This is a genomic window from Streptomyces exfoliatus (genome assembly GCF_000725545.1).
GTDB classification, from domain to species: Bacteria; Actinomycetota; Actinomycetes; order Streptomycetales; family Streptomycetaceae; genus Streptomyces; species Streptomyces exfoliatus.
Genome location: NZ_JNZP01000015.1, coordinates 340,025 through 452,261, shown reverse-complemented (window position 1 = coordinate 452,261; position 112,237 = coordinate 340,025). Strand labels below are relative to the sequence as shown.

Annotated in this window: 101 protein-coding genes and 2 pseudogenes (2 of these 103 cut by a window edge); 65 read left to right on the top strand and 38 right to left on the bottom strand. The window is 72.8% G+C overall.

Features of this window, described 5'->3' with window-relative positions; translation table 11 throughout:
- On the top strand, positions 1 to 508 hold the 3' portion of the coding sequence (locus IO20_RS0119880) for an NAD kinase (RefSeq protein WP_030221121.1). Its footprint begins 416 nt before the window's first position; only the last 508 of its 924 coding nucleotides appear in the window; its start codon lies beyond the left edge, outside the window; the stop codon is at positions 506 to 508.
- An 89-nt stretch (positions 509 to 597) separates the two neighbouring features.
- Positions 598 to 2,340: a DNA repair protein RecN gene (recN, locus tag IO20_RS0119875; RefSeq protein WP_030551392.1), complete on the top strand. Its 1,743-nt coding sequence runs from the start codon at positions 598 to 600 to the stop codon at positions 2,338 to 2,340.
- 10 nt (positions 2,341 to 2,350) lie between these two features.
- Here the strand turns inward: recN and IO20_RS41455 are convergent, their stop codons facing one another.
- The gene (locus IO20_RS41455) at positions 2,351 to 3,361 is read right to left on the bottom strand and encodes an HNH endonuclease (RefSeq protein ID WP_245684983.1); all 1,011 of its coding nucleotides are present in this window, start codon (positions 3,359 to 3,361) and stop codon (positions 2,351 to 2,353) included.
- A 325-nt stretch (positions 3,362 to 3,686) separates the two neighbouring features.
- Between IO20_RS41455 and IO20_RS0119860 the strand changes: the two genes are divergently transcribed.
- A complete protein-coding gene (locus IO20_RS0119860) occupies positions 3,687 to 4,775 on the top strand; it encodes a glycosyltransferase family 4 protein (RefSeq protein ID WP_030551394.1) in 1,089 nt (362 codons plus the stop codon).
- A gap of 56 nt (positions 4,776 to 4,831) precedes the next feature.
- Here the strand turns inward: IO20_RS0119860 and IO20_RS0119855 are convergent, their stop codons facing one another.
- Complete coding sequence (locus IO20_RS0119855) at positions 4,832 to 6,460, bottom strand: PucR family transcriptional regulator (protein ID WP_030551396.1); 1,629 nt, start codon at positions 6,458 to 6,460, stop codon at positions 4,832 to 4,834.
- A gap of 161 nt (positions 6,461 to 6,621) precedes the next feature.
- Between IO20_RS0119855 and IO20_RS0119850 the strand changes: the two genes are divergently transcribed.
- Together IO20_RS0119850 and IO20_RS0119845 are read left to right on the top strand one after the other, a co-directional pair.
- Positions 6,622 to 8,136 (top strand): APC family permease, encoded by a 1,515-nt coding sequence (locus tag IO20_RS0119850; RefSeq protein ID WP_030551397.1) that lies wholly within the window; start codon positions 6,622 to 6,624, stop codon positions 8,134 to 8,136.
- 26 nt (positions 8,137 to 8,162) lie between these two features.
- Entirely contained in the window at positions 8,163 to 9,818 is a 1,656-nt protein-coding gene (locus IO20_RS0119845) for a flavin monoamine oxidase family protein (RefSeq protein WP_030551398.1), read from the top strand.
- A gap of 23 nt (positions 9,819 to 9,841) precedes the next feature.
- On the opposite strand, the gene IO20_RS0119840 is transcribed toward IO20_RS0119845, so the two are convergent.
- Together IO20_RS0119840 and IO20_RS0119835 are read right to left on the bottom strand one after the other, a co-directional pair.
- Positions 9,842 to 11,230, bottom strand: coding sequence for an FAD-binding oxidoreductase (locus IO20_RS0119840; RefSeq protein ID WP_030551399.1), 1,389 nt, complete (start codon positions 11,228 to 11,230; stop codon positions 9,842 to 9,844).
- Between the two features lie 97 nt (positions 11,231 to 11,327).
- Positions 11,328 to 13,130, bottom strand: coding sequence for a glycoside hydrolase family 15 protein (locus IO20_RS0119835; protein WP_030551400.1), 1,803 nt, complete (start codon positions 13,128 to 13,130; stop codon positions 11,328 to 11,330).
- Positions 13,131 to 13,536: 406 nt separating this feature from the next.
- Here IO20_RS0119835 and IO20_RS0119830 point away from each other — a divergent pair, with 406 nt between their 5' ends.
- The 14 genes and pseudogenes from IO20_RS0119830 to IO20_RS0119770 all read left to right on the top strand — a co-directional run bounded on the left by IO20_RS0119830 (position 13,537) and on the right by IO20_RS0119770 (position 28,345).
- The gene (locus tag IO20_RS0119830; RefSeq protein WP_030551401.1) at positions 13,537 to 15,186 is read left to right on the top strand and encodes a CTP synthase; all 1,650 of its coding nucleotides are present in this window, start codon (positions 13,537 to 13,539) and stop codon (positions 15,184 to 15,186) included.
- 78 nt (positions 15,187 to 15,264) lie between these two features.
- On the top strand, positions 15,265 to 15,894 hold the full coding sequence (locus IO20_RS0119825) for an NUDIX domain-containing protein (protein WP_030551402.1): 630 nt from the start codon (positions 15,265 to 15,267) through the stop codon (positions 15,892 to 15,894).
- Positions 15,895 to 16,136: 242 nt separating this feature from the next.
- The gene (locus IO20_RS0119820; RefSeq protein WP_245684982.1) at positions 16,137 to 18,083 is read left to right on the top strand and encodes a tetratricopeptide repeat protein; all 1,947 of its coding nucleotides are present in this window, start codon (positions 16,137 to 16,139) and stop codon (positions 18,081 to 18,083) included.
- Between the two features lie 187 nt (positions 18,084 to 18,270).
- Positions 18,271 to 19,386, top strand: a complete 1,116-nt coding sequence (ald, locus tag IO20_RS0119815) for an alanine dehydrogenase (RefSeq protein ID WP_030551404.1) — start codon at positions 18,271 to 18,273, stop codon at positions 19,384 to 19,386.
- 449 nt (positions 19,387 to 19,835) lie between these two features.
- Positions 19,836 to 20,861: a ParA family protein gene (locus IO20_RS0119810; protein WP_037631020.1), complete on the top strand. Its 1,026-nt coding sequence runs from the start codon at positions 19,836 to 19,838 to the stop codon at positions 20,859 to 20,861.
- Complete coding sequence (locus tag IO20_RS0119805; RefSeq protein ID WP_169749522.1) at positions 20,846 to 21,352, top strand: hypothetical protein; 507 nt, start codon at positions 20,846 to 20,848, stop codon at positions 21,350 to 21,352. Before IO20_RS0119810 ends, IO20_RS0119805 begins: the two co-directional genes overlap by 16 nt.
- Before the next feature lie 46 nt (positions 21,353 to 21,398).
- Positions 21,399 to 22,472 carry a segregation and condensation protein A gene (locus IO20_RS0119800; RefSeq protein ID WP_078946042.1) on the top strand — a complete coding sequence of 358 codons (1,074 nt, stop codon included), beginning with the start codon at positions 21,399 to 21,401 and terminating at the stop codon, positions 22,470 to 22,472.
- 32 nt (positions 22,473 to 22,504) lie between these two features.
- On the top strand, positions 22,505 to 23,074 hold the full coding sequence (gene scpB, locus IO20_RS0119795) for an SMC-Scp complex subunit ScpB (protein ID WP_051874548.1): 570 nt from the start codon (positions 22,505 to 22,507) through the stop codon (positions 23,072 to 23,074).
- Positions 23,074 to 24,414, top strand: coding sequence for a pseudouridine synthase (locus tag IO20_RS0119790; protein ID WP_030551408.1), 1,341 nt, complete (start codon positions 23,074 to 23,076; stop codon positions 24,412 to 24,414). Before scpB ends, IO20_RS0119790 begins: the two co-directional genes overlap by 1 nt.
- 208 nt (positions 24,415 to 24,622) lie before the next feature.
- Positions 24,623 to 24,712: pseudogene (locus tag IO20_RS42370) on the top strand (nicotinamide riboside transporter PnuC); the annotation flags it as partial.
- Between the two features lie 32 nt (positions 24,713 to 24,744).
- Positions 24,745 to 25,809, top strand: a complete 1,065-nt coding sequence (locus IO20_RS0119785; RefSeq protein WP_030551409.1) for an AAA family ATPase — start codon at positions 24,745 to 24,747, stop codon at positions 25,807 to 25,809.
- The gene (locus IO20_RS0119780; RefSeq protein WP_030551410.1) at positions 25,806 to 26,543 is read left to right on the top strand and encodes an NUDIX hydrolase; all 738 of its coding nucleotides are present in this window, start codon (positions 25,806 to 25,808) and stop codon (positions 26,541 to 26,543) included. Before IO20_RS0119785 ends, IO20_RS0119780 begins: the two co-directional genes overlap by 4 nt.
- Positions 26,540 to 27,571 (top strand): ADP-ribosylglycohydrolase family protein, encoded by a 1,032-nt coding sequence (locus IO20_RS0119775; protein WP_030551411.1) that lies wholly within the window; start codon positions 26,540 to 26,542, stop codon positions 27,569 to 27,571. Before IO20_RS0119780 ends, IO20_RS0119775 begins: the two co-directional genes overlap by 4 nt.
- Positions 27,572 to 27,574: 3 nt before the next feature.
- The gene (locus IO20_RS0119770; protein WP_030551412.1) at positions 27,575 to 28,345 is read left to right on the top strand and encodes a nucleotidyltransferase domain-containing protein; all 771 of its coding nucleotides are present in this window, start codon (positions 27,575 to 27,577) and stop codon (positions 28,343 to 28,345) included.
- A 19-nt stretch (positions 28,346 to 28,364) separates the two neighbouring features.
- Here the strand turns inward: IO20_RS0119770 and IO20_RS0119765 are convergent, their stop codons facing one another.
- Positions 28,365 to 29,054: a nucleotidyltransferase domain-containing protein gene (locus IO20_RS0119765; protein WP_030551413.1), complete on the bottom strand. Its 690-nt coding sequence runs from the start codon at positions 29,052 to 29,054 to the stop codon at positions 28,365 to 28,367.
- A gap of 10 nt (positions 29,055 to 29,064) precedes the next feature.
- Positions 29,065 to 29,538, bottom strand: coding sequence for a Rieske (2Fe-2S) protein (locus IO20_RS0119760; protein ID WP_030551414.1), 474 nt, complete (start codon positions 29,536 to 29,538; stop codon positions 29,065 to 29,067).
- Positions 29,539 to 29,637: 99 nt separating this feature from the next.
- Here IO20_RS0119760 and IO20_RS0119755 point away from each other — a divergent pair, with 99 nt between their 5' ends.
- From IO20_RS0119755 to der, 6 genes are all read left to right on the top strand, one after another.
- Complete coding sequence (locus IO20_RS0119755) at positions 29,638 to 30,141, top strand: YidB family protein (RefSeq protein WP_397791159.1); 504 nt, start codon at positions 29,638 to 29,640, stop codon at positions 30,139 to 30,141.
- A 108-nt stretch (positions 30,142 to 30,249) separates the two neighbouring features.
- Positions 30,250 to 30,612, top strand: a complete 363-nt coding sequence (gene aroH / locus IO20_RS0119750) for a chorismate mutase (protein WP_030551418.1) — start codon at positions 30,250 to 30,252, stop codon at positions 30,610 to 30,612.
- Positions 30,609 to 31,697 carry a prephenate dehydrogenase gene (locus tag IO20_RS0119745; RefSeq protein WP_030551420.1) on the top strand — a complete coding sequence of 363 codons (1,089 nt, stop codon included), beginning with the start codon at positions 30,609 to 30,611 and terminating at the stop codon, positions 31,695 to 31,697. Before aroH ends, IO20_RS0119745 begins: the two co-directional genes overlap by 4 nt.
- A 185-nt stretch (positions 31,698 to 31,882) precedes the next feature.
- On the top strand, positions 31,883 to 32,578 hold the full coding sequence (gene cmk, locus IO20_RS0119740; protein ID WP_037635808.1) for a (d)CMP kinase: 696 nt from the start codon (positions 31,883 to 31,885) through the stop codon (positions 32,576 to 32,578).
- Between the two features lie 137 nt (positions 32,579 to 32,715).
- Positions 32,716 to 33,303 (top strand): lysophospholipid acyltransferase family protein, encoded by a 588-nt coding sequence (locus IO20_RS0119735; protein WP_051874550.1) that lies wholly within the window; start codon positions 32,716 to 32,718, stop codon positions 33,301 to 33,303.
- Positions 33,304 to 33,373: 70 nt separating this feature from the next.
- A complete protein-coding gene (der, locus tag IO20_RS0119730; RefSeq protein ID WP_030551426.1) occupies positions 33,374 to 34,822 on the top strand; it encodes a ribosome biogenesis GTPase Der in 1,449 nt (482 codons plus the stop codon).
- Positions 34,823 to 34,903: 81 nt separating this feature from the next.
- Here the strand turns inward: der and IO20_RS42365 are convergent, their stop codons facing one another.
- Together IO20_RS42365 and IO20_RS0119720 are read right to left on the bottom strand one after the other, a co-directional pair.
- Positions 34,904 to 35,170 carry a hypothetical protein gene (locus IO20_RS42365; RefSeq protein ID WP_037635805.1) on the bottom strand — a complete coding sequence of 89 codons (267 nt, stop codon included), beginning with the start codon at positions 35,168 to 35,170 and terminating at the stop codon, positions 34,904 to 34,906.
- 218 nt (positions 35,171 to 35,388) lie between these two features.
- A complete protein-coding gene (locus IO20_RS0119720; protein ID WP_030551428.1) occupies positions 35,389 to 36,171 on the bottom strand; it encodes a hypothetical protein in 783 nt (260 codons plus the stop codon).
- A gap of 217 nt (positions 36,172 to 36,388) precedes the next feature.
- On the opposite strand from IO20_RS0119720, the gene IO20_RS0119715 reads away from it, so the two are divergent.
- Complete coding sequence (locus IO20_RS0119715) at positions 36,389 to 37,033, top strand: LysM peptidoglycan-binding domain-containing protein (protein ID WP_030551430.1); 645 nt, start codon at positions 36,389 to 36,391, stop codon at positions 37,031 to 37,033.
- A 6-nt stretch (positions 37,034 to 37,039) separates the two neighbouring features.
- On the opposite strand, the gene IO20_RS0119710 is transcribed toward IO20_RS0119715, so the two are convergent.
- Genes IO20_RS0119710 through IO20_RS0119700 form a run of 3 tightly spaced genes read right to left on the bottom strand, consistent with a single transcriptional unit; the run spans position 37,040 to position 40,616 of the window.
- Entirely contained in the window at positions 37,040 to 37,684 is a 645-nt protein-coding gene (locus IO20_RS0119710; protein ID WP_030551432.1) for an ATP-binding cassette domain-containing protein, read from the bottom strand.
- Positions 37,681 to 40,200, bottom strand: coding sequence for an ABC transporter permease subunit (locus IO20_RS0119705; protein WP_030551434.1), 2,520 nt, complete (start codon positions 40,198 to 40,200; stop codon positions 37,681 to 37,683). Before IO20_RS0119705 ends, IO20_RS0119710 begins: the two co-directional genes overlap by 4 nt.
- Positions 40,200 to 40,616 carry a hypothetical protein gene (locus tag IO20_RS0119700; protein ID WP_030551436.1) on the bottom strand — a complete coding sequence of 139 codons (417 nt, stop codon included), beginning with the start codon at positions 40,614 to 40,616 and terminating at the stop codon, positions 40,200 to 40,202. The genes IO20_RS0119705 and IO20_RS0119700 overlap by 1 nt, the downstream gene beginning before the upstream one ends.
- A 127-nt stretch (positions 40,617 to 40,743) precedes the next feature.
- On the opposite strand from IO20_RS0119700, the gene IO20_RS0119695 reads away from it, so the two are divergent.
- The 4 genes from IO20_RS0119695 (at position 40,744) to IO20_RS0119680 (ending at position 44,934) form a co-directional block, all read left to right on the top strand.
- Positions 40,744 to 41,274, top strand: a complete 531-nt coding sequence (locus IO20_RS0119695; RefSeq protein ID WP_030551438.1) for an MTB12 C-terminal domain-containing protein — start codon at positions 40,744 to 40,746, stop codon at positions 41,272 to 41,274.
- On the top strand, positions 41,252 to 42,544 hold the full coding sequence (locus IO20_RS0119690) for an ABC transporter substrate-binding protein (RefSeq protein ID WP_030551439.1): 1,293 nt from the start codon (positions 41,252 to 41,254) through the stop codon (positions 42,542 to 42,544). The genes IO20_RS0119695 and IO20_RS0119690 overlap by 23 nt, the downstream gene beginning before the upstream one ends.
- 67 nt (positions 42,545 to 42,611) lie before the next feature.
- Entirely contained in the window at positions 42,612 to 43,886 is a 1,275-nt protein-coding gene (locus IO20_RS0119685) for a glycosyltransferase family 4 protein (RefSeq protein WP_030551441.1), read from the top strand.
- Between the two features lie 61 nt (positions 43,887 to 43,947).
- Positions 43,948 to 44,934: a helix-turn-helix transcriptional regulator gene (locus IO20_RS0119680; protein WP_030551443.1), complete on the top strand. Its 987-nt coding sequence runs from the start codon at positions 43,948 to 43,950 to the stop codon at positions 44,932 to 44,934.
- Here IO20_RS0119680 and ctaD read toward each other — a convergent pair.
- On the bottom strand, positions 44,873 to 46,585 hold the full coding sequence (gene ctaD, locus IO20_RS0119675; RefSeq protein WP_030551445.1) for an aa3-type cytochrome oxidase subunit I: 1,713 nt from the start codon (positions 46,583 to 46,585) through the stop codon (positions 44,873 to 44,875). The genes IO20_RS0119680 and ctaD overlap by 62 nt on opposite strands.
- A gap of 308 nt (positions 46,586 to 46,893) precedes the next feature.
- Here ctaD and IO20_RS0119670 point away from each other — a divergent pair, with 308 nt between their 5' ends.
- Positions 46,894 to 47,109, top strand: coding sequence for an I78 family peptidase inhibitor (locus IO20_RS0119670; protein ID WP_030551447.1), 216 nt, complete (start codon positions 46,894 to 46,896; stop codon positions 47,107 to 47,109).
- Positions 47,110 to 47,188: 79 nt separating this feature from the next.
- On the opposite strand, the gene IO20_RS0119665 is transcribed toward IO20_RS0119670, so the two are convergent.
- Positions 47,189 to 48,085 carry a phosphatase PAP2 family protein gene (locus tag IO20_RS0119665; protein WP_030551450.1) on the bottom strand — a complete coding sequence of 299 codons (897 nt, stop codon included), beginning with the start codon at positions 48,083 to 48,085 and terminating at the stop codon, positions 47,189 to 47,191.
- A gap of 405 nt (positions 48,086 to 48,490) precedes the next feature.
- Between IO20_RS0119665 and IO20_RS0119655 the strand changes: the two genes are divergently transcribed.
- The gene (locus tag IO20_RS0119655; protein ID WP_030551452.1) at positions 48,491 to 50,227 is read left to right on the top strand and encodes an MFS transporter; all 1,737 of its coding nucleotides are present in this window, start codon (positions 48,491 to 48,493) and stop codon (positions 50,225 to 50,227) included.
- A gap of 39 nt (positions 50,228 to 50,266) precedes the next feature.
- Here IO20_RS0119655 and IO20_RS0119650 read toward each other — a convergent pair whose 3' ends face one another.
- Entirely contained in the window at positions 50,267 to 50,701 is a 435-nt protein-coding gene (locus IO20_RS0119650) for a cell division protein SepF (RefSeq protein ID WP_030221238.1), read from the bottom strand.
- 311 nt (positions 50,702 to 51,012) lie between these two features.
- On the opposite strand from IO20_RS0119650, the gene IO20_RS0119645 reads away from it, so the two are divergent.
- Complete coding sequence (locus IO20_RS0119645; RefSeq protein ID WP_030551454.1) at positions 51,013 to 52,260, top strand: DUF5685 family protein; 1,248 nt, start codon at positions 51,013 to 51,015, stop codon at positions 52,258 to 52,260.
- Positions 52,261 to 52,296: 36 nt separating this feature from the next.
- On the opposite strand, the gene IO20_RS0119640 is transcribed toward IO20_RS0119645, so the two are convergent.
- On the bottom strand, positions 52,297 to 53,274 hold the full coding sequence (locus tag IO20_RS0119640; RefSeq protein WP_030551456.1) for an ABC transporter substrate-binding protein: 978 nt from the start codon (positions 53,272 to 53,274) through the stop codon (positions 52,297 to 52,299).
- On the bottom strand, positions 53,271 to 53,750 hold the full coding sequence (locus tag IO20_RS0119635; protein WP_030551458.1) for a GNAT family N-acetyltransferase: 480 nt from the start codon (positions 53,748 to 53,750) through the stop codon (positions 53,271 to 53,273). Before IO20_RS0119635 ends, IO20_RS0119640 begins: the two co-directional genes overlap by 4 nt.
- A gap of 488 nt (positions 53,751 to 54,238) precedes the next feature.
- On the opposite strand from IO20_RS0119635, the gene IO20_RS0119630 reads away from it, so the two are divergent.
- The 10 genes from IO20_RS0119630 to IO20_RS0119585 all read left to right on the top strand — a co-directional run bounded on the left by IO20_RS0119630 (position 54,239) and on the right by IO20_RS0119585 (position 64,929).
- Positions 54,239 to 55,087 carry an amino acid ABC transporter permease gene (locus tag IO20_RS0119630; RefSeq protein WP_030551460.1) on the top strand — a complete coding sequence of 283 codons (849 nt, stop codon included), beginning with the start codon at positions 54,239 to 54,241 and terminating at the stop codon, positions 55,085 to 55,087.
- Positions 55,084 to 56,925: an FAD/NAD(P)-binding protein gene (locus IO20_RS0119625; RefSeq protein ID WP_397791136.1), complete on the top strand. Its 1,842-nt coding sequence runs from the start codon at positions 55,084 to 55,086 to the stop codon at positions 56,923 to 56,925. Before IO20_RS0119630 ends, IO20_RS0119625 begins: the two co-directional genes overlap by 4 nt.
- Before the next feature lie 58 nt (positions 56,926 to 56,983).
- Positions 56,984 to 57,925 carry an amino acid ABC transporter permease gene (locus IO20_RS0119620; protein WP_030551465.1) on the top strand — a complete coding sequence of 314 codons (942 nt, stop codon included), beginning with the start codon at positions 56,984 to 56,986 and terminating at the stop codon, positions 57,923 to 57,925.
- Positions 57,922 to 58,704, top strand: a complete 783-nt coding sequence (locus tag IO20_RS0119615) for an amino acid ABC transporter ATP-binding protein (protein WP_030551468.1) — start codon at positions 57,922 to 57,924, stop codon at positions 58,702 to 58,704. The genes IO20_RS0119620 and IO20_RS0119615 overlap by 4 nt, the downstream gene beginning before the upstream one ends.
- A gap of 75 nt (positions 58,705 to 58,779) precedes the next feature.
- Positions 58,780 to 59,757 carry an ABC transporter substrate-binding protein gene (locus IO20_RS0119610; RefSeq protein WP_030551470.1) on the top strand — a complete coding sequence of 326 codons (978 nt, stop codon included), beginning with the start codon at positions 58,780 to 58,782 and terminating at the stop codon, positions 59,755 to 59,757.
- 49 nt (positions 59,758 to 59,806) lie between these two features.
- Positions 59,807 to 60,823 carry an LLM class flavin-dependent oxidoreductase gene (locus tag IO20_RS0119605; protein WP_030551471.1) on the top strand — a complete coding sequence of 339 codons (1,017 nt, stop codon included), beginning with the start codon at positions 59,807 to 59,809 and terminating at the stop codon, positions 60,821 to 60,823.
- 23 nt (positions 60,824 to 60,846) lie between these two features.
- Entirely contained in the window at positions 60,847 to 62,127 is a 1,281-nt protein-coding gene (locus tag IO20_RS0119600) for an NtaA/DmoA family FMN-dependent monooxygenase (RefSeq protein WP_037635847.1), read from the top strand.
- A 5-nt stretch (positions 62,128 to 62,132) separates the two neighbouring features.
- The gene (locus IO20_RS0119595) at positions 62,133 to 62,921 is read left to right on the top strand and encodes a DUF1684 domain-containing protein (protein WP_030551473.1); all 789 of its coding nucleotides are present in this window, start codon (positions 62,133 to 62,135) and stop codon (positions 62,919 to 62,921) included.
- Between the two features lie 199 nt (positions 62,922 to 63,120).
- A complete protein-coding gene (locus tag IO20_RS0119590) occupies positions 63,121 to 63,987 on the top strand; it encodes a S1 family peptidase (protein ID WP_245684981.1) in 867 nt (288 codons plus the stop codon).
- Positions 63,988 to 64,035: 48 nt separating this feature from the next.
- Entirely contained in the window at positions 64,036 to 64,929 is an 894-nt protein-coding gene (locus IO20_RS0119585) for a S1 family peptidase (RefSeq protein ID WP_030551476.1), read from the top strand.
- Positions 64,930 to 64,994: 65 nt separating this feature from the next.
- On the opposite strand, the gene IO20_RS0119580 is transcribed toward IO20_RS0119585, so the two are convergent.
- Positions 64,995 to 66,032: an ABC-2 transporter permease gene (locus IO20_RS0119580; RefSeq protein ID WP_030551478.1), complete on the bottom strand. Its 1,038-nt coding sequence runs from the start codon at positions 66,030 to 66,032 to the stop codon at positions 64,995 to 64,997.
- A gap of 170 nt (positions 66,033 to 66,202) precedes the next feature.
- Between IO20_RS0119580 and IO20_RS0119575 the strand changes: the two genes are divergently transcribed.
- Positions 66,203 to 69,664: a DNA polymerase III subunit alpha gene (locus IO20_RS0119575; protein ID WP_030551480.1), complete on the top strand. Its 3,462-nt coding sequence runs from the start codon at positions 66,203 to 66,205 to the stop codon at positions 69,662 to 69,664.
- Positions 69,665 to 69,702: 38 nt separating this feature from the next.
- Here IO20_RS0119575 and IO20_RS0119570 read toward each other — a convergent pair whose 3' ends face one another.
- Together IO20_RS0119570 and IO20_RS0119565 are read right to left on the bottom strand one after the other, a co-directional pair.
- Positions 69,703 to 70,257, bottom strand: a complete 555-nt coding sequence (locus IO20_RS0119570) for a Clp protease N-terminal domain-containing protein (RefSeq protein WP_030551482.1) — start codon at positions 70,255 to 70,257, stop codon at positions 69,703 to 69,705.
- Entirely contained in the window at positions 70,257 to 70,466 is a 210-nt protein-coding gene (locus IO20_RS0119565; protein WP_026058749.1) for a helix-turn-helix domain-containing protein, read from the bottom strand. The genes IO20_RS0119570 and IO20_RS0119565 overlap by 1 nt, the downstream gene beginning before the upstream one ends.
- A 66-nt stretch (positions 70,467 to 70,532) precedes the next feature.
- Here IO20_RS0119565 and IO20_RS0119560 point away from each other — a divergent pair, with 66 nt between their 5' ends.
- Together IO20_RS0119560 and IO20_RS0119555 are read left to right on the top strand one after the other, a co-directional pair.
- Positions 70,533 to 71,492, top strand: coding sequence for a DNA polymerase Y family protein (locus tag IO20_RS0119560; RefSeq protein ID WP_030551486.1), 960 nt, complete (start codon positions 70,533 to 70,535; stop codon positions 71,490 to 71,492).
- 190 nt (positions 71,493 to 71,682) lie between these two features.
- The gene (locus IO20_RS0119555) at positions 71,683 to 72,564 is read left to right on the top strand and encodes an esterase/lipase family protein (protein WP_030551488.1); all 882 of its coding nucleotides are present in this window, start codon (positions 71,683 to 71,685) and stop codon (positions 72,562 to 72,564) included.
- A gap of 19 nt (positions 72,565 to 72,583) precedes the next feature.
- Here the strand turns inward: IO20_RS0119555 and IO20_RS0119550 are convergent, their stop codons facing one another.
- On the bottom strand, positions 72,584 to 73,600 hold the full coding sequence (locus IO20_RS0119550) for a lytic polysaccharide monooxygenase auxiliary activity family 9 protein (protein WP_030551490.1): 1,017 nt from the start codon (positions 73,598 to 73,600) through the stop codon (positions 72,584 to 72,586).
- 159 nt (positions 73,601 to 73,759) lie between these two features.
- Positions 73,760 to 74,428 carry a response regulator gene (locus IO20_RS0119545; protein WP_030221275.1) on the bottom strand — a complete coding sequence of 223 codons (669 nt, stop codon included), beginning with the start codon at positions 74,426 to 74,428 and terminating at the stop codon, positions 73,760 to 73,762.
- Between the two features lie 134 nt (positions 74,429 to 74,562).
- Here IO20_RS0119545 and IO20_RS0119540 point away from each other — a divergent pair, with 134 nt between their 5' ends.
- The 4 genes from IO20_RS0119540 to IO20_RS0119525 all read left to right on the top strand — a co-directional run bounded on the left by IO20_RS0119540 (position 74,563) and on the right by IO20_RS0119525 (position 78,118).
- Positions 74,563 to 75,546 carry a Bug family tripartite tricarboxylate transporter substrate binding protein gene (locus IO20_RS0119540; protein ID WP_030551492.1) on the top strand — a complete coding sequence of 328 codons (984 nt, stop codon included), beginning with the start codon at positions 74,563 to 74,565 and terminating at the stop codon, positions 75,544 to 75,546.
- Entirely contained in the window at positions 75,543 to 76,049 is a 507-nt protein-coding gene (locus IO20_RS0119535) for a tripartite tricarboxylate transporter TctB family protein (RefSeq protein ID WP_030551494.1), read from the top strand. Before IO20_RS0119540 ends, IO20_RS0119535 begins: the two co-directional genes overlap by 4 nt.
- 3 nt (positions 76,050 to 76,052) lie before the next feature.
- Complete coding sequence (locus IO20_RS0119530; RefSeq protein WP_030551496.1) at positions 76,053 to 77,546, top strand: tripartite tricarboxylate transporter permease; 1,494 nt, start codon at positions 76,053 to 76,055, stop codon at positions 77,544 to 77,546.
- 137 nt (positions 77,547 to 77,683) lie between these two features.
- Positions 77,684 to 78,118, top strand: coding sequence for a DUF6299 family protein (locus IO20_RS0119525; protein ID WP_030551497.1), 435 nt, complete (start codon positions 77,684 to 77,686; stop codon positions 78,116 to 78,118).
- Positions 78,119 to 78,134: 16 nt separating this feature from the next.
- Here IO20_RS0119525 and IO20_RS0119520 read toward each other — a convergent pair whose 3' ends face one another.
- Together IO20_RS0119520 and IO20_RS0119515 are read right to left on the bottom strand one after the other, a co-directional pair.
- On the bottom strand, positions 78,135 to 78,617 hold the full coding sequence (locus IO20_RS0119520) for a ribonuclease FAU-1 family protein (protein WP_030551499.1): 483 nt from the start codon (positions 78,615 to 78,617) through the stop codon (positions 78,135 to 78,137).
- On the bottom strand, positions 78,598 to 79,521 hold the full coding sequence (locus tag IO20_RS0119515; protein ID WP_030551501.1) for a GNAT family N-acetyltransferase: 924 nt from the start codon (positions 79,519 to 79,521) through the stop codon (positions 78,598 to 78,600). Before IO20_RS0119515 ends, IO20_RS0119520 begins: the two co-directional genes overlap by 20 nt.
- Before the next feature lie 74 nt (positions 79,522 to 79,595).
- Here IO20_RS0119515 and IO20_RS0119510 point away from each other — a divergent pair, with 74 nt between their 5' ends.
- A complete protein-coding gene (locus IO20_RS0119510; protein WP_030221292.1) occupies positions 79,596 to 79,970 on the top strand; it encodes a GntR family transcriptional regulator in 375 nt (124 codons plus the stop codon).
- A 65-nt stretch (positions 79,971 to 80,035) separates the two neighbouring features.
- Here IO20_RS0119510 and IO20_RS0119505 read toward each other — a convergent pair whose 3' ends face one another.
- The 4 genes from IO20_RS0119505 to IO20_RS0119490 form a co-directional block, all read right to left on the bottom strand.
- Positions 80,036 to 81,154, bottom strand: a complete 1,119-nt coding sequence (locus tag IO20_RS0119505) for a DUF5925 domain-containing protein (RefSeq protein ID WP_030551503.1) — start codon at positions 81,152 to 81,154, stop codon at positions 80,036 to 80,038.
- A gap of 74 nt (positions 81,155 to 81,228) precedes the next feature.
- Positions 81,229 to 82,023: a polysaccharide deacetylase family protein gene (locus IO20_RS0119500; RefSeq protein WP_030551504.1), complete on the bottom strand. Its 795-nt coding sequence runs from the start codon at positions 82,021 to 82,023 to the stop codon at positions 81,229 to 81,231.
- Positions 82,020 to 83,129, bottom strand: a complete 1,110-nt coding sequence (locus tag IO20_RS0119495; protein WP_030551506.1) for a glycosyltransferase family 2 protein — start codon at positions 83,127 to 83,129, stop codon at positions 82,020 to 82,022. Before IO20_RS0119495 ends, IO20_RS0119500 begins: the two co-directional genes overlap by 4 nt.
- On the bottom strand, positions 83,126 to 83,956 hold the full coding sequence (locus IO20_RS0119490; protein ID WP_030551507.1) for a glycosyltransferase family 2 protein: 831 nt from the start codon (positions 83,954 to 83,956) through the stop codon (positions 83,126 to 83,128). The genes IO20_RS0119495 and IO20_RS0119490 overlap by 4 nt, the downstream gene beginning before the upstream one ends.
- Positions 83,957 to 84,595: 639 nt before the next feature.
- Between IO20_RS0119490 and IO20_RS0119485 the strand changes: the two genes are divergently transcribed.
- Positions 84,596 to 85,402, top strand: coding sequence for an SGNH/GDSL hydrolase family protein (locus tag IO20_RS0119485; RefSeq protein ID WP_030551508.1), 807 nt, complete (start codon positions 84,596 to 84,598; stop codon positions 85,400 to 85,402).
- Here the strand turns inward: IO20_RS0119485 and IO20_RS0119480 are convergent.
- Entirely contained in the window at positions 85,386 to 86,405 is a 1,020-nt protein-coding gene (locus IO20_RS0119480; RefSeq protein ID WP_030551509.1) for a protein kinase domain-containing protein, read from the bottom strand. The genes IO20_RS0119485 and IO20_RS0119480 overlap by 17 nt on opposite strands.
- A gap of 312 nt (positions 86,406 to 86,717) precedes the next feature.
- Here IO20_RS0119480 and IO20_RS0119475 point away from each other — a divergent pair, with 312 nt between their 5' ends.
- Entirely contained in the window at positions 86,718 to 86,990 is a 273-nt protein-coding gene (locus IO20_RS0119475; RefSeq protein ID WP_030551510.1) for a hypothetical protein, read from the top strand.
- Between the two features lie 174 nt (positions 86,991 to 87,164).
- Here the strand turns inward: IO20_RS0119475 and IO20_RS0119470 are convergent, their stop codons facing one another.
- The 3 genes from IO20_RS0119470 to IO20_RS0119460 form a co-directional block, all read right to left on the bottom strand.
- The gene (locus tag IO20_RS0119470) at positions 87,165 to 88,361 is read right to left on the bottom strand and encodes a CaiB/BaiF CoA transferase family protein (protein WP_030551511.1); all 1,197 of its coding nucleotides are present in this window, start codon (positions 88,359 to 88,361) and stop codon (positions 87,165 to 87,167) included.
- A 61-nt stretch (positions 88,362 to 88,422) separates the two neighbouring features.
- Positions 88,423 to 89,199 (bottom strand): ABC transporter permease, encoded by a 777-nt coding sequence (locus IO20_RS0119465; RefSeq protein WP_030551513.1) that lies wholly within the window; start codon positions 89,197 to 89,199, stop codon positions 88,423 to 88,425.
- Positions 89,196 to 90,134: a daunorubicin resistance protein DrrA family ABC transporter ATP-binding protein gene (locus IO20_RS0119460; RefSeq protein ID WP_030551515.1), complete on the bottom strand. Its 939-nt coding sequence runs from the start codon at positions 90,132 to 90,134 to the stop codon at positions 89,196 to 89,198. The genes IO20_RS0119465 and IO20_RS0119460 overlap by 4 nt, the downstream gene beginning before the upstream one ends.
- 62 nt (positions 90,135 to 90,196) lie before the next feature.
- Here IO20_RS0119460 and IO20_RS0119455 point away from each other — a divergent pair, with 62 nt between their 5' ends.
- Positions 90,197 to 90,922, top strand: a complete 726-nt coding sequence (locus tag IO20_RS0119455) for a TetR/AcrR family transcriptional regulator (protein WP_030551517.1) — start codon at positions 90,197 to 90,199, stop codon at positions 90,920 to 90,922.
- On the opposite strand, the gene IO20_RS0119450 is transcribed toward IO20_RS0119455, so the two are convergent.
- Genes IO20_RS0119450 through hmgA form a run of 3 tightly spaced genes read right to left on the bottom strand, consistent with a single transcriptional unit; the run spans position 90,909 to position 94,288 of the window.
- Entirely contained in the window at positions 90,909 to 92,123 is a 1,215-nt protein-coding gene (locus tag IO20_RS0119450) for a type ISP restriction/modification enzyme (protein WP_030551519.1), read from the bottom strand. The genes IO20_RS0119455 and IO20_RS0119450 overlap by 14 nt on opposite strands.
- Positions 92,124 to 92,175: 52 nt before the next feature.
- A complete protein-coding gene (locus IO20_RS0119445) occupies positions 92,176 to 92,925 on the bottom strand; it encodes a GntR family transcriptional regulator (protein ID WP_030551521.1) in 750 nt (249 codons plus the stop codon).
- 40 nt (positions 92,926 to 92,965) lie between these two features.
- Positions 92,966 to 94,288: a homogentisate 1,2-dioxygenase gene (gene hmgA, locus IO20_RS0119440; RefSeq protein WP_030551523.1), complete on the bottom strand. Its 1,323-nt coding sequence runs from the start codon at positions 94,286 to 94,288 to the stop codon at positions 92,966 to 92,968.
- A gap of 153 nt (positions 94,289 to 94,441) precedes the next feature.
- On the opposite strand from hmgA, the gene IO20_RS0119435 reads away from it, so the two are divergent.
- The 8 genes and pseudogenes from IO20_RS0119435 (at position 94,442) to IO20_RS0119400 (ending at position 104,740) form a co-directional block, all read left to right on the top strand.
- Positions 94,442 to 96,520 (top strand): right-handed parallel beta-helix repeat-containing protein, encoded by a 2,079-nt coding sequence (locus IO20_RS0119435; protein WP_030551525.1) that lies wholly within the window; start codon positions 94,442 to 94,444, stop codon positions 96,518 to 96,520.
- The gene (locus IO20_RS41000; RefSeq protein WP_030551527.1) at positions 96,517 to 97,413 is read left to right on the top strand and encodes a cupredoxin domain-containing protein; all 897 of its coding nucleotides are present in this window, start codon (positions 96,517 to 96,519) and stop codon (positions 97,411 to 97,413) included. The genes IO20_RS0119435 and IO20_RS41000 overlap by 4 nt, the downstream gene beginning before the upstream one ends.
- A gap of 77 nt (positions 97,414 to 97,490) precedes the next feature.
- Positions 97,491 to 98,459, top strand: a pseudogene (locus IO20_RS0119425) (hypothetical protein); the annotation flags it as partial.
- Between the two features lie 140 nt (positions 98,460 to 98,599).
- A complete protein-coding gene (locus tag IO20_RS0119420) occupies positions 98,600 to 99,322 on the top strand; it encodes a TetR/AcrR family transcriptional regulator (protein ID WP_030551531.1) in 723 nt (240 codons plus the stop codon).
- 74 nt (positions 99,323 to 99,396) lie between these two features.
- Positions 99,397 to 101,598, top strand: a complete 2,202-nt coding sequence (locus tag IO20_RS0119415; protein ID WP_030551533.1) for a molybdopterin-dependent oxidoreductase — start codon at positions 99,397 to 99,399, stop codon at positions 101,596 to 101,598.
- A 166-nt stretch (positions 101,599 to 101,764) separates the two neighbouring features.
- On the top strand, positions 101,765 to 103,213 hold the full coding sequence (locus IO20_RS0119410) for a CitMHS family transporter (RefSeq protein ID WP_030551535.1): 1,449 nt from the start codon (positions 101,765 to 101,767) through the stop codon (positions 103,211 to 103,213).
- Between the two features lie 149 nt (positions 103,214 to 103,362).
- A complete protein-coding gene (locus IO20_RS0119405) occupies positions 103,363 to 104,007 on the top strand; it encodes a hypothetical protein (RefSeq protein ID WP_030551537.1) in 645 nt (214 codons plus the stop codon).
- A complete protein-coding gene (locus tag IO20_RS0119400) occupies positions 103,994 to 104,740 on the top strand; it encodes a class F sortase (RefSeq protein WP_030551539.1) in 747 nt (248 codons plus the stop codon). The genes IO20_RS0119405 and IO20_RS0119400 overlap by 14 nt, the downstream gene beginning before the upstream one ends.
- 98 nt (positions 104,741 to 104,838) lie before the next feature.
- On the opposite strand, the gene IO20_RS37675 is transcribed toward IO20_RS0119400, so the two are convergent.
- Positions 104,839 to 105,465 carry a hypothetical protein gene (locus IO20_RS37675; RefSeq protein WP_051874538.1) on the bottom strand — a complete coding sequence of 209 codons (627 nt, stop codon included), beginning with the start codon at positions 105,463 to 105,465 and terminating at the stop codon, positions 104,839 to 104,841.
- A 1,036-nt stretch (positions 105,466 to 106,501) separates the two neighbouring features.
- Here IO20_RS37675 and IO20_RS0119390 point away from each other — a divergent pair.
- On the top strand, positions 106,502 to 107,893 hold the full coding sequence (locus IO20_RS0119390; RefSeq protein ID WP_030551540.1) for an aldehyde dehydrogenase family protein: 1,392 nt from the start codon (positions 106,502 to 106,504) through the stop codon (positions 107,891 to 107,893).
- Between the two features lie 103 nt (positions 107,894 to 107,996).
- Positions 107,997 to 109,079: a Zn-dependent alcohol dehydrogenase gene (locus IO20_RS0119385; protein ID WP_030551541.1), complete on the top strand. Its 1,083-nt coding sequence runs from the start codon at positions 107,997 to 107,999 to the stop codon at positions 109,077 to 109,079.
- Between the two features lie 127 nt (positions 109,080 to 109,206).
- Here IO20_RS0119385 and IO20_RS0119380 read toward each other — a convergent pair whose 3' ends face one another.
- Positions 109,207 to 109,923, bottom strand: coding sequence for a DsbA family oxidoreductase (locus IO20_RS0119380; RefSeq protein WP_030551542.1), 717 nt, complete (start codon positions 109,921 to 109,923; stop codon positions 109,207 to 109,209).
- 40 nt (positions 109,924 to 109,963) lie between these two features.
- Positions 109,964 to 110,902: a DMT family transporter gene (locus IO20_RS0119375; RefSeq protein ID WP_030551543.1), complete on the bottom strand. Its 939-nt coding sequence runs from the start codon at positions 110,900 to 110,902 to the stop codon at positions 109,964 to 109,966.
- A gap of 117 nt (positions 110,903 to 111,019) precedes the next feature.
- Between IO20_RS0119375 and IO20_RS0119370 the strand changes: the two genes are divergently transcribed.
- On the top strand, positions 111,020 to 111,682 hold the full coding sequence (locus tag IO20_RS0119370) for a TetR/AcrR family transcriptional regulator (protein WP_030551544.1): 663 nt from the start codon (positions 111,020 to 111,022) through the stop codon (positions 111,680 to 111,682).
- Between the two features lie 46 nt (positions 111,683 to 111,728).
- Here the strand turns inward: IO20_RS0119370 and IO20_RS0119365 are convergent, their stop codons facing one another.
- Positions 111,729 to 112,237 carry the 3' portion of a response regulator gene (locus IO20_RS0119365; RefSeq protein WP_245684980.1) on the bottom strand. The gene runs 187 nt beyond the window's last position, so only the last 509 of its 696 coding nucleotides appear in the window; the start codon falls outside the window, past its right edge; it ends in the stop codon at positions 111,729 to 111,731.

Below are 112,237 nucleotides of genomic sequence, written 5' to 3'. Positions count from 1 at the left end.
CGACGTCGTCGTGTACGAGAACGGCGACGTCCTGCACCGCGACTGGGCGCTCAACGAGGCGGCCGTGCAGAAGGTGTCCCCCGAGCGGATGCTGGAGGTCGTCCTCGCGATCGACGGACGCCCGGTGACCGGCTTCGGCTGCGACGGGGTGATCTGCGCGACACCGACGGGATCCACCGCGTACGCCTTCTCGGCCGGCGGCCCGGTCGTCTGGCCCGAGGTCGAGGCCCTGCTCATGGTCCCGATCGGGGCCCACGCCCTCTTCGCCAAGCCGCTGATCACCACCCCCGAGTCGGTGCTCGCCGTCGAGGTCGAGCCGCACACCCCGCACGGGGTGCTGTGGTGCGACGGGCGGCGGACGGTGGAACTCCCGGCGGGAGCACGGGTCGAGGTGCGGCGGGGCGCCGTGCCGGTCCGGCTCGCCCGGCTCCACCACGCCTCCTTCACCGACCGGCTCGTCGCCAAGTTCGCCCTCCCGGTGTCGGGGTGGCGGGGCGCGCCGCGTTGACGTCCTCTCCCGCTCCCCGGTCCGGAACGATCGGCGCGCCGGAGGGTTACGCCCGGGGGTGATGTCGCGTCGCGGCAGGGAAACCTCGTATGGTCTGGGGCGTGCTGGAGGAGATGCGGATACGGTCGCTCGGGGTCATCGACGACGCGGTGGTCGAGCTGTCGCCCGGCTTCACCGCGGTGACCGGTGAGACCGGTGCGGGCAAGACCATGGTGGTGACCAGCCTCGGGCTGCTGCTCGGTGGCCGGGCCGACCCGGCCCTGGTGCGGATCGGCGCGGCCTCGGCCGTCGTCGAGGGGCGGATCAGGGTGCCCGCGGGCGGGTCCGCCGCCGTACGCGCCGAGGAGGCCGGGGCCGAGCTGGACGAGGGCGTGCTGCTCGTCAGCCGTACCGTCTCGGCCGAGGGACGCTCACGGGCCCACCTCGGCGGGCGTTCCGTGCCCGTCGGGCTGCTCGCCGAACTCGCCGACGAACTCGTCGCCGTCCACGGCCAGACCGACCAGCAGGGCCTGCTCAAGCCGGCCCGGCAGCGGGGCGCGCTCGACCGGTACGCGGGCGAGGCCGTCTCCGTACCCCTCGCCGCCTACGCGGAGGCCTACCGGCGGCTGCGCGCCGTCACGGGAGAGCTGGACGAGATCACCACCCGGGCCCGGGAGCGGGCCCAGGAGGCCGATCTGCTGCGCTTCGGGCTCGGCGAGATCGAGGCCGTCGCCCCGCGCGCGGGGGAGGACGCCGAACTCGCCGCCGAGGCGGAGCGGCTCGGGCACGCCGAGGCCCTCGCCTCCGCCGCCGCGCTCGCGCACGCCGCGCTCGCGGGTGTTCCCGAGGACCCCGAGTCCGTCGACGCCACGACCCTGGTCGCGGGCGCGGTCCGGGCCCTGGAGGGCGTACGGGCGCACGACGCGGCGCTCGCCGCGCTGGCCGACCGGATGGGGGAGATCTCCATCCTGCTCGGCGACGTGGCCACCGAGCTGGCCGGGTACGCCGACGACCTCGACGCCGACCCGCTGCGGCTCGCCGCGGTCGAGGAACGGCGCGCGGCGCTCACCCAGCTCACCCGCAAGTACGGCGAGGACATCGCGACGGTCCTGGCGTGGGCGGAGGAGAGCGCGGGCCGGCTCGGCGAGCTGGAAGGCGACGACGACCGCGTCGAGGAGCTCACCGCCGAGCGGGACCGGCTGCGCGACGACCTCTCGGTGCTCGCGCAGCGGCTCACCGACGCCCGCACCGAGGCCGCCGACCGGTTCGCCGACGCGGTCACCGCGGAGCTCGCCTCGCTGGCCATGCCCCACGCGCGCGTGTCCTTCGACATCCGGCAGACCGAGGACGCCGAAGGCGTCGAGGTCGGCGGGCGCCGGGTCGCGTACGGCCCGTCGGGGGCCGACGAGGTCGAGCTGCTGCTCGCCCCGCACCCGGGCGCGCCGCCCCGGCCCATCGCCAAGGGCGCGTCCGGCGGTGAGCTGTCCCGGGTGATGCTCGCCGTCGAGGTCGTCTTCGCCGGGGTCGACCCGGTGCCGACGTACCTCTTCGACGAGGTCGACGCCGGTGTCGGCGGCAAGGCCGCGGTCGAGATCGGCCGCCGGCTCGCCAAGCTCGCCAGGACCGCGCAGGTCGTGGTCGTCACCCACCTCCCGCAGGTCGCGGCCTTCGCCGACCGGCAGCTGCTCGTCGAGAAGACCAACGACGGCTCCGTGACCCGGTCGGGCGTCACCGTCCTGGAGGGCGAGGAGCGGGTACGGGAGCTGTCCCGGATGCTCGCGGGCCAGGAGGACTCCGAGACGGCCAGGGCCCACGCGGAGGAACTGCTCGCCACGGCTCGGGCGGACGGGTGACCCCGAAGGGTCAGGGAGTGGGCAGACGGGCCGCCACTCCCTGTCCGGGGCTCGCCTCACCGGCGACCCTGCGGCGCGCCACGTCGTAGGCCCACGCGTAGGTCGAGACCTTCTTCTCCACGGCGAAATGGCGACCGGTCGCGGATTCGAGGACGGCGTGGAACTCCTCCATCAGGTCCTCCCAGGCCACGGAGCCGAAGTCGGTGTCGCTCCAGCCGTACAGGGACTTCAGCTCACGCTTCACCGCCGAGAAGAAGGACTGCTCCTCCCGAGGGAGCGAGCCGACGCGCACGCCTCGCTCGCGCAGCCACTCCTGGAGCTCCTCCGGTGCGTCGCGCCACTTGTCCGGGCTGTCCCGCAGCTCCGCGTAGTCGATCCAGGCCCAGAAGCTCTCGGCGTCCGCGACGTCGGGCGCCTCGGCGTGGTGCTCGGGGCAGAGCAAGGCGAAGTTCCGTACGTCCAGTGAGCCGCCGAGCTTCTCGGGGACCACGTGCGCCCGCTCGACCGGCGTCCTCCAGCACACCAGGCACGCGGGCTGGTCCATGCCCAGATACGCGGTGATGGCTTTGAGCGTCGGCTTGGACCTGCGGTCCGCGGGGTTCTTCTCCCGTGGCCGCAGTCCCAGCTTGGCGGCGTCGTAGCCGTAGTCGCTGCCGTCGTCCGGGTAGTCGATCCTGAGGACGTCCGGCAGGTCGTCGCGCTGTCGACCGTTGTTGCGGACCCGGAACAGCGGCGTGCTGAGCTCCGTCAGGAACGGCAGCAGGAAGCCCATGCCGAAGTCCTTCATCAGCTCGAAGGCGTCGTGGTCGTATCCCCCGGCCGAGTTCCGGTGGCCCTGGATGTCCAGGTACAGAGTGCGCGGCGCCCCGGGCGACTGCTGCTGCGCCATGCGTACGCACTCGAAGATCCGCTGGGCGCAGCGCTCGAAGTTCTCGTACACCTTCATGTCGTGGTAGATCGCCACGCCCTTGGGTGCCCTGGACGCCCCCTTACGGGACTGCTGCCGCGGCCTCTTCGCCATCTGCCCTCCCCTGGAGGCCCGTTGCGGGCCCTCGCCGTACAGCAGAGCCTGGCAGAGGACACTGACAACGCGGCGAGTCAAGGGCTCGCCGCCGTCGGCAGTGCCATCGCCGCCGCCGGCGGTCGGCCCGGTCTCACAGCGCACGCGGTCGGGCCTGATCGCCGCCGCGGCCTGGGGGAGTGCGAGGTCTCCTCGCGCGCTCGCCCGAGTGGGTGAACCCGTCGGCTGACTCACTGAGCCGTACGCCTTCCGTACAGGGGAACGACGCCACTTCGGTGCCGGAACGTGCGTACGGTCCCGGGTGGGGACTGGCATCCTTGGGCGCGTGACACAGCTCCGTACGGTCCAAGTGCTGGGCGGCGGCAGCGCGGGCAGCAGCGCGCACGTCCGATCACTTGCCGCGGGGCTCGTGGCGAGGGGCGTGCGGGTGACCGTGTGCGCCCCTCCCGAACTCGACCACGTCTACGACTACGCGGGTTCCGGCGCGCACTTCGTGCCGCTGCCGCGCCTCGGTGACCCCGCCACGGTCACCGCGCTCCGCAACGCCTGCATCGGCGCGGACGTCGTCCACGCCCACGGCCTGCACGCCTCCGTACGGGCCGCGCTCGCGCTGTCCGGCACCGGTGGTGGTGGGAGGACGCCGCTCGTGACCACCTGGGACAGCCGGCACCACGTGCACGGGGCGCGCGGCGGAGTGCTGCGGCTCCTGGAGCGCAAGACCGTACGGGCCGCGACCGTCGTCCTCGCCACCTCCTCCGAGCTGGTCGACCGGGCCCGCCGGCGGGGGGCCAGGGACGCCCGGCTCGCGCCCGTCACCGTGCCGGCCGCACGCGGGCCCGTATGCCTCCACGACGGCAAGGCGCGCGCCGAACTCGGCGCCGTCGACCGGCCGTTGCTGATGGCGGTCGGGGCGCTGGAGCGGGGGCGGGGGTACCGGACACTGCTCGACGCCGCGCGGGAATGGCGGGAGCTCGATCCGCAGCCGCTGCTCGTCATCGCGGGGGAGGGGCGGGAGCGGGCCGCCCTCCAGCGGCGGATCGTGGCGGAAGAGCTGCCCGTACGGCTGATCGGGCGCCGCGAGGACGTGGCGGAGCTGCTCGCCGCGGCGGACGTGGCCGTGCTTCCGTCCCGGTGGGAGGCGCGGTCGCTGCTCGCGCAGGAGGCGCTCAGGCTCGGCGTACCGCTCGTCGCCACGGCGGTGGGGGGAGTGCCCGAACTCGTCGGGGACGCGGCGGAGCTGGTGCCGTACGGGGACGCGGCGGCGCTCGCCGGGGCCGTGCGGGGGCTGCTCGACGACGTGGAGCGGCGGATGGACCTGGCGGCGGCGGGGCGGGTGCAGGCGGGGTCCTGGCCGACGGAGGACGAGACGGTGGCGCATGTGCTGAGCGTGTACGACGAGTTGGCGGGGCGGTGACGGTGGCGGGGCCGCCGCCCGGATGGGGCCGCCCCGCCTGGTCGTGACCGGGTGGTCTACGAGGTGTGGCGGCGGGCTCTCAGCGCCAGGGAGAGGGCCAGGACCGTCTGGGGGTCGTCCAGGTCCGTGCCCAGGAGTTCCGAGATGCGGGCCAGGCGGTTGTAGAGGGTCTGGCGGTTGAGGTGGAGTTCCCGGGCCGTCTCCGCCTTGCGGCCCGCGTGCGCCAGATACGTCTCCAGGGTCGGCAGGAGCGGCGGGCGGGACGTGCGGTCGTGGTCCCGCAGGGGGCCGATCGCCCGGTCCACGAACGCCGCGAGGACCGTGTCCCCGTGGAAGTGCAGGCGCCACAGCAGCAGGTCGATGTCCAGGCGCCTGGCGTCATACCAGGGCAGCTCCGAGAGGCCCTGCGCCGCCGTCGCCGTCTCCGCCGCGTGCCGCAGGCCCGCGGAGGCCGCGGCCCAGCTGCCCGCGACGCCGACCACGACCACCGGCGGATGCACCCCGGAGCGTTCCAGGCCCGCCCGCTCCACGCCCGCGCGCAGCGCCGCCGCGACGCGGTCCGCGACCGCCGTGCGCTCCGACTCCGAGCGCAGGCCGAGGAGCAGCGGCACCCGGCCCTCCACCGGGCGGACGCCCAGGAGGACCGGGACGCCGACGGAGGCCAGTTCCTCCAGGACCGCGCGGGCCAGGAGCGCCCAGTTGCCCGAGGGCGAGAGTTCCGACGCCAGGCGCATCACCACGGGAAGCAGCGGGCCGTCGCCCGGCTTGAAGCCGAGGACCCGGGCCTGCGCAGGGGCGTCCTCGGCCGCGATCCGGCCCTCGGCCAGGTCGGTCAGGAAGTCGCCCCGGCCCCGCGCGGCCAGTTCCTCCTCCTGGCGCGCCTGCATGAGGACGACCGCGAGGAGGCCGGCCGCCCGCTCGGCCGCCATCCGGTGGACGGGGGAGAGGGCGCCGGAGACCGAGAGGAGGACGAGGCGGGCCCGTACGGACGCGGTGCCGGGGCCGCCGCCGGGCACGTCGACCAGGACCGTGCCGGTGGGCGGGCCCGATTCGCGGGCCGCGCGCTGGCCGCGCAGCCCGTCCCACACCTGGAGCGGGTCGGCGGGCGCCGACTCGGTGCCGGCGGCGTAGAGCAGCTGTCCGTCGGCGGTCTCCAGGAAGACCGGGTTGGCGGCGAAGTCGGAGAGGATCCGCAGGACCTGCGGGATGCCGCCACCGCCGAGCAGCGCCTCGGTGCACTGCCGGTGGACCTCCTCGGCCTGCCGCAGGAGCGCGTAGTGGCCGTTGACGATCTCGGTGTGGATCTCCTCCGTGACGGCGACGAAGGGGACTTCGCGGTGCAGCTGCACCAGCGGCAGGCCCGCCGCCCGAGCGGTCTCCACTATCGTCGCCGGGAGCCGGGCGAAGCGCGGGCCCAGTTCGACGACGAGGGCCGCGATGCCCCGGTCCGCGAGCCGGCGGACGAAGGCCCGCTGCTCGGCCGGGCGGGTGCCGAGACCGAGGCCCGTCGTGAGCAGCAGCTCGCCGCCCTTGAGCAGCGACGCGATGTTCGGCACCTCGCCCGCGTGCACCCAGCGCACCGTGCGGTGCAGCCGGTCGGCGCCGGCGACGACCTCCGGGAGTCCGCCGCGCAGCCCCGGGAGTTCGAGCGCCCGCTGCACGGTGATCCCGCCCTGATTGTCCATGGGGCGGGACGCTACCCGCGTCCGTGTTCCGGCGACATCACCCTAGGGTTACGAGACCGGACACTTCGTACGCGGGGGCGACAACTCGTCGCCCCCTGGCGTGAATTGTGCGACCGCATGTCGATTGTGGCCTGCGTCACTCGCGAGGATGCTCTCGCGCCATGGCAAAGAACTCCACCCCAGAGGTCCACCGGCTGAAGGCGAACTCGGTCGGTCTCGTCGGCGTCGTCTTCATGGCCGTGGCCACCGCGGCTCCGATCACCGCGATGACCGGCAACCTCCCCATCGCCGTCGGCTTCGGCAACGGCACCGGCGCTCCCGCCGGGTACCTCTTCGCGACGCTCGTCCTGACCGTCTTCTCGGTCGGATACGTGGCGATGGCCAAGCGGATCACCGCCGCCGGCGCGTTCTACGGCTACATCTCGCACGGTCTCGGCCGGATCGCCGGCATGGCCTCCGGCATGCTCGCGGTCCTCGCCTACATCGTCTTCGAGGCCTCCATCGTCGGCGTCTTCGCGTACTTCGCCAAGACGACGGTCGCGGACCAGTTCGGCGTGGACGTGCCGTGGATCCTGTACGCGGCGGTCATGCTGGCCGTGACGGCCGTCCTGTCGTACTTCGACATCAACCTGACCGCCAAGGCGCTCGGCGTGATGTTGGTGGCCGAGATCGCGGTCCTCTTCGCGGTCGCCACCGCCGTACTCATCGCGGGCGGCGGCCCCGAGGGCATACCCGTCGAGCCGATCAACCCCGTGAACGCCTTCACCGGCTCCTCCGCCGGCCTCGGTCTCTTCTTCGCCTTCTGGTCCTGGGTCGGCTTCGAGTCGACCGCCATGTACGGCGAGGAGTCGCGCAACCCCAAGAAGGTCATCCCGCGCGCCACCCTCATCTCCGTCATCGGCGTCGGCATCTTCTACATCTACGTCTCGTGGATGACGATCGCCGGCAACGGCCTGGCCGGATCGGTGAAACTGTCCGCCTCCGCCTCCCCCCTCGACCTCTTCTTCGCGCCCACCCAGAGCTTCATCGGAGCCTGGGCCGTCGACGCCTTCCAGTGGCTGCTGCTCACCGGCTCCTTCGCCTGCGGCATGGCCTTCCACCAGTGCGCCTCGCGCTACCTGTACGCCATCGGCCGCGAGGGCTTCCTCCACCCGGCGCTCGGCCGGACGCACGCCAGGCACGGCTCGCCGTACATCGCCTCCTACGTGCAGAGCGCCATCGCCGTCGGCCTCGTCGCCGCCTTCTGGCTCACCGGCCAGGACCCGTACATCCACCTCTACACGCTGCTCGCGATCCTCGGCACGATGGCGATCCTCATCGTCCAGACCCTCTGCTCCTTCGCCGTCATCGGCTACTTCCGCAAGAACCACCCCGAGGACCGGCACTGGTTCAAGACGCTCACCGCCCCGCTCCTCGGCGGTGTCGGCATGATCGCCGTGGTGGTCCTGCTGATCATGAACATGGAGACCGCGGCCGGCCTCGCCGCCGACTCCCTCTTCTTCAAGGCGATCCCCTGGATCGTCGGCCTGGTCTTCTTCGGCGGTCTCGGCCTCGGCTTCTACCTCAAGGCCAAGCGGCCCGAGCGGTACGAGATCATCGGCCGGATCGTCCTGGAGGACGCCGCCGAGCGCCCCGCCGAGGAAGCCCCGGTTCCCACCGCCGTACCCCAGAGCTGATCCCTCTTCCCTCACAGGAGCGCCCCATGGCACGCACCAACCCGATGCACCTCCTGAAGCGCCTCGCCGCCGAGCACGCCGACGCCCGACGGCTGAACCTCCCCGTCGACGAGCTCCGCGGCATGCGGGCCGACGCCCCCGGGCGCCGGTCCCTGCTCAAGTACGCCGCCGCGGCCGGTGTCGCCGTCGGCGCCGGCGGGGCCGTCGGCCTGGCCGGGGCCGTCCCCGCCCGCGCCACCACCCCGGACCGCCCCCTCGACGGCGCCACCGCCCGGGTCGCCGTCGTCGGAGCCGGGATCTCCGGCCTCACCGCCGCGCTCACCCTCCAGGACGCCGGCCTCAAGCCCGTCCTCTACGAGGCCAACCCGTCCAGGGTCGGCGGCCGCATGTGGACGCAGCGCGGCCACTGGGCGTACGGCCAGATCTCCGAGATCGGCGGCGAGCTGATCGACACCAGCCACAAGAAGATCCTGGAACTCTGCCGCCGCTTCGGGCTCGACGTCGAGGACTTCCTCGGCGGCGGACCCAACGGCGCCGAGGAGGTCCTCTGGTTCGACGGCGCCTACTACCCGCGCCACCAGGCCGACGAGGACTTCCACGCCGTCTACCAGTCGCTGCGCCGCGACCTCTCGGAGGCGGGCGAGGTCCTCTGGAACCAGACCACCCCCACCGGCACCGCACTCGACAACATGTCGATATACGAGTGGATCGAGACCCGGGTCCCCGGGGGACACTCCTCCCCGCTCGGCAAGTTCATCGACGTCGCCTACAACGTCGAGTACGGCGCCGACACCACCGAACAGTCCTCGCTCGCCCTCGTCCTGCTCATGGGCTACCAGACCAATCCCGGCAACTTCAACATCTGGGGGCTCTCCAACGAGCGCTACCACGTCGTCGGCGGCAACGACCGGCTCCCGAACGCCATCGCCGGGGCACTCACGCCCGGCACCCTGCGCCAGGGCTGGTCCCTGACCGCCGTACGGGCCAACGCGGACGGCACGCAGACGCTCACCTTCACCGAGGCCGGCGCCACCCGGACGGTCACCGCCGACCACACGGTCCTGTGCCTGCCCCTGCCGATCCTCAAGCAGCTCGACTTCTCGCAGGCCGGGTTCGACCCGCTCATGACGAACCTGCTGCGCGACGCGAGGATGGGCTACTGCACCAAGCTCAACATGCAGTTCGGCACCCGGCCCTGGCGGGGCACCGGAGCCTGGCCGGGCGTCTCCGCCGGCGACTGCTTCACCGACAGCGAGGTGCAGCAGACCTGGGACACCACCAAGATCCAGGGCGGGACCGGCGGCATCCTCATCCAGTACAACGGCGGCACCCTGGCCAAGGCCCTGAACCCGGCCGGGCCGTTCTCCACCGAGTCCGACCCGTACGTGCGCGGCCTCGTCACCCGCTACCTGGCGGGCATCGACGCCTTCTTCCCCGGCACCTCCAGGGCGTACACCGGCCGCGCCCAGCTCTCCGCCTGGCACAAGAACCCGTACGCGCTCGGCGCGTACTCCTGCTGGCCCGTGGGCTACCTCCACCGGTACGCGGGGTACGAGGGCACCGCCCAGGGCAACGTCCACATCGGCGGCGAGCACTGTTCGTACGACTTCCAGGGCTTCATGGAAGGCGGGGCCACGGAGGGCGAGCGGGCCGCGAGGGAGGTGATCGACGCCCTGAGGTGACACCCGGACGGACCCATGGGCCCTCAGGCGGCCGGCGCGATGTTGTGGTTGAAGTGGAAGACGTTGTCGGGGTCGTAGGCGGCCTTGACCCGGGCGAGGCGCCGGTAGTTGTCGGCGCCGAAGCCCTCGACGACCCGCTTCTCGCCCTCGGAGCCGATGAAGTTCAGGTACACGGCTCCGGTCGACCACGGCCTCGCGTCGGCCCGCACGTCCCGCACCCACCGGATCGCCCGTTCGTCGTCGGCCGGGTCCGTCCAGGTCGCGAAGGGATGGACGGCCCAGGGCGCGGTACGCCAGGGAATCGGGTCGTCGGGCCGGCCGGCCGCCACCGCGCCGCCCAGCGGGAACAGCACGTGCTGGCAGGCGGTGGGCGGCGGGATCTTCAGCGCCCGCTCGCAGTAGATGTCCACGGCCGCGTCGGCAAGCTCGCTCAGGTACTCCGCCGACCAGTAGTTCCGCAGACCGGGCGGGTCGTCGAGCATGCACTGGAGATCGGTGTAGGCGATGTCCATGACCATCTCGACGACGGGTCCGAGGGCGAACAGCGGCGCCGAGAGTTCCCGGACCCCGGCCACGGGACCGGTGTACGTGAGGAGCGTGCCGCAGAGCAGCTCGCCGACCAGGTGCTCGGGGACGAACGGCGCGGGCGGCGCGGGGAAGTAGATGACCCCGCCGCCCACGTCGTCGGGGGCGGACCCGATGAGGTCGCGGAACGTGCGCACCACCTCGGGAGCCTTCTCCGGCTTGAAGAACAGCATCGAGAAGCTCAGTTCCGGCAGCTCGTGCAGGCGCAGCGTGAGCGAGGTGGCCACCCCGAAGTTCCCGCCGCCGCCGTGCAGGGCCCAGAACAGCTCCGGGTTCTCCTCCGCGTCGGTGTGCACGTGCTTGCCCTCGGCGGTGATCAGATCCGCCGCCAGGAGGTTGTCGCTCGCGAGGCCGAACTTCCGCTCCAGCCAGCCCGATCCGCCGCCCAGGGTGAACCCGCCGACGCCGGTCGTGGACGCCCGCCCACCGGTGGTGGCCAGCCGGAAGGGCTGGGTCGCGTGATCGAGATGGCTCATGGTGGCGCCGCCCTCGACCCGTACCGTCATGTGCTCAGGGTCCGCGACGACCGCGTGCATCCGGCGGAGGTCCACGACGAGGCCGTCGGCCACGACGGACGTGCCGGCGACGCTGTGCCCGCCGCCGCGCACCGCGACGGGCAGCTCCGTCTCGCGGCCGAACAGGATCGCGTTGGAGACGTCCTCCTGGGTCGCGCACTGCGCGATGACGGCCGGACGCCGGTCGATCATGGCGTTGTGGACCACCCTGGCCTCGTCGTAGCCCGGATCACCGGGTACGAACACCTCACCGGCCAGATCCTCGCGAAGTCCGGCGAGAGCTGTCTGCGGGACGCTGATCTGGGGAGCCATCAGGAAGCCCCCCTTTCCGAGGGGGGACAGGACACTCCCAGCGTATTCCCGCGGACGGCTCCCGTCGCCTCAGCCGCCGTACGCCCCCCGCTCGCGGTCAGCCGCCGTACGCCCCGCTCGCCGTCAGCCGCAGTGCCGTGTCGATCAGCGGGACGTGGCTGAAGGCCTGCGGGAAGTTGCCCACCTGCCGCTGGAGCCTCGGGTCCCACTCCTCGGCGAGCAGCCCCAGGTCGTTGCGGAGCGCGAGGAGCTTCTCGAAGAGGGTGCGGGCCTCGTCCACCCGGCCGATCATCGCCAGGTCGTCCGCCAGCCAGAAGGAGCACGCCAGGAAGGCGCCCTCGTCGCCCTCCAGGCCGTCGACGCCGGCCTCCTCGCCGGACGTCGGGTAGCGCAGTACGAAGCCGTCCTCAGTGGACAGCTCCCGCTGGATCGCCTCGATGGTGCCGATGACCCGCTTGTCGTCCGGCGGCAGGAAGCCCATCTGCGGGATCAGCAGCAGCGAGGCGTCCAGCTCCTTGGAGCCGTACGACTGGGTGAAGGTGTTCCGCTCCTGGTCGTAGCCCTTCTCGCAGACGTCCCTGTGGATCTCGTCGCGCAGATCCTGCCAGCGCTCCAGCGGGCCGTCGGCGTCCCCGGACTCGATGAGCTTGATGGTGCGGTCGACGGCCACCCAGGCCATCACCTTGGAGTGCACGAAGTGGCGGCGGGGGCCGCGCACCTCCCAGATGCCCTCGTCGGGCTGGTCCCAGTGCTTCTCCAGGTAGTTGATCAGCTTGATCTGGAGGAGCGAGGCGTAGTCGTTGCGGGAGAGGCCCGTCATGTGCGCCAGGTGGAGGGCCTCGGTGACCTCGCCGTAGACGTCCAGCTGGAGCTGGTTGGCGGCGCCGTTGCCGACCCGGACCGGGCCCGAGTTCTCGTAGCCGGGGAGCCAGTCGAGCTCCGCCTCGCCGAGCTCCCGCTCGCCCGCGATGCCGTACATGATCTGGAGGTTCTCCGGGTCGCCCGCGACCGCGCGGAGCAGCCAGTCCCGCCAGGCGCGGGCCTCCTCGCGGTAGCCGGTGCGGAGCATCGAGGAGAGGGTGATCGCCGCGTCCCGCAGCCAGGTGTAGCGGTAGTCCCAGTTGCGGACGCCGCCGATCTCCTCGGGCAGCGAGGTGGTCGGCGCGGCCACGATCCCGCCGGTCGGCGCGTACGTCAGGGCCTTCAGGGTGATCAGGGAGCGGACCACGGCCTCCCGGTAGGGCCCGTGGTACGTGCAGTGCTCGACCCACTCGCGCCAGAAGTCGGCGGTCGCCTCCAGGGCGCCCTCGGGGTCCGGCAGCGCGGGCGGCTCCCGGTGCGAGGGCTGCCAGGAGATCGTGAACGTGATCCGGTCACCGGGATTCACCGTGAACTCGGAGTACGTCGTGAGGTCCTTGCCATGGGTCTCGACCTCGGTGTCCAGCCAGACCGAGTCGGGTCCCGCGACGGCGACCGTGCGCTCGCCCACCTTGTGGACCCACGGCACGATCCGGCCGTAGCTGAAGCGCATCCGCAGCGAGGAACGCATCCGGACCCGGCCGGAGACGCCTTCCACGATCCGGATGAGCTGCGGGGCCCCCTCGCGAGGGGGCATGAAGTCGGTCACCCGGACCGTGCCGCGCGGGGTGTCCCACTCGGACTCCAGGATCAGCGAGTCGCCGACGTAACGCCGCCGGTCGGCCGGGAGCGGCTCGGCGTCGGCGGGCCCGGCGGGCGCCACCCGCCAGAAACCGTGTTCCTCGGTGCCGAGCAGTCCGGCGAAGACCGCCTGCGAGTCGAAGCGGGGGAGACACAGCCAGTCCACGCTGCCGTCCCGGCAGACCAGGGCTGCTGTCTGCATGTCTCCGATGAGTGCGTAATCCTCGATGCGCCCGGCCACGTGCTTCACTCCAGTCGAACGGCCATGTCCGCCCCGCGGGGCGCTTGCTCCAGATGCTCCGGCTGGGTCTCGGCCGGGTCGGCGGGCAATGTCCGAGAAGGATACGTCGCACGCTGCTGACGCGCTGATCACGCTGGTAACGGCGTTGCTCCGATCAGGTGAACGGATCTTCCCCGCCGTTCCCCGGCCCTCCCTGTCGCCTCGTGTCGCCCTCCGTGTACACCCGACTGCCGCGTGTGGCCGGAAGCGGTCTCTCCATGTCGCTGATACCCTGGTACCCCGTGGACCGGTGGGAAACGGCGACAGCCGAGAACCCCGAAACCGCAGCGACGGCACCCCCCGATTCTTCCGGAGGGGACGCCGGTACGCACCTCCAGAACGCGACCACGGGAGCCCCCTCTTGGCGATGCCGCCCAAAACCACGACGACCAAGCACATCTTCGTCACCGGGGGTGTCGCCTCCTCCCTCGGCAAGGGCCTGACCGCCTCCAGCCTGGGTGCGCTCCTCAAGGCCCGGGGCCTGCGGGTCACGATGCAGAAGCTCGACCCGTACCTCAACGTCGACCCGGGCACGATGAACCCCTTCCAGCACGGCGAGGTGTTCGTCACCAACGACGGCGCCGAGACCGACCTGGACATCGGCCACTACGAGCGCTTCCTCGACGTCGACCTCGACGGCTCGGCCAACGTCACCACCGGCCAGGTCTACTCGCAGGTCATCGCCAAGGAGCGGCGCGGCGAGTACCTCGGTGACACCGTGCAGGTCATCCCGCACATCACCAACGAGATCAAGTCCCGGATCCGCCGCATGGCGACCGACGACGTGGACGTCGTCATCACCGAGGTCGGCGGCACGGTCGGCGACATCGAGTCCCTGCCGTTCCTGGAGACCGTCCGCCAGGTCCGTCACGAGGTCGGCCGCGACAACGTCTTCGTCGTGCACATCTCGCTGCTGCCGTACATCGGCCCCTCCGGCGAACTGAAGACCAAGCCGACCCAGCACTCCGTCGCCGCGCTGCGCAACATCGGTATCCAGCCGGACGCGATCGTGCTGCGCGCCGACCGTGAGGTCCCGACCGCCATCAAGCGCAAGATCTCGCTGATGTGCGACGTCGACGAGGCCGCGGTCGTCGCCGCCATCGACGCCAAGTCGATCTACGACATTCCGAAGGTCCTGCACACCGAGGGCCTGGACGCCTACGTCGTCCGCAAGCTCGACCTGCCGTTCCGCGACGTGGACTGGACCGTCTGGGAGGACCTCCTGGACCGCGTCCACAACCCGGAGCACGAGGTCACGGTCGCGCTCGTCGGCAAGTACATCGACCTGCCCGACGCCTACCTCTCGGTCACCGAGGCCATGCGGGCCGGCGGCTTCGCCAACAAGGCGCGGGTCAAGGTCAAGTGGGTCACCTCCGACGACTGCAAGACCCCGGCCGGCGCCGAGAAGCAGCTCGGCGACGTCGACGCGATCCTCATCCCCGGCGGCTTCGGCGACCGCGGTGTGAGCGGCAAGGTCGGCGCCATCCAGTTCGCCCGCGAGAAGAAGGTGCCGCTGCTCGGCATCTGCCTCGGCCTGCAGTGCATCGTCATCGAGGCGGCCCGGAACCTGGCCGACATCCCCGAGGCCAACTCGACCGAGTTCGACCCGGCCACCGCGCACCCCGTCGTCTCGACGATGGAGGAGCAGCTGGCGTACGTCGAGGGCGCCGGCGACCTGGGCGGAACGATGCGCCTCGGTCTCTACCCGGCGAAGCTCGCCGAGGGTTCCGTCGTCCGCGAGGCCTACGGCGACGAGCCGTACGTGGAGGAGCGCCACCGTCACCGCTACGAGGTGAACAACGCCTACCGCGCGGAGCTGGAGAAGAAGGCCGGTCTGGTCTTCTCCGGCACCTCCCCGGACAACAAGCTCGTCGAGTTCGTCGAGTACCCGCGCGAGGTCCATCCCTACCTGGTCGCCACCCAGGCGCACCCGGAGCTGAAGTCCCGCCCGACCCGCCCGCACCCGCTCTTCGCGGGCCTGGTCAAGGCGGCCGTGGAGCGCAAGACGGCGAAGTAGTACGGCGCGTTAACGTTGCCGGGGTACGGGTCCCTGCCGGGACGCGTACCCCGGTTTTCGTATGTGGGAGGACAGCTCATGCAGCAGGTGCAGGACACCCCGGAGGAGTGGCGGGTCGTCGCGACCACGACCCCCTTCACGGGCAACAAGACGAGTGTCCGCACGGACGACGTGGTCATGCCGGACGGCTCGGTCGTCCGCCGTGACTACCAGGTCCACCCCGGCTCGGTCGCCGTACTCGCCCTGGACGAACAGGACCGTGTGGTCGTCCTCCGGCAGTACCGGCACCCGGTGCGGCAGAAGCTGTGGGAGATCCCGGCCGGGCTGCTCGACGTGCCCGGGGAGAACCCGCTGCACGCCGCGCAGCGCGAGCTGTACGAGGAGGCGCACGTCAAGGCCGAGGACTGGCGGGTCCTCGCCGACGTCTACACGACGCCGGGCGGCTGCGACGAGGCCGTACGGATCTTCCTCGCCCGGGACCTCGCGGAGGCGGAGGGCGAGCGCTTCGAGGTCGCCGAGGAGGAGGCCGACATGGAGCTGGCGCGCGTGCCGCTCGCGGACCTCGTACGGAAGGTGCTCGCGGGCGAGCTGCACAACAACTGCCTGGTCGTGGGTGTCCTGTCACTGGCCGCCGCGCGGGCGGGGGAGGGGCTCGACGCCCTGCGCCCGGCCGAGGCGCCGTGGCCGGCCCGGCCGTTCGAGTCGTAGGGGCGGCGCCCCTGGGGCCGGGACGGGTCCCGGCGGGGCCGTTCGTACGGATGTCGGAGACCGTTCGTACGGGAGCCGGGCCCATTCGTGAAGGAGCCGGTGTGACCATCCGCTGATCCGATCGGGGGACGTGTCCGCCGCGCTCCGCCGGGTCCGTACCGTGGCCTGAACTACGCTCGGAATCGCCCGTGAGGAGACCCCCGCGGGATCGGCGTGTGCGCAGGTGGACGGGAGCGTGGCCCGTGACGGATCAGGCGGTGGCGGCGGCCGGCAGCCGGCATTTCTTCGGCCGGCAGCGGGAGTTGAAGGCCCTGCGCGCCGACATCGAGCGCACCGGTCTCGACACCCTCACCGGCCGCAAGGCCCCCCGCGCCCGGGTCCTGCTCATCGCGGGCAAGCCCGGCTCCGGACGCACGGCGCTCGCCGAGGAACTGGCCGCCGGGGTCGCCGACCGCTACCCCGACGGCATCTTCCGGGCCCGGCTCACCGAGCCCGGCGGCGACCCCGTCCCCACCGCCCAGGTCGCCCGCGAACTCCTCGCCGCGCTCGGGGTCGCCGAACCCCCGGGCGCCGGCGAGGACGAGCTGACCGAAATGGTCCGCGACGCCCTCGCCGGACGCCGGGCCGTCCTCGTCCTCGACGACGCCGTGGACGCCGCGCAGGCCGACCCGCTGATCCCCGACGACCCCGGCGTCCTGGTGGTGGGCGTCGCCCGCGGACCGCTCACCGGCATCCCCGACGTACGGCCCTGCACGCTCGGCGGACTCGACCCCAAGTCGGCCATCGAGCTGCTCACCGCCTTCACCGGCTCCGTACGCATCACCGTCGACCCCCAGGCCGCCGAGACCCTCGTCGAGGAGTGCGGCGGGCTGCCCGCCGCGGTCGTCCTCGCCGGCGGCTGGCTCTCCACCCAGCCGACGTTCTCCGTCGCCGACCTCGCCAAGCGGCTGCGCGGACTCAGCGGCGACCCGCTCACCCGGACCTTCCTGCTCGCCCACGAGGCGCTGCCCGCCACCGCCGCCCGGATACTGCGCTACCTCTCCCTGGCTCCGCTCGGCCGGGCCGACGCCCACATCGCCTCCGCCCTGGCCGGCTGCTCCGTCTCGGCCGCCACGACCACCCTCGCCGACTTCGCCGCCCTCGGGCTCGTCTCCGGCGGCGAGGACGGGCAGTACGAGGTGCCCGGCCACCTCGTCCCCCTCCTTCGCGCCCAGCTGGAGGAGCGTGACCGGCCCGCCGAGGTGCAGCTCGCCCGGGCCCGGATGCTGGAGCGGACCGTACGGCTCCTCCAGTCCTGCCGTGCGGTCACCGAACCCGAGGGCTCGCCCGCGCGCCGGAAGCTGGCCGGTCTGCCGCGCGCCCTGCGCTTCCCGAACGCCGCCGCCGGGGCCGCGTGGCTGCGTTCCCGGCAGCCCTTCCTGCTCGCCTCCGCCCGGCTCGCGGTCGCCGACGGGGAGCTCGACACCCTCGCGCGGCGCCTGGTGGCCTCCCTCGTGAGGGCCCTCGCCGCGCACCGGGGAGCCGAGGCCGCCGCACCCGAGCTGTACGGGCTCCACCAGTTGGTCCTGGACGTGGCCGAGCGGCGCGGACTGCACCGGGAGCGGGCCGCGGCCCTGCTCAACCTGGCCGATCTCGACGCCCGCACCGGGCGCACGAAGGAGGCTCTGCTGCGATATCGGTTGGCTTTGGATGCTGGACGCGCAGCAAATGACCCGTACGCGACCGGTCGCGCGATGGAATCCGTAGGCGGCGCCTATCAGGAGCTGGGGGACTGGCCGCGGGCCGGCGACTGGTACGGACGGGCGCTCGCCCAGCGTCTCGCCCGGGACGAGCAGGCCGACCAGGCCCGGCTGTACGCCCGCCTCGGCGCCGTGCAGACCTACGCGGGCCGGTACGGCGAGGCCCTGCGGAACTGGCGTGCCGCCGCGGCCGGCCATCGGAGGCTCGACGATCTCCCGGGCTACGCACGGGCGTTGAGCGAGGCCGCCCGTGTCCAGGAGTACGCCGGACGGCCCGAGGAATCGCTGCGGACCTGCGAGGAGGCGGTGGAGTGGGCCCGGCGCGCCCAGGACACCCGGCTGCAGGCCGCGCTCCGGCTCCGGCTCGCCGACACCCTCGACCGGCTCGGCGACCCTGCCGCTGCGCGGCTGCACCGGTCCGCTGCGGAGAGACTGCTGGAAACGGAATGATCCGCCTACGAAATCCGTAGTGGCTTCGTCGAAGATTAGTACTTTGAAAGGCTAGACACCGGGAACTCCTTCATTAGACTGGGTGCGCCGCGTTCGAACGTGGTCTGCCCCGGTGCGCCGCAGTGCATCCGGGTATGTATCGCAGTGCCCCAGATATCCCTCCCTGATTCAAGGACCGTGATCGACGATGAAGGTCGGCATCCCCCGCGAGGTCAAGAACAACGAGTTCCGCGTGGCCATCACCCCTGCGGGTGTCCACGAGCTCGTCCGCCACGGCCACCAGGTCTTCGTCGAGCAGAACGCCGGTGTCGGCTCCTCGATCACGGACGAGGAGTACGTCGCCGCCGGCGCCGAGATCCTCGCCACCGCCGACGAGGTCTGGGCCACCGCCGACCTGCTGCTCAAGGTCAAGGAGCCCATCGCGGAGGAGTACCACCGCCTCCGCAAGGACCAGACCCTCTTCACCTACCTGCACCTCGCGGCCTCCCGCGAGTGCACGGACGCGCTCCTCGCGTCCGGCACGACCGCGATCGCGTACGAGACCGTCGAGACCGCGAACCGCGCCCTGCCGCTGCTCGCCCCGATGTCCGAGGTCGCGGGCCGGCTGGCCCCGCAGGTCGGCGCCTACCACCTGATGCGCTCGGTCGGCGGCCGTGGAGTCCTCCCCGGCGGCGTCCCCGGCACCCACGCCGGCGAGTGCGTCGTCATCGGCGGTGGCGTCTCCGGCTGGAACGCCACGCAGATCGCCGTCGGCATGGGCTTCCACGTGACCCTGCTCGACCGCGACATCAACAAGCTCCGCGAGGCCGACAAGATCTTCGGCACCAAGGTGAAGACGATCGTCTCCAACGCCTTCGAGCTGGAGAAGGCCGTCGTCGAGGCCGACCTCGTCATCGGCGCCGTCCTCATCCCGGGCGCCAAGGCCCCGAAGCTGGTCACCAACGAGCTCGTCGCCAAGATGAAGCCCGGAAGTGTCCTTGTCGACATTGCGATCGACCAGGGCGGCTGCTTCGAGGACTCGCACCCGACCACCCACGCCGAGCCGACCTTCCAGGTCCACAACTCGGTCTTCTACTGCGTCGCCAACATGCCCGGCGCGGTCCCGAACACCTCCACCTACGCCCTCACCAACGCCACGCTGCCCTACATCGTGTCGCTGGCGAACAACGGCTGGGTCGAGGCGCTGCGCCGCGACTCCGCGCTCGCCCTGGGCCTCAACACCCATGACGGCAAGGTGGTTTACAAGGAGGTCGCCGAGGCGCACGGCCTCGAGCACCTCGAGCTGAACAGCCTCCTGGGCTGATCCCCGCGGCACCGCCGTCAACGCGTGCCGTCAATGCCACACGCCCGGCCGGACCTTGTTCGACAAGGTCCGGCCGGACGCGTGTCCGGGCCCGGAGGAACGTTCGGCCAACTCGCCTCGAACGTAACCCTTTAACCGTTTCGCACACCCCTGAAACGTGTGGATGCATGCCTGCGCACCCTTGACAGAGAGGTGTTCGGTTGCCGACACATCCGGCCGGGTCCGGCGGATTGTGTTGCTGCGGAGCGGTGACACGCCATAGAGTCGCCAACCGTCGGCATGGTGCCACGCTGACCTATCGATAAATGTTCCTGGTGACATCCAAGGAGGTAAGACGACTTGTGAATGAGTCGACAATTACTCCCGGGAGCGGTGCGCCAGGTGCTCCGATCGGCTCCGTCGCGGTGCGGACCTTCGCGACGCACCAGCCCATGACGACAGCCCACACGATGAAGACGATGGACGGCCTACACGTGAACGCCACGGCCGGCAACGAGATGGGCCGAGAGTCCACCCACTTCGCCGCCTTTGACGAGGTGCCCGAGGGGCACTTCTACGACCCCGACGCCGAGTACGAGCCCGACCCGGAGTACGCGGCCACCCTCGCACCCGACGCTGCCCGCCAGCGCCGCGAGCGGATCGGCCCCACCGGACGGCCCCTTCCGTACTTCCCGATCCCGGGTCCACTGACCGACCACGGACCCGCGAAGATCATCGCGATGTGCAACCAGAAGGGCGGCGTCGGCAAGACCACGTCGACCATCAACCTGGGTGCCGCGCTCGCCGAGTACGGACGACGGGTGCTGCTCGTCGACTTCGACCCGCAGGGAGCCCTGTCGGTCGGCCTCGGCGTGAACCCGATGGAGCTCGACCTCACCGTCTACAACCTGCTCATGGAGCGGGGCATGTCGGCCGACGAGGTCCTCCTCAAGACCGCCGTGCCCAACATGGACCTGCTGCCGAGCAACATCGACCTCTCGGCCGCCGAAGTCCAGCTCGTCAGCGAGGTCGCGCGCGAGTCGACGCTCCAGCGCGCCCTGAAGCCGCTGATGAACGACTACGACTACATCGTGATCGACTGTCAGCCCTCGCTCGGCCTGCTGACCGTGAACGCCCTGACGGCGGCTCACAAGGTCATCGTGCCGCTGGAATGCGAGTTCTTCGCGCTGCGCGGAGTGGCCCTGCTGACCGAGACCATCGAGAAGGTCCAGGAGCGGCTCAACCCCGACCTGGAGCTCGACGGCATCCTCGCCACGATGTACGACTCGCGCACCGTGCACAGCCGTGAGGTCCTCGCGCGCGTCGTCGAGGCCTTCGACGACCACGTGTACCACACGGTGATCGGGCGGACCGTGCGCTTCCCGGAGACCACGGTCGCCGGCGAGCCCATCACCACGTACGCCTCCAACTCCGTGGGCGCCGCCGCCTACCGCCAGCTCGCCAGGGAGGTGCTCGCCCGGTGTCACGCCGAGTGAGTCTGCCCGGCGCCGACGAACTCTTCCGTACGACCGGGGGGATGGCGCTCCAGGCGTCCGCACCCCGCCGGGCCGTGCCGGCACCGGCGGGCGAGAGCACCCCGGCGGCGGCCGAGGGCTCCGGCTCCGCGGAGCACACGACGGCGGACTCGGACACGGCCGAGCCGCGAGCCCGGACGGCGGAGCCCGAAGGCGCCGCGGCCCAGTCCGCGCCCTCCGCACCGGTGCCCGCCCCGGCGGCGCGGCGGCGCGGCGGCCGCGCCCCGAACCGGCGGCCCAGCGGCCGCGAGCGCCACGACGAGAAGATCACGGTCTACGTCTCCGCCGAGGAGCTGATGGACCTGGAGCACGCCCGGCTCGTGCTGCGGGGCGAGCACGGCCTCGCCGTCGACCGGGGCCGGATCGTCCGGGAGGCCGTCGCGGTCGTCCTGGCGGACCTGGAGTCACGCGGCGACGCGAGCATCCTCGTCCGCCGTCTGCGCGGCCGCTGAAGGTAGCCTGCGGGCTGCCCGCGCTCTCCGTTCCCCCTGGACCTCCATGCACCACGCCTCCGACGAAACGTCCCGCCCGCCCCGCCGCCGCCTCCTGGGCCGCGGCCGGGGGGAGGCGGAGCCCATACGGGGCGAGCCGGGGCCCGCAAGGGGCGAGCCGGAGCCCGTACGAGGCGAGCCGGGGCCCGTACGGGGCGAGCCGGGGCCCGTACGGGGCGAGGAAGAGCTTCCACGGGCCGTGGAAGAGCCCGGAGAGGCCCTGGAGCCTCTGCCGGACGTCGGGCCGGTGGTCGCCGAGGACGGGGCCCCAGCGGCCCCCGAGAGCGGTGACGGGCGGTTCACCGTACGGCTCTCGAACTTCGAGGGGCCCTTCGACCTGCTCCTCCAGCTGATCACCAAGCACAAGCTCGACGTCACCGAGGTCGCCCTCTCCCGGGTCACCGACGAGTTCATGGCGCATCTGCGCGCCCTGGGCCCCGACGGCGACCTCGACCAGACCACCGAGTTCCTCGTCGTCGCCGCCACCCTGCTGGACCTCAAGACCGCCCGGCTGCTGCCCGCCGCCGAGGTGGAGGACGAGGCCGACCTCGCGCTCCTGGAGGCACGCGACCTGCTCTTCGCCCGGCTCCTGCAGTACCGGGCGTACAAACGCGTCGCGGCGATCTTCGAGGAGCGCTGGGAGGCCGAGGGCCGCCGCCACCCCCGTACCGTCGGACTCGAACCGCACCACGCCGAGCTGCTCCCCGAGGTCGTCATCTCCATCGGCGCCGAGGGCTTCGCCAGGCTGGCCGCCAAGGCCATGCAGCCGAAGGCGGAGCCGCAGGTGTACGTCGACCACATCCACGCCCCGCTCGTCAGCGTCCGCGAGCAGGCCGCCGTGGTCGTCGCGCTGCTGCGGGAGCGCGGCGCCGCGCTCTTCCGGGAGCTGATCGAGGACGTCGGCGACGACACCCTCACCGTCGTCGCCCGCTTCCTCGCCCTTCTGGAGCTCTACCGCGAGAAGGCCGTCGCCCTCGACCAGGAGACCGCCCTGGGTGACCTCACGGTCTCCTGGACCGGCGGGGAGTCGGACCCCGCCGGGTCCGTGACAGACGAATTCGACCAGGAGGACCCCGCGTGAGCGACCTCAAGCCCGCCCTCGAAGCCGTCCTCATGGTCGTCGACGAGCCCGCCACCGAGGCGCACCTCGCCAAGGTCCTGGACCGCGCCCCCCGCGAGGTGGCCGACGCCCTGCGCGAGCTGGCCGACGAGTACACCGCCCAGGGCCGCGGCTTCGAGCTGCGGCTCGTGGCCGGCGGCTGGCGCTACTACACGCGCCCCGAGCACGCCGAGGCCGTCGAGGCCTTCGTCCTGGAGGGGCAGCAGGCCCGGCTCACCCAGGCGGCACTGGAGACCCTGGCGGTCGTCGCGTACCGCCAGCCGGTCAGCCGTTCGAGGGTCTCGGCGGTCCGCGGGGTCAACTGCGACGGGGTGATGCGGACCCTCCTGCAGCGGGGTCTGGTGGAGGAGACGGGCGCGGAACCCGAAACAGGTGCGATCCTGTACAGGACGACGAACTACTTCCTGGAGCGGATGGGCCTGCGTGGCCTGGACGAGCTCCCCGAGCTGGCGCCCTTCCTCCCCGAGGCGGAGGCGGTCGAGCCGGACTCGCTGGAAGGGGTTCCCTCGTTCGATCCGGATGCACCGGGTCGTGAGGACGACGACGACAAGACGGAAGTTTGATGCGAAGCAGCAGCGGCAGGAACAGCAGCGGAAACAACGGCGGGAGCCGTGGTGGCAACAGCGGCGGCCGCGGCGGCAGCAGCGGTGGCGGCCGTGGTGGCAGCGGCTCCGGCGGCGGCGGTGGCTACCGCGGCTCCGGTGGCAGCGGCAGCGGCGGCGGTGGCGGCTACCGGGGCTCCGGTGGCGGCAGTGGCTCCGGTGGCGGTGGCTACCGGGGCGGCAGCGGCTCCGGTGGCAGCGGCGGCTCGGGTGGCGGTGGCTACCGCGGTGGCAGTGGCTCCGGCTCCGGTGGCGGTGGCGGTTACCGCGGTGCCGGTGGCGGCGGCCGTGACGACCAGCGCGCGGGCAACCCGCGCCGGCCTCGTCCCGAGGAGCGCTCCTACGACGTAGGCGGCCCCTCCGAGGCCCCGAAGAAGGGCCGCGGCGCCGCGGCCCGCGGCGGCGCCAAGGGCGGCCCCAAGGCCCCCCAGGGAGTGCCGCCCCGTCGCGGCCCGCACGGCCAGCGCCAGGCGCCGGCCCGTTCGCGCGAGCTCGAGGCCAAGATCGAGCAGCGCAACCGGGAGCGGTACGAGGGCCGGCCCGAGATCAAGACCCCGAAGACCTTCCCCGGCGCCGAGCAGGAGGGCGAGCGGCTGCAGAAGGTCCTCGCCCGCGCCGGCATGGGCTCGCGGCGTGCCTGTGAGGAGCTCATCGAGCAGGCCCGCGTCGAGGTCAACGGCGAGATCGTCCTGGAGCAGGGCAAGCGCGTCGACCCGGAGAAGGACGAGATCAAGGTGGACGGCCTGACCGTCGCCACCCAGTCGCACCTGTTCTTCGCGCTGAACAAGCCGGCCGGCGTCGTCTCCACCATGGAGGACCCCGACGGCCGTCAGTGCCTGGGCGACTACGTCAACAACCGTGAGACCAGGCTCTTCCACGTCGGCCGGCTCGACACGGAGACCGAGGGCATCATCCTCCTCACCAACCACGGTGAGCTGGCCCACCGCCTCACGCACCCGAAGTACGGCGTGAAGAAGACCTACCTGGCCGCCATCACGGGGCCGCTGCCCCGCGAGGTCGGCAAGCGGCTGAAGGACGGCATCCAGCTGGAGGACGGCTACGCCAAGGCCGACCACTTCCGCGTCGTCGAACAGACCGGCAAGAACTACCTCGTCGAGGTCACGCTGCACGAGGGCCGCAAGCACATCGTGCGCCGCATGCTGGCCGAGGCGGGCTTCCCGGTCGAGAAGCTGGTCCGGACGGCCTTCGGCCCGATCGCCCTGGGCGACCAGAAGTCGGGCTGGCTGCGCCGGCTCACCAACACCGAGGTCGGCATGCTGATGAAGGAAGTCAACATGTAAGGCCCTTCGGGCCCTGCCCGTAGACGGAGAAGCCCGTGACCGCCCGGCGGTCACGGGCTTCTCCGTGTTCCGGCCCGTGCCGTGTTCCGGCCGCGCCCCGCTCGGGCCGTGCCCCGTCCTTTCCGGCCTTGTGGCTGACGCCCGTCCTCCTTTATAGTCAAGGTGACTCTTAAAGGGTGGACCTGAGTCCCACCGTGTACGGCCGCTGACCTGGACCCACGGGGGTGGACCAGGCTCCGGCGTCCTCCCGGTGCGCCGCACCGCGCGCACCGAGGGGACGCGGTCGGTCACGGCCGGGACGGCGGTCTCGAGCGCGGGGGAGGTGACGGCATGAAGCGATACGGCCATGGCCTCGTCCCCGGCAGGTTCCTGCCGCCGCACGCCGGCCACCACCACCTCGTCCGCACCGCCGTCGCCCGCTGCGAGCGCCTCACCGTGCTCGTCCGCGCCTCCTCCGAGGACAGCCTCCCGCTGGAGGACCGGGTCGCCTGGATGCGCGAGATCCACCCCGACGCCCTCGTCGTCGGCACCGTCGACGACATCCCCGCCGACGGATGGGACGCGCGCATGGCCGTCCTCCGGGCCGCCGTGCCCGAACCCGTCGACGCCGTCTTCACCTCGGAGCCGTACGGCGAGGAGCTCGCCCGTCGCCTCGGCGCCGAGGCCGTCTCCTCGGACCCCGGGCACACCCGTTTTCCGGTCTCCGGCGCCGCCGTCCGCGCGGACCCGGCCGGCTGCTGGGAGTACCTGGAACCGCCGGTACGGGCCGCGCTCACCCGGCGGGTCGTCGTCCTCGGCGCCGAGTCCACCGGCACCACCACCATGGCCCGCGCCCTCGCCGACCACTACCGGCGCCGTGGCGGGGTCTGGGCCCGCACCCGGTGCGTACCGGAGTACGCCCGCGCGTACCGGGAGCTCAGGCTCGCCGAACTCCGCGCCGACCGCCCCGGCGCCACCTCGACCGACGTCACCTTCCACTCCTCCGACTTCCCCGTCATCGCCCAGCGCCAGGCCGAACTGGAGGAGGAGGCTGCCCGCGCCGGCTCGCCCGTGCTCTTCTGCGACACCGACGCCTTCGCCGCCACCATCTGGCACGAGCGGTACATGGGCACCACCAGCCCCGCCACCGGCGAGATCGCCGCCCGCGGCCGGCACCACCTCTGGCTGCTCACCGACCACCGGGGCGTCGCCTTCGAGGACGACAGGGTGGGCGACGGGGAGCGGCTGCGGCCCTGGATGACCGCCCGCTTCCTCACCCAGCTCGCCCACTCCGGCCGCCGTACGGCCGTCCTCAGCGGCCCCCACGAGGAGCGGCTCGCGGCGGCCGTCGCCGCCGTGGACGCCCTGCTCGCCGAGGACTTCCACCTCGCCGACCGCCTTCCGGCGGGCCGATGAGCGACCGCAGGGTGCCCGAGGGCTACGACCCGTACGCCTTCGAGCCGTTCGCCGTCACCGCCGACCTCGCCGTCCTCACCGTCCGCGAGGAGCGCCTCCAGGTGCTGCTCGTCGAGCGCGGGCAGGAGCCCTACGCCGGGTCCTGGGCGCTCCCCGGCGGATTCGTGCTGCCCCCCGAGTCCGCCGAGCAGGCCGCCCGCCGCGAACTCGCCGAGGAGACCGGACTCTCCGAGGCCACCGTCGCCGGACTCCACCTCGAACAGCTCCGCACCTACAGCGAACCGGACCGCGACCCGAGGATGCGGGTCGTCTCCGTCGCCTTCACCGCGCTCGTACCCGACCCTCCCGAGCCGCGCGGCGGCGGCGACGCGGCCCAGGCGCGGTGGATGCCGTACGACACCGTCCGCGGTCTCGCCTTCGACCACGACCGGATCCTCGCCGACGCCCACGAACGGGTCGGCGCCAAGCTGGAGTACAGCTGCCTCGCGACCGCCTTCTGCCCGCCCGAGTTCACCCTCGGCGAGTTGCGGCACGTCTACGAGACGGTCTGGGGCGTCGAACTCGACCGCCCCAACTTCCGGCGCAAGGTCCTCACCACGCCCGGCTTCGTCCAGGCCGTGGAAGGACCTCCGCGCCTCACCGGCGGACGGGGGAAACCGGCCGCTCTCTACCGGGCGGGCGGGGCCACCACCCTCCACCCGCCCCTGCTGCGACCGGAAGGACGCCCCGCATGAACCTCACACGCACCGCGACCAAGCAGGCCGCGACCGGCTCCCTGATCGGGCTGGCGCTCGGCGACGCGCTGGGCTTCCCGACCGAGTTCAACGACGTCCCGTCGATCCTCGCGAAGGTCGGCCCGTGGCGGGAGATGTCCCTGCCCGTCAGGAACGGCAAGGCGTACGTCACCGACGACACGCAGATGGCCCTCGCCTTCGCCCGGGGGATCCGCACCGCCATGGACAGGGGGGTGCTCGCGCCGCTGCGCCTCGCCAGGCCCGTACGCGACGAGTTCGTCGACTGGTACCACTCGCCGGAGAACAACCGCGCCCCCGGCAACACCTGCCTCCGCGCCTGCCGTCTGCTCGACGGCGACCTGCCCTGGCAGGACGCCAGCCAGATCGGCTCCAAGGGCTGCGGCGCCAACATGCGGGTCACCCCCATCGGGCTCGTCCCCGGCCTCAGCGAGGAGCAGCGGGCCGGTGCCGCGCAGCTCCAGGCGGCCCTGACCCACGGTCATCCGACCGCGCTCGCCGCGTCCGACCTGACCGCCCGCGCCGTGTACCTCCTCGCGCAGGGTGTCGACCCGGCAGGGCTGGTGGGACAGCTGCGCTCGTACGCGTACGAGAACCGTTCCCGCTACCACGAGCACTGGCTCGGCGACCTCTGGACGCGCTCCCAGGACCCCTCCGCCCTCTCCTTCATCCGGCGCGGCTGGGACGAGTGCCTGGCGATCCTGGAGCGCCTGGACGCCGTCCAGCGCACCGCCGACCCGGAGCTCGACCCCTGCACGTACACCGGCGACGGCTGGATCGCCGAAGAGGCGCTCGCGACCGGGCTGCTCTGCTTCCTGCTCTTCCCCGGCGAGCCCCTCACCGTGCTGCGCCGCGCCGCCTGCACCCGCGGCGACTCCGACTCGATCGCGGCCCTCGCGGGCGCCTTCGCCGGCGCGCACCTGGGTGCCGACGCCTGGCCGAAGGAGTGGGAGGAGCACATCGAGTACCGGAGCGACCTGCTGACCTTCGGCGCGCTCTGGGACGCTTGATCCATGACGCTCACCCTGGGGTCCGCGCTCGGCGCCGACCTGGCCGCCGTCGTGGCCGAACAGCCCGACCCCCTGCTCTTCGCGACCGTGTCCGGCGCGCACCTGTACGGATTCCCGTCTGACGACTCGGACGTGGACCTGCGCGGTGCGCACCTGCTCCCCGTGGACGCCCTCATAGGCCTGCGCGAACCCGAGGAGACCCGCAGCAGGATGTGGGACCGCGACGGTGTCGAGATGGACCTCGTCACCCACGACCTGCGGAAGTTCGCCCGGCTCATGCTGCGCCGCAACGGCTACGTCCTGGAGCAGCTCACCTCCCCGCTGGTCGCGCACACCACGGAGACCCACGCGGAGCTGGTCTCCCTGGTGCCCGAGCTGCTCACCCGCCACCACGCGCACCACTACCGGGGCTTCGCGGGGACGCAGTGGCGGCTCTTCGAGAGCAGCGGCGAGCTCAAGCCGTTGCTCTACACCTACCGGGCGCTGCTCACCGGCATCCACCTGATGCGTTCGGGCGAGGTGCAGGCCCATCTGCCGACCCTGGTCGGGGAGGTGGCCGAGGCGCCCGCGCGACTGCCCGACCTCGTCGCGGCGAAGGCGGCGGCGGAGCACGGGCCCGCGGAGGTGCCGGTCGAGGACGTACGGGCCGAGACGGAGGCCCTGCACGGGCTTCTGGAGGAGACCCAGGCGGCTTCGGTGCTTCCGGAGGCGGTGCGCGTCCACGACGCGCTGCACGACGTCGTCGTACGGGCCCGGCTGGGGTCTGTCTCGTGACGACAGACCCCAGGGCGATCTAGAGCTCGTCCAGGGCTGAGGACCGGCGGGCGCGGATCAGGAAGTCCTGTACGCGCGCGTGGTCGGGGGCGGCCGGGAGGGGGGTCGAGTCGTGGGCGCGGTCGGCCTCTTCCTGGAGGCGGTTCATCCAGGCCTCGACCTCCGGCCAGGAGACCTCGCCGCGCTTGACCGCCAGGAGACGGTCGCGCTCCTCGCCGACGTCGATGCGCAGCTCGCCGGAGCGCAGCAGGTCGCGGCAGCTGGTCAGGAGCCGCAGCAGGTGCATGGCGTGCTTCCAGCGCGGGTGGCCGTACTGACGGACGTCGGCGTCCAGCTTGCGCCGCTGGCCGCCCGCGTAGCGGACGAACGTCTGGTGGGCCCGCCGGGAGAGGAAGGCGCCGCGCAGCGAGAGGAGTTCGCGGCCGATGTCGTCGGCGTGCTCGACGACGGGGGAGTGGAGGCACTCCAGGACGTTGGGGTTGTTGCGCAGGGCCAGCTCGCAGAAGCGTTCCAGCTCCCAACTGAACTGCTCCTCCGCGGGCCCCTCCACATGCGCGGGAGGCTTCTCGAAGTGCCAGAACAGCGGCGTCGGGGCGAGGTAGACACCCCGGACGTCCGTGTCGCTGCCCTCGGTCGCCAGGCCGAAGGCGCGCGAGCCCATCACGCAGGAGTAGATCGTGTGCTCGCGCACCAGCTCGTCCGGAGTCATGCCCGGCAGGTTACGCGAGGGTGATCGTGTCCTCCGAGACGATGATCTGCTCGGCCGGGAGCGGCCGGGAAGCGGGTCCCGCCGCCACCGAGCCGTCGGCGACGCGGAACTTCGAGCCGTGACAGGGGCAGTTGATGGTGCCGTCCGCGACCTTGTTCACCGTGCAGCCCTGATGGGTGCAGATCGCCGAGAACGCCTTGAACTCCCCGGCCGTGGGCTGGGTGACGACCACCTTCTCCTTGGCGAAGACCGTGCCCCCGCCGACCGGGATCTCTGAGGTCGTGGCCAGCGGGGCGGCGCCCGCCGAAGGAGTGGCCTCGGCCGAGGGAGTGGCGCCCGCCGAAGAGGTGGCGGCCGGGGCGCTCGGCGTGGCCGGCGCGCTGGTGCTCGTACCGCCGTCACCCCCGTCGTCCGAGCCGCAGCCCGTCGTCAGGGCCGCTGCGGCGAACAGGACGGTACGGCGAGGGGTGGCACGTGAAGTCATGCCGCCAGCTTGGCCGCGCGACCCGCCGGGGGCCCGCAACACGCCTGGAGCCGGGACCCGGCTCCCCCGCACGGCGGTCCCGGCCGGTCCGTACGCCGAGTGGCGGAGCACCCCGGTTCGGGTGACATTGGGCCTGTTCCGAACCGGACGAAAGGCAGGACCATGGCGGGTAACGACCTCGGCAGTCTCCTCGGAAGCCTCCTCGGAGGCTCCGGCGGACAGGGCGGCAGCGGCGGCGCCGGCGGCATCCTCGGCTCCCTGATCGGCGCCCTCGCCGGGGGCGGGAGCGGGGGCGCGGGCGCCGGCGGCAACGGCTCGAACCCGCTCGGCGGACTGATCGACATGCTCACGAAGTCGGGCCTCGCCGACCAGGCGCAGTCCTGGGTCGGCACCGGCCGGAACCAGCCGGTCAGCGGTCCCGAGATCGCCCAGGCCCTTCCCGACGACGCCCTCCAGAAGGTCGCCGCGGACGCGGGCGTCAGCCCGCAGGAGGCGGCCGACCAGATCGCGCGGTCGCTGCCGCAGGCCGTCGACAAGCTGACGCCGAACGGCTCGGTGCCCCAGGGCTCCCTGGAGGACATCATCCGGCAGCAGCAGCTCTGAAGCCCGCCCCGCGCGCCCGCCCCCCGTCTCGGAGGGCGGGCGCCGGGGCGCGCCGCCCCTGCCGCTGACTAGGCTGAACGGAGCACTGACGCAGGTAAGGAGCACGACGTGGCGGTACGAGCGGTCCGAGGAGCCGTCCAGCTGGAGCGGGACGAGGCCGGACACATGCGCGAACAGGTCGAGGAACTGCTCACCGCCGTCCTCACGCGCAACGACCTCACCACCGAGGACCTCATCAGCATCTGGTTCACGGCCACGCCCGACCTGCACAGCGACTTCCCCGCCGCCGCGGCCCGGGGCATCGGCATCGTCGACGTACCGCTGATCTGCGCCCAGGAGCTCGACATCGAAGGCGCGATGCCGAGGGTCGTCCGGCTCCTCGCCCACGTCGAGACCGATCTGCCCAAGTCCCGGATCGCGCACGTCTACCTCGGCGCCGCGGCCGCCCTGCGCAAGGACATCGCCCAGTGAGAACAGCGCTCGTCATCGGAACCGGACTGATCGGCACCTCCGCCGCGATCGCCCTCGCGGGCCGGGGCGTCACCGTCCATCTGCGCGACCACGACCCGGCGCGGGCCCGCACGGCCGCCGCGCTCGGCGGAGGCACCGACGAAGCGCCCGAAGGGCCCGTCGACCTCGCGATCGTCGCCGTGCCGCCGGCACACGTGGCCGCCACCCTCGCCGAGGCCATGACCGCCGGGCTCGCCCGCGGCTACCTGGACGTCGCCAGCGTCAAGGGCGGCCCCAAGCGGGAGCTGGAGGCCCTCGGCCTCGACCTCACCTCGTACATCGGTACGCACCCCATGTCCGGCAAGGAGCGCTCCGGCCCGCTCGCGGCGACCGCCGACCTCTTCGAGGGCCGCCCCTGGGTCCTCACGCCCACCCGCGACACCGACACCGAGGTCCTCAACCTCGCCCTGGAGCTCGTCGCCCTGTGCCGGGCCGTCCCCGTCGTCATGGACGCCGACGCCCACGACCGGGCCGTCGCCCTCGTCTCCCACACCCCGCAGCTCGTGTCGTCGATGGTCGCCGCCCGCCTGGAGGAGGCCGACGAGTCCGCCGTACGCCTCTGCGGGCAGGGCATCCGCGACGTCACCCGGATCGCGGCCTCCGACCCGCGCATGTGGATCGAGATCCTCTCCGCCAACCCCGGCCCCGTCGCCGATGTCCTCTCCGGTGTCGCCGCCGACCTCGACGAGACCGTCCGCTCCCTGCGCTCGCTGCAGTCCGCCGACGAGGACAAGCGCAGGGACGGCGCCTCGGGCGTCGAGGACGTCCTGCGCCGCGGCAACGCCGGCCGCGCCCGCGTCCCCGGCAAGCACGGCGCCGCCCCCACGGTCTACGAGACCGTCGCGGTCCTCATCAGCGACCGGCCGGGCGAGCTGGCCCGGATCTTCGCCGACGCGGGCCGCGCGGGGGTCAACATCGAGGACGTCCGCATCGAGCACGCGACCGGCCAGCAGGCGGGTCTCGTCCAGCTGATGGTGGAGCCCACGGCGGCCCCGGTCCTCGGCAAGGCGCTGCAGGAGCGGGGCTGGGCGCTGCGCACCGGCTGACGGGAACGGCCGGCGCGGGTCCGCGGCCGCGGACCCGGCCGGCGTGGTCGGGGCGGGCCTCCGGGCCCGGTCCGACGGGGTCGGGGACCGGCTGGGCCGAACGGGTGCGTGGACTCGGTAACCTTGTGGAGGTCCCTTGCATCTCCGCCGGGTCCCGCCACTCACCCCAGGAAGGTGTTCCCACCGTGGAATCCGTGATCGTCGCCATCGACGGGCCCTCCGGCACGGGCAAGTCCAGCACCTCCAAGGCGGTCGCCGCCAAGCTGGGGCTGAGCTACCTCGACACCGGCGCCCAGTACCGGGCGATCACCTGGTGGATGATCAGCAACGGTGTCGACGTGAGTGACGCCGAAGCCGTGGCCAACGCCGCCGCCAAGCCGGTGATCGTCTCCGGTACGGACCCGGCCCGGCCGACCATCACCGTCGACGGCGCCGACGCCGCGGGCCCCATCCGCACCGAAGAGGTCACCTCCAAGGTCAGCGCCGTCAGCGCCGTCCCCGAGGTGCGGGCGCTCATCACCGAGCTCCAGCGGACCATCGCCAAGGGCGCCGAGCAGGGCATCGTCGTCGAGGGCCGGGACATCGGCACCACCGTCCTGCCCGACGCCGACCTGAAGATCTTCCTCACCGCCTCGCCCGAGGCCCGTGCCGCCCGCCGCTCCGGCGAGGTCAAGGGCGCCGACGTGCACGCGACGAAGGAAGCCCTGATCAAGCGGGACGCGGCCGACTCCAGCCGCAAGACCTCCCCGCTCGCGAAGGCCGACGACGCCGTCGAGGTCGACACCACCGACCTCACCCTGGACCAGGTCATCGAGTGCGTCGTCACCCTCGTCGACGAGCGGCGCAGCCGAGACGCAGCGCAGGCCGAGGGTCTCGAGTGAGGAACGAGCTCGGGGGACTCGGCCGTAGCGGAGTCGAGGCGGAGCGCGACCACAAGCACAGAGAAAAGGGCGGCAGTCAAGTGACCGTGCCCTCCGCGAAGGGCGCCGCCGTCGGCCGACGCATCGGCATCGGGCTCATGTACGGCTTCTGGAAGCCGCGCGTCCTCGGTGCCTGGCGGGTCCCGGCCGCCGGCCCCGTCATCCTCGCCGTCAACCACGCGCACAACATCGACGGCCCCATGGTCATGGGCACCGCACCCCGGCCCGTGCACTTCCTCGTCAAGAAGGAAGCCTTCGTCGGGCCCCTCGGGCCCTTCCTGGAGGGCATCGGGCAGGTCAAGGTGGACCGCGAGAGCACCGACCGGAACGCGATAGGCAACGCTTTGGGCGTCCTGCAGCAGGGCGGTGTCCTCGGGATCTTCCCCGAGGGCACCCGGGGCGAGGGCGACTTCGCCTCGCTGCGGGCCGGCCTCGCCTACTTCGCCGTCCGCAGCGGTGCCCCGATCGTTCCGGTGGCCGTTTTGGGAAGCACCGAGCGCCGGGGACGGTTGGTCAAGGCGGCGCCTCCGCTGAGGGGCCGCGTCGACGTCGTCTTCGGTGACGCCTTCGAGGCGGGGGACGGATCGGGCCGCCGCACCCGCAAGGCCCTCGACGAGGCCACCGTACGAATCCAGGGGAAGCTCACCGACCACCTGGAAAACGCCAGGCGCCTCACCGGGCGCTGAGCGAGACTTTGAGTAGTGGGCCCCGCGGCCCGGGGACCCACCGACCACGAATGATCAAGGAACGGACTTCATGAACGACCAGCACGACCACGGAGCACTTGGCGACGCCGAGTACGCGGAGTTCATGGAGCTCGCTTCGGAAGAGGGCTTCGACGTCGAGGAGGTCGAGGGCGCGATCGAGGAGGCCGGCCACGGCCCCCTCCCCGTCCTCGCCGTCGTCGGCCGCCCGAACGTCGGCAAGTCGACCCTGGTGAACCGCATCATCGGCCGCCGCGAGGCCGTCGTCGAGGACAAGCCGGGCGTCACCCGCGACCGCGTCACCTACGAGGCCGAATGGGCCGGGCGCCGCTTCAAGGTCGTCGACACCGGCGGCTGGGAGCAGGACGTCCTCGGCATCGACGCCTCCGTCGCCGCCCAGGCCGAGTACGCCATCGAGGCGGCCGACGCCTGCCTCTTCGTCGTGGACGCCACCGTCGGCGCCACCGACACCGACGAGGCCGTCGTCAAGCTGCTCCGCCGCGCGGGGAAGCCGGTCGTCCTCGCCGCGAACAAGGTCGACGGCCAGTCCGGCGAGGCCGACGCGGCCATGCTCTGGTCCCTCGGCCTCGGCGAGCCCTTCCCCGTCTCCTCGCTGCACGGCCGCGGCACCGGCGACCTCCTCGACGAGGTCCTGAGGAAGCTGCCCGAGGCTCCCGAGCAGCGCTTCGGCAACGCCGTCGGCGGCCCGCGCCGCATCGCCCTCATCGGCCGCCCGAACGTCGGCAAGTCCTCGCTCCTCAACAAGGTGGCGAACGAGGACCGCGTCGTCGTCAACGAGCTCGCGGGCACCACCCGTGACCCGGTCGACGAGCTGATCGAGCTCGGCGGCGTGACGTGGAAGTTCGTCGACACCGCCGGCATCCGCAAGAAGGTCCACCTCCAGGAGGGCGCGGACTACTACGCCTCCCTGCGGACGGCCGCCGCCGTCGAGAAGGCGGAGGTGGCCGTCATCCTCATCGACACCACCGACAACATCTCGGTCCAGGACCAGCGCATCATCACGATGGCGGTCGAGTCGGGCCGCGCCATCGTCATCGCCTACAACAAGTGGGACGAGCTCGACGAGGAGCGCCGCTACTACCTCGAGCGCGAGATCGAGACCGAGATGCAGCAGGTCGCCTGGGCGCCCCGGGTCAACGTCTCCGCGAAGACCGGCCGCCACATGGAGAAGCTGGTCCCGGCCATCGAGACCGCCCTCGCCGGCTGGGAGACCCGCGTCCCCACCGGCCGGCTCAACGCCTTCCTCGGCGAGATCGTCGCGGCCCACCCGCACCCGATCCGCGGCGGCAAGCAGCCCCGCATCCTCTTCGGCACGCAGGCGGGCACCAAGCCGCCCCGGTTCGTGCTCTTCGCCTCCGGCTTCCTGGAGGCCGGCTACCGCCGCTTCATCGAGCGCCGTCTCCGTGAGGAGTTCGGTTTCGAGGGCACCCCGATCCACATCTCGGTCCGGGTCCGCGAGAAGCGCGGCCGCAAGAAGTAACACCGCCTGCGAGGCGGGACACGGCTGAGGGCCGGGGCGATCATCGCCCCGGCCCTCAGCCGTATCCCCCGGTGGTGGTGCCTAGAGGCCCCTGCGAGGTCCTGGCGGCAGCGCCGCCTGCGCCTGCGGCTGCTGCGCCGTCCACGCCGGGGGATACGCCGCCGCGTACCGCTGCGCGTGTCCGTGGACGCCCGTGCTCACCGCCGTACCGAAGGCCCGGAAGATCAACCCCTCCTCGCCGCTGCGGTCACCCGGCAGCGTGCGGAACGACCTGCGGTACTCCGAGAACAGGGCGTCGTAGATCGGCGTGGCCGAAGGGCCCGCCGTGACGTCCTGCGCGGGGCGCATCGAAGGGATCTGACTCGGATACGGCTGGGGGAAGGGGTCGTATGCGTGCACGTAGGTGCCAACGACCCCGCCGCCCGTCGGATGCGGGCGGCTCTCCGAATGGGGTGCCCGCCGGGGGCGCGGCACGGTCGGAGCCCCCGAGGTGCCCCCGGGACCGGCCGGTCCCACGGGCACACCGGAAACCCGCGCCCACCCTATGCCCGGTCGGCCGTCGTCCATCAGGTACCGGCCAGCGGCATCGCGGCGGCGACCAGGCGCCCGTTCGCCGCGGCCTTCTCCAGCGCGTCGCGCAGCAGGTCCTCGCGCGGCTGCTGGCCGATCGAGCCCACCGGGGCGGCGAAGACCAGCACGGTGTGCGACTTGTTGGCCGCCGCGCGCCAGCCCTCGGTGACCTGGAGCGGCTGGTGCGCCTGCCACCAGGCGGCCTGACCGGCGCCGCCGGGGCCCGGCTGGAGGACGGAGTGCAGCTGGCCCATGGCGACCAGGACCGACCAGCCCGGCAGCGCCGCCGGCTTCTCGTTCAGGTCCATGACCTGCTGGAAGCCCTGGTCGGCCAGGAGCGGCAGGAACTCGTCGGTGAGGCCGTCCGAACCCGGGCGGGCCACGGGGGCGGTCGGCTCCACCACGAGCGCCGGGTGCAGCTCGCCCTCGATCAGGACGAGACCGCTCGTGACGCCGAGCACGGCCTGCTCGGGGTGGGCGGCGGTGAGCGCGGCGGCGGTGTCCGTGGCCGTGATGGAGGCGACGGCTCCCTGGAGCTGCTCCTCCGCGACCCGGACGACCTGCGACGGAATGCAGCTGGCGTGGGCGAACGCCAGGACCGCGGTCTCCTCGCCGACGAACAGCACCGTGCTGGTGCGCTCCTGGTCGGAGTCCCCCGGCGTGCGGCAGGAGGTGCAGTCGTAGCTGCCCGGGGCGTTGTCGCCGGCGAGCAGCCGGTCCGCTTCTTCGTCGCCGATCTCGGCGCGTACGTCCTCGCTGACGTCGAGCATGCGCGGCACGGGGGGCTCCCTGGACTCGGTACGGGGGGACGCCGGGCCGTTCCCGGTCGTCTCATGCCGAGTTCAACGGGTCAGGCTCGGCCGGGGTCACGCGCGGAAGCGAGGCAACTTGCCTCCGGCTCGTGCGCCGGGCGCCGTGACTCCGACCGGGTGGGGTGTTGACAGTGTTCCGCGCGGCACGGGCCGGGGGTGCCGGCGGGCTGCCTAGCCTGCCCCGATGTCGAAGATCCGATTTTGGACAACCGGTTCCCTCGTGGTGGCGTCCGCGGCCGCGCTGCTGACCCTGGCCCCGGCACCCGCCGTGGCCAAGGACGTGCCGACGGGTCCCCGAAGCACCTCCACCGTGCTCCGGGACGTACCCGCCGTGCTCCGGGACGCCTCCGACGGGCTTCGTGACGTCTCCGACGGGCTGCGGGCCGCCGCGGCCCTGCCCTCGTACCCCTGCGCGAAGGACCAGTGGCCGTGGGGCTGCGTCGCCGAGTGCGAGAGCAGCGGCCGTTGGCACGTCAACACCGGCAACGGCTTCTACGGGGGCCTCCAGTTCTGGCACCCGACCTGGGTCGAGCACGGCGGCCTCGCGTACGCCGGGCGGGCCGACCTGGCGACCCGGCCGCAGCAGATCACCGTCGCGGAGGAGGTGCTCCGCACCCAGGGCTGGGGGGCCTGGCCGGTCTGCTCCAAGCGGTACGGGCTGAGCGGGCGCGTCCACACCGTCCGGCCCGGCGACACGCTCAGCTCGGTCGCCCGCCGCTTCGCGATCAAGGGCGGCTGGCAGGCGCTGTACAAGGCGAACCGCGACCTGATCGGGGCCGATCCGAACCGGGTCGTCGTCGGGACCATGCTGCGGATCGACCCGCTCTGATCCGCGTCACATGAGCTCGGCCGGTTCCCCGCTGAACGCGAGGGAGCCGCGCCGCAGCTCGTGCACCAGCGAGCCGGACGGCAGCCCGTCCGGTACGCGCTGCTCCGCGAGCACCACCGCGGCCCCGCCCTCCACGGCGAGCGCCGCCAGGCGCCGGTAGGTCCGGGCCGCGACCGGTGGGGCCAGACCGAGCGACGGCTCGTCGACGAGGACCACGCGTGCGTGGGCCGCCAGGAGGGCGCGCGAGAGCGCCAGCATGCGGCGCTCCCCACCGGAGAGGGTTCCGGCGGTCCGGGACAGCAGGGGGACGAGTTCCGGATACGGGGGAGCGGCCCCGGGCACGGAGAGCGCGAGGTTCTCGGCGACCGTGAGGCCCGCGTACACCGCCTCCAGATCGGGTACGAAGCACAGCCCCCCGCGCGCCCGCTCGTGGGCCCGCAGCCGCGTCACGTCGGCGCCGCGCCACAGGACCCGGCCCGCGGAGAGGCGCACCGTGCCCGCGAGGGCGCGCAGGGCCGTGGTACGCCCCGAGCCGTTCCGGCCCAGGAGCACGGTGACCGTACCGGCCGGCACGGGCAGGTCCAGGCCGTGCAGGGCCTCCAGCGGGCCGTAGCGGACCCGTGCGCCGCGCAGGGCCATGGCGAGGGTCATGACAGGATCCGGCCGCCTTCCATGGTGTGCACCGTGTGGGCGATCCCGGCGACCAGGTCCAGGTCGTGCTCGACGACCAGGACCGTCAGGCCGTCGGCGGCCAGCGCGGCCAGGATCCGGGCGAGCGCGGCGGTCTCGGCGGTGTCGAGACCGGCGGCGGGCTCGTCGAGGAGCAGGGTGTGCGGCTGCCCGGCGAGCGCGCGCGCCAGTTCGACCCGGCGCAGGACCCCGGTGGGCAGGTCCGCCGCCGGCTCGTGCCGTAGGGGTCCGGCGAGCCCGAGCAGCCGGAGGCTCCGCTCGACGGCGGCGGGGTCTGTGCGGATCCTGCCCTGCTCCTGGCCCAGGCGGACGTTCTCCTCGACGGTGAGCGAGGGGAAGACGGCGAGCCGCTGGAACGTACGGGCGATGCCGAGCCGGGTGCGGGCGTGGGCGGAGCGGGAGGTGATGTCGGTGCCGTCGAGGGAGACCCGGCCGTGGTGGGGACGGAGGGTTCCGGCGAGGCAGTCGAACAGGGTGGACTTGCCCGCGCCGTTGGGACCGACGAGGGCGGTGACGTGGGAGGGGGCGAGGCGGAGGGTGACGTCGCTCAGGGCGCTGATCCCTCCGGGGTAGGTGACGGTGAGGTGGTGGGCGTGGAGCCGTGTGGGGGCCGGTGCGGCGCGGGTGGGGACCCCGGTACCACCTGTACTGCTCATCGACAGAGGCGCGGGTCTTCCCGTGGGGGGTGCCTCGCCGTCGGCGGCTTTCCGTGAGGGGACCTTCCGGGGGAGCAGATTCATCAGCGGCGGGATCCGGCCCGTCAGTGCCGCCAGGAGGCCCAGGAGGAGGGCTGCCGCGCCCGTGTGCGGGCCCGCGTCCAGGGTGACCAGGAGGGTCGCCGCCGCCAGCGGGGTCAGCAGGCTGTCGGCGCCCAGGACCAGGACCGCGGCGAACCACAGCAGACCCCGCACCGGGTCGTACGCCTCCGGCTCGAAGGCGCGCAGGCCCATGCCGAGGAGGCCGCCGCCGAGGGCCGCCAGGGCCGCGCCCAGGACGAACGCCAGGAGCTTCAGGCGGGGGACCGGGACGCCCGAGGCCTCCGCACCCGGCTCGTGGTCGCGCAGGGCGGCGAGCGCCCTGCCCGTACGGCCCCGGCGCAACGCCGCCACCAGGGCCAGGCAGCCCGCCAGGACGAGGAGTTCGAGGGCGTAGAAGGCGCGGTCGTCGGAGAAGCCCGCCGGGCGGCCGAGGGACAGGCCGGCCGTCGCGTACGGCTGGGTGAGGACGAAGCGGCTCACCGCCACCCCCGTCGCGAGGGTCACGAGCGCGAGCGCCAGGCCGTGCCTGCGGATGGCGGGCCGGCCCGTCAGCAGGCCCACCGCGGCCACCAGCGGCACCGCGAGCCCGAGCGCCACGAGGCCCGGCACCCCGCGGGACGTCAGGAGGGCCGTGAAGAGGGCGCCCAGACCCGCGTACGCCGCCTGCCCCAGGGCGATCTGGCCTCCCCGTCCCGCCACCACGACGAGGGACAGGAGGATCACCGCGAGCGCCGGGACCTGGACCGCCGTGTGCAGGTCCGAGCCGGCGAAGCCGAGCGGGAGGAGCAGCAGCACGCCCACGACGAGCCACACGCCCCCCGGAACCCGGCCGGAGCGCACCGGCGGCGGCAGCGCGTCCCGGCCCTTGCCGCCGATCCCCGGCAGGACGAGCGCCGCCACCAGGAGCGCCACCACGAACAGGTTCGCCCCGACGGCCTGGAGCAGCGGCCCCGCCCAGCCCTCCGGGTGCAGCCGGGTCAGCTGGGCCTGCGCCACGCCGATCGCGAGCGCCGCGGCCACCGCGACCGGCAGCGACCGCATCCGGGCGATGACCGCGACCGCGATCACTTCGACGACGAGCAGCGGCATCCCGTACGGGTCGAGCCTCACGTACGGGGCGAGCAGCACCCCGGTGAGCCCGGCCGTGAACGAGCCGAACGCCCAGCCGGCCGCCGCCACCCGGTCCGCGTCGATCCCGGACAGCACCGCGAGCGGCCGGTTGTCGATCACGGCCCGCAGCTCCCGGCCGAACCGCGTCCACCGGGTCACCGCGCCCACCAGACAGGCGAGCGCGACCACCGCCCCGAGCTGCGCCCAGGGGTCGTCGCCGAGGAGCACCGGAGCGTCGTCCCGTGCCCCCGGGCCCCACACGAGCACCGCCGCGCCCACGAGCAGGACGAAGACGCCGATCGAGGCCACCAGCGTCCGCGCCGGGTTCGCCCCGCGCCGCGCGAGGGGCCGGAACACCGCGCGGTCCAGGACGAGCCCGACGCCGGGGGCGACGACCAGGAGGGTGGCGAGGGCGCCCACGGGCAGCGGCCAGTGCCAGCCGACGACCAGCTGGCGCAGTACGTACGCGCAGATCATGGCCACCGCGCCGTGCGCCAGGTTCAGCACGCCGGTCGCCCGGTGGGTGACGACGAGGCCGATCCCGGTGAGCGCGGCCGCGCTGCCGACCGCGAGACCGGCGAGCGTCAGCTCGTACGTCAGGGAGGCCATCAGGACGGCCACGGTTCACACACCGGGCAGGGGGCCAGGGACGCGCCCCCCACCTCCACCGCCTCTGGCTTCCCCGCCACCAGCGGGCAGTCCGCCCGGTGGGCGAGCGTCCCGCCCGGGACCCGGAGCAGCGGGCGCTCGGCGGACGGGGGTGCCGGGGGAGTCCCGGGCTCCGGGCCGGCCGGCTCCGGGCGCCCCGGCTCCGGAGGGCGTACGGGAAGCGCGTACGCCGTCGCCACGAGCACCGCGCCCGCCACGATCAGCGCCGCTCCCGGCACCGTGCACGAGGCCAGATAGGGCAGCTGCCGCTCCGCGAACCGTTCGCCGGAGATCCCGTACCAGCCGAGCGCGCACAGCACCGCGCCTCCGGCGGCCGCCGCGAGGCCGGCCCACAGCAGGATGCGGGATGTCGGCACGGGGCCTCCCTCGGTCTCTTCCCTTCTTCCTTGCACTATGCCCCGGATATTGCGCTGTGCCCTGATCTGTCCCACCCTGGAAGCGTCCGGCCGTACGGCCCCTGAGGGACACCCGGTGGTGAGCCAGATGGTTTTCGAACGACCCGGCCGACGTCCCCGGCTCGCGGCACTCGTGGCCGCCGCCGTCCTGGTGCTCACGCCCGCCGTGGCGAGCTGCTCCGACGACGGCGAAGGGCGCTCCACGGACCTGGAGACATCGGCACCGCCCGGGATGACGACCGTGCCCCCCGACGCCGACGAGCCCGGCGACCCCGCCGCCGCGGAGGCGGAGATCACCGAGAACTGGACGGCGTTCTTCGACCCGAAGACCCCCGTCGACCAGAAGGTGCGGCTCCTGGAGGACGGGGAGGAGATGCGGGACGTCCTCGGGGCGTTCGCCGGTGACAAGAACGCGGCCATGACCTCGGCGAAGGTCACGGGCGTCGAGTTCACCTCCGACACCGAGGCGAACGTGACGTACGACCTGCTGGTCGGCGGAAACCCGGCCCTGCCCGACGCGCAGGGCACCTCGGTCCTCCAGGACGACACCTGGAAGGTCTCCGTGAGGACCCTGTGCGGCCTGGTCGAGATGAGCGGTGTCACCGTCCAGGGCTGCTGAGGCGGCAGCCGGGCTGCTCCTGGCCCTCGCGCTGTTCCTCCTCACGGCCTGCGGCAGCCGGCTCCCGGAGCGCGCCTTCGAGACGCGGCCCACCGTCCGCCCCTCCGGCGGTGAGCCGCTCCGCGTGGGGATCATCACCAGCGCCACGAGCCCGGTCGGCGGGCAGGCCCTCGTCGGGCCGCGCGACGGAGCCCTCGCCTACTTCGACGCGCTCAACGCCCGCGGCGGTCTCGACGGGCGCCGCATCGAGGTGGAGACCTGCGACGACGGGGGCAGCGGCGTCGGCAACAACACGTGCGTGCACCGGCTGATCGACGAACGCCGGGTCTTCGCCCTCGTCGCCACCACCGCCCTCGACTACGAGGGCGCGCCGCTCGTCGCCCGCGCCGGCGTTCCCGACATCGGTGGCCAGCCCCTCACCCCCGCGTACGACACCCATCCGCACCTCTACGGGATCTACGGCAGCTCCGCCCCACGTACCGGCGAGGAGCCCGGCTGGGACGGGACTTTGTACGGCGGGACCGAGGTCTACCGGTGGTTCGCCGAGGAGCGGGGCGCCAGGACCGCCGCCGTCGTCTCCTACAACCAGGCCGCGTCCGCCGCGTACGCCCGGCTCGTCACCCGGGGACTGCGCGCCGAGGGCTACCGGGTCGTCGAGGAGCAGGTGGACTTCGCCCTGCCCAACTTCCGCGCCGTGGCGGCCGACCTGCGGGCCCAGCACGTCGACGTCCTCTTCGACGCCATGGACACCCACGGCAACGTGCGCCTGTGCGAGGCGATGGAGACCCTCGGGGTCCGGGTCGACGCCAAGGTCACCCACGTGCAGAACTGGTCCTCGTCCGTCGCCCGCGACCACGCCCGCGCCCCCGGCTGCCGGGAGGCCCTGTGGGCGACCGGCGCCAGCCGCAACCACCAGGACACCGGACACCCGGCCGTCCGCGAGTTCCGCGCGGCGATGGGGGACCGGCCGCTGTCCCAGTGGCAGCTGGAGGGCTGGGCGGCGGCCATGTGGTTCACCGACGCGGCCCGCTCCTGCCTCGCCGGGGAAGGACTCACCCGGGCGTGCGTCGAGAAGTACATGAACCGCCCCGAGCCGTACACCGCACGGGGGCTGCTGCTGCCCGTCCGCTTCGAGCACCTGGACCGGCCGCCCGCGACCCGGAACACCTGCCTCTCCGTGGCCCGTTGGCAGGACGGCCGGGGCTGGGTGAGCCAGGGCGAGATGACGCGGAACTGCGCGACCGTGCCCCAGCTCGGCTACCGGCCGTGAACACCGGAGCCTCACCGGCAGTACAGTCGGGCGACCGATCAACTGACCGGGGGGAACCGGCAGCGCGATGCGTATCTCCTTTCTGCTCCACAACGGCTACCACTACGGCGGCACGATCCGGACGACGTTCACCCTCGCCGAGGAACTGGCGGAACGTCACGAGGTCGAGATCGTGTCGGTGTTCCGCCACCGGGACCGCCCGCTCCTCGGCCTGCCCTCGGGGGTGACCCTGCGCCACCTCGTCGACCTGCGCAAGGACAGCCCCGGGTACGACGGCGACCACCCCGACTTCCACCGCCCCGCCGAGGTCTTCCCGCGCGGCGACGGCCGCTGGAAGCAGTACAGCGCCCTCACCGACGCCCGGATCGGGGAGCACCTGCGCGGCGTCGAGGCCGACGTGCTCGTCGGCACCCGCCCCGGGCTCAACGTGCACCTCGCCCGGCAGGCCCGGCGGGGCCCGGTCCTCGTCGGCCAGGAGCACCTGATCCTCGACGGCCACAGCTACCGGCTGCGCCGGGACATCGGCCACGAGTACACCCTCCTCGACGCCGTCACCACGGTCACCGAAGCGGACGCCCGCGCCTACCGGAAGCTGGGACTGCCCGGCGTACGGATCGAGGCCGTGCCCAACAGCGTGCCCGCGCCTCCGGGACCGTCCGCCGACCCCGCGGCGAAGACCGTCGTCTCGGCGGGCCGGCTGACCGCGGTCAAGCGGTACGACCTGCTGATCGACGCCTTCGCCGAGGTGGCGGCCGACCACCCCGACTGGAAGCTGCGGATCTACGGCACCGGCGACGCCGTCCAGGACCTCAAGGCGCCGCTGACCCGCCAGATCAAGGACCGGGGCCTCGGCGAGCAGGTCTTCCTCATGGGCTCGGTGACCCCGCTCGAACCGGAGCTCGCCAAGGGCTCGATCGCGGCCGTGACCTCGCAGCGCGAGTCCTTCGGCATGACCATCGTCGAGGCGATGCGCTGCGGACTCCCCGTGGTCTCCACCGACTGCCCGCACGGGCCGCGCGAGATCATCGAGGACGGGGTCGACGGGTTCCTGGTGCCGGTCGACGACGTGGCCGCGTTCGCGCGGGCCCTGCGCCGGCTCGTCGAGGACGACGAACTGCGCGCCAAGACGGCACGGGCCGCGCTCGCCGCCGCCGAGCGCTTCGATCCGGCCAGGATCGCCGCCCGCCACGAGGCCCTCTGGACGGAGCTCGTCGAGCGGGGCGCGGGCCGGCGCACCCACCCCGAGGGCCGGGAGTCGTTCCACCGGCGGGTCGGCCGGGCCGTCGACGCGGTCTACACCCTGAAGGCGAAGGTGGGCCGGCTGGTCCGCCGCCTCCGCTGAACCTCCGGATCCCGTCCATCGAGGACAGAAGTCGTCCGCGAGGGCTGGCAGACTCGGCGCCATGTTGGAGACCTCCGCACGGCTCTTGCGTCTGCTCTCGCTGCTCCAGGCCCACCGGGAGTGGTCCGGCGCCGACCTCGCCGAGCGGCTCGGGGTCACGCCCCGGACCGTACGGCGGGACGTCGACCGGCTGCGGGTGCTCGGCTACCCCGTCCACGCGAGCCCGGGGACCGGCGGCGGGTACCAGCTGGGCGCCGGCGCCGAGCTGCCGCCGCTGCTCCTCGACGACGAGGAGGCCGTGGCGGTCGCCGTCGGACTGCGCGCCGCCGCGGGCCAGGGGGTCGAGGGCATCGGAGAGAGTTCCGTACGGGCCCTGGCCAAGCTGGAACAGGTCCTGCCGGGGCGGCTGCGGCGCCGGGTGAGCGCCCTGAACGCCTTCACCGTGCCGATGCTGCGCACCCCGCGCGAGCGGATCGACCCGGCGGTGCTCACCGAACTCGCCCACGCCTGCCGGGACGCCGAGCGGCTGCGCTTCGAGTACCGCGACCACGGCGGGGCGGCCACCCGCAGGACCGTCGAGCCGCACCGCCTGGTGTGCAGCGAGCGGCGCTGGTACCTGGTCGCCTGGGACGTGGACCGGGCCGGCTGGCGTACCTTCCGGGCCGACCGGATCGTGCCGACGCCGCCGCACGGCCCCCGCTTCACGCCCCGCGAGCCGCCCGCCGAGGACCTGGCCGCCTATGTGGCGAAGGGCGTGTCCACCGCCGCGTACGCCACCGAGGCGACGATCCGGCTGCACGTGCCGCTCGCCGAGGCGGCGGCGGCCGTCGGCGCCGTCGACGGCATCCTCACGGCGGACGGGGAGGACGCCTGCCTGCTGCGGACCGGGGCCCACAGCCTCGACGTGATGGTGATCCACGTGTCGCTGGTCGGCTTCGAGTTCGAGGTGCTCGACCCACCGGAGCTGGTCGACCGGGTGCGGGCGCTCAGGGACCTGTTGTCCCGCTCTCTCGACCGGCCGGCCGGCGCTCCGGCGGCGGACTCGTGAGCCGCATCCGCTCGTAGTCGGCGAACTCCGGGTGGTGCAGGTCGAAGGCGGGCGCCTCGGAGCGGATCTGGGGCACCTCGACGAAGTTGTGCCGGGGCGGCGGGCAGGAGGTCGCCCACTCGAGCGAGCGCCCGAAGCCCCACGGGTCGTCGACCTCGACCTTCGCGCCGTACCGGTGGGTCCGCCACACGTTGTAGAGGAACGGCAGCGTGGAGGCGCCGAGCAGGAAGGAGCCGATCGTCGACACCGTGTTGAGGGCGGTGAAGCCGTCGGCGTCCAGGTAGTCGGCGTACCGCCGGGGCATGCCCTCGGCGCCGAGCCAGTGCTGCACCAGGAACGTCAGGTGGAAGCCGGTGAACAGCGTCCAGAAGTGGACCTTGCCGAGCCGCTCGTCGAGCATCCGGCCGGTGAACTTCGGCCACCAGAAGTAGAAGCCCGCGAAGGTCGCGAAGACGACCGTGCCGAACACCGTGTAGTGGAAGTGGGCCACCACGAAGTACGAGTCGGTGACGTGGAAGTCCAGCGGCGGCGAGGCGAGGATCACTCCGGTGAGGCCGCCGAAGAGGAAGGACACCAGGAAGCCGACGGCCCACAGCATCGGCGTCTCGAAGGAGAGCGAGCCCCGCAGCATCGTGCCGGTCCAGTTGAAGAACTTGACGCCGGTGGGCACCGCGATGAGGAACGACAGCATCGAGAAGAACGGCAGCAGCACCGCGCCCGTCACGAACATGTGGTGGGCCCAGACGACCACCGAGAGGCCGGTGATGCCCATGGTGGCGGCGATCAGCGTCGCGTAGCCGAAGATCGGCTTGCGGGCGAAGACCGGGATGATCTCGGTGACGATCCCGAAGAACGGCAGCGCGATGATGTAGACCTCGGGGTGGCCGAAGAACCAGAAGAGGTGCTGCCAGAGCAGCGACCCGCCGTTCTCGGGCTGGAAGACCACGGAGCCGAGGCGCCGGTCCGACTCCAGGACGAGCAGGGCCGCGGCGAGCACCGGGAAGGCCATGAGGACCAGGACCGCGGTGAAGAGCACGTTCCAGGTGAAGATCGGCATGCGGAACATGGTCATGCCGGGCGCCCGCATCCCGATGATCGTCGCGAGGAAGTTCACCGACGTGAGGATGGTGCCGAAGCCGGAGAGGGCGAGGCCCATGATCCACAGGTCGGCGCCGACGCCGGGGGAGCGTTCGAGGCTGTTGAGGGGCGCGTACGCGGTCCAGCCGAAGGCGGGCGGTCCGCTGGGCACGAGCAGCGAGGCGAGCACCATGAGGCTGCCGAAGAGGAACAGCCAGTACGAGAACATGTTCAGCCGGGGGAAGGCGACGTCGGGCGCGCCGATCTGGAGCGGCACGAGCTCGTTGGCGAAGCCGGCGAAGGTGGGCGTCGCGAAGAGCAGCAGCATGATCGTGCCGTGCAGGGTGAAGGCCTGGTTGAACTCCTGGTTCGAGACGATCTGGAGTCCCGGGCGGGCCAGCTCGGCCCGCATCAGCATGGCCATGAGGCCGGCCACCAGGAAGAAGACGAACGAGGTCCCCAGGTAGAGGTGGCCGATCTTCTTGTGGTCGGTCGTGGTCAGCCAGTCGATCAGCACGCGGCCGTGCCGGTGCCGGGCCGATTCGAGGGTCGCGGTCGCTGTCCCGTTGCCCATCGCTTCCTCCGCCTCGCCGTCGTCCCGGCTCCGCGTCTCCGGGCGTCCGGACAGCGTAAGCATTGTGTAAGGGAACAGTGAGCGGCTCGGGTGCGCGTCGCCGACCCAATTCGTGGCGGACGCGGGGGAAGCGGTAATTGCGTGCGGGTTATCGGCTCTTCCGGCCCCTTCGTGTGAACTGCTGGAGGTGCTACGGAATTACTGGAGCAACGGCCGGAAACCGTCTCTCAGGGTGAAGGTGATCATGCCAAACATATGTCGAGAACTTGTGACACAAGCGTGACCGCCAAGGGACTAACGTGAGGGTCATGGCTCCCACATCGCGCACTCCCGAACCGCCCCGCGACGCCCCCGAGTCCTATGTGGGCCTCGACGCGGAAGGCGCCGCACAGCTCGCCAGGACGCGGGGCTGGAGCACCGTCAGAGCGCTGCCGCCCGGCTCGATCATCACGATGGAGTACCTGGTGGGACGCATCAACTTCGAGGTCGCGGACGGCACGGTCACCCGCTGCTGGGTCGGCTGACGGGCACGTCCCCGGGCACGGCGAAGGCCCCGGCCGATGACGGCCGGGGCCTTGCGCGTACGTGTGACGGTCGGGGTCGTCAGCCGCGGGTGACCGGGGTGCGTCGGCCGCCGGCCACTCCCACCGGCTCCCTGGCGGGCTCCCTGGCGGGCTCCTCCGAGCCGGCCGGACGCGGCGGGAAGAGGCCGGGGCGCGGGCCGCCGGAGGCCACGGGCAGCGAGGGCACGAGCCGACGACGGTCCCGCAGCCGCTCGCGCAGCCGGTCGCGCAGAGTCAGGATCCACGCCTCCGCCACGGCGATGACCGGCTCGCACCAGGGCAGCGCGAGGAGGACGAGCAGCCCGGCGGCCCAGCCCAGGAGGACGTCGCTCAGCCAGTGCGTACCCAGGTAGACGGTCGTGAGGCCGACGCCGAGCGCGACCACGGCGGACAGCGCCGACAGATAGCGCCTGGCCCGCGGGGTGGTCGCCAGATAGGCGAGGATGCCCCAGGTCACCACCGCGTTGGCGGTGTGACCCGAGGGGAATATGTCACCGCCCGCGAAGAGCTCGGCCGAGCCGACCTGCGTCGCGTAGTGGGGTCCGAGGCGGCCGAGTCCGAGCTTGACCGCGCCGACCGTGACGTTGAGCAGCAGGAGGGCGGCGCCGAGGCAGAGCAGGGGCCGCAGCGTGTGCTGGCGCCAGGAGCGCCAGCCCAGCCAGGCGGCGACCATGACGGCCGTGGGGCCGCGCTGACCGAGGACGACGTAGTAGTCGAGGAAGCCGTGGATCCCGGGCCACTGCTGGTACGGCCGGAAGAGCATGATCTTCCAGTCGAGGGTCACCAGCCAGGTCGACAGCAGCACGGCCACGACGATGGCCAGATAGAACGCCGACGTCCCGCCGAAGAGGGCGAGACGCGTGCGGGTCATCCGCGGGACCTCTATCTTCGGCGGTTCCGGCTCCCGGTCCAGCCGGGCAAAGATGTCGGTACGCACCCAATCGACGTTACAGGGAGTGAGAAGCAGACCCGGTCGATCCGCTCCCTTCGTGATGTTGATGTGATGTGGAGTAGGTCTCAGTGACCGGCCTATTCGTGACGTCCGTCGGGAAATCCGATGACCTTCCGCCCTAATGCGGGAGGGGCATTGTCGGAAGAGTGTTTGAGTGCGAGGGAATTGCTTCAAACAGACGTCCGTGCGGAATTCCATGCGACGCGCGCACCGGCCCGAGTGGCGTACGCCACACCCGGAGCCCCGCCGGGGTGAGAGCTGCACCACGCGCTCGGGGCTCGGACTCGCGTACGCTGACGGCTCACTCGCCCGTCGATGCCGGGCCGCCCCAGGGGCATAAGCCCTGGTCGGGGGCCGCCGAGCGCGAGAGCTTCACTGGGAGGTACGCACATGTCGCGGACGAACACGGCCCAAGAGCGAACGCCCGCCGCCACCGGCGCCGGAGTCAACCGCTGGGTCGTCCTCCTCGTCCTCTGCGTGAGTCTCCTCCTCGTCGCCCTCGACGCGACGATCCTCCACGTCGCGGTCCCCTCGCTCACCGAGGACCTGCGCCCCAGCTCCACCGCGCTGCTCTGGATCGTCGACGCCTACCCCCTGGTCTGCGCCTCGCTCCTCATCCTCTTCGGCACCCTCGGCGACCGGGTCGGACGGCGGAGGGTCCTCCTCCTCGGATACGCGCTCTTCGGCATCGCCTCCGCGGTCGCCGCGCTCGCCACCGAACCCGGCGTCCTCATCGCGGCCCGCGCGCTGCTCGGTGTCGGCGGCGCCATGATCATGCCCGCCACGCTCTCCATCCTCCGGGCGGTCTTCCCCGACCGGCGGGAGCGCGCCACCGCCATCGGCGTCTGGACCGCGGTCGCCGCGGTCGGCGCGGCCACAGGACCCGTCCTCGGCGGCTTTCTCGTCGAGCACTACTGGTGGGGCTCCGTCTTCCTCATCAACATCCCGCTGATGGCGCTGATCCTGCCGCTCGGCCGCCGCCTCCTGCCCGAGTCCCGGGGAGCCGCCGACGGACCCTGGGACGTCCTCGGCGCGCTCATGGCCGCCGCCGGTGTGCTCGGCTGCGTCCTCGGAGTCAAGCGCGCCGGGGCCGGAGACCCGTTCCTCGCCCTGCCGACCGCGGGGCCGCTGCTGCTCGGAGCCGCGCTCCTCGTCCTCTTCGTACGGCGGCAGAGGCGGCGCCCGCACCCGCTGATCGACATGGGGCTCTTCTCGCGGGCGGCCTTCACCACCTCGGTCGGCTGCATCGTCATCGGCATGCTGGCCCTGGTCGGCCTGGAGCTGATCGCCGTCCAGTACCTCCAGCTGGTCCTCGGGCTCGGCCCCCTGGAGACCGGGCTCCGGCTGCTTCCGCTCACCTTCGCCGCGATGGCCGCCGGCGCCACCGGCTCGTACACCCTGCGCAGGATCGGACCGCGCCGGATGGTCGGCTGGGGCTTCGTGCTCACCGCCGCCGCCGTGCTGCTGCTGACCTTCATGGGGCAGCACGACCGGCCTCTGCTGCTCACGGTGGGCTTCGTGCTGCTCGGCTTCGGTCTGCAGACCACGCTCTTCTCGGCGTACGAGTCGATGCTGAGCGAGGCCCCGCAGCGCAGCGCGGGCGGCGCCGCCGCGATCGGCGAGACCTCGTACCAGCTCGGCGCCGGCATGGGCATCGCCCTGCTCGGCAGTGTGATGAACGCGGCGTACGCCCCCGGGCTCGCCGCGGTCCCCGGGGTGCCCGCGGAGGCGAGCAGGGCCGCCGCGAACTCGCTCGGCGAGGCCTACCAGGTGGCCGACCAGCTCGGCGGCGCGGCGGGCGGCGCGCTGCACCAGGCCGCCCGGCACGCCTTCGTGAACGGGCTGCACGTCACGCTCTTCGTGAGCGCGGGGCTGCTGCTCCTCGGCGCGGTGATGGCCCGGCGGCTGCCCCGGATGATGGAGTGCCCGGAGGAGTCGGCGGAACCGGTGGCGGCCGGGTCCGCGGTGAAGGGACTTTCGAAGCGGGTGGAGTGCCCGGGGCCCTCGGGGTCCCCCGAGGCGGTCGCGGTCGCGGAGCCGTCCCCGCTCGCCCGGCCGTCCGAGCCGCGGGTGCCCGCGACCCGTGATGCGATCGAGCCCGCCGGCTCGGGGCGTCCGGCGCTCTGACCCGATCCTTCGGGGGGCCGGCCGGACCGGCGGACCCGCTCAGCTCTGGTTGAAGAAACCGTCCTGCCGGCGCCGGCCCGTCTCGCCGGTGACGATCTGGGTGTCGGCGGGGGTCAGCAGGAAGACCCGCGTCGCCACGCGCTCGATCGAACCGCGCAGACCGAAGGCGAGGCCGGCGGCGAAGTCCACCACGCGCTTGGCGTCGTTCGGCTCCATCGCGGTCAGGTTCACGATCACCGGAACACCGTCCCGGAAGAGCTCGCCGATGCCGCGGGCGTCCCGGAAGCCGTCGGGGGAGACGGTGGCGATCCGGCGTCCCCGGTCCTCGGCGGTGTCCGTGGCGACCCGGACCCGGGGGTCCGTCACCCAGGCGTCGCCGCCCTCGGCACCGTCGGCGTACTCGTCGTCGTAGTAACGCTCGTCGTTGTCCTCGACGAGTCCCAGCCAGGCACTCGCCTTGCGCACCGATCCCATGGACGCCTCCTTTCAGCGCGGTCACTTGTGGTTCCGCAATCCCTATCGTCCTTCATGATGCGGATCGCGCGCCAAGTGGATAGACGGCGCGCAGGGGATTCGTGACGGGACTGGTGCAGAACGTGAGCACCGTTTCCTGGCGATTCGTCAGGAAACTTGCGGTATGCGGGGCCTGAGGGAGGGCCATGTAGCTGAAAATATGAAAGTCGGGCCGGAAGGGTGACGGTGGGCGCGTACGGGTGAACGCGCCCGCTCGCTACGATGCCGCGAGGCCGCTCCGCGGCATCGCGCGCAGCCCACGGGGGAGTCTCTTGTTCGGAATCGTCAGGCCCTGCACCCACCGCCTCACGGACGGCCTGAAGGTCGAGTGGATGGCCCACCTCTGCGGCCTCTGCCTGGCGCTTCGCGCCGACCACGGGCAGTTCGCCCGGGTCGTCACCAACTACGACGGCCTCATCGTCTCCGTCCTGACGGAGGCTCAGACCGGCTCGGTGGCAAGCGGACGGCGCACCGCGGGACCCTGCCCGCTGCGCGCGATGCGGACCGCCCCCGTGGCCCGGGGTGACGGCGCCCGGCTCGCCGCCGCCGTCTCCCTCGTCCTCGCCTCCGCGAAGGTGCGCGACCACGTCGCCGACCGGGACGGTCTGTTGGCCCGGCGGCCCGTCGCCGCCGCGGCCCGCCGGGTCGCCCGCTCCTGGGACAGGGCCGGAGCCAGGACCGGCCGCTCCCTCGGCTTCGACACCGCCGTCCTCGTCGACGCCGTCGACCGCCAGACCGGCATCGAGGCCCTCGCGGGGCCCGGCACCTCCCTGCTCGCCGTCACCGAACCGACCGAGACCGCGACCGCGGCCGCCTTCGCGCACACCGCCGTCCTCGCCGGACGGCCGGAGAACGCGGAGCCGCTCGCCGAGGCGGGCCGGCTCTTCGGCCGCCTCGCCCACCTCCTCGACGCCGTCGAGGACCAGACCGCCGACGCGGAGGCCGGCGCCTGGAACCCGCTCACCGCCACCGGCACCACCCGGGAGGAGGCTCGCCGGCTCGCCGACGACGCGCTCCACGGCATCCGGCTCGCCCTGCGGGACGCCGAGTTCACCGACGACAAGCTGGTCCACGTCCTGCTCGCGCACGAGCTGCGCACCTCGGTGAACCGCGCCTTCGGGACGACGACCTGCGCGCACGGAGCGCCGGGACCGGGGCAGGGCCCGGTCCCGGGCAATCCGTACGCGAGCGGAACGCCGGGCCCGTACGACCCGTACGGCGGGAACCCCTACGGGGGCGGGCCCATGGGCCCGGGCGGACCGGGTGGCACCGGTGGGCCCAGCGGACCCGGGGGGCTGCCGCCGCAGTTCGGCGGCGGGGCGCCCCAGGCTCCCAAGCCGCGCGGCTTCCTCGCCGGGTGCGCCATGTTCACCTGGCTCTTCTGCACCTGCCAGATCTGCTGCGCCAAGGAGTACGAGGGTCCCTGGTCCCGCAAGAAGCGCGAGGGCTGCTGCCGCGACTGCAACTGCGATTCCGGCTGCGGGAACTGCGACTGCTGCTGTCCCTGCGACGGCTGCTGACGTCCCGTCGGCCCGACGCCCCCGCCGGGCACCCCCTCACTTCTCCGGTGCCGGGAGTTCCGGCGGGGAGATCCGCGACGTGGGGATGCCCGACCCCGTCACCCCCCACTTCCGCAGGATCCTGTCGTACGTCCCGTCCGCCTTCAGGCCGTTCACCGCCGCCTGGAAGGCGGGCGCGAGCGGGGTGCCCTTCTTGAAGGCGAAGCCGACGTCGAGCCGCCGGTACTCGTTGAGGAACTTCACGTTCCGCTGCTGGGTCACCGCGTACCGCACACCGTTGATCGTGTTCATCACGACATCGCTGCGGCCCTGCTGGAGCGACATCCAGATCGCCCCCGTCTCGCTGTAGACGTTCACCTCGTACGGCTGCTTGCCGGCCTCCGCGCACCGGCCCTTGTTCTGCTCCAGGGTCCGTTCGAAGGTGGTGCCCGCGTTCACGGCCACCTTCAGACCGCAGAGCTGTGTGAGGTCCGTGACCGCCTTCAGGGGGCTGTCGGCCCGGCTCGCGAAGCCCTGGCCGTCGTTGATGTACGTGACGAAGTCGATGGCCTTGCGCCGCTCCTCCGTCACACCGAAGTTCCCGGTGCCGACGTCGTACTTGCCGCTGCCCAGTGCCGGCAGGATCGCCTCGAAACCGACCACCTCGCGCTTCAGCTCCAGGCCGAGGGCCTTCGCCACGGCACCGGCGAAGTCGGCGTCCACGCCCACCACGGTCCTGCCGTCCGGCAGATAGGCCGAACTGGGCGGCGTCCCGACCGAGGAGGCGAGGGTGAGGCCGCCCCGCCGCCGTACGTCGGCGGGGAGCAGCTTCGCCGCGTCCTCGTTCCTGGCGACCGCCGACACCACGTCCTCCGTCGGGAGGGCGTTCTTCGCGGCGCCCGGTGCGCCGGAGGCCCCGGCGGGGGCCGTCGCGGGCTCGCCGCCCGCGCAGGCGGTGAGGGTGAGCGCGGTGGCGGTGATCAGGGCGAAGGCGAGGGTGGTGCGCGCGGTGCCGGTACTCGTACGCGTACTCATGGCTTCGGGTTCTCCAGGAATTTCTCGAACGGCAGCGGGCCGATCGACTCGGGCTCTGCGGTCACGTCGAACAGCGGGCGGTAGCCGCTCGCCAGATAGAGGCCCCTGGCCTCGGGCTGGCGAGGGCCGGTCGTCAGGAAGACCCGGGAGTAGCCGCAGGCTGCGGCCTCCCGTTCGAGCACGGTCAGGACGCGGCGGGCGAGGCCGCGCCTGCGGTGTGCCGAGTGGGTCCAGATCCTCTTGAGTTCGGCGGTGTGGTCGTCGTAGCGGCGGTAGGCGCCGCCGGCCACGGGCCGGCCCTGCTCCAGGAGGAGCAGGAAGGCGCCGTGCGGAGGGGCGAACTCCTCCGCCGGATAGCGGTTCAGGTCGTGGGCGGAGCCGTACCGGGTCGTGTACTCGTGCGCCAGCTCGTCGAGGAGCGGGCGGGCCAGGGCGTCGGTGGTCGTGGTCCGGTGCACGGACAACGCGAAGGTCATGAAAGTCCTTCGGGGCGAAGGCAGGAGGAGGCTTCCCTCGGACCGAGGAAGGACGACGGCATCCTCCGGAACGAAGGCAGGCCGCGGCTTCCTTCAGGACGAAGGAGGACACAGGGGCAGGGCGAGGGGAGGGGAGAGCTCAGGCGCCGGCGAAGGGCCTGGGTGTGAAGGCACCGCGGAGAACAGCACGCGGGTGGGGCGGAACAGCGGGTCGGCTCAACAGGAAGAGGACCACACGCGACCGAAGTCGATGTGGGAGCGCGTGACCAGCTGCTGCGGATGCATGGCCCCAGTGGAACAGGCATCCGTTCCCCCGTCAACCACGATGAGACGTACGGCTCACAGTACGGACAGCCTTGACAGCGGCCCGTGTTGACCGCATAGCCTCGAAGGGCGGATCGGGCTGAGGGGCCCGGATCCGCTACTCAGCGCGTGTGAAGGCGCACCCCCGTGTTCGATCCGCCCCCTGGCATCCACGGAGCCTTCGCATGTCCGCGACCCTCGCCACCACCCCCGCCACGGCCCCGCCGGCCGAACCGCCTCCGCGCGTCGTCCCCACCCGCCGCGCCGGACAGTGGACCGCCGCCGGTCTCGTCCTCGTCCTGCTCGCCCTCGGTCTCGTCTCGGTCGTCCGCAACGAGGCCTTCCAGTGGGACGTGGTCGCCGCCTACTTCACCTCCGCGTCCGTCCTGCGCGGCCTCGGCCTCACCCTGTGGCTCACGGCCCTCGTCATGGTCCTCGGCTTCGCCCTGGGGACGCTGCTCGCGGTGCTGAGGCTCTCCGCCAACCCCGTCCTGCGGGCGGTGAGTTGGGGGTACGTGTGGTTCTTCCGGTCTACTCCGATCCTGGTCCAGCTGCTCTTCTGGTTCAACATCGGAGCGCTCTACCCACAGATCCTCGGCGTCAACACCGTCAACCTCCTCGGACCCGTCGCCGTCGCCGTCCTCGGCCTCACCCTCCACGAGGCCGCCTACGCCGCCGAGGTCGTGCGCGGCGGCATCCTCTCCGTCGACCGGGGCCAGATCGAGGCCGCCGAGTCCCTCGGTCTCGGCCGCCGGCGCCGGCTCTCCCGGATCGTGCTGCCGCAGGCCATGCGGGCGATCGTCCCGCCCGCCGGGAACATGCTGATCGGCACCCTCAAGGGCACCTCGATCGTCTCCGTCATCGCCGTCCAGGACCTGCTCTACTCGACGCAGCTCGTCTACCACCGCACGTACGAGGTCATCCCGCTGCTGCTCGTCGCCACGCTCTGGTACGTCGCCGTCACCTCGGTCCTCGGCATCGGCCAGCACTACGTCGAGCGGCACTACGCCCGCGGAACGGCCGGTGCGCGATGAGCGGCCATCCGACGGCCGCTCCCTCGCTCGCCGTGCCGGCCACCCCGTCGATCGTGATCGTGGGCGCCGGGCCGCGGGGGACCGGTGTCCTCGAACGCCTCGCTGCCAACCTGCCCGAGCTGTACGGCGACCGCCCCCTCGACCTCCACCTCGTCGACCCGCACCCGGCGGGCCCCGGCCGCATCTGGCGCACCGGACAGTCCCCGCTGCTCTGGATGAACTCCCGTGCCGAGGACGTCACGATGTTCACCGACGAGACCGTGGTCCTCGAAGGACCCGTCCGACCGGGACCCACCCTCGCCGAATGGTCCGGCATCGAGGGACGCGCCTTCCCCACCCGTCCCGAGCAGGGCGCCTATCTGCGCTGGGCGTACGAGCGGGCCCGCGCCTCCCTGCCCGGCTCCGTCACCGTCCACGAACACCGCACCTCGGCCCTGCGCGTCGGCGGCCCCCGCGAGGGACGCCAGCGGGTCTGGCTGCGGGACGCCGCCGCACCCCTCCTCGCCGACCTCGTCGTCCTCACCGTCGGACACCTCGACGCCGAACCCGACGCGGAACAGCGGACCCTGGCCGGATTCGCCGCCCGCCACGGCCTCGTCCACCTGCCGCCCGACTTCACCGCCGACACCGACCTCACCGCACTGCCCGCCGGCGAAGCCGTCCTCGTGCGCGGTTTCGGACTCGCCTTCGTCGACCTGATGGCGCTGCTCACCGAGGGCCGCGGCGGACGGTACGAGGGCGAGGGCGACGCGCTGGTCTACGTCCCCTCCGGCAGGGAACCCGTCCTGCACGTCGGATCGCGGCGCGGCGTCCCGTACCGCGCGAAGCTCGGCTACGTCCTCGACGGCGAACGGCCCCCGCTGCCCCGCTTCCTCGGCCCCGAGCAGACCGACGCCCTGCTGAGGCGGACCGGTCCCCTCGACTTCCGGCGCGACGTGTGGCCCCTCGTCGACAAGGAACTCGGCTGGGCCCACTACCACCGGCTCTTCGCCGCCCACCCGGAGCGGACCGCGCTGCCCTGGAGCGACTTCGAGAAGGCCTACGCGCAGGCGCCGCCGCGCGGGGCCGAACTCGCCGCGCTCGTCGCCGCAGCCGTCCCCGACCCCGCCGACCGGCTCGACCTCGACGCCCTCGACCACCCCCTCGACGGCCTCCGCTACAGCTCCGCCGAGGCCCTCCAGCAGGGCCTGCGCGACCACATCGACGACGACCTGACCCGCCGCCACGACCCGGCCCACAGCGCCGACGCCGCCGTCTTCGACGCGCTGCTCTCCGTCTACGGCCAGCTCCTGCGGCTCGGCACGCGCCTGGGGTCCGACGGCTGGTGGCACGGCTTCTTCAGCTACCTCGCCTCCGGGCCGCCCGGTCCCCGGCTGCACCAGCTCCTCGCGCTCTCCCGCGCCGGCGTCGTCCGTTTCCTCGGCCCCCAGGTCACCGTCGAAGCCGACGAGGAACGCGGACTCTTCCGGGCCGGGTCCCCCGCCGTACCGGGGGAGTGGACCGAGGCCCGCGCCCTGGTGGAGGCCCGCCTCCCCGACCCCACCCTCGAACACACCGGCAGCCCGCTCCTGCGCGCCCTGTACGAGGACGGCGCGCGGGCCACCACCGAAGGCCTCCTCGTCGTCGACCCCGTCGACGGCCGGATCCTGGGGCGCGACGGGCGCCCGCACCCGCGCCGCTTCGCCCTCGGCCCGCACACCACGGCACGGGCCGGTGGCGCCTTCACCCGGCCCCGTACCGGCGGGTTCGCCTTCCGGCAGAACGACGTCACCGCGCGGGCCGCGCTGACCTTCCTGCGGGACCGCGCGTGTCGCTCCACGGTCCCGCTGAGCGCCTGACCCTCGCGCGCCCACGCTCCCCTCCGCTCCTCCCGCCCGCCCTTTCCGAGGAACCGCCATGGCTCTCACCAGCGATCCGCCCGCCGAAACCAGCGATCCGCCCGCCGCCGGAACCAGCGATCCGCCCGCCGTCGAAAGCGCCGTGAAGGACCCGCGCACCGCGGCGCCCGCACCCGCCGACCTCGTGGTCGTCCCCGTACGTCACCCCTGGCGCTGGGTGGCCGTCGTCGTCACCGCCGTCCTGCTCGTCCAGTTCGCCCACGGTCTCGTCACCAACCCTGGCTGGGAATGGGACGTCTTCGCCGCGTTCTTCACCGCGGAGACGATCCTCCGGGCCGTCTGGGTCACCCTCCAGCTCACCTTCTACGGCACCGCACTCGGCTTCGCCGTCGGCATCGTGCTCGCCTTCATGCGCCTGTCGGCCAGCCCGTTCCTGCGGTCCGTCGCGTTCGGCTACATCTGGGCCTTCCGCTCGATCCCGCTCATCGTCCAGCTCCTCTTCTGGTTCAACCTCGCCTATCTCTACAAGGAGTTGAGCATCGGCATCCCCTTCGGGCCCGGCTTCGTCTCCTTCGACACCATGGGTCTGGTCGGCGAGATGAGCGCCGCCGTCCTCGGCCTCGCCCTGCACCAGGCGGCGTACGCGGCGGAGATCGTCCGGGGCGGGGTGCTCTCCGTCGACCACGGTCAGTCGGAGGCCGCGGCCTCGCTCGGCATCCCGAGGCTCCGACAGGTGCGGCGGATCGTGCTGCCGCAGGCGATGCGCTCGATCCTGCCCAACGCCGCCAACGAGATCATCTCGCTCTTCAAGGGCACCTCGATCGTCTCCGTCATGGCGATCGGCGAACTCTTCTACCAGGTGCAGGTCGTCTACGGCCGCAACGGGCGGGTCGTCCCGCTCCTGATGGTCGCCACCGCCTGGTACGTCCTGCTCACCACCGCGCTCTCCGTCGTCCAGCACTACGTCGAACGCCACTACGCGAAGGGGAGCGTCCGATGAGCTCCGTCACCGCAGACCCGAAGCCCAAGGTCGAGATACGGGGCGTCCACAAGAACTTCGGCCCGCTCCACGTCCTGCGCGGCATCGACCTCGACGTCCGGGCCGGCGAGGTCACCGTCGTCCTCGGCCCCTCGGGCTCCGGCAAGTCCACCCTGCTGCGGACCGTCAACCACCTGGAGAAGGTCGACGGTGGCACCGTCAGCGTCGACGGCACCCTCGTCGGTTACCGCCGCTCCGGGAACAAGCTGTACGAGCTGCGCGAGCGGGAGATCCTCAAGCAGCGGACCAGGATCGGCTTCGTCTTCCAGAACTTCCACCTCTTCCCGCACCTGACCGTCCTGGAGAACATCGTCGAGGCGCCCGTCTCGGCCCTGAAGCGCCGCCGCAAGGACGCCGAGGCCGCGGCCCGGCAGCTCCTCGATCGAGTCGGACTCGCCGACAAGGCGGAGGCGTACCCCAAGCAGCTCTCCGGCGGGCAGCAGCAGCGGGTCGCCATCGCCCGCGCGCTCGCCCTCGAACCGGGCCTGCTCCTCTTCGACGAGCCGACCTCCGCGCTCGACCCCGAACTGGTCGGCGAGGTCCTCGACGTTATTAAGGACCTGGCCGCCTCCGGCACCACCATGATCGTCGTCACCCACGAGATCGGCTTCGCCCGCGAGGTCGCCGACACCGTGGTCTTCATGGACGAGGGCCGGATCGTCGAGCAGGGGCCGCCCGCCGAGGTGCTCGACGCCCCGCGCCACGAACGCACCCGCGCCTTCCTCTCCAAGGTCCTCTGACCCGCCGCCTTTCCCTTCCTTCTCTCCTCTCCATCTCCTATTTCCTCCTCTCTCTTCTCCCACAGGAGCACCACCGTGAAGACCCGTCGTAGCCTCCTCGCCGCCCTCGCCTCGCTCACCGCCCTCGGGGTCCTCACCGCCTGCGGTTCGGGTGACGCCGCCGTCGACAGCATCGCGCCCGCCGACGGGAAGCGGAGCGGCGGCATCAACCTGAGCCCCGAGCAGAACCGCATCCACACCCCCAAGGTCGACGCCCTCGCCGGCCTGCTGCCCGAGGCCGTCCGCAAGAGAGGCACGCTCGTCCTCGGCGTCTCCGCGACCAGCAACGCGCCGCTCGCCTTCCGCGCCACCGACGACAAGACGCTGATCGGCGTCGAGGTCGACCTCGCCACCCTGGTCGCCGACGCCCTCGGCCTGAAGCCCGAGTTCAACCCGGTCGCCTGGGAGAACCTCTTCGTCGGCCTCGACAGCGGCAAGTACGACGCCGTCTTCTCCAACGTCACCGTCACCGAGGAGCGCAAGGAGAAGTACGACTTCGCCACCTACCGCCTCGACGACCTCGCCTTCGAGGCGAAGAAGGGCTCCGGCTGGACAGTGAAGGGCCCCGAGGACGTGGCAGGGAAGAAGATCGCCGTCGGCTCCGGCACCAACCAGGAGAAGATCCTCGTCGACTGGTCCGCGCAGAACGAGAAGGCCGGCCGCGAGCCGGTCGACATCACGTACTACCAGAACACCTCGGACTACTACCTGGCGCTCCAGTCCGGCCGGATCGACGGCTACCTCGGCCCCAACCCCGTCGCCGCCTACCACGTGCTCTCCGCCGGCCAGACGGAGATCGTCGGGAAGTTCTCCGGTGCGGGCGCCGGCCTCCAGGGCAAGATCGCGGCCACCACGAAGAAGGACAGCGGTCTCGTCGCCGCCTACGCCGCCGCCCTCGACCACGTCATCGAGAACGGCACCTACGCCCAGGTCCTCAAGCGGTGGGGCCTCGACGACGAGGCCGTGAAGAAGTCGGAGATCAACCCGCCGGGCCTGCCGCGCACCGGGAACTGACCCACCCCGCACCGTGCCGGGAGACCGCACCCGTTCCGAGAGAGACCGCATGACCAGCATCCGAACACTCCACCTCGCCGCCGAACTCGCCCCCGGACCCGAAGGCCCCCCTGTCACCTCCGCCGCGCGTACGGTCGCGCTCGCCCGGCTCGCCGAGGCCGCCGGGCTCGACTTCCTCACCCATGACGACTCCTTCGCCCGGCCGGGCCTGGACGCGCTCGCCGTCCTCGCCCGGGTCGCCCCCGAGACCCGCTCCATCGGCCTCGTGCCGACCGTGACCACCACCCACACCGAGCCCTTCCACGTCCAGGCCGCCGTCGCCACCCTCGACTGGGTGAGCCGGGGCCGGGCCGGCTGGCGGATCGCGGTCTCCCCGACCGGGGCCGAGGCCCGGCTCTTCGGCCGCCGCCCCGTCCCGCCCGCCGCCGAGCTCTGGCAGGAGGCGGGCGAGGTCGCCGAGGTCGCCCGCAAGCTGTGGGACAGCTGGGAGGACGACGCCGAGATACGCGATGTGGCGACCGGCCGGTTCGTCGACCGCCGCAAGCTGCACCACGTGAACTTCCAGGGCTCGACCTTCTCCGTGAAGGGCCCCTCGATCGTCCCCCGCCCCCCGCAGGGCAATCCGGTGACCGTCGTCGACGCCACCCGCCCCGCGGCCAGGGAGACCGCCGCCCACCACGCCGACGTGGTCCTGATCCGGGCCGGCTCCGCGGAGGAGGCCGCGGGTCTCCGCGCCGAACTGCACCGGGCGGCCCGCGCCCACGGCCGCGACCCCGGGCAGCTGCGCGTGCTGCTCTCGGCGACCGTCGACCTCGACACGTACGAGGGCGGGCCGGGGGCGCTCGCCGAACTGATCGCCGGCTGGCACGGCGGCGGCGCGGTCGACGGCTTCCACCTCGTGCCGGCCGTGCCCGAACGGGACCTGGCGCGGTTCGCCGCGGACACCGTGACCCGGCTCCGGGACCGCGGCCTCCTCCGTACGGCCTACGAGGGCACCACCCTCCGCGACCACCTGGGGCTCGTCCGCCCCGCCGGTCAGTACGCCACGACGGGAGCAGGCGCGTGAGCACACCCCCCGCCCGGAAGCGGATCCATCTCGCCGCACACTTCCCCGGCGTCAATTCCACCACCGTCTGGTCCGATCCACGCTCCGGGTCGCAGATCGACTTCTCCTCCTTCGAGCACCTCGCGAGAACCGCGGAGCGCGGTCTCTTCGACTTCTTCTTCCTGGCCGAGGGGCTGCGGCTGCGCGAGCACAACGGGCGGATCCACGACCTCGACGTCGTCGGCCGGCCCGAGTCGATCACCGTCCTCAACGCGCTCGCCGCCGTCACCGACCGGCTCGGCCTGGCCGGCACGGTCAACGCCACCTTCAACGAGCCGTACGAACTGGCCCGCAGGCTCGCCTCGCTCGACCACCTCAGCGCGGGCCGGGCCGCCTGGAACGTGGTCACCTCGTCGGACGCCTTCACCGGCGAGAACTTCCGGCGCGGCGGCTACCTCGACCGGGCCGACCGGTACACCAGGGCCGCCGAGTTCCTCGCCACCGCCCGGGAGCTGTGGGACTCCTGGACCCCGGACGGCCGCCCGCGGCCCTTCGCCCACGACGGGCCGCAGTTCGGGATCGAGGGCGAGTTCACCGTCCCGCGCTCCCCGCAGGGGCATCCGGTCGTCATCCAGGCCGGGGACTCCGCCGAGGGCCGGGAGTTCGCCGCCTCGGCCGCCGACGTGATCTTCACCCGGCACTCCACCCTGGAGGCCGGCCGGGAGTTCTACGCCGACGTCAAGGGGCGGCTGGCCCGGTACGGCAGGGAGCCGGGCGACCTGAAGATCATGCCGGGAGTGACGTACGTCCTCGGGGACACCGACGCCGAGGCACAGGAGGAGGCCGCCGAGATCCGCCGCCTCCAGGTCTCCCCGCAGAACGCGATCCTCGCCCTGGAGCAGATCTGGGGCCGTGACCTGTCCGGCTACGACCCCGACGGGCCGCTCCCGGACGTCGATCCCGACCCCGACTCTGCGCTCGTCCAGGGCCGGGTGCGGGTCGCCGACCCGGTGGCGGTGGCCAGGAAGTGGCGGGCGCTCTCCGAGGCGAAGGGCCTGTCGATCCGGCAGACGGTCATCGAGTCCGCCGGCCGGCAGTCCTTCGTCGGCAGTCCGGCGACGGTGGCGGCGGCCCTGGAGGAGTTCGTGGCCACGGACGCCGCCGACGGCTTCATCCTCGTCCCGCACCTCACTCCCGGCGGTCTCGACGACTTCGTCGACCGGGTCGTCCCGCTGCTCCAGGAGCGCGGGGTCTTCCGTACGGAGTACGCCGGCACGACGCTCCGGGCGCACCTCGGGCTGCCCGAGCCCGTATGGAAGGGTTGAGCACCATGAGTACGGATCCCCAGCAGGACTGGCAGCACTGGCACGAGCAGCGCGAGGCCGCGGTCTCCTCCTCGTACGGCCCTCTCTCCCTCACGGGCACCCACTGGCTCGCGGACTTCCCGGAGGGGCGGCTTCCGGGCGTTCCCGGCGAGTGGCGGGAGGACGGCGACGAGGTCCTCCTGTCGGCGGGCGCGGAGGACGCGGTCACCGTCGACGGCAAGCCCCTCATCGGCACGGTCGGGCTCACCGCCGACCACGGCCCGATCCACGAGTCCCGCGTCGAGTCGGCGGGCCGGCGGCTCGTGGTGCTCCGGCGCGAAGGGCTGTGGGCCGTACGGGACTTCGACCCGGAGTCGGAGGCGCGCCGCGCCTTCCGGGGCATCGAGGCCACTCCGTACGACGAGCGCTGGGTGGTGCCCGGCGTGTTCCGTCCGTACGCGGAGACCCGCAGCGTGCGGGTCGAGAACGCCGACGGCAGGGAGCGCGGTCTCGGGCTCTCCGGGGAGCTGGTCTTCGACCTGCACGGGGGCGAGCACACCCTGCAGGTGGCCGTCGAGGACGACGGCTCCCTGTGGGCGGTCTTCGCGGACGCCACCAGCGGCCGGGACAGCTACCGCTTCCGCTTCCTCCGCCCGGCGGCTCCGGCCGAGGACGGTTCGGTGACGGTGGACTTCAACCGTGCGCTGCTGCCGCCCTGCGCCTTCGCCGACCACTTCATCTGCCCGTTCCCGCCGCCCGGGAACACGCTCGACACCGCGGTGGCGGCGGGGGAGCGGCTGCTGAGCCGCTCCTGAGCAGGGCTTCGACCCGATGCGACACCGATGACGGGTGCCCCCGGCCGGGACGGCGGGGGCATCCGTCCGTTCGGCGGTCTTGTGCGTCCGCTCCGAGGGGGCCACTATCGCTGACGGTGCATGTCAGGAACACGTCACCTGGCGGCGCTTCGCGGGCCCGCCATCCACGGGCCCCTCCGCTTTTCCCAGAAGGAGAATTGTGAGGAGCACAGTGAGGAACACCCGCACCCGTCTGCTCGCCCTCGTCGCCGGAATCGCGGCCGTGACGGCCATCGGACTCCCCGGAGCCCAGGCCGCCCCCGCCCCCGGCCCGGCCGGAGCCGCCCAGCTCGCCCGCGCCGACGCCGCCGTCGACGCCGCAGGGGTCGGCGGCACCGCCTGGTACGTGGACAGAGCGGCCGGCCGGGTCGTCGTCACCGCCGACTCCACCGTCACCGACGCGGGGATCGCGAAGATCCGCGCGGCGGCCGGTGCCGACGCCGGAGCCCTCCACGTCCAGCGCACCCCCGGCGTCTTCAAGCCCCTGCTCGGCGCGGGCGACGCCATCTACGGCAGCGGCTACCGCTGTTCGCTCGGCTTCAACGTGCGCAGCGGCAGCACGTACTACTTCCTCACCGCCGGCCACTGCGGCAACGTCGTGAAGACCTGGTACGCCAACTCGGCGCAGTCCACCCTGATCGGCGCCACCGTCGGGTCCAGCTTCCCCGGCAACGACTACGCGCTCGTCCGCTACGACAACGCCTCGCTCGCCCACACCGGGGGCTTCACCGCCGCCGACGCCTACGTGGGGGAGCCCGTCAAGCGCTCCGGCTCCACCACCGGCACCCGCAGCGGCACCGTCACCGGCCTCGACGCCACCGTGCACTACTCCGGCGGCGGCACCGTCCGCGGCATGATCCAGACCAACGTCTGCGCCGAGCCCGGCGACTCCGGCGGCGCGCTCTACGACGGCACCAAGGCGCTCGGCCTCACCTCCGGCGGCAGCGGCAACTGCTCCACCGGCGGCACCACCTTCTACCAGCCGGTGCCCGAGGCGCTCGCCAAGTACCGGGTCAGCCTCTACTGATCCCCGCGCACCGATCCGCACCTTCCCCCCACTCAGGAGGAACGAGAAGTGAGGAACCAGCGCACCACCCGCACCCGTACGATCCGGACGCTCGCCGTCACCGCCGGGCTCGCCGCCGCCGCGGCCCTGGCCGTCCCGACGGCGAGCGCGGGCACGACGCAGACCTTCGGCGCCTCCCAGCTCTCCGCCGCGAGCGACGCCGTGCTCGCCGCCGACGTGGCGGGCACCGCCTGGCACGTCGACACCGCCGGCGGGAAGGTCGTCGTCACCGCCGACTCCACCGTCTCCCCGGCCGAGATCGCGAAGATCAGGCAGCAGGCGGGGGCCAACGCCGGCGCGATCCGCGTCGAGCGGACCCCCGGGAAGTTCACCAAGCTGATCTCCGGCGGCGACGCGATCTACGCCGACGCCGGCTGGCGCTGCTCGCTCGGCTTCAACGTCCGTGACAGCGCGGGGACGTACTACTTCCTCACCGCCGGTCACTGCACCGACGGGGCCGGGACCTGGTACTCCAACTCCTCCCGCTCGACGGTCCTCGGCTCCACGGCCGGATCGAGCTTCCCGGTCAACGACTACGGGATCGTCCGCTACACCAACAGCACGGTCACCAAGTCCGGCACCGTCGGCAGCGTCGACATCACCAGCGCCGCCAACGCCACGGTCGGCATGTCGGTCACCCGCCGCGGCTCCACCACCGGCACCCACAGCGGCTCGGTGACCGGCCTCAACGCCACCGTGAACTACGGCGGCGGGGACATCGTCTACGGCATGATCCGCACGAACGTGTGCGCCGAGCCCGGCGACTCCGGCGGCCCGCTCTACTCCGGCAGCCGCGCCATCGGACTCACCTCCGGCGGCAGCGGCAACTGCTCCTCGGGCGGAACGACGTTCTTCCAGCCCGTGACGGAGGCGCTGAGCGCGTACGGGGTCAGCGTCTACTGATCCCCTGATCCCCTGATCCCCCGGACCGATGGCCCCCGCTTCGGCGGGGGCCATCTGCGTGGGTCCTACGCGCGGACCTCGTCCAGCTCCCCCGCGATCGGCTCCGACTCGGGCTTGCGCTTCAGCGAGGACATCACCAGGGTGACCGCCGCGCCGACGACCGCCCAGGCGGAGAGGACCAGCATCGAGCCGGTCATGTCGTTGCCCTTGAAGTACGCGATCGAGCGCGCCGCCCAGGTGCCCGCGCCCGGCGGCAGGGCCGGGCCGATCGCGTTCCAGAACGGGGGCAGCATCGGCAGCGGGAAGGCGCCGCCGGCGCTGGGGTTGCCCGCGATCACGATCAGCAGGATCGCCAGGCCGATGCCGACGATCCCGAAGACCGACTGCAGGGCGAGGGTGGCGCTGCCGACGGCGAAGACGACCAGGGCGCCGAGCCCCCACAGGGCGGCGACGCTGCCGGGCAGGGCGCCCAGGATCGGGCCGACGATGATCGCGCCGCCGAGGCCGCCGAGGATCGAGTAGACCGCGAGCGCGCCGAGACGGATGATCGCGCGTTCGCGGTTCGCGGGCCGGGAGCCCGCGCTGATCGCCAGGATCGCGGCGCAGATGTAGCCGCCGACGCACCAGCCGACGACCAGGTAGAAGGCCGAGAGCCCGTCGAAGTCCTCCGCCGAGGCCGGGGCCACGTCGACCGTCCGCACGGTGCGCTGCTGGGCTCCCTCCACCTGCGTGAAGATCGTCTGCAGGGCGGAGGAGAGCACGGTGCCGCCGCCGGAGGCGACGAGCAGGGTGTCGGTGCGGCCGGTCGGGGCGACGATCAGGGCGCCGTCGATGTCCCGGTTCAGGATCTGCTGCCGTGCCGCGGCCTCGTCGGTGACCGTGCGGGGGTCGAGCGGGTCGCCGGGGAGCTTCTCCAGCCGCCCGACGAGCTGGGCCGAGACCTGGGGTGGCGCGACGACGCCGAAGGGCACGTCCCGCGGCTTGGGGTGGTGCAGGGCCCCGACGTACGAGGCGATGAACAGGAGCTGGAGGGCGAAGACGCCGACGACGAGCAGGGCTGCTCGGGGGGTGACGGCGCTTTTCAGTTCATCGACGAGACTCATGCCCCCACGCTCCGGGGAAGGGGATGTTCCCGCAGGTGGGATGGGTCCGAATGGCTGACGGAGGGCAGGTCCGCCCGGCTTATCGTACGGACGTTCGAAATGGGTTAAGGTGAAGAAACAGGGGGTGGGAACATACGTACGAATCGATGCGGGAGTGCGGGAGGTGCGCCATGCCGGGTTTCACGCACCTGCACACCGCGTCGGGCTACTCCCTGCGCTACGGCGCCTCCCACCCCGGACGCCTTGCCGCCCGCGCCGCCGAGCGCGGCATGGACGCGCTCGCCCTGACCGACCGCGACACCCTCTCCGGCACCATCCGCTTCGCCAAGGCCTGCGCGAAGGAGGGCATCCGCCCCCTGTTCGGCGTGGACCTGGCGTACGAGGCGCAGGCGCCCGGATCGGCGCCCGGGCCCGGCGGTCCCGGGCGCGCGCAGGACGTACGGCGGGTGCCGGTGCGGGGCGGGGCCTTCGTCGACGAGTCCGCGCCCCGCGCCCTCTTCCTCGCCCGCTCCCGTACCGGCTGGGCCTCCCTCTGCGCCATGATCACCGCCGCCCACGCCGGAGGCGGGCAGCAGCCCCTGCTGCCCTGGTCCGCCCTGGGCGACGACGTGTTCGTCCTGCTCGGCCCCGCCTCCGACGTCGGCCGCGCCCTCGCCGCCGGCCGCCCCGACCGGGCCGCCCGGCTGCTCGCCCCCTGGCGCGAGCGGTACGGCGACGCGCTGCGCCTGACGGCCGTCGACCACGGCCGCACCGGCACGGGCCCCGGCTCCCTGCGGCTCGCCGCCCGTACCGTCGGCTTCGCCGCCGAACACGGCGTCCGGCCCGTCCTGAGCAACGCCGTCCGCTACGCCGATTCCGGCCAGGGCCCGGTGGCCGACGTCCTGGACTCCGCCCGCCGCCTTGTCCCCATCGACCCCCGCAGGGAGCTCGACAGCGGCCAGGCCTGGCTCAAGGGCGCCGAAGGCCCCGACGGGATGACGGCCGCCGCCGAGCGGATCGTCGAGGCCGCCGGCTTCCGCAGGGACACCGCCCACCGGCTCCTCGACCAGACCGCGGCGGTCGCCGCCGCCTGCCTGGTCGACCCCGAGGACGACCTCGGCATCGGCTCCGCCCACTTCCCCGAACCCCACCTCGTCGGCGCCGAGCACCGCACCGCCCAGCGCGTCCTCGCCTCCCGGGCCGCCGCCGGCATGATCCTGAAGGGGTACGAGAAGCGGCGCGGCTACTGGGACCGGATGCACCGCGAGCTGGACGTCATCGCGCACCACGGCTTCGCCGCCTACTTCCTGACGGTCGCCCAGGTCGTCGACGACGTACGGGGCATGGGCATCCGGGTCGCCGCCCGCGGCTCGGGCGCCGGCTCCCTCGTCAACCACCTGCTCGGCATCGCCCATGCCGACCCGGTCGAGCACGGCCTGCTGATGGAACGCTTCCTCTCCAAGCGCCGCACCGTCCTGCCCGACATCGACATCGACGTGGAGTCCGCCCGCCGCCTGGAGGTCTACCGGGCGATCATCGACCGCTTCGGCACCGCCCGCGTCGCCACCGTCTCCATGCCCGAGACCTACCGGGTCCGCCACGCGGTACGGGACGTGGGCGCGGCCCTCTCCCTGGACCCGGCCGAGACCGACCGGATCGCCAAGGCCTTCCCGCACATCCGGGCCAGGGACGCGCTCGCCGCCCTCGACGAACTGCCCGAGCTGCGCGCGCTCGCGGGGGAGAAGCAGAAGTACGGCAGGCTCTGGGAGCTGGTCGAGGCGCTCGACGCCCTCCCGCGCGGCATCGCCATGCACCCCTGCGGAGTGCTGCTCTCGGACGCCTCGCTGCTCGGCCGCACCCCCGTGGTCCCCACCAGCGGCGAGGGCTTCCCCATGTCCCAGTTCGACAAGGAGGACGTGGAGGACCTCGGGCTGCTCAAGCTCGACGTCCTCGGGGTGCGGATGCAGTCGGCGATGGCGCACGCCGTCGCCGAGGTCGAGCGGGCCACCGGGACCCGTCCGGACATCGACGCGGTACCGGAGGGCGACCCCGAGACGTACCGGCTCATCCGCTCCACCGAGACCCTCGGCTGCTTCCAGATCGAGTCGCCGGGCCAGCGCGACCTGGTCGGCCGGCTCCAGCCCGCGACCTTCCACGACCTCGTCGTCGACATCTCGCTCTTCCGGCCGGGCCCGGTCGCCGCCGACATGGTCCGCCCCTTCATCGAGGCCCGGCACGGCCGCGCCCCCGTCCGCTACCCGCACCCCGACCTGGAGGAGACGCTGAGGGAGACGTACGGCGTGGTCGTCTTCCACGAGCAGATCATCGAGATCGTCCGGATCATGACCGGCTGCCGCCGCGACGAGGCCGACCAGGTGCGGCGCGCGCTCTCGGACCCCGAACTGCAGGGCCGGATCAAGCTCTGGTTCACCCGGCAGGCCTCGGGGCGCGGATACGCGGACGAGGTCGTCGCCCGGACCTGGGAGATCGTGGAGGCCTTCGGCTCGTACGGCTTCTGCAAGGCGCACGCGGTGGCCTTCGCCGTCCCGACGTACCAGTCCGCCTGGCTCAAGGCGCACCACCCGGCGGCCTTCTACGCCGGGCTGCTCACCCACGACCCCGGCATGTACCCCAAGCGGCTGCTGCTCGCGGACGCGCGGCGGCGCGGGGTGCCGGTGCTGCCGCTCGACGTGAACCGGTCGGCGGTCGCTCACCGCATCGAACTGGTGTCTGATTCATCCTCCGGGGCCCGGTGGGGGCTCCGGCTGGGCCTCACCGACGTCCACGGCATCGGCGAGACCGAGAGCGCCCGCATCGAGGCCGGACAGCCCTACGCCTCCCTCCTCGACTTCTGGGAACGGGCCCGCCCCCGCACCCCCGTCGCCGAACGGCTCGCCCAGGTCGGAGCCCTCGACGCCTTCGGCGCCAACCGCCGTGACCTCCTCCTCCACCTCACCGAACTCCGGCGCGTCCAGCGGGGAGCCGCCTCCCACGGCGGGCAGCTCCCGCTCGCCCAGGGCGGGAAGACCGCCCCCGTCGGCCTGCCCGACCTGGACGAGACGGAACGCCTCAGCGCCGAGCTCGGCATCCTCGGCATGGACGCCTCCCGCCACCTGATGAGCGACCACCGCGCCTTCCTCGACGAGCTCGGAGTCGTCTCCGCGCAGCGTCTCCGCGACACCCCGCACGGCAGGACCGTCCTCGTCGCGGGTGCCAAGGCCGCCACCCAGACCCCGCCGATCCGCTCCGGCAAGCGGGTCATCTTCACCACCCTCGACGACGGCACGGGCCTGGTCGACCTCGCCTTCTTCGACGACGCCCACGAGCGCTGCGCCCACACCGTCTTCCACTCCTGGCTGCTCCTGGTCCGGGGCGTGGTGCAGCGGCGCGGCCCCCGCAGCGTCAGCGTGGTCGGCGCCGCCGCCTGGAACCTCGCCGAACTGGCCGGACTGCGGGCCTCCGGCGGCCTCGACGCGGTGGGGGAGCGCCTCGCCGAACCCACGCCGCCGTCCGCCGGAAGCGGCGACTCCGGCCGGCGCGTCACGATGCCCACCGGCTACGAGATGAACCCCTGGGCCGACCTCCGGCCGGCGGGCGAAGGGGCCCCGAGCGGACGGAAGTTGTGGCACAGCAGCCCGGGGAGCGCGGGATGAGCCCCCTCTTCGGCGACCGCCTCAGGCAGCCGTCGCGGTCAGGGCGCCGGCACGCCGGCGACCGCCGCCTCGACGGAGGCGTACGTCACCCCGTGGTCGGCCAGGGCCTCCGCGACGACCCCGCCGGTCGTGGTGAGCGCCAGGAGGATGTGCTCGTCGCCGATCTCGCGGTCCTTGCGGGCCAGTGCCACCCGGAGGGACTTCTCCAGGATGCCCTTGGCCTCCCGCGAGAAGGGGCGGCGGCCCGACCGCCGGCCGGAGTCCTTGCGGTCACCGGCCAGCGCGCCCTCGCCATGGGTCTCCTCCACCCGGGCCACGATCGCGCCGACGTCGATGCCGAGGTCCGCCAGGGCCTCCTCGTCCGCCCGGGAGAGCCCCGCCCGGCGCCGGGCGTCGGTCAGGGCGGCCACCAGGGACGGCCTGCGGTCCGGCGGGCACAGGGCGCGCAGCGCCTCCGTCGCCCGGGTGCCCTCCCCGTCGAGCAGGGCGAGCAGCAGGTGCTCCTGGGTGACGACCGTCGCACCGCCCCGCTCCGCGTGTTCGGCCGCGCCCTTCACCACGGCGCGTGCGGCCTTCGTGAACCGTTCGAACATCACTGCCTCCCGTACTTCTTGTGGACGGCCTGTCGGCTGACTCCCAGTTCGGCCGCGATCTCCTGCCAGGACCACCCCTGGTTGCGCGCGCTGCGCACCTGGACGGCCTCCAGCTGTTCCAGTAGTCGCCGCAGGGCGGAGACGGCCCGTAGTCCGACCCGTGGGTCGCGGTCGCCCGCCCGTGCGGCGAGATCGGTCGCATCGGTCATGCTGTCAACTTACGTTGACGCCTTTCCCGTGTCAACCTTGGTTGACGCGCCCCGGAGGAGGGCGACATGATCCTCTGTGTACGGTTCCGGCTCGAACCGACGGGGGAAGCCCTTTTCCCTCAACTGGTCGATCTTCTCGGCGAGTTCACGCCGACCGTCGAGGCCGCCCCGCCCGGCGAGGCACTCGCCGACGTCCGGGGCGCGCTGCGTTACTTCGACCGGACCCCGGTCGAACTCGCCTCGGTGATCCGGGTCAGGGCGCTCGCCCTGTACGGCGTCGACTGCGTCATCGGCGCCGGGCCCAACCCGATGCTGGCCCGGATGGCCGCCCGCGAGGCCCGGCCCGGCGTCACCCTCGTCGTCGAGGACCCCAGGGCCTTCCTGCGCGACCGGCCGGTCGCCGCCCTCGACGGCGTCGGCCGCGCCACCGCCCGCACCCTCTGCGGCTACGGGCTCGACTCCGCCGGCCGCGTCGCGGACGCGCCGCTCGCCGTACTCCAGCGGCTCGTCGGCGCGAAGACCGGCCGCGACCTGTGGGAACGGGCCCGGGGCGTCGACCGCACCCCGGTCGTCCCGCACGCCGCCTCCCGGTCGGTGGCCGCCGAACGCGCCTTCCCGCGTGACGAGACCGACCGCACGGAACAGCGCAGGGCCCTCCTCTCGCTCACCGAGGAACTGGGCGCACGGCTGCGGACCGAGGGGCAGGTGTGCCGCGGGCTCGCCGTCACCGTGCGGTACGCCGACCGGACCACGACCACCCGGAGCCGCACCCTGCCCGAACCCACCGCGCACTCGGTCGCGCTCACCACCCTCGCGTACGCCGTCCACGACTCCTTCGGCCTCCAGCGGGCCCGCGTCCGGGGCATCGCCCTGCGTGCCGAAGGTCTGACGGGCGCCGAAGGGGCCGGACACCAGCTGTCGCTCGACCCGACGGACGAGAAGGCCCGGCGGATCGAGGCGGTGGCCGACCGGGCACGGGCGAGATTCGGCCCCAGGGCGATCCTGCCGGGCTCGCTGGCGGCCTGACGACCGCTGACGGCCGGACCTCCGACACTTCTTGACGCCACATCACTTTTTACCGACGCGTAACTTCCCAGTCGAGGCTACCCGTGCGTAGCTTGGCTGAAGCGCATCCCCATCGCGCGCCCCCCACTTGTGGTCCGGACCGCAGGGCACAGCACCCCACCTTCCCCTTGAGCCGCAAGGAGATCGCCCGATGCTGCCCCGCAACCCCTGGAAGCACGCGGTCAGAGCGCTGTCCGTCCTGCTCCTGGCCGCCGCCGCCACACTCGCCCCGACCACCGCCGCCTCGGCCCAGGTCGAGACCGTCACCGCCACAAGCCGTGGCTGGAACGACTTCTCCTGCAAGCCCTCCGCCGCACACCCGCGCCCCGTCGTCCTCGTCCACGGCACCTTCGGGAACTCCGTCGACAACTGGCTGGGCCTCGCGCCGTATCTGGTCAACCGCGGCTACTGCGTCTTCTCCCTCGACTACGGCCAGCTGCCGAACGTGCCGTTCTTCCACGGGCTCGGCCCCATCGCCGCCTCCGCGGGGCAGCTCGACGCCTACGTCGACCGGGTCCTCGCCGCCACCGGCGCCCCCGAGGCCGACCTCGTCGGACACTCGCAGGGCGGCATGATGCCCCGCTGGTACCTCAAGTTCCTCGGCGGGGCCGAGAAGGTGAACGCGCTCGTCGGGATCGCCCCCGACAACCACGGCACCACCCTCCTCGGCCTCACCAAGCTCCTGCCGTACTTCCCCGGCGCCGAGGACCTGGTCAGCGCCGCCACCCCCGGCCTCGCCGACCAGATCGCCGGCTCGGCCTTCCTCACCAAGCTCAACGAGGGCGGCGACACCGTGCCCGGCGTCCGCTACCACGTCATCGCCACCCAGTACGACGAGGTCGTCACCCCGTACCGCTCCCAGTACCTGTCAGGACCGAACGTCACCAACGTCCTCATCCAGGACAAGTGCGCGCTCGACCTGTCCGAGCACGTGGCGATCGGCACGGTGGACCGGGTCGCCTTCCACGAGGTGGCCAACGCCCTCGACCCGGCCCACGCGACCCCGACCACCTGCCTCTCCGTGATCGGCTAGGGGCTGAAGGTGCCTTGATCTACCGGGCCGTCCGCCCCCGGCGGACGACCCCGAACAGCACGGCCGCGCCGAGCGCGAGCAGGGCGGCGCCGCTCACCGCGAGGTACGGGGTGACGGCGTCGCCCCCGGTCTCGGCCAGCTCCACACCGGAGCCCGAACCGGCCGCGGGTGCGGGCGCGTTGGGGGAGGCCTCCTGAGCGGGGGCCGTGGAGGCCGCGGCCGACGGGACCGGAGCGGCCGTGGTGGCCGCCGGGGCCGGGGCAGCCGCCGTCTCCCCGGCGCCCGTCGCCGGGTCGCCGTCCCCGTGCCCGCCGTGCTCGACCGAGGACTCGCCCTGGCCCGCCTCGATCTGCTCGTCGCTCGGCGCGGAGGCGCTCGGCGCCGGGGCCGAACCGCCGTCGTCCCCACCGAACACCACGTCCGAGCAGGTGTAGAACGCCTCGGGGGAGTCCGAACGCTGCCAGATCGAGTAGATCAGGTGCCGACCGGACCTCTTCGGCACCGTGCCCTCGAAGACGTAGTCACCGCTCTCCATCCGGGGGTCGGTCACCGTCGCGAACGGCTTGTCCTCCAGGTCCGACCACGCCAGCGGCTTCGACGGGTCGTATCCGTCCTTCGTCACGTACAGCGCGAACGTGCCCCGGTGCGGCGCCGTCCCCTTGTAACGGAACGTGTGCGCACCGGACTTCATGCCGCTCGCCGGCCAGTCGGCCCGCGCCAGGTCGAGACCCCGGTACTTGTCGTTGCCCGCGCTGCACAGCTTGCCGTCCGGGATCAACCGCCGGTGCTGCCCGGCTGCGTCGGCGATGTTCACCGCGTTCCAGTCGTAGAACGCCTGCGCCCCGCTCGCCGCCACCGCCGCCTTGCACGCCGCCGACCGCGGGGACTCCGGCCCCTCCGCGTAACAGGCCGAGACCCGGCTCACCGGATCCGTCATCGACCCGTGCGCGGACGCGGGAACGGAAGCGAGCCCGGAGAACGCCAGAACCGCGGTGACGGCGACGGCCGTACGGCGGGAAGTCGGGCGAGAAGTCATGGGGGGACAGCTCCTTCACAAGGGCGGGACGCGGGGGTCGCAAGGAAGCTAGCCGCCCGCGCCCGCGAAAAAGCCCGTGAAGAAGGCGAGACGCCGATTCTTAGGACCGCTTTAAGGCACAGGTAAGAAGCGCCTGAGGAACAGGCCTCCGGCCGCCGCCTACCCCAGTCGCCGGTAGCGCCGCTCCGGGCGGCCCGTGCCCCCGTACCGCAGGGTGATCTCCGCCCGGCCCGTCTCCGCGAAGTACTCCAGGTAGCGGCGGGCGCTCACCCGGGACAGGGAGCCCGCCTCCGCGCACTCCGTGGCCGAGAGGCCCTCCGGGTGAGCGCGGAGGACCGAGTCGACCAGGTCGGCCGTGTGGGCGGCCAGGCCCTTCGGGAGTTCGCGGGATCCCCGCGGGCGGGTGCCGAAGATCTGGTCGACGTCCTCCTGGCGGGCCTCGTCCAGTTCGTCGAGGCGGCTGCGCAGCGAGGCCACGTGGCGGAGCTGCTCGTGCAGCGCCGCCTGGCTGAACGGCTTGATCAGATAGTGCAGCGCCCCCGCCCGCAGCGCCGCCCGGATCGTGCCCACGTCCCGCGCCGCCGTGATGAAGAGCGCGTCCATGCCCAGGCCCGCCGCGCGCAGCTCCCGCAGCACCTGGATGCCGTCCATGTCGGGCAGGAAGACGTCGAGCAGCACCAGGTCGGGACGGAGCCGCTCGGCGGCCCGCAGCGCCTCGGCGCCGCTGTGCGCGACCCCGGACACCGAGAAGCCCGCCACCGCCGACACATAGCGGCAGTGCAGCTTGGCGACCATGAAGTCGTCGTCCACCACCAGCACGTTCGTCACGACGACCCACGCTAGGTCCCGACCACAACGACCACAACGTCCGTTGGTTGCGGAAGGGAGACAGCTTCTTAACGCGCGGGCAACATGTGGGCCACCTCACATCCCCCTTCCCTCCTACCTGAGAGGCGGCACACGTGCGTCTGCGCACCCCCTTCGCCCTCCTCGGGGCCGCGCTGCTCGTCCTTGTGGGTCCGCCGCTGCTCAGCCCCGGCAGCGGTACCGACACCGGCACCCGGATACCCGGCCTGCGCTTCATGGTCCCCAACACACCCGGCGGCGGATACGACATCACCGCCCGCACCGCGGCCAAGAACGCCGAGGAGGCCGGTCTCACCGGCGACATCGAGGTCTTCAACCTGCCCGGCGCGGGCGGCACGGTCGGCCTCACCCGGCTCGTCGGCGAACGCGGCAACGGCCGTCTCGCCATGTCCATGGGCCTCGGGGTCGTCGGCGCCGTCCACACCAACCAGACGCCCAGGACCCTCGCCGACATCACCCCGATCGCCCGGCTCACCGAAGAGCAGGACATCGTCGTGGTCGGCAAGGACTCCCCGTACAAGACCATCCAGGACCTGCTCACCGCCTGGAAGAAGAACCCCGGCAAGCTGCCCGTCGGCGGCGGCTCCTCGCCCGGCGGTCCCGACCACCTCGCCCCGATGCTGATGGCCCAGGCCGCCGGAATCGCCCCCAGAAACGTCAACTACGTGCCCTTCGACGGCGGCGGAGAGCTCCTCGCCTCCATCCTCGGCGACAAGGTCGCCTTCGGCGTCTCCGGCGTCGGCGAGTACCTCGACCAGATCAAGGCGGGGCAGCTGCGCCTCCTCGCCGTCACCGGCCCGAAGCGGGTCCCCGGCCTGGACGCCCCCACGCTCCGCGAGGCCGGCCTCGACACCGAGTTCACCAACTGGCGCGGCATCGTCGCCCCACCGGGCCTCTCCGACGCCGAGCGCGAGAAGCTCGTCACCCTGGTGACCGAACTGCACGACTCCCCGCAGTGGCGCGAGTCGCTGAAGACCCACGGCTGGAACGACGCCTTCCTGCCCGGCGAGGAGTTCGGCACGTTCCTCGCGGAGCAGGACCGGCGCGTCGGCTCCGTACTGAAGGAGCTGGGCCTGTGAAGACGACCGTGAAGACCTGGCTGCGTGAGCGCTCCGAACTCGGCGTCGGCGCCCTCCTGTTCCTCCTCGGTGTCCTCGTCCTCACCGACGCCCTCACCCTCGACGCCGACCTCACCGGCCGCGGCCCCGTCGGCCCGGCCACCGTCCCCCTCGTCGTGGGGTGCGGCCTGGTCGTCGTCGCCGTGCTCCTCTCCGTCGACGTCCTGCGTGGCGGCCGGGGCGAGGCCGAGGCCGGCGAGGACGTCGACCTGAGCGAGCCCGCCGACTGGCGTACGGTCCTGCTCCTCGCGGGCGTCTTCCTCGCCTTCGCCGTCCTCATCGGCCCCGTCGGCTTCCCCGTCGCCGGAGCCCTCCTCTTCTGGGGCTCGGCCTACGCCCTCGGCAGCCGCCATCTCCACCGCGACCCGCTGATCGCCGCCACCCTCTCGCTCCTCACCTACGTCGTCTTCGACAAGCTGCTCGGCGTCCCGCTGCCCGGCGGCCCGCTGATGGGAGTGGTCTGACCCATGGATTCCCTGAACTCCCTCATCGACGGCTTCGGGACCGCCCTCACCCCGATGAACCTGCTGTGGGCCGCGATCGGCGTGCTCCTCGGCACCGCCATCGGCGTCCTGCCCGGCATCGGCCCCGCCATGGCCGTCGCCCTGCTGCTCCCGGTGACCTACGGGCTCGAACCCACCGGCGCGTTCATCATGTTCGCCGGCATCTACTACGGGGCCATGTTCGGCGGCTCGACCACCTCGATCCTCCTCAACACCCCCGGGGAGAGCGCGGCCGTCGTCGCCGCCATCGAGGGCAACCCGATGGCCAAGGCGGGCCGCGGCGCGCAGGCCCTCGCCGCGGCGGCCATCGGCCACTTCGCCGGCGGCATGATCGGCACGATCCTGCTCGTCGTCCTCGCCCCGACGGTCGCCGCGCTCGCCGTCGACATCGGCGCCCCCGACTACCTCGCCCTGATGGTCCTCGCGTTCATCGCGGTGACCTCGGTCCTCGGCTCCTCCCGCATCCGGGGCCTCGCCTCCCTGCTCATCGGCCTCACCATCGGCCTGGTCGGCCTCGACCAGATGACCGGGCAGCAGCGCCTCACCTTCGGTTCCCTCCAGCTCGCCGACGGCGTCGACGTCGTCATCGTCGCGGTCGGTCTCTTCGCCATCGGCGAGGCCCTCTGGGTCGCCGCGCACCTGCGCCGGACGGCGGGCGAGGCCATCCCGGTCGGGCGCCCCTGGCTCGGCGGGGACGACGTGAAGCGCACCTGGAAGTCCTGGCTGCGCGGTCCCCTCATCGGCTTCCCGTTCGGCGCGATCCCGGCCGGCGGCGCGGAGATCCCGACGTTCCTCTCGTACGTGACGGAGAAGCGGCTCTCGAAGCACAAGGAGCAGTTCGGCAAGGGCGCCATCGAGGGGGTGGCGGGACCGGAGTCGGCGGCCTCCGCCTCCGCGGCGGGGACACTCGTCTCGATGCTGACCCTCGGGCTGCCCACGACGGCCGTCGCCGCCGTGATGCTGGCCGCGTTCCAGCAGTACGGCATCCAGCCCGGCCCGCTCCTCTTCGAGCGGGAGCCCGACCTGGTGTGGGGCCTGATCGCCTCGCTGTTCGTCGGCATGGTGCTGCTGCTCGCGCTCAACCTGCCGCTCGCGCCCGTCTGGGCCAAGCTGCTGCGCATCCCGCGCCCGTACCTCTACGCCGGCATCCTCTTCTTCGCCGCCGTCGGCGCGTACGCGGTCGGCGGGGAGGCCCTCGACCTGGTCGTCCTGCTGGTCATCGGCCTGGTCGGGCTCGGCATGCGCCGCTACGGCCTGCCGGTGCTGCCGGCCGTCATCGGCGTCATCCTCGGCCCGGCCGCCGAACAGCAGCTGCGCCGCGCCCTGCAGATCAGCGACGGCTCGGTGACCGGTCTCGTCGACACCCCGTTCTCCGTCACCGTGTACGCGGTCGTCGTCATCCTGCTCGCCTGGCCGCTGCTGAGGAAGGTGATCATCCGGCGCGGCGGGACGAGGTAGGGGCACGGTCGGACCGTACGACGGTATGCGCGGTTCATCCAACTCGCCCCCAAAGGAGTGAGTTTCGGACACGTGGCGGCCGGATCCGGTATCCCTGGCGGGCAGTACCTTCCCCCCACTCCGAAGGGACCCCGCTCATGCGCGTCCGACTCGTCATCGCCACAGGCGTCCTGCTCGCCTCCGCCCTCGCCCCTCTCGCCCACGCGGACGTCGCCCCTCCCACCCACGGGGGAGGGGTCGACGACCTCTCCGTCCACGGGTACGGGAGCGTCGGCGAGGACAGCACGGTGACCCTGACCGGCTCGTACCGCTGCCTCGACGACAGCGCGGGCCCCGTCTTCGTCAGCTCCACCCTCGTCCAGGGCGACCGATCCGCCGGGATCGGGGGCACCCGGGCCGTCTGCGACGGACACCTCCACGAGTGGGTCAACACCTCCGTCGTGAAGGACCCCGCCTACCAGCCGGGCAAGGCCCGGGTCCAGGCCACCCTCATGCAGCTCACCACCGGCGAGGCGGGACTGCCGACGCCCGACTTCCTCGCGGTCGAGGAGTCGGCCGTCGAACTCCGCTGACGCCGGCCCGGGAGGCTCACCGGCCCAGCAGCTCGATCAGGCCCTCGCGGCCCAGCACCTCCAGCTCGTCGAGGGCGACCACGGCACGCGCCGCCGCCTCCGGATCCGAGGCGGTGAGCCCGCTCGCCGCGAACTCGTCCTCGTCGAGCCGCAGCACCTCGCTGCCGTCCGCCGACACCCACAGGTCCAGGTCCAGGTCCTCGACCACCACCCCGGAGCCGTCGAAGACGGCAGGCCGGGTGATGTCGCAGTACCAGCCCTTGAGGGCGCCGTCGGCGGACCACACCTCCTTGACCGTGAACCAGCGGTCGCGCCAGTAGTGCTCCACGAAGACGTCGCCCGGCTCGAACCGAACGAAGCCGAAGTCCCGTACACCCTCGGCCGCCCACGGGGCTCGCACCGAGAGCCGGACGCCGTCCTCCGTGAGGACCTCCGCCGGATAGCGGATCTTCGTCCGCCCCGCCTTCGTCAGGGTGACCTCAACCGATCGTCCGGACATGCCGCACCTCCGTCGCGCCGATCTCGTAGCCGAACCACCTGTTGATCGCCAGCATCGGCCCGTTGCCCGCGTCGTTCCCGGTGAACGCCTCCGTGCAGCCCGCGGCCCGTGCCCGGTGCAGCGAGGCGTTCTTGGCGAGCTTGGCGAGACCGCGCCCCCGGAACGCCGGAGCCGTACCCGTCATCCCCGAGGCGTACCGGCCGAGACCGTCCGTCTGCGCCGCGCTGAACGCGGCCGGAACCCCGTCCACCACCGCGACCGTCGTCAGCGCGCGGTCGAGCAGCGGATGCTCCCAGGTCGTCGCCAGCCAGTGCGCGTAGTCGGCGAGCTCCGCGCCGACGTCGCCCGGCTCGTCGGCCGTCGTCACCGCGTCCAGCTCGAACAGCGGCCGCGGATCGGCCGCGAAGTCCTCGGCCGTGCGCAGTTCCACCCCGGCGGGCGGCGCCTGGAGCGGCGGCAGTTCGGCCGTCGTCAGGTCGAGGCGGAGGAAGTGCGCGGAACGGCTCGGCGCGTATCCACGGCGCTCGGCCCAGGAGCGGTTCTCCGGCGCGTCCAGGACCCAGCTGTACAGCGTCCGCGCACCCCGCTCGGCGAGGTGCTCCTCGGCGGCGCGCAGCAGCAGCGTCCCCGCGCCGCGGCCCGAGTGCGCCGGGTCCACGTACACGTTGACGTAGCCGATGCCGGGTTCCGGGGCGTCGTGGGCGATCCCCACCTGGGCGGTCCCGATGATCCCGCCGTCCTCGGTCACGGCCACGAGCGGGCGGTAATGGCTCTCGGGGTGGGCGTGCGCCCAGTCGAAGGTGAGCTGCTCGGCGGTCGCGAGCATGAAGGGCAGCGCGGCCCGGCGGACCCGGGCGAAAGCGCCGGCGTCCTCGGACGTCACGTCACGGACGATCACAGTCATGTGGCCGCACGGTACGGGGGCGGAGGGCGCAGCCGCCTCCCATTTTCCGGTGGGGTGGGGGCAGAATCGGCGGCGTGACACTCACCATCGCCGTGAACCATGAATCCACCACCGCTCCCTACGAACAGCTGCGTGCCCAGATCTCGGAGCGGGCCCGGTCGGGCGGACTGCCGGTCGGGTACAAGCTGCCGACGGTGCGGGGGCTCGCGGAGCAGCTGGGCCTCGCCGCGAACACGGTCGCCAAGGCGTACAAGGCGCTGGAGGCGGACGGGGTGATCGAGACCCGCGGGCGGCACGGGACCTTCGTCGCCGCGGCGGGCGACGCCGCCACCCGCAGGGCCGCCACCGCCGCCGCCCAGTACGCCGAGGAGGCCCGCCGCCTCGGCCTCAGCAGGGAGGCCGCGGAGGCGGCGATGAGCGAGGCCCTGCGGGCCGCGTACGACAGCTGACGACCGGGCGGGGGCCGCCTCACGGGCTCCACGAGGGGGCGGGCCTCACGGGCTCCCGGTGGGGGCTACAGGTAGAGGCCGGCCCCCGCCGTGCGCGGTTCCGGAAGTCCCGTCGGGGGCGTGCCGCGGCGCAGGGCGAACAGCTCCGCCAGCGTCGCGCCCTCGCGCGGCACGTCCTCCTCGCGGCCGAGCCAGGCCACCGACTCGGCCCGGCTCAGCGGCCCCACCTCGATCCGGGCCAGACAGCGGCCAGGCCGGACGACGGCCGGATGCAGCCGTTCCAGGTCCTCGTTGGTGGTGACCCCCACCAGCACGTTGCGGCCCTGGCCCAGCAGACCGTCCGTCAGGTTCAGCAGCCGCGACAGGGCCTGCCCCGCCGTGTGCTTCGCCTCGCCCCTGATCAGCTCGTCGCAGTCCTCCAGGAGCAGCAGCCGCCAGCGTCCCTTCGCCGTGCCCTCGTCCTCCCCGATGGCGATGTCCATCAGATAGCCGACGTCGTTGAAGAGCCGCTCCGGGTCCAGTACGCAGTCCACCTGGCACCAGTCCCGCCAGGACCTGGCCAGGGTCCGCAGCGCGGACGTCTTGCCCGTCCCCGGCGGCCCGTGCAGCAGCAGGAGCCGGCCGGCGATCGAGTCGGGCGTCACCTTCATCAGCCGGTCCATGGCCTCGGCCACCGGCGCCGAGTAGTTGGGCCGGACCTCGTCCCACGTCCCGGCGCTGATCTGCCGGGTCGTCCGGTGCGGGCCGCGCCGGGGCGACACGTACCAGAACCCCATCGTCACGTTCTCCGGCTGCGGTTCCGGCTCGTCCTTCGCCCCGTCGGTCGCCTCCTTGAGGACGCGCTCGGCGAGCTCCGCGTCGGCGGCCGTGACGGTGACGTCCGCGCCCCGGCTCCAGCGGGAGACGAGCAGCGTCCAGCCCTCGCCCTCGGCGAGCAGGGCGCTGCGGTCGTCGTCCTTCGCGGCCCGAAGCACGGTGGCGCCCGCCGGGAGCAGCGTCGCCTCGGGCCTGACCCGGTCCAGGGTGGTGCTGTGCGAGTGCGGCTGCTCCCCGGTCGCGAAGCGGCCGAGGAACAGCGCGTCGACGACGTCCGACGGCGAGTCGCTGTCGTCGAGGTTGAGCCGGATGGGCAGCGACCGCTGGGGCTCGGACGGTTCCGCTGGGGTGTCAGCCATGGCGCCCATGATCCGGCAACCGGGCATGGCGTGCACCGGGTTTTGGACGGGACGTCCCCCTTCTGCGCAGGTCCCGCGGTACGTCAGATCCAGTGGCCCCGCACGGCGCCCCGGGCGCGGCGCGCGAGCGCGTACCCCTTCGTCATGGCGCGGTCCGCCGCGAAGTTCCGCGCGACGGAGCGGCCTTCCACGAGGCGGGTGAACTCGCCGATCCCCGTGGACCTGCGGACGGTCACCCGCTCCAGGGCGTACGGGCCCTGGCGGCGTCGGGCGAGCGCGTTGCCGACGGCGAGCGCCTGCGTGAACCCGGCCTCCCGGACCGTACGGCGGACCCGGCGGCTGGAGTACCCGTACGGGTAGGCGAAGGACACCGGGGCGGCCCCCAGTTCCTCGCCGACGATCTCGCGGCAGCGCAGCGTCTCGAACCGCAGCCGTGCGGCGTCGAGCTGGTCGAGCTGCGGGTGGGTGTGGCTGTGTCCGCCGATCTCGGTGCCCGCGTCGGCCAGTTCGCGTACCTGGCCCCAGTCGAGCATGGTGTCGAGGGCGCCGCCGGTCGTGTGCCTGCCGGGCAGCCAGCCGGTGGAGACGAAGACGGTGCTCGCGAAGGAGTGCTTGGCGAGCACCGGCAGGGCGTACCGGTGCACGCCCTCGTATCCGTCGTCGAAGGTGACGAGCAGCGGCCGGGCGGGCAGCGGGGCGCCGGTGCGCCAGGCGGTGGCGAGAGCGGCGGTGGTCAGCGGGGTGAACCCCCGCTCGGCGACCACCTCCATCTGCGCCGCGAACGCCTCGGGGGTGACGGAGAGCCCCAGGGTCGCGGGGGCGGGGTCATGGCCGACGGCGTGGTACATGAGGATCGGCACGGCGGAGGTCGCGCTCATCGGTCCGCTCCCTCAGCGGTACGGGAACCACTGCCGCGAACGGCAGCGGCACCGCTCCCGGACCCGTCCTCGTCCCTGGTTTCCACCGCCCCGCTCCCGTCCCGTCGGATCGGCCCCCACGAGAAGGTCGTCCCGTTCCGCCTGGCCCGGAGCGTGCCGAGCGCGTAGCCGCCGGCGGCGACCGTCACCCCGGTCACGATCGCCCCGGCCCGGCCGGCGCCGCCGGAGCGGCCGCGCAGCGCGTCGCGGACTCCGCGCAGGACGCCGGCGGGCAACACCCGTGTCGAGTAGCGCCGTTCGGACTCCAGGCCCTTCTGCGCCCCGACGCTCCGTGCGACGAGCGCCTTGGAGAGCCCTTCGGCGTAGACCCGGGTGCGGAAGTAGCCGAAGCGCTCGCGGGCGGCGGGCACCTTGTGGTGGATGACCGCCCGGTCGTCGATGAGGAGGATCGCCTCGGGCAGCGCCTTGGAGAGCCGGATGCACAGCTCGGTCTCCTCGCCGCCGAGGGGCCTCCGGTCGCCGTCCCGCCCGATGCCGGTGGCGAAGCCGCCCGCCGCGTCGAAGGCGGTACGGCGGAAGGAGGCGTTGCCGCCGAGCACGTTGCGCACCGGGACCCGACCCGGGGGCAGGCCCCGGTACGTACAGCCGACGACCCAGTCGAACTCCTCGGGGAACCAGGCCGGGCGGCGGCCGGACGCCCAGACGGGCAGGGTCCGGCCGCCGACGGCCATGACGCGCGGGTCGTCGTAGGCGGCGGCGAAGTGGTGGAGCCAGTCCCGCTCGGCGATCGCGTCGTCGTCGAGGAAGGCCACGAACTCGCCTCGGGCGGCGGCGATTCCGGTGTTGCGGCCGGCGGAGAGGCCGCGGGGGCCCGCGTTGGCGAGCACCCGCACCTCCGCCCCTTGTCCGGGCGGCCGCCGCTCCGCGTACTCCTCGGTGAGCCGGGAGAGGAGCCGCTCGTTGTGGTCGACGACGAGCAGCGTCTCCAGCGGCGGCAGCGACTGCTTCCGTACGGAGTCGACGGCGGCGAGGATGTCCTCCCACCGCTCCTCCGTGTAGACGCAGATCACCACCGAGAAGCCGTCCGGGGACGTGCGGTGGTTCAAGACACCTCTCCCCGGGGGACGTTGACGGAGAACGGGGCGGGCCGGCGGCGGGCCGCCCTGCCGAGGGACTTCTCCCTGAGGATGACCTTCAGGACGCGGATGCCGTCGCGCACGGCGTTGAGGTTGCTGACGCCGTGAATGCGGTTGTACTCGTGGCTCGGCACCTCCTGCACCTTGAGGCCGGCCTTGACGACCCGGATGTTGATCAGGGTCTCGATCTCGAATCCGGTGCAGTCGAGGGTGATCTTGTCGAGGCAGTGGCGCCAGAAGGCGTTGTAGCCGTAGCAGAGGTCGGTGTACCGGGCGCCGAACTTGCGGTTGACGAGGGTGCAGAGGGCCCAGTTGCCGAGTCTGCGAATGGTCGTCATGTCGTCCGTGCCACCGCCGTTGGCGAAGCGGGAGCCCTTGGCGAAGTCGGCGCCGCCGACCAGGGCGGAGACATAGGAGACGATCTCCTGGCCGTCGGCCGATCCGTCGGCGTCGACCATGACGATGATGTCACCGGTGCAGGCGGCGAAGCCGCTGATCAGGGCGTCGCCCTTGCCCTTGCCGACCTGCTTGACGACCTTGACGTCAGGTCGGAGTTCCCGGGCGACCTCCACCGTGTTGTCGGTGGAATTTCCGTCGACGAGAACGACTTCGTGAATCCATTCCGGCAGCGTCTTGAAGACGTACGGAAGATTTTCGGCTTCGTTCATCGCGGGAATCACGACACTCACCGGCGGTGTGATCGCCAGATGCGAGGTGATGGCCCGGTATTGGGCGGCTATTCGACTCGGCTCGGTCAATTCTCGGCCCGTGGCGGTCGGGCGCAGGAACGAGCTCATGGGTCTGGTTTCCCTCTCGTCCGGTGGGCCGCCCACCCCTTGGGCGGCCCGATGGTGTGTCCGGTTCGAAAGGGGGGTTCACGCCCCGCCCGCACGGAGATGATCTCCTTGCGGGATCGGCGAGTTGGCATATCCGGCCGCGCGGTACCCGCGCCTCGGCGCAGGTTCGAACACCGAGCACGGCACCCCCCTACCGCGCCCCGCTCCGGGGACCATCAGCGACGCTAGAGCCCTCCCCTGAGCCGCTTTGCGTGATGGACCGGTGCGGGTGAGATGTACGACGGTATTGATGAATGGGACTGTATGGCAAGTCCCGCTTGTGTGACCCGGTTTTCCGTAGTTTGGCGAAGCTTCGACGGTCAGATGTGCAAGCGTTCCGATCGGATTCGATCAATCCGTTTGAACCCGGGGAACGGTGGGACAGGATCACGTTTCTGTGCATTGTTGTGTGAATGTGTCGCGACCGCGTTCGACCGCCGAGCGGGACCGGATCCTCCGGTTCCTGTGGTGGCCGAATCTCGACGGTTCCTGACGGAGGATCGGAAGACGTTCACCCCCAGTTTTGACATGAACACTTCCGGTGGAGCGGATCCGATGCTACTACCTGGTAACGCAGAGATCCTGCTACAGGGAGGTTCCATGAGACTGTCCCGCTTCACCGCGCTTTCGTCCTCGCTCCTGCTCGGTGCCGTCCTCGCCCTCACCGGGGCGGGCGCCGCCCAGGCGGCCGAAACCGCCGCCCTCGACTACGTGGCCCTGGGGGACTCGTACTCCTCCGGTGTCGGTGCAGGCAGTTATGACAGCGCGAGCGGCGACTGCAAGCGCTCCACGAAGGCCTTTCCGGTGCTCTGGAAGAACGCGAACGCCCCTTCCTCCTTCGCGTTCACCGCCTGCTCGGGCGCCCGAACGGGTGATGTGACCGCCAATCAGCTCGGCCCGCTCTCCGCCGCCACCGATCTGATCTCCGTCACGATCGGGGGAAATGACGCCGGTTTCGCCGACGTCATGACGACCTGTGTGCTGCAGTCCGAGTCCACCTGCATCAGCCGTGTGAATCAGGCCAAGAGCTACGTGGACACCACGCTGCCCGGCAAGCTCGACTCCGTCTACACGGCCATCAGGACCAAGGCTCCCGCCGCCCGCGTCGTCGTCCTCGGCTACCCGCGCTTCTACCAGCTGGGCGGCAGCTGCGTCGCCGGCCTCAGCGAGAACGAGCGCAGGGCCATCAACGACGCCTCCGACTACCTCAACGCGGCCGTCGCCAAGCGCGCCGCCGACCACGGCTACACCTACTCCAGCGTCGTCCCGGCCTTCACCGGACACGAGATCTGCTCCGGCTCCGCCTGGCTGCACAGCGTCAACTGGCTCAACATCGGGGAGTCCTACCACCCGACCGCCGCCGGCCAGTCCGGCGGATACCTGCCCTCGTTCAGGAACGTGGTGTAGCCGCGCCGACGCCCGAGCCCGTGGCGCCGGGACCGGTCGGAGCGGTGCTCGTGACACCGCCCGGACCGGGCCCGGGGCCACGCTCGTCGTCCCGTACCGCGTGATACGTCAACGCGCCCGCGATCAGCAGCGCGCCGAGCGCGCCGGCGAGCAGGACATGGCCCCGGCGGGGCGGCCGCGTCCCGCGCGACGGAGCGGCCGAACTTCCTTCGCCGGGAAGGCCGTTCCCCTTGCCGTCGTCGTCGCGGGGCTCCTCCCGTCGGTCCGGCCCGGCCTCCGGCGGGGTGGAGGAGGTCTCCCTCCGTACCGGCCGCGCCCCGCCCGTGGCGATCCGCCGCAGCTCTCGCTCCGCGGCCAGGGCCCGCTCGGGTTCCGCGTCCGCGGGAGCCCCGGACGACTCCTGGTGCGACAGCCCCTCGATCACGGCGCGGAGCGCCTCCGTCCGGCCGTCCGCCGACGGCGGCGACGAGGCCGCCGCACCCAGCAGCGCCCCCAGGGAGCGCAGCTCCGCCTCCGGCCCGGGATCATCCTCAGGGGTCGCCCCGAAGCCGGTCACGACGACCCGTCCGTCGTTCGCGAGGAGAACGTGCTCCGGCCCCACTCCCCGGTGCGGGGCGCCCGCCTCCCGGCCCGCCCGGAGCGCGGCGAGGACCTCGGCGCCGACGCGGGCGGCCTCGCGCGGCGGCAGCGGACCGGCCTCCAGCGTCTCGGCGAGGGTGAGGCCGCGTACCAGCTCCGTCACGACCCAGGGCCGACCGTCCTCGGTGGCCACCCCGAGGACCCGTACGACGGAGGGGTGGGTGATCCGGCCCGCGGCCCGCGCCTCGCGCTCGCGCCGCGCGTACAGCAGCGGCAACTCGTCCGCGGGGAGCCCGGCCGGGGCGCGGAACTCCTTGAGGGCCACGTCGTGCCCGCTCGTCTCGTCCAGGGCACGCCAGACGGTGCCCGCCGTCCCCTCGGCGAGGACGTCCAGAAGCCGGTAACGACCCGCGATCACCGTCATGGATCCACGGTAGCCGAGCGGCGTCCCCGCGGCTCCGGTCCGTCGGCGAGGCGGAGGGAACGATCTTGGTGGTGGAGATCACATCGGCCCGGGTGTCCGCGGAGGAGGGTCCGGAGTGCAGGATGGTTCGTGACGGTTCGGCAGGTGTTCGAAATCCTGTCCAACTCACCCTGGAATCAGATGGATTCGCACGGTAACCGTCAACCCCCGTACGCGTGCGTGAATCCCGCCGCCGGGATACACGGGTGTCATGGCGGGGCGATAGGGTTAACCTGCCCTGGGTCGGGTGCCCTTGTACGGGTGGGGAGTGACATGGAACAGATAGCAATGCGCAGCAGGCCTCGAGTGCCTGCCATCACCTGCGGGAGCAGCGCGACCAGTTCGCGGCTCGACCGTCATCTCGCGGTGCTCGGCGGTCCCGCCGTGCCCCAGCGTGAGGTCGCCGAGGCGACGCTGCTGATGCGCGAGCTGACGACGCGTACGCACGAGGCGCCGGTGCACGGTCACCGCAGCCGCAGCGCGCGGGTCTCGCTCTTCGCCCCGCTCCGCCGACTGCGCCGCTCCCTCTTCGGGACGCGCCGCTAGGGCCTGTCTTTCGGGTCATGCCGGGCTCACGCCTGGTGCCCGGCCGCGTCACCCCGAGGTTCCCGCCCGATGCCGCCCGGTAGCCCGTACGACTCCGACTGCGACACCGCCGGACGTGTCCCCGCCCGTCCGGCGTTCAGTCATGTCCATCGGCGGGCCGGACGCCCGAAGGCGTCAGGCGATCACGCCCGCGCTCCTCAGTTCCTCCACCTCCGCCTTCGGTACCCCCAGCTCGGCGAGTACCTCGTCCGTGTCCTGTCCGAGCGCCGGAATGCGGACCGGCCGCGGTTCCGGCGCGTCCGGGAACACGATCGGCGGCAGCAGTGAACGCAGCGGCCCCACCGGCGAGTCCACCTCCCGCCAGCGGTCACGGGCCGTCAGCTGGGGATGGTCCGCGAGCTCCGCGACCGAGTTGAGCCGGGCACAGGCGACGCCCGCCGCGTCGAGCCCGGCCAGCGCCTCGGGCGCCGTCAACGGGGCCAGCGCCGCCGCGACCACCGCGTCCGTCGCCGCGCGCCCGGCCACCCGCGCCGTGTTCGTCGCGAACGCCGGGGCGTCGGCCAGTTCCGGCCGGCCGATGACCTGTTCGGCGAGCCGCCGCCACTCCCGGTCGTTCTGCACGGAGAGCAGCACCATGCCGCCGTCCGCCGTCGGGTAGGCGTCGTACGGCGCGATCACCGCGTGCGCGAGCCCCGTACGCGCCGGGGGCGTGCCTCCATGCATCCCGTGATGCAACGGGTGCCCCATCCACTCGGCGAGCGAGTCGAGCAGCGAGACCTCCACGGGGCCGCCCCGGCCGGTCGTGCCGCGCCGCACGAGCGCGGCGAGCACGCCCGAGAAGGCGTACATCCCGGCCGCGATGTCGGCGGCCGGGATGCCGGACTTGACCGGCTGCTCCGGGGTGCCGGTCACCGACACCAGGCCGGCCTCGCACTGGACGAGCATGTCGTACGCCCGCCGGTGCGCGTACGGCCCCTCCGCCCCGTACCCCGAGACGTCCACCGCGATCAGCCACGGGTGGGCGGCGCAGAGGGTGGCGGCATCGAGACCGAGTCTGGCCGCCGCGCCCTGGGCCAGGTTCTGTACGAAGACGTCGGCGCCGGCCACCATCCGGCGGACGAGGGTGAGGCCGCGCGGGTCTTTGAGGTCGACCGCCACGGACTCCTTGCCGCGGTTGCACCACACGAAGTGCGAGGCGAGGCCGCGGGCGGCCGTGTCGTACCCCCGGGCGAAGTCGCCGCCGTCGGGGCGCTCGATCTTGACGACGCGGGCGCCGAGGTCGGCGAGCTGCCGGGTGGCGAAGGGGGCGGCGACGGCCTGTTCGACGGCGACGACCGTGACCCCTTCGAGGGGGAGTGGCTGAGTGCTCATGGAAGCCCTGCCTACCCTGCGGGGCCGCTCCCTGTCATCGGGACGTGGGTCACGCCCCCGGTCAGCCCCGGGCGTAGCGGCGTACGGCGAGCGGGGCGAAGAGGGCGATCAGGGCCAGCGACCAGAGCAGCGCCCCGGCGACCGGATGGGCCACCGGCCAGGCCGCGTCCGCCGGTACGGGCGCGTTGCCGAAGAGGACCCGTACCGCCGTGGTGACCGCCGAGATCGGGTTCCACTCGGCGACCGTGCGCAGCCAGCCCGGCATGCCGTCGGTCGGGATGTAGGCGTTGGACAGCAGCGGCAGCATGAACGTGGCGCTGCCGAGCTGCCCCGCCGCCTCCTCGCTCTTCGATGCCAGGCCGAGCAGGATGCCCACCCAGGTCGTCGCGAACCGGAAGAGGAGCAGCAGGCCGAGGGCGCCCAGGGCCTCCGGCGCCGTCCCCTCGACGCGCCAGCCCATCGCGAGTCCGACCAGGACCAGCGGGACCGTGCCGACGGCGCTGGTGGCGAGGTCGGCGAGCGCCTGCCCGAGGGGGACGGCGGCCCGGCTCACGGGCAGGGTCCTGAAGCGGTCCGCGACGCCCCGGTGGGCGTCCTGGGCGGCCTGGAACATGCCGGTCATGAGGCCGCCCGCCGCCGTCGCGACGAGCAGGCCGGGCACCAGCTGGGACCGGTACTCGGCGCCGGGCATGGCGAGCGCGCTGCCGAACACGTACCCGAAGAACAGCAGGAACACGATCGGCATCGTCTGCGTCATGACGGTGATCGCGGGCGCGTGCCGGACGCGCTGGAGATGGCGGCCGAGGACGGCGGTCCCGTCGTGGACGAGGGCGTTCACGCGACGAGCTCCTTCCGGTCGGTGAGGCGCAGGAACACCTCGTCGAGGGTGGGCGGACGCAGCGAGGCGTCGACGATGAGAACCCCGGCCGCGTCGATCTCGCGGACGATCCGGGGGAGGGTGAGCGTGGTGTCCGTGGTCACCGCGCCCACCGTGCGGCGTTCGGCGTCCAGGGCGGGGGCCGAGCCGGTCAGCCGGTCGAGGACGGCCGCGGCGGCTTCGAGGGCGGACGGTTCCGCCACGACGACCTCGGCGTAGCTGCCGACCAGGGCCTTGAGTTCGGCCGGGGTGCCGCGCTCGGCGACCCGTCCCTCGTCGATCAGGACGATGTCGTCGGCGAGCTGGTCGGCCTCCTCCAGGTACTGCGTGGTCAGCAGTACGGTCGTGCCCTGGGCCGCCAACTCCCGTACGGCGTCCCAGATCCCGTTGCGGCTGTGCGGGTCGAGCCCGGTCGTGGGCTCGTCGAGGAAGAGGACCCGTGGCGTCACGAGCAGGCTCGCCGCAAGGTCGAGCCGGCGCCGCATGCCGCCGGAGTACGTGCGGGCGGGCCGTCCGGCCGCGGCGGTGAGGCCGAAGCGCTCCAGGAGTTCGTCGGCCCGCCCGCGGGGGGCGCGCAGCAGCCGGGCGAAGAGCCGCAGGTTCTCGGCGCCGGTGAGGTCGCCGTCGACCGAGGCGTACTGCCCGGTGACCGCGATGCGCTTCCGTACCCCCGCCGGGTCGCGCACCACGTCGTGTCCGGCGACCCGCGCGCTTCCCGCGTCGGGGGTGACGAGGGTGGTGAGGACGCGGACGGCGGTGGTCTTGCCGGCGCCGTTGGGGCCGAGGACGCCGCAGACGGAGCCCTCGGGGACCGCGAGGTCGAGGCCGCGGAGGGCGTGGACCTCGCCGTACCGCTTCTGAAGCCCTTCACTAAGTACAGCGTACGTAGTCGTCATGGCGCGACCCTACCCCACTACGTACGGCGTACGTAACTAGGATGGAGGCGAGGTGATGATCCATGACGGGCCGAACGGCCGAACCGGAAGTGATCTGGGCGCGCCCCGAGCGCGCGGGCCGAGGCCCCAAGCCGGCGTACAGCAGGACCGACATCGTGGCCGTCGCCGTGCGCATCGCGGACGCGGACGGCATCGACGCCGTCTCCATGCGCCGCATCGCCGCCGAACTCGGCTGCGGCACCATGTCGCTCTACAACTACGTCCCCCGCAAGGAGGACCTGTACGAGCTGATGGTCGACGCGGTCAGCGGCGAGTACGAGTTCCCCGGGGAACCCAGCGGCGACTGGCGCGCCGACATGACCGCGATCGCCCACCAGGGCCGCGCGATCATGTACCGGCACCCCTGGCTCGCCCGGGTGATGACCACCGCTTACGGCTTCAGCCCCAACGCCCTGCGCTTCCTGGAGTGGTGTCTGGGCTGCCTCACGCCCCTGGACATCCCCGCCGGACTGAAGATGCAGCTGATCGCCATGGTCAACGGCACCGTCATGCTCACCGTCGCCAACGAACAGGCCATGGCCGAGCGGGCCCGCGGACTGCCCTGGTCCGAGGAGGAGGAACAGGCCGTGCGCGGCGCCTACCTCGCGGGACAGGTGGCGACCGGACGGTACCCGCACCTCGCCGGACTGCTGGCCGAGGCCCCCGCCCCCGTCGACGCGGACGAGATCTTCGCCATGGGCATCGCTCGCCTCCTCGACTCGTTCGCACCCCCCGTCACAGCAGCATGAACTGCCCCTCGGGGCCCTCCTCCTGATGGTCGAGAACGGACGCGGGACGGCGTGCCCCGGGCGGCGGGGGCAGGACGCCCGCCGCACGCAGTTCCTCCCGGCCTGCCGCCCCCGCCGCGAAGGCGGCCCGCTCCGGCTCCCGGGCGCCCAGCAGCGCGAGCACCGTGATCAGGTCGAGCAGCTCCGAGGTCCACTCCTGCGGCCAGGTCGCGGGGCCGATCGCCTCCAGGGAACCCGGCTCCGCGGGGGCCGTCCGGTGCGCGAACCACTGCTCCAGGACCCGCGCCCCGCCCACCCGGAACTCCCAGGCCTCCTCCGGTACGGGCGAGATCCGGCCCCCGTCCAGACACAGCGCCTCGTCCCCGGCGTCGTACGTCATCGCCTCCGGCCGCGCCGGGACCGCCGCCCGCACATAGGGACGGCGACCGCCCGGCAGCCGCGGCTTCGTGCCGCTCACGGCGCCCCGCACCTGGACGTCCGTCAGCTCCCGGCCGAGCGCCACGCCCGCCGCCCACACCTCCGGATCCCCGGGCAGCGGCACCCGGCACCCGGCGGGGGAGGGGCGGGCCGCCGCCACCGTCCACGCGAGCCACTCCAGGGCGTCGACCTCGTGCCCGTACCGCTCCCCGAGGTGGTCGAGGAGGCCGGGCGCGAGGTTGGGCTCCCGGCCCCCGGGGCGCCGGAACAGCGGGCGGATCCGGCCCGGCCGGCCCGCGGGTGAACGCCCCTCCGGCAGCACGGCCGTCACCAGCAGGGCGGGCCCCGCCGCCCCCGGCACGTACCCCTGCTCGACGGCGAAGAGCTGCGGCTCCCCGAGCACCCGCCACAGCTCGGGGCGCGCGGTGTCGATCAGCCGGTGGTCGGGCAGCAGCCACTGCTCGTCGAACGGCCCCCGCGCGACCCGTACGGGGTCGGGGCAAGGACCCGACTCGCGGGACCAGCGGACGGTCCCGGTCCGCTGCCCCGGCAGCGCGGCCACCGCACTCGCCGCGGTCCGCGCCCGGCTGGGCCGGAACAGCGCCTCCCGCTCGGCCCCCTCGGCGGCCATGACACGGTCCCAGCGGGACCGCAGCGTCCGCGCGTCCGGCGCCGCGATCCACGAGCGGCCGAACCGCAGCGGGGCGACGGACCACGGCATGAGTTCGTCGAGGAGGGGCAGGTCGCCGTCGTCCGCTCCGGGGGAATCCGTCACGCCCCGCATGCTAACGACCGCCCGCCGGGAGGTCTCCACCTTCCTCCTGGGCTTCCAGCGCCTACTGGGCTTCCACCGTCACCGTGAAGGAGAAGCGGTCGCCGCGGTAGCGGATGCGGGCCACGTCGACGACCCGGCCGTCCTCGTCGTAGGTCACACCGGTGTAGTGGAGGATCGGCGAGAGCAGCGGGACCTGGAGCAGCGCCGCCGTCTCCGGGTCGGCGAGGCGCGCCTCGACCGTGTCCGTGATGCGGCTGATCCGCACCCCGACGACGTCCCGCAGCACCTTCGTCATCGGCCAGCGCTCCAGATCGGCCGGGTCGATCGCGGCGGCGAGCTCGGGGCGCACCGCGTTCTCCGCCCAGTTCGTCGGCTCGCCGCTCTCCCCGTCGCGGCGCAGCCGCCGGTACGCCACGACCTCCGTCACGTCGGGGAAGTACTCCGCGAGCTCACCCGGCACCGGCGCGGTGCCGTGCCCGAGGACCGTCGTCCGCTCGCCCGACTGCTGGGCCACGATCGCGTCGATCGAGCCGAGCAGCCGGCGCGGGGTGGAGCGCCGGGCGCCCGGCTCGATGAAGGTGCCGCGCCGCCGGTGCCGGCTGATCAGGCCCTCCTCCTCCAGCTCCTTGAGGGCCTGGCGCATCGTGAGCACGCTCACGCCGTAGTGCGTCGCGAGCTGCTCCTCGGTGGGCAGCCGCAGGGAGGCGTCGGGCGTGCGGCCCAGTATCGAGGCGCGCAGCGACTGTGAGACCTGATACCAGAGCGGCAGCTTGCGGTTCAGGACCAGCGAGTCGGGAGCGAAGGCGGTCACGGTTTCTCCGTACGAAGGCTACGGTCTTACGGCCGCGACTCTACGGCCGGAAGTGGCGCTCAAGACCCTGCCATACGTCGTCGTACCCCTTCTGCAGATGGTCGGCGTCCGCCGCCTGCGGGGTGGCCGTCACCGGCCAGCGTGTCTCGAACATGAAGGCCAGGCCGTCGTCGATCCGCTGCGGTCGAAGCTCGGCCGCGCTGGCCTTGTCGAAGGTCTCCCGGTCGGGACCGTGCGCGGACATCATGTTGTGCAGCGAGCCGCCGCCCGGAACGAAACCGCCCTTTCCGGCCGTCTTGGCGTCGTACGCGCCCTCGATCAGGCCCATGTACTCGCTCATCACGTTGCGGTGGAAGTACGGCGGACGGAAGGTGTCCTCGCCGACCAGCCAGCGGGGCGCGAAGACCACGAAGTCCACGCTCGCGAGGCCCGGGGTGTCCGAGGGCGAGGTGAGGACCGTGAAGATCGACGGGTCGGGGTGGTCGTAGGAGATGGTCCCGATGACGTTGAAACGGTGCAGGTCGTAGACGTACGGCGTGTGGTTGCCGTGCCAGGCGACGACATCGAGCGGGGAGTGGCCGTACGTCGCCGACCACAGGTTGCCGCAGTACTTGTTGACCACCTCCACCGGACCCTCGACGTCCTCGTAGGCGGCGACCGGGGCCCGGAAGTCACGGGCGTTGGCGAGGCCGTTGGCGCCGATCGGGCCGAGGTCCGGGAGCTGGAACGGGGCGCCGTAGTTCTCGCAGACGTAGCCGCGGGCCGTCTCCTCGAGGAGCTCGACGCGGAAGCGGACCCCGCGCGGGATCAGCGCGACCTCGCCGGGGTGGGCGGCGAGCAGACCGAGCTCGGTGCGCAGGAGGAGCCCGCCGCGCTCCGGGACGATGAGCAGTTCGCCGTCCGCGTCGCCGAAGACCCGCTCCATGGAGGCGTTGGCGTGGTAGAGGTGCACGGCCATGCCGGAGCGCTGGGCCGCGTCGCCGTTGCCGCCGAGGGTCCACAGGCCGGCCAGCCAGTCGGTGCCCGGAGCCGGGTCGGGCAGCGGGTCCCAGCGCAGCCGGTTCGGGTCGGGCACGGTCTCGGTGAAGGGGGCGCCGCGCAGCGCGCCGTTGTCGATCCGGGTGTACGGCGGGTGCGCGGCCGACGGGCGGATCCGGTAGAGCCACGAGCGGCGGTTGTGGGCCCGGGGTTCGGTGAAGGCGCTGCCGCTGAGCTGCTCGGCGTAGAGACCGAGAGGCGCCCGCTGCGGCGAGTTACGGCCGTGCGGCAGTGCGCCGGGGACCGCTTCCGAGCTGTGCTCGTTGCCGAAACCGGTGCTGTAGCTGAGCGCCTCGGCCGTCTTCCTGGCCTGCTCCGTGGTCATCGACCGCTCCTGTCCTGAGCCCGCTGAGGGAATCCTATGGTTGACCGTAGGATTCCGCGCGGCTCACGTCAACGGGGTGCCCGCCCGAGCCCCTCCGATCGATCACGGCACGAGGGGGTCAAAAAAGGTGAACATTGCTCTACTCTCACGCCCATGTCCTGGACCCGAAGGCTCGTCCTCGCGCTCACGGTCGTGCTGGCGGCACTCGCCGCGGCCCTGCTCACCGCCCCCGTGGCCCAAGCCCACGAGGAACGGCCCGTCTCCTTCCCCGACGGCTCCGGCAGCGTGCCGAAGCTCCGCACCGGAGAACCCGACCTGCTCGTCTGCAAGACCGACCGCGCCGCCTTCGAGCGCCGGATCTCCGGCTACCCCGCCGCCCTCAAGGCCCGCAACCTCACCCTCTACGAGCGCTGCGCCCGGAACGGCTACCGCCACCTCCAGCAGGCCGTCGACGCCGTCGACCGGCCCGGCCTCACCATCGCGATCCTCCCCGGCCTCTACGAGGAGGAGCCCTCACTGCCCCCGCCCACCGGGGCCTGCGCCACCCTCAAGGCCCCGCAGTCCGCGCTGGGTTACCAGATCCTCAGCTACGAGCAGCAGCGGCAGTGCCCCCACAACCAGAACCTCGTCGCCATCCTCGGCAAGAAGAACCTCCAGATAGAAGGCACCGGAGCCTCCCGCCTCGACGTCGTCATCGACGCCAGGTACCGGAAACTCAACGCGCTGCGCGCCGACGGCTCCGACGGCGTCTACTTCCGCAACTTCACCGCCCAGCGCACCACCTTCAACTCGCTGTACGTCCTGGCCGCCGACGGCTTCGTCATCGACGACGTCCTCACCCGCTGGAACGACGAGTACGGCTTCCTCACCTTCGCCTCCGACCACGGCCTCTACAAGAACTGCGAGTCCTACGGCAACGGCGACTCCGGCATCTACCCCGGCTCTGCCTCGAACATCAACGACGGCCGCGGCTACGACGTCCCCCGCTACTCCATCGAGATCACCGGCTGCCGCAGCCATCACAACATGGTCGGCTACTCCGGCACCGCCGGAGACTCCGTCTGGGTCCACGACAACGAGTTCGACCACAACATGGGCGGCGCCTCCATGGACTCCGCCTTCCCCGGCCACCCCGGACTCCCGCAGAACCACGCGAAGTTCGAACGCAACCTCATCCACGACAACAACCAGAACTACTACCCCTACGTCGCCGACGGCACCTGCGCCAGACCGCCCGTCGAACGCGGCTACGAACAGGGCGTCGTCTGCCCCCAGATCTCCATGCCTCCCGGCACCGGCATCATCACCGCGGGCGGCAACTGGAACCTCTACGAGGACAACTGGATCTACGGCCACCAGCGCTCCGCCTTCTTCCTGAGCGCCGTCCCCGCCTTCATCCGCGGCGAATCCGCCTGGGACAAACAGACCGACACCTCCCACCGCAACCGCTACGCCGGCAACCACCTCGGCGTCGACAGGGCCGGCACCGCCCGCCCCAACCGCAGCGACGTGTGGTGGGACGGCCAGGGCAGCGGCAACTGCTGGCAGTCCGACACCGGCGCCGCCACCCCCGGCGCCCTCCCCGCCTGCGGACCGAACCGCGGCGACGTCTCAGGGAACACCGACCGGCTCATCGGCGAACCCGTCAAACTCGCCCAGCTCCTCGTCTGCGCCGACTACGACGTCCAGGCGCGCCGCCTCCCCACCGGCTGCGACTGGTACGGCTCCCGTGGCCTCCAGCGCGTCGAGACCCAACTCGCCCTCGGCGGCGCCCTCGTCCTCGCCCTGGCCGGCCTCGCCCTCTGGTGGCGCCGACTGCGCGACAGCCGGCTCGCGGGAGCGGCCACCCTCCTCGGCCTCGCGGGCCTGGCCCTCGACGTCGCCGGCTCCACCCTCGCCCTCACGCCCACCGCGGTCCCGGCCCTCGCGCTCCTCCTCACCGGCGCCTGGTGGACCCTCCTCGGCCTCGCCCTGCGCCCCGGCCGCCCCGTCCTCGCCTGGACCACCGTGGCCCTCGGCGCCCTCACCCTGCTCGACGCCTTCGACAAGGCGCTCCTGATGATCCCGGGCATCCCCGTGAGCCCGGCCTGGCTCCGCCTCCTCCTCGGCGTCGTCTGGGTCCTGTGGGCGGTGGTGGCGGCGGGAGGCCGCGGACCCGGTTCCCCGGAACCGGAGACGGCGGCAGCCCCGCGTACCGATGCCGTACCCGCGCACGGGGAGGAGGCGGCATGACGCGGCCTCGCGCCGTCGCGCCCCTGATGGTGGTCCTGGCCGTCGCCGTCCTCGCCCTCGTGGGCTGCGGCGGCCGGGCCACCACCCACCACAAGCCCGGGACCAGCCACGAGGAGGCCACCGGCAGCAGCGGCACCCTGCTCACTGCCCGGGACGAGGGCGGGCACCGGCTCAGGGAACTCCCGGCGGCGGACGCGCCCACCGTCCGGGCCGAGGCCCGCCCCGACAGCGAGGGCGGCTGGAACATCCACCTCACGGTGGAGAGGTTCCGGTTCACCCCCGAGAGCACCGGCGGCGCGGCCCTCCCGGGCCGTGGCCACGCCCGACTCCTGGTCGACGGCCGGGAAACCGCCCGCGTGTACGGCCCCTGGGGGTACGTGCCGGCGGGGGGCCGCACCCTGACCGTCCGGCTCCACGCGGACGACCACACGGTCTGGGCCGCCGCCGGCGCCCCCGTCCAGACCACGGTCCGCCTGGACGCCACCCCCGCCTCGTCCCCGCCCACCTCGCCGGCCCCCGCCTCCGCCACCCCCGCACCCTCCACCTCTCCTCCCTCCGCCTCCGCGCCCTCCCCTTCCTCCGCGCCCGTGAGTCCCCGTCCGACCGGGTCCCGCGCACCCGGCCCCGGCCGGACCGTCACCCTCGCCCTCACCATCACCGGAACGACCGTCTCGCCACCCCCTTCCCGCATCGAGTTGAAGAAGGGCGAGCACCTCACCCTCCGTGTCACGAGCGACCGCGCCGACACCCTTCATGTGCACGGCTACGACCGCGAGCTGCCGCTCTCTCCCGGAACGCCCGCGACCCTCACCCTCACCACGGACCGCACCGGCCTCTTCGAGGTGGAGACCCATGAATCGGGCCTGGTGCTGACCCAACTCGTCGTCCGGTGACCGCCCTCCACGCCGCCTACGCCGCCCTCCACGCCGCCGCCCCCGCGCCCGCGCCCGGACTTCCGCTCGCCCACGGCGTGGGCTCCCGGCACGACCTCCCCCTCTCGCCCTTCTACGCCTACGCCGGCGCCTTCGCGGCACTCCTCGTCTCCTTCCTCGCCCTCGGGCTGCTCTGGTCCTCCTCCCGCTTCAGGGGCGACCTTGCCGGCCGCCCGCTGCCCGCCGCCCTCCAGCGGGCGGCCGACGCCCCGGCCCTCCGCACCGCACTCCGCCTCCTCGGCTCAGCCGCCGCCCTGCTCTTCCTCCTCCACCTCCTCCTCGGCCCCGACGACCCGGACCGCAACCCCGCGCCCGGCGCCCTCTACGTCCTGCTCTGGGTCGGGCTCGTCCCCGCCTCCCTCCTCCTCGGCCCCGTCTGGCGCCTCCTCAACCCGCTGCGCGCCCTCCTTTCCCTTCACCCGCCCCGGAGCCCCCGCCCCGTGCCCGCCGCAGTCGGCATCCGTCCCGCCGCCGCCGGGCTCCTCCTCTTCACCTGGCTCGAACTCGTCGTCCCCCGCAACACCTCCTCCTCCACCCTCCTGGCCGCGCTCGCCGTCCATGTCGGCGTCCAGCTCCTCGGCGCCGCCCGCCACGGCGACCGGTGGTTCGCCCACGCCGACCCCTTTGAGGTGTACTCCTCCCTTCTCGCCCGTCTCTCCCCGCTCGGCCGCCGCGCCGACGGCCGCCTCGTCCTGCGCTCCCCCTTCCACGGCCTCGACGCCACCCCGCAGACCCCCGGCCTCGTCGCCACGGTCTGCGTCCTGCTCGGCTCCACCGCCTACGACGGCCTCTCCGACAACCCCCGCTGGATCACCGCCCTGCAGACCTCACCCCTCGGTCCGACCCCCACCGCCACGCTCGGCCTCCTCGCCGTCGTCGCCCTCGCCGCCGCCTGCTACGGACTCTGCGCGGGCGCCCTGCGCCTCCTGAACCGCACACTCACCACCCCTCTCACCTCCTTCGCGCACTCGCTCCTTCCCATCGCCGTCGGCTATCTCGTCGCCCACTAGAGCCCGCCGCCCGCCGCCCGCCGCCCGCCGCCCGGCAGCTCCGCCACGCGGCCGCCCCGCCGACGGCCGCTCCCACATCCGAGGCCGCACCGGTCGCCCTCGCCCGCCGATCGCCCGAGCCCGACCGGAGCGGCATCATGGTTCCCGTGCCCCAGACCCGCCCGCAGGCCCCGCCCTCGCTCCGCCGTACTCCCGTCCAGCAGCGCAGCGCCGAACGGCTCGCCCGGATCCTCGACGCATGTGCCGAACTGCTCGACGAGACCGGATACGAGCAGCTGAGCACCCGAGCCGTCGCGAGCCGCGCCGGCGTACCCATCGGCTCCGTCTACCGCTTCTTCGGCAACAAGCGGGCGATGGTCGCCGCCCTCGCGCACCGCAACCTCGACGAGTACGCCCGGCGGGTCTCCGACCGCCTGGCCGCCGCGCCGCTCCTCGACGCCTACGGGGCCATCGACAGCGTCCTGGACGAGTTCATCGCGATGAAGCGGACCGTCCCGGGCTTCGCGCTCGTCGACTTCGGGGTCCCCGCCACCGCGTCCGGCGAGAGCGCGGGCGAGGGCGATGGGGACGGTGGCGGAGGGGACGACGGGGAAGGGGGCGGAGAGGAGGGCGGTGGGACTTCCGCGGGGAGCCTCGCCGAGGACCCCAACCGGCAGGTCGCCGAACGGCTCTGCGCCCTCCTCGCCACTCATCTGAGCCGTCCCGCCGACGACGACCTGAGGCGGAAGGTCCTGGTCGGGGTCGAGACCGCCGACGCCCTCGTCCGGCTCGCCTTCCGTACGGATCCCGCCGGGGATCCGGCGCTGATCGACGAGACCCGCCATCTGCTCCACGCCTATCTGGCGCACTGGCTCGCGTAACCTGCCGCACCCCCTCCCGAACGTGCCTACCGGTCGGTATGCTCGGCGGCCCGACCTCGCCCCAGGGAGACCCCATGTCCACCGCCCTGCGCATCTGTCCCCTCTGCGAAGCGACCTGCGGACTGACCCTGACCATCGAGGGGACCCGCGTCACCGGTGCGCGCGGCGACCGCGACGACATCTTCAGCCAGGGCTTCCTCTGCCCCAAGGGCGCGGCCTTCCCCGAGGTCGACGCCGACCCGGAACGGCTCCGCGGCCCCATGGTCCGGAAGGGCGGGCGCCTCCAGGACGCCACCTGGGAGGAGGCCTTCGACACGATCGCCGCCAGAATCCGTCCGCTCGTCGAGGAGTACGGGCCGGATGCCGTGGGTATCGTCCTGGGCAACCCCAATGTGCACACGATGGCCGGCGCCCTCTACCCACCCCTGCTGCTCGGCGCGTTGCGCACCAGGAACCTCTTCACGGCGTCCACGATCGACCAGATGCCCAAGCACGTCTCCAGCGGCCTGCTGTACGGAGACCCCTTCGCCATCCCCGTACCGGACCTGGACCGCGCCGACCACCTGCTGATCCTCGGAGCCAACCCGCTGGACTCCAACGGAAGCCTGTGCACGGCCCCCGACTTCCCCGGCAGGCTCAAGGCACTGCGCCGGCGCGGCGGCACCCTCACCGTCGTCGACCCCCGACGGACCCGCACCGCCCGCCTCGCGGACCGGCACGTCGCGATCCGCCCCGGCGCCGACGCGCTCCTCCTCGCCGCCCTCGTCCACACCCTGTTCGAGGAGGGACTCGCCGACCTCGGCCCGCTCGCCGCGCAAGTGGAGGGTGTCGAGGAAGTGCGGGTGGCGACAGCGGAGTTCAGCCCGGAGTCCGTCGCCGCCGCCTGCGACGTGGACGCGGACACCATCCGCGCCCTCGCCCGGGAACTCGCCGCCGCGCCCACCGCCGCCGTCTACGGGCGGATGGGCAGCTCCACCGTGGCGTACGGCACCCTCGCCAACTGGCTCGTCGACGTCCTCAACATCCTCACCGGCAACCTCGACCGGCCAGGCGGCGCCCTCTTCCCGCTCTCCGCCACCGCGCCCGCCCCCCGCCCGGCGGGCCCCGGCAGGGGCTTCGCCCTCGGCCGCCGACACAGCCGGGTCTCCCACCACCCGGAGGTCAAGGGCGAGTTGCCCCTCGTCGCGCTCGCCGAGGAGATCGAGACGCCAGGGGAGGGCCGGATCCGGGCACTGATCACCATCGCCGCCAACCCCGTCCTCTCCGCCCCCGACGGCAACCGCCTGGACCGGGCCCTCGACTCCCTCGACCTCATGGTCGCCGTCGACCCGTACCTCAACGAGACCACCCGCCACGCCGACGTCCTGCTGCCGCCGCCCCCGCCGTCCCGCAGTGCCCACTTCGACTTCGCCTTCAACGGGTTCGCCGTCCGCGACCAGGTCCGCTACACCCCGGCGGCCGTCCCCCTCGAAGCGGACCGCATGGACGAGTGCGAGATCCACGCCCGGCTGATCCTCGCCGTCTCCGGGATGCACGGCGCGCCGCCCTCGGCCGTGGACGACCTCGCCGTCGACACCGCCCTCGCCAAGGCCGTGACCCAGGAGCACTCACCGGCGTACGGCGCCGACCCCAAGGAGTTCGCCGCCCGGCTCACCGGGGACACCGGGGCCGAGCGCCGGCTCGACCTGATGCTCCGCCTCGGCCCGTACGGGCTCACCCTCGACGAGCTGCGGGCCCACCCGCACGGCATCGACCTCGGCCCGCTGAAGCCGCGCCTCCCGCAGGTCCTGAAGACCCGCAGCGGGCGGATCGAGCTGTTCCCCGCACCCATCGCCGCCGATCTGCCCCGGCTGCGCGCCGCGCTCGACGCCGTACCCGACGAGGGCACCCTCCAGCTCGTCGGGCGCCGGCACCTGCGCTCGAACAACAGCTGGCTGCACAACGTTCCGGCCCTCAACGGCGGCTCGAACCGCTGCACCCTCCAGGTGCACCCCGAGGATGCGGCCCGGCTGCGGCTGACCGACGGCGGCCTCGCCAGGATCAAGGGCGCGGGAGGCGAGCTCGACGTGCCGGTGGAGGTGACCGACGGGGTGCGTGAGGGCGTGGTGAGCCTTCCGCACGGCTGGGGCCACGACCGGCCGGGCACCCGGTTGACCGTGGCGTCCGCCCGCCCCGGCGTCAACGTCAACCAGCTGCTCGACGGGTCCCTGATCGACCCGCTGTCGGGGACCGCCGTTCTGAACGGCTTCCCCGTCGAGGTGTCGCCCCTGTCGTGACCCCCAGGGCGGCCATCGGCGCGCCCTCAGCAGGAGCACTTCGCTGACCTGGGGTTTTGCTCGTATTGCTCACGCGTCAACACCTTGTTAACGGCAGAAGAGGACACCTACCGTCATCCGGACCGCCGCTCGGCGGCAGTTCAACGGTGAACGTGAGGTGTCCTCCATGCTGACCGTCCTCGGCTTCGCCATGATCGCGACCTTCCTGGTTCTGATCATGATGAAAAAGATGTCGCCGATCGCGGCACTCGTGCTGATCCCCGCGCTCTTCTGCGTCGCGGTCGGGCAGGGGGCCCAGCTCGGCGACTACGTGATCGAAGGCGTCGGCAAGCTGGCGCCGACCGCCGCGATGCTGATGTTCGCCATCGTGTACTTCGGCGTCATGATCGACGTGGGCCTCTTCGATCCGATCGTCCGGGGCATCCTGCGCTTCTGCAAGGCCGACCCCGTCCGGGTCGTCGTGGGCACGGCCGTGCTCGCCGCGATCGTCTCGCTGGACGGCGACGGCTCCACGACCTTCATGATCACCGTCTCGGCGATGTATCCGCTGTACAAGAGGCTCGGCATGAGCCTGGTGGTCATGACGGGTGTCGCCGCCACCGCCAACGGCGTCATGAACACCCTGCCCTGGGGCGGTCCGACGGCCCGCGCCGCGACCGCGCTGAAGCTGGACGCCGCCGACATCTTCGTCCCGATGATCCCCGCGCTCGGCGCGGGCCTGCTCTTCGTCTTCGCCCTCGCGTACGTCCTCGGGCGCCGGGAGCGCAAGCGCATCGGCTACCTCACGCTCGACGAGGTCCTGGTGCCGGAGACGGGGACCGAGACCGTGCTGGTCGCGGCGGGCGGCGGTGGCGCGGACCTGGCCAAGAGGGCGGCGGGCGGCTCCGGTGACGCCCCGGGCGTGCCCACCCCCTCGGGAGCGGGAGCGGGAGCGGGAGCGGTGACGGGAGCGGGCGACGGCGCGGACGAGGGCTTCCAGGGTCTCGACCCGAACCGCGCGACGCTCCGGCCCAAGCTGTACTGGTTCAACGCCGGCCTGACCGTCGCGCTGCTCACCGCGATGATCCTCGAACTGATGCCGATCCCGGTCCTGTTCCTCCTCGGCGCCGCGCTCGCGCTCACCGTCAACTACCCGAACATGGCCGAGCAGAAGGCCCGCATCGCCGCCCACGCCGACAACGTCCTCAACGTCGCGGGCATGGTCTTCGCCGCCGCCGTCTTCACCGGTGTCCTGACCGGTACGGGCATGGTCAAGCACATGGCCGACTGGCTCGTCGGCGCCATCCCCGAGGGCATGGGGCCGTACATGGCCCTGGTCACCGGTGTGCTCAGCCTCCCGCTCACCTACTTCATGTCGAACGACGGCTTCTACTTCGGCGTCCTGCCGGTCCTCGCGGAGGCGGGCGCCGCCCACGGCGTGTCACCCCTGGAGATCGCCCGGGCCTCGCTGGTCGGTCAGGCCCTGCACATGTCGAGCCCGCTGGTCCCCGCCGTGTACGTCCTCGTCGGGATGGCGAAGGTGGAGTTCGGCGACCACACCCGGTTCACGGTGAAGTGGGCGGCCCTGACCTCGTTGGTCGTGCTCGCGGCGGGGATCCTCTTCGGAATCATCTGAACCCCCGCGGCCTGACCGGGGAGTGGGCCGGACGGGTGGAGACGTGGGCCGACGCGGCCGAGTCGCCACCCGCTGTGTCCATATCGTGACAGATAGTCGGATTATCGCAGTAAACGTCCGATGTGCTCACGACTGGAGGACCTTCCACCATGACCACTCCCACCACCCGCACCCTGCTCCGCGCCACACTCGCCACTCTGGCGCTCGGCGGGGTGACCCTCGCCGGCGCCTCGTCGGCCGTCGCCGCCCCCGGCGACAACGGTGACGTCAAGGTGCACAAGTTCACCACTCCCAACAGCAGTCAGGTCAACGAGCCGCACGTCGGGTGCCCGTTCCGCCTCGCCGCCTTCAACTTCGACGGCCTGCAGAGCCTGCACTACGAGATCTTCCCGCAGCCGGGTGAGCCGGGCAACGAGGACAAGTCGGTGAGGTCGGGCAACATCTCCGTCAACGCGAACGGCGACGGTGCCACGGGTCCGATCCACCTGAAGTCCGGCATGTACAAGGTCGAATGGACGTGGGAGGGCCAGCAGGGCGCGGCGAAGCAGAAGGTCTTCCGGGTCACCTGCCTGCCGATCAATGGACCCACCAACGGTGGCCCGGGCGGCGGTCCCGGCGGCCACGGCAAGCCCCCGCACGGCCCGGTCGGCGCGGGCGGCGGCGGCAGCGCCCAGATCGCCGCAGAGGACACCTCCACCTTCGGCATCGGGGCGGCCATCGCCGCCGGCGTCGCCGGTACGGCCGGACTCGTCCTGATCCGCCGCTCGCGCCGCCGCAACGATGGCGCCGCGTAGGTCGTCCCGCCTCACGCGCAAGCGGCGGCGCCTGCTCCGGCTCGCCAGGACCGTCACGGTCACCGTGGTCCTGGTGGGCGGAGGGATCTGGTGGGCCGGCGGCGAGGAGCCGGCCCACCCGGCGCTCGCCGCCGCCCCGGGCGCCCCGGGCGGCGCCGGGGCGGTCGCGGCGGCCGGGGCGCCGGCCGCCCTCGACCACAAGGCCAAGCCCAAGGCGCCGCCGAAGGCCACGCCGCCGCCCAGACCGGCGCCGCCGCCCGCGCCGCTGGCCCGTTCACGGCCCACCGCCCTGGCCGTACCGGCCATCACGATCGAGGCGCCCGTGATCGATCTCGGTCTCGACGGGGCGGGCCGGCTCGCCACGCCGCCGGTCGACCACCCGCAGGTCGTCGGCTGGTACGCGAACGGTGCCACGCCGGGTGAGCGGGGCACCGCGGTGGTCGTCGGCCACCGTGACACCCGCACCGGACCCGCCGTCTTCCTGAACCTCGACTCGCTCAGCCCGGGCAACACCGTCCGGGTCGCCCGCGCCGACGGCAGGGTCGCCGTCTTCACGGTCGACCGGGTCCGCACGTACGCCAAGAGCGAATTCCCCGACAAGGAGGTGTACGGCTCCACGGGACGGCCCGAACTGAGGCTGCTGACCTGCGGAGGAGCCTTCGACCGCAAAACGGGCTACGAGTCGAACATCGTCGTCTTCGCCCATCTCACCGACATCGCCCGGAAGATCTGACCGGCCACCCCGGGCCACCCGGGCCGGTCGCACCACGCCCCGACCGACGGAAGCCAGCCGCTCCGTCGGCCGGGCGTCACTTCGTAGAGGGCCGAGCCTCACACCCACCCGGAGCGGACGACCCACGGGCCCCCGCCACGCGGCGGGCGCGCGCCGGGTACGGCAGCGCCTCCGCCAGGGCGGTCGCCCGGTCGAAGACCGTCCGTCGGGTCACCCGAGCGCTCCGCGAGGGCGAGGGCCCGGCGGCCCGTGTCGATCGCCTCCCGCAGGCGCCCCGTCCGCCCGGCTGTCTCGCGCAGCACAGAGAGCACCGAGGCCGGCAACTGCGGGTCGCCGTACGCCTCCGCGTGCGGTACGTGCCCGGTCCGCGACCGGCCCCGCCTGACCGAACCGGCCGGCGAGCCCCAGCGACGTCGACTGCCCGGCCAGCGCCCGGCGGGCAGCCCGCGCCGCTCCGGCCCGGTCACCGGCTCCGCCGCCTCCTGCGCGGTCCGCGCTGCGGCGACCCCCTCCTCGTAACGGTCCGCGACGAAATACAGCACCCCGCGGGCCAGGTGGTGGGCGCTCGCCACCGCCGCCGGGGTGTCCGGACCGGGCGGGAACGCGTCGAGCAGCCGAAGTCCGTCCTCCGTCCCACGGGTCTTGGGCGTGAGTTCCGCGGGCCGGGCGGCCAGGACGCGGCCCTCCGCGTCCCCCGCGCCGGCCCAGCTCCTCCAGCGCCTCACCGAGCAGCCCTGCCGCCTCCTCGAACCGGCCGAGGCGGCGCAGCACGGCGCTGCGGTCGATCCGGGCGCGCGCGGCGTCGGCGGCCAGCGCTTCGAGCCGGCCGGTGAGTTCGGCGTAGGCGGTCGGCGGCGTCGTTGGCGTAGAGCGCCGCCGCCCGCTCGGCCGCCTGCCGCAGACAGGCGGTGGCGCGGGGGTCGTCCGCCCGGGTCAGATGGGTGGCGAGCGTGTCCACGGCCGCCGGGCGGCGGCGCAGCACCGCCTCCGCGTACGCCGAGTGCAGCAGACGGCGCCGGACCGCGGACAGGCCCTCTTAGCAGGTCAGCCGCACCAGCGGGTGACGGAAGGCGAGCCCGGCGCCCGGCCGCCTCTCGGAGACGACCTGCCGCTCGTCGAGCACCGAGGCGGCGACGGCCGCCTCCACGGCCTCCGTCGCCTGGGCCGCCGAGAGCCGTGGACGGCCCCCGCGCCCGGCGACGTCGAGGACCTCGGTGAGGGCCGCGCCTGGGGATCCGCGTCCGGCCGGCAGATCTCCAGCGCTGCTCGCGGTGGAGGCTGTGTCCGGGGGAGACCGCGAGCCGTTTCACCAGCGTCCGGGCGCTCGGACGCGACCAGCGCTCCGAGAGGGGCGGTCCGCCGTGCCGGTCGACCCGGAACCCGCCGAGGAGATGGATCCGCACCACCGGAGGTGTGCCGCTCGCCGGTAGGTCTGCGCTCATCAGGGCAGGCACTGTAATTGGATGGCCTGGGCAACGGAACGGGTGGAGTCCGTGAAGCCCGGAGCCCCCGCCCGGCGGGGAGACGCGCCGCCGGGTGAGACCCGGGGCACTCCGACAGACCCTGGCGCCAGAAAACTAACAGCGCTAGTTTGGGCGGTCGGGGCCCGAGGGAGCCGGTGACCGGGCGACCCGGCGGCCGTCCGGTTCCGGTGACCGGTGACGGTGGCCGGCCGTGCGGCAGAGTGGACGGCAGCGTCCCACCGGCGCCCACGGCGACTCGGCAGGCAAGGTTTCGGCAGGCAACGTGAGGAGACAGCGGATGAAGGCCCACGACGCGATGTACATCGGCGGGGAGTGGCGACCCGCCTCCTCCACGGACACCATCGCCGTGATCAACCCAGCGGACGAGCAGGTCATCGGGCACGTCCCGGCCGGCACCGCGGAGGACGTCGACGCCGCCGTACGCGCGGCCCGCGCCGCGCTGCCCGACTGGGCCGCGACCCCGCCCGCCGCGCGCGGCGCCCGCATCGCCGCCCTGCGCGACGCGCTGGCCGCCCGAGCGGAGGAGATCGCCGCCACCGTCACCGCCGAACTCGGCGCGCCGCCGCAGCTCGCCGCCGCCGTCCACGCCGGACTGCCGATCGCCGTCGCGGGCACGTACGCGGAACTCGCCGCCACCCACCCCTTCGAGGAGAAGGTCGGCAACTCCACCGTCTACTCGGAGCCGGTGGGCGTCGTCGCCGCGATCACCCCCTGGAACTACCCGCTCCACCAGATCGTCGCCAAGGTCGCACCGGCCCTCGCCGCCGGCTGCACCATCGTCCTCAAGCCCGCCGAGGACACCCCGCTCACCGCCCAGCTCTTCGCCGAGGCCGTGCACGAGGCGGGGATCCCCGCCGGCGTCTTCAACCTGGTCACCGGGCTCGGCCCGGTCGCCGGCCAGGCCCTCGCCGAACACCCCGACGTGGACCTCGTCTCCTTCACCGGCTCCACCGCCGTCGGCCGCCGCATCGGCGCCCTCGCCGGCGGGGCCGTCAAGCGGGTCGCCCTCGAACTCGGCGGCAAGTCCGCCAACGTCATCCTGCCCAGCGCCGACCTCCCGAAGGCCGTCGCCGTCGGCATCGCCAACGTCATGTCCAACTCGGGCCAGACGTGCAGCGCCTGGACCCGGATGCTGATCCCCGCCGACCGGTACGAGGAGGCGGTGGCCCTCGCCGCCGAGGCCGTCGCCAAGTACGTCCCCGGCGAGCGCGTCGGCCCCCTCGTCAACGCCAAGCAGCGGGAGCGCGTACGCGGATACATCGAGAAGGGCATCGAGGAGGGCGCCCGGCTCGTCGCGGGCGGCCCCGAGGCCCCGCGCGAGACCGGCTACTACGTCTCCCCGACCGTCTTCGCCGACGTCACCCCGGAGATGACCATCGCCCAGGAGGAGATCTTCGGGCCCGTCGTCTCGCTCCTCCGGTACGAGGACGAGGCCGACGCGCTCGCCATCGCCAACGGCACCGTGTACGGCCTCGCCGGCGCGGTCTGGGGCGCGCCCGAGGAGGCCGTGGCCTTCGCCCGCCGCATGGAGACCGGCCAGGTCGACATCAACGGCGGCCGATTCAACCCGCGGGCCCCCTTCGGCGGGTACAAGCAGTCCGGGGTGGGCAGGGAACTCGGCGCGCACGGCCTCTCCGAGTACCTCCAGACCAAGTCGCTGCAGTTCTGAGTCCCTCAGTCCCGAGTCCCTCAGTCCCGAGTCTCTCCAGTCCCGAGTCCCTCCAGTTCCGAGTCCTTCCGGTTCCGAGTTCCGAGGAGCACCGCACGTGAGCGTGATCCGTGCCGCAGTCCTGCCCGCCGTGGGATCTCCCCTGGAGATCACCGGCATCGAGCTGCCCGAGCCCGGCCCCGGACAGGTCCGGGTCCGGCTCGCCGCCGCCGGCGTCTGCCACTCCGACCTGTCCCTCACCAACGGCACCATGCGCCTGCCGGTCCCCGCCGTCCTCGGGCACGAGGGAGCGGGCACCGTCGTCTCGGTCGGCGAGGGCGTCACCCAGGTCGCCCCGGGCGACGCCGTCGTCCTCAACTGGGCCCCGTCCTGCGGGAAGTGTCACCCCTGCACGCTCGGCGAGGTCTGGCTCTGCGCCGACGCCCTGGCCGGCGCCGCGAACGTCCACGCCCGTACCCAGGACGGCACCGAACTCCACCCGGGCCTCAACGTCGCCGCCTTCGCCGAGGAGACGGTCGTCGACGAGAAGTGCGTCCTGCCCGTCCCCGACGGGATCCCGCTCACCGACGCGGCCCTGCTCGGCTGCGCCGTCCTCACCGGCTGGGGCGCCGTCCACCACTCCGCCCGGGTGAGGGAGGGCGAGACCGTCGCGGTGTTCGGTGTCGGCGGGGTGGGCCTGGCCACGCTCCAGGCCGCCAGGATCGCGGGCGCGTCCACGATCGTCGCCGTCGACGTCTCCCCGGAGAAGGAGGCGCTCGCACGGGCGGCGGGGGCGACCGAGTACGTCGTCGCCTCGGAGACCACGGCGAGGGAGATCCGGAAGCTGACGGGAGGCCAGGGCGTCGACGTGGCCGTCGAATGCGTGGGCCGCGCCGTCACCATCCGGACCGCCTGGGAGTCCACCCGGCGCGGCGGCCGCACCACGGTCGTCGGCATCGGCGGCAAGGACCAGCAGGTCACCTTCAACGCCCTGGAGATCTTCCACTGGGGCCGCACCCTCACGGGCTGCGTCTACGGCAACTCGAACCCGGCCGAGGACCTGCCGGTGCTCGCCGAGCACATCAGGGCCGGGCGGTTCGACCTCGGCGCGCTCGTCACCGAGCGGATCACCCTGGACGGCATCCCGGGCGCCTTCGACAACATGCTCGCGGGCAAGGGCGGCCGGGCCCTGGTCGTCTTCCCCTGACACACCGGCGGACCCGCACCGGACCCGCCACCGGACCCGCACCGACCCGAGGCCGGTGCGGGTCCGGTGCGGGTCCGTCGCCGATGGCCGTTCGTCTCATCGGCCATGCCGCCATGCCGCCATGCCGCTATGCAGCGGCGGCCCGCAGCAGGATGTCCTCGTACACCCTCGGGTCGTCCGAGACGATCACCGGCCAGCCGATGCCGTAATCGCCCGCCCAGCCCACGTCGATCCCGGGATTGGCGTGGTCGGAGCCGTCGGGCAGGAACAGGTGCGGGCTGCAGTCGATCCGGTCGCTCCCGGCGAGCGCGGCCTGGTCCGCGAGCGCCCGGCGCGCCCGCCCGTCGTCCAGCGCCTCGGTGAGGGCGTCGACATCGACCACGCCGGTGTCCGCGGCCACGTCCAGGATCACCCTGCGATGGGAGACGCAGCGGGACTCGGCCCAGAACGCCCGGCGAAGCCCGAGGTCCAACTGCTCCGACGCGTTCAGGCTCTGCTCCTTCGTCGCGTGCACCGCCTCCAGGGCGGGCAGGGTCGTCGACGGGTAGAGCCAGTCCTTGGCCTGCCACAGCTGCCACCCGGCGTCCGGCTCCAGGACGGCCATCCTGGCCACCTCGCTGTCCGTGCCGGGGCGGGGGCTGGGGGCGTCGTTGAGCAGTTCGAGCGGGAAGGCGCGCAGGTCGAAGGAGACCTGCTCCGTCAGGCCCAGACGGGCCCGGGTGGTGTGCAGCCGGTGGACGGCGATGTGCGCGAAGGAGCACCAGATGTCGGCGAAGACGGTGATGACCCCGCGCGGCGGGATCAGGCCGACGGTGCTCGCGTCGGTGCTGTTGGGTCCGGACATGGTTCTCCTCGTTTCGTGTGCGGCGGGGTGCCGGTGTCGGTCAGACGAGCTGGATGGTCAGGGAACCGGCGATCAGCAGGCCGAGGCCCAGGGCGCGCGGCTTCGTGAGGGCACGCCGCGGGAGTGCGAACAGGCCCTTGTGGTCGATCAGCGCCGAGGTGAGCTGCTGTCCCGTCACGGTGAGCGCGATGGTCACGGCCGCCCCGATGGAGGGGATGAGCAGGAAGGTGCCGGTGACGTAGGCGGCGGCGCAGGCGCCACCGAGCCAGCCCCACCAGGGCATCTTCTTCAGCGGGGCGATCCTGGGCTTGGGCGTCCGCCGGGTCGCGTAGAGCACCAGCAGGACGACGGCGATGGTGAAGGTCGCCACGGCGAAGCTGATCACGGCGACGGTGAGGGGCTCTTTGAGCTGCGCGCGCAGCTGGGCGTTGACCGCGCCCTGTACGGGAAGCACCGCACCGGCGAGGACGCCGAGCGCGAGCAGGCCGGTCCGGCCGGCGTTCGACATCCGGGGGGCGCCGGGAGGGGCGGCGGCCCTCATGCCCCGGACGATCACGACGATGCCCGCGAGGACAGCCCCGGCGCCGACGACGATTCCGGCGCTCAGGTCCTTCTGTTCGAGGCCGAGGAGGCCGAAGAGGTCGAGTGCGAGCGAGGCGAACATCTGGCCGGTGACGAAGAGTCCGACGGCGGCGAGGGCGCCGAGGCGCGGGAAGAGCAGGATGCCGCTGGTGATGTAGAGCGGACTGGCCAGTCCGCCGAGCAGTTGCCAGGCCTCGACGTCGGGCAGCCCGCCGAGGGCGCCGAGGGCTCCGGCCGCCACCGCGAGCACGGTGAGGAGACCGGTCGCGACGCATAGCTGGATGGTCGAGGCGCCGTACGGCGTGCCGACGGCCGAGTTGAGCTGGAGGTTCACCGAGGCCTGCACGGCCAGGAGGCAGCCGACCAGCAGGGCCGCGGCGAGGAGCGCGGTGTGCATCTTGATCTCCCTGGCGGGATGGTGGTTATAAGTGGACACTGAGTCCGTTTAGCATGCCACGCGACGCGTCAAGCGGACAAGGTGTCCACTTGGCCTCGGGGAAGTAGGGTCTGATCCATGAGCGAGGACGAGCAGCGCGGACGTGGAGCCACCTCCGTGCACCGGGTGGGCGGGCTCCTCGGCGATCTCCAGGCGCCCGACGACCAGCCGGTCGCCCCGCGCCGACGCGCGGACGCGGAGCGCAACCGCGCCCAGATCCTGGCCGCGGCGGAGCGGCTCTTCGCCGAGCAGGAGCCCCGGTCGGTCACCATGGACAAGATCGCCAAGGCGGCGGGGGTCGGCCGCGCCACGCTGTACCGGAGCTTCCCCGACCCGTCGTCGGTCGCCGTCGCCCTGCTCGACGAGCACGAGCGCCGGCTCCAGGGGCAGCTCATCTACGGTCCGCCGCCACTCGGCCCCGGCGCCCCCGCCGGAGAGCGGCTCGCCGCGTTCTGCCTGGCGATGGTCGATCTGCTCGAACGTCATCTGCCGCTGGCGCTCGGAGCGGAGACCGGCCCCGCGCGCTTTCGGACGGGCGCCTACGGCTTCTGGCGCGTCCACGTCCGCACGCTGCTCGTCGACCACGGGATCCGGGACCCGGACCCGCTGATCGACATCGTGCTCAGCCCGCTGTCCCCGGAGGTGTTCCGGTTCCAGCGGCACGAACTCGGCCTGTCGACCGAGCGCATCGGCCGGTCCCTCGCCGACTTCGCCCGCCAGCTGTTGCGCTCGGGGGAGTGAGCGGGGAGGGCGGCGCCCGTGTTCCGGGGCATCCCGGTGTTCCGGGTCAGGCCGGCGGCGCGGTGACCAGCCTCAGCTCGTACGCCGTGATGACCAGCTGCACCCTGTCCCGCGCGTCCAGTTTCGTCAGCAGCCTGCTCACATGGGCCTTCGCCGTGGCCACGCTGATGTGCAGACGGGTGGCGATCTCCGCGTTGGACAGGCCGCGTCCGACGAGGGTGAGCACCTCCCGCTCGCGCGCGGTGATCCCCTCCGTGGGCCGTGGCGGCGGGGCGGCGGGGCGGGCCGCGAACTCCGCGATCAGACGGCGGGTCACGCTCGGCGCGATGAGGGCGTCGCCCGCCGCGACGGTCTCGACCGCGGCGAGGATCTGGTCCATGTCCATGTCCTTGACGAGGAAGCCGCTCGCACCGGCCCGCAGCGCGCCGTAGACGTACTCGTCGTCGTCGAACGTGGTGAGGACGAGGACCTTCGGTGGCGTGCCGGGGCTCGCGGTGATCCGCCGGGTGGCCTCGAGGCCGTCCATGCCCGGCATCCGGACGTCCATCATCACCA

What these genes read in the sequence shown, in the direction of transcription:
- recN (WP_030551392.1), top strand. Translation starts at nt 598, where the DNA reads ATGGTCTGGGGCGTGCTGGAGGAGATGCGGATACGGTCGCTCGGGGTC.
- IO20_RS41455 (WP_245684983.1), bottom strand. Translation starts at nt 3,361, where the DNA reads ATGGCGAAGAGGCCGCGGCAGCAGTCCCGTAAGGGGGCGTCCAGGGCA.
- IO20_RS0119855 (WP_030551396.1), bottom strand. Translation starts at nt 6,460, where the DNA reads ATGGACAATCAGGGCGGGATCACCGTGCAGCGGGCGCTCGAACTCCCG.
- IO20_RS0119850 (WP_030551397.1), top strand. Translation starts at nt 6,622, where the DNA reads ATGGCAAAGAACTCCACCCCAGAGGTCCACCGGCTGAAGGCGAACTCG.
- IO20_RS0119845 (WP_030551398.1), top strand. Translation starts at nt 8,163, where the DNA reads ATGGCACGCACCAACCCGATGCACCTCCTGAAGCGCCTCGCCGCCGAG.
- IO20_RS0119840 (WP_030551399.1), bottom strand. Translation starts at nt 11,230, where the DNA reads ATGGCTCCCCAGATCAGCGTCCCGCAGACAGCTCTCGCCGGACTTCGC.
- IO20_RS0119830 (WP_030551401.1), top strand. Translation starts at nt 13,537, where the DNA reads ATGCCGCCCAAAACCACGACGACCAAGCACATCTTCGTCACCGGGGGT.
- IO20_RS0119825 (WP_030551402.1), top strand. Translation starts at nt 15,265, where the DNA reads ATGCAGCAGGTGCAGGACACCCCGGAGGAGTGGCGGGTCGTCGCGACC.
- ald (WP_030551404.1), top strand. Translation starts at nt 18,271, where the DNA reads ATGAAGGTCGGCATCCCCCGCGAGGTCAAGAACAACGAGTTCCGCGTG.
- IO20_RS0119810 (WP_037631020.1), top strand. Translation starts at nt 19,836, where the DNA reads ATGAAGACGATGGACGGCCTACACGTGAACGCCACGGCCGGCAACGAG.
- IO20_RS0119800 (WP_078946042.1), top strand. Translation starts at nt 21,399, where the DNA reads ATGCACCACGCCTCCGACGAAACGTCCCGCCCGCCCCGCCGCCGCCTC.
- scpB (WP_051874548.1), top strand. Translation starts at nt 22,505, where the DNA reads ATGGTCGTCGACGAGCCCGCCACCGAGGCGCACCTCGCCAAGGTCCTG.
- IO20_RS0119790 (WP_030551408.1), top strand. Translation starts at nt 23,074, where the DNA reads ATGCGAAGCAGCAGCGGCAGGAACAGCAGCGGAAACAACGGCGGGAGC.
- IO20_RS0119785 (WP_030551409.1), top strand. Translation starts at nt 24,745, where the DNA reads ATGAAGCGATACGGCCATGGCCTCGTCCCCGGCAGGTTCCTGCCGCCG.
- IO20_RS0119780 (WP_030551410.1), top strand. Translation starts at nt 25,806, where the DNA reads ATGAGCGACCGCAGGGTGCCCGAGGGCTACGACCCGTACGCCTTCGAG.
- IO20_RS0119775 (WP_030551411.1), top strand. Translation starts at nt 26,540, where the DNA reads ATGAACCTCACACGCACCGCGACCAAGCAGGCCGCGACCGGCTCCCTG.
- IO20_RS0119770 (WP_030551412.1), top strand. Translation starts at nt 27,575, where the DNA reads ATGACGCTCACCCTGGGGTCCGCGCTCGGCGCCGACCTGGCCGCCGTC.
- IO20_RS0119765 (WP_030551413.1), bottom strand. Translation starts at nt 29,054, where the DNA reads ATGACTCCGGACGAGCTGGTGCGCGAGCACACGATCTACTCCTGCGTG.
- IO20_RS0119760 (WP_030551414.1), bottom strand. Translation starts at nt 29,538, where the DNA reads ATGACTTCACGTGCCACCCCTCGCCGTACCGTCCTGTTCGCCGCAGCG.
- IO20_RS0119735 (WP_051874550.1), top strand. Translation starts at nt 32,716, where the DNA reads ATGTACGGCTTCTGGAAGCCGCGCGTCCTCGGTGCCTGGCGGGTCCCG.
- der (WP_030551426.1), top strand. Translation starts at nt 33,374, where the DNA reads ATGAACGACCAGCACGACCACGGAGCACTTGGCGACGCCGAGTACGCG.
- IO20_RS42365 (WP_037635805.1), bottom strand. Translation starts at nt 35,170, where the DNA reads ATGCGCCCCGCGCAGGACGTCACGGCGGGCCCTTCGGCCACGCCGATC.
- IO20_RS0119715 (WP_030551430.1), top strand. Translation starts at nt 36,389, where the DNA reads ATGTCGAAGATCCGATTTTGGACAACCGGTTCCCTCGTGGTGGCGTCC.
- IO20_RS0119710 (WP_030551432.1), bottom strand. Translation starts at nt 37,684, where the DNA reads ATGACCCTCGCCATGGCCCTGCGCGGCGCACGGGTCCGCTACGGCCCG.
- IO20_RS0119705 (WP_030551434.1), bottom strand. Translation starts at nt 40,200, where the DNA reads ATGGCCTCCCTGACGTACGAGCTGACGCTCGCCGGTCTCGCGGTCGGC.
- IO20_RS0119695 (WP_030551438.1), top strand. Translation starts at nt 40,744, where the DNA reads ATGGTTTTCGAACGACCCGGCCGACGTCCCCGGCTCGCGGCACTCGTG.
- IO20_RS0119685 (WP_030551441.1), top strand. Translation starts at nt 42,612, where the DNA reads ATGCGTATCTCCTTTCTGCTCCACAACGGCTACCACTACGGCGGCACG.
- IO20_RS0119680 (WP_030551443.1), top strand. Translation starts at nt 43,948, where the DNA reads ATGTTGGAGACCTCCGCACGGCTCTTGCGTCTGCTCTCGCTGCTCCAG.
- ctaD (WP_030551445.1), bottom strand. Translation starts at nt 46,585, where the DNA reads ATGGGCAACGGGACAGCGACCGCGACCCTCGAATCGGCCCGGCACCGG.
- IO20_RS0119670 (WP_030551447.1), top strand. Translation starts at nt 46,894, where the DNA reads ATGGCTCCCACATCGCGCACTCCCGAACCGCCCCGCGACGCCCCCGAG.
- IO20_RS0119655 (WP_030551452.1), top strand. Translation starts at nt 48,491, where the DNA reads ATGTCGCGGACGAACACGGCCCAAGAGCGAACGCCCGCCGCCACCGGC.
- IO20_RS0119650 (WP_030221238.1), bottom strand. Translation starts at nt 50,701, where the DNA reads ATGGGATCGGTGCGCAAGGCGAGTGCCTGGCTGGGACTCGTCGAGGAC.
- IO20_RS0119640 (WP_030551456.1), bottom strand. Translation starts at nt 53,274, where the DNA reads ATGAGTACGCGTACGAGTACCGGCACCGCGCGCACCACCCTCGCCTTC.
- IO20_RS0119635 (WP_030551458.1), bottom strand. Translation starts at nt 53,750, where the DNA reads ATGACCTTCGCGTTGTCCGTGCACCGGACCACGACCACCGACGCCCTG.
- IO20_RS0119630 (WP_030551460.1), top strand. Translation starts at nt 54,239, where the DNA reads ATGTCCGCGACCCTCGCCACCACCCCCGCCACGGCCCCGCCGGCCGAA.
- IO20_RS0119625 (WP_397791136.1), top strand. Translation starts at nt 55,084, where the DNA reads ATGAGCGGCCATCCGACGGCCGCTCCCTCGCTCGCCGTGCCGGCCACC.
- IO20_RS0119620 (WP_030551465.1), top strand. Translation starts at nt 56,984, where the DNA reads ATGGCTCTCACCAGCGATCCGCCCGCCGAAACCAGCGATCCGCCCGCC.
- IO20_RS0119615 (WP_030551468.1), top strand. Translation starts at nt 57,922, where the DNA reads ATGAGCTCCGTCACCGCAGACCCGAAGCCCAAGGTCGAGATACGGGGC.
- IO20_RS0119605 (WP_030551471.1), top strand. Translation starts at nt 59,807, where the DNA reads ATGACCAGCATCCGAACACTCCACCTCGCCGCCGAACTCGCCCCCGGA.
- IO20_RS0119595 (WP_030551473.1), top strand. Translation starts at nt 62,133, where the DNA reads ATGAGTACGGATCCCCAGCAGGACTGGCAGCACTGGCACGAGCAGCGC.
- IO20_RS0119580 (WP_030551478.1), bottom strand. Translation starts at nt 66,032, where the DNA reads ATGAGTCTCGTCGATGAACTGAAAAGCGCCGTCACCCCCCGAGCAGCC.
- IO20_RS0119575 (WP_030551480.1), top strand. Translation starts at nt 66,203, where the DNA reads ATGCCGGGTTTCACGCACCTGCACACCGCGTCGGGCTACTCCCTGCGC.
- IO20_RS0119570 (WP_030551482.1), bottom strand. Translation starts at nt 70,257, where the DNA reads ATGTTCGAACGGTTCACGAAGGCCGCACGCGCCGTGGTGAAGGGCGCG.
- IO20_RS0119565 (WP_026058749.1), bottom strand. Translation starts at nt 70,466, where the DNA reads ATGACCGATGCGACCGATCTCGCCGCACGGGCGGGCGACCGCGACCCA.
- IO20_RS0119560 (WP_030551486.1), top strand. Translation starts at nt 70,533, where the DNA reads ATGATCCTCTGTGTACGGTTCCGGCTCGAACCGACGGGGGAAGCCCTT.
- IO20_RS0119555 (WP_030551488.1), top strand. Translation starts at nt 71,683, where the DNA reads ATGCTGCCCCGCAACCCCTGGAAGCACGCGGTCAGAGCGCTGTCCGTC.
- IO20_RS0119550 (WP_030551490.1), bottom strand. Translation starts at nt 73,600, where the DNA reads ATGACTTCTCGCCCGACTTCCCGCCGTACGGCCGTCGCCGTCACCGCG.
- IO20_RS0119530 (WP_030551496.1), top strand. Translation starts at nt 76,053, where the DNA reads ATGGATTCCCTGAACTCCCTCATCGACGGCTTCGGGACCGCCCTCACC.
- IO20_RS0119525 (WP_030551497.1), top strand. Translation starts at nt 77,684, where the DNA reads ATGCGCGTCCGACTCGTCATCGCCACAGGCGTCCTGCTCGCCTCCGCC.
- IO20_RS0119520 (WP_030551499.1), bottom strand. Translation starts at nt 78,617, where the DNA reads ATGTCCGGACGATCGGTTGAGGTCACCCTGACGAAGGCGGGGCGGACG.
- IO20_RS0119515 (WP_030551501.1), bottom strand. Translation starts at nt 79,521, where the DNA reads ATGACTGTGATCGTCCGTGACGTGACGTCCGAGGACGCCGGCGCTTTC.
- IO20_RS0119505 (WP_030551503.1), bottom strand. Translation starts at nt 81,154, where the DNA reads ATGGGCGCCATGGCTGACACCCCAGCGGAACCGTCCGAGCCCCAGCGG.
- IO20_RS0119500 (WP_030551504.1), bottom strand. Translation starts at nt 82,023, where the DNA reads ATGAGCGCGACCTCCGCCGTGCCGATCCTCATGTACCACGCCGTCGGC.
- IO20_RS0119490 (WP_030551507.1), bottom strand. Translation starts at nt 83,956, where the DNA reads ATGAGCTCGTTCCTGCGCCCGACCGCCACGGGCCGAGAATTGACCGAG.
- IO20_RS0119485 (WP_030551508.1), top strand. Translation starts at nt 84,596, where the DNA reads ATGAGACTGTCCCGCTTCACCGCGCTTTCGTCCTCGCTCCTGCTCGGT.
- IO20_RS0119480 (WP_030551509.1), bottom strand. Translation starts at nt 86,405, where the DNA reads ATGACGGTGATCGCGGGTCGTTACCGGCTTCTGGACGTCCTCGCCGAG.
- IO20_RS0119475 (WP_030551510.1), top strand. Translation starts at nt 86,718, where the DNA reads ATGGAACAGATAGCAATGCGCAGCAGGCCTCGAGTGCCTGCCATCACC.
- IO20_RS0119470 (WP_030551511.1), bottom strand. Translation starts at nt 88,361, where the DNA reads ATGAGCACTCAGCCACTCCCCCTCGAAGGGGTCACGGTCGTCGCCGTC.
- IO20_RS0119460 (WP_030551515.1), bottom strand. Translation starts at nt 90,134, where the DNA reads ATGACGACTACGTACGCTGTACTTAGTGAAGGGCTTCAGAAGCGGTAC.
- IO20_RS0119455 (WP_030551517.1), top strand. Translation starts at nt 90,197, where the DNA reads ATGACGGGCCGAACGGCCGAACCGGAAGTGATCTGGGCGCGCCCCGAG.
- IO20_RS0119450 (WP_030551519.1), bottom strand. Translation starts at nt 92,123, where the DNA reads ATGCGGGGCGTGACGGATTCCCCCGGAGCGGACGACGGCGACCTGCCC.
- hmgA (WP_030551523.1), bottom strand. Translation starts at nt 94,288, where the DNA reads ATGACCACGGAGCAGGCCAGGAAGACGGCCGAGGCGCTCAGCTACAGC.
- IO20_RS0119435 (WP_030551525.1), top strand. Translation starts at nt 94,442, where the DNA reads ATGTCCTGGACCCGAAGGCTCGTCCTCGCGCTCACGGTCGTGCTGGCG.
- IO20_RS41000 (WP_030551527.1), top strand. Translation starts at nt 96,517, where the DNA reads ATGACGCGGCCTCGCGCCGTCGCGCCCCTGATGGTGGTCCTGGCCGTC.
- IO20_RS0119420 (WP_030551531.1), top strand. Translation starts at nt 98,600, where the DNA reads ATGGTTCCCGTGCCCCAGACCCGCCCGCAGGCCCCGCCCTCGCTCCGC.
- IO20_RS0119415 (WP_030551533.1), top strand. Translation starts at nt 99,397, where the DNA reads ATGTCCACCGCCCTGCGCATCTGTCCCCTCTGCGAAGCGACCTGCGGA.
- IO20_RS0119410 (WP_030551535.1), top strand. Translation starts at nt 101,765, where the DNA reads ATGCTGACCGTCCTCGGCTTCGCCATGATCGCGACCTTCCTGGTTCTG.
- IO20_RS0119405 (WP_030551537.1), top strand. Translation starts at nt 103,363, where the DNA reads ATGACCACTCCCACCACCCGCACCCTGCTCCGCGCCACACTCGCCACT.
- IO20_RS0119400 (WP_030551539.1), top strand. Translation starts at nt 103,994, where the DNA reads ATGGCGCCGCGTAGGTCGTCCCGCCTCACGCGCAAGCGGCGGCGCCTG.
- IO20_RS0119390 (WP_030551540.1), top strand. Translation starts at nt 106,502, where the DNA reads ATGAAGGCCCACGACGCGATGTACATCGGCGGGGAGTGGCGACCCGCC.
- IO20_RS0119380 (WP_030551542.1), bottom strand. Translation starts at nt 109,923, where the DNA reads ATGTCCGGACCCAACAGCACCGACGCGAGCACCGTCGGCCTGATCCCG.
- IO20_RS0119375 (WP_030551543.1), bottom strand. Translation starts at nt 110,902, where the DNA reads ATGCACACCGCGCTCCTCGCCGCGGCCCTGCTGGTCGGCTGCCTCCTG.
- IO20_RS0119370 (WP_030551544.1), top strand. Translation starts at nt 111,020, where the DNA reads ATGAGCGAGGACGAGCAGCGCGGACGTGGAGCCACCTCCGTGCACCGG.